This window comes from Natronomonas sp., assembly GCF_028274965.1.
Taxonomy (GTDB): Archaea; Halobacteriota; Halobacteria; order Halobacteriales; family Haloarculaceae; genus Natronomonas.
Genome location: NZ_JAQCNO010000071.1, coordinates 1 through 111186 on the forward strand (window position 1 = coordinate 1; position 111186 = coordinate 111186).

General features: G+C 68.7%; 109 protein-coding genes, 2 tRNA genes and 2 pseudogenes (1 of these 113 only partly in view). 54 read left to right on the top strand and 59 right to left on the bottom strand.

Annotated features, from left to right (window positions below):
• A partial coding sequence (locus tag Q0916_RS11265) for a phosphate acyltransferase (RefSeq protein ID WP_299237366.1) occupies window positions 1-519 on the top strand: 519 nt, incomplete at its 5' end.
• Here Q0916_RS11265 and Q0916_RS11270 read toward each other — a convergent pair.
• Both Q0916_RS11270 and Q0916_RS11275 read right to left on the bottom strand, forming a co-directional pair.
• Complete coding sequence (locus tag Q0916_RS11270; protein ID WP_349254530.1) at window positions 473-943, bottom strand: PAS domain S-box protein; 471 nt, start codon at window positions 941-943, stop codon at window positions 473-475. The two genes, Q0916_RS11265 and Q0916_RS11270, sit on opposite strands and share 47 nt — an antisense overlap.
• A gap of 167 nt (window positions 944-1110) precedes the next feature.
• Complete coding sequence (locus tag Q0916_RS11275; protein WP_299237367.1) at window positions 1111-2556, bottom strand: replication factor C large subunit; 1446 nt, start codon at window positions 2554-2556, stop codon at window positions 1111-1113.
• A 155-nt stretch (window positions 2557-2711) separates the two neighbouring features.
• Here Q0916_RS11275 and larC point away from each other — a divergent pair, with 155 nt between their 5' ends.
• On the top strand, window positions 2712-3938 hold the full coding sequence (gene larC / locus Q0916_RS11280) for a nickel pincer cofactor biosynthesis protein LarC (protein WP_299237369.1): 1227 nt from the start codon (window positions 2712-2714) through the stop codon (window positions 3936-3938).
• A 45-nt stretch (window positions 3939-3983) separates the two neighbouring features.
• Here larC and Q0916_RS11285 read toward each other — a convergent pair whose 3' ends face one another.
• Complete coding sequence (locus tag Q0916_RS11285) at window positions 3984-5606, bottom strand: gamma-glutamyltransferase family protein (RefSeq protein ID WP_299237370.1); 1623 nt, start codon at window positions 5604-5606, stop codon at window positions 3984-3986.
• Between the two features lie 78 nt (window positions 5607-5684).
• The gene (locus Q0916_RS11290) at window positions 5685-6965 is read right to left on the bottom strand and encodes an adenosylhomocysteinase (RefSeq protein WP_299237371.1); all 1281 of its coding nucleotides are present in this window, start codon (window positions 6963-6965) and stop codon (window positions 5685-5687) included.
• 147 nt (window positions 6966-7112) lie between these two features.
• Between Q0916_RS11290 and Q0916_RS11295 the strand changes: the two genes are divergently transcribed.
• Window positions 7113-7256 carry a hypothetical protein gene (locus Q0916_RS11295; RefSeq protein WP_299237372.1) on the top strand — a complete coding sequence of 48 codons (144 nt, stop codon included), beginning with the start codon at window positions 7113-7115 and terminating at the stop codon, window positions 7254-7256.
• 36 nt (window positions 7257-7292) lie between these two features.
• Here Q0916_RS11295 and Q0916_RS11300 read toward each other — a convergent pair whose 3' ends face one another.
• The 3 genes from Q0916_RS11300 to Q0916_RS11310 form a co-directional block, all read right to left on the bottom strand.
• Window positions 7293-8591 (bottom strand): amidohydrolase, encoded by a 1299-nt coding sequence (locus Q0916_RS11300; RefSeq protein ID WP_299237373.1) that lies wholly within the window; start codon window positions 8589-8591, stop codon window positions 7293-7295.
• An 85-nt stretch (window positions 8592-8676) separates the two neighbouring features.
• On the bottom strand, window positions 8677-8946 hold the full coding sequence (locus Q0916_RS11305) for an HAH_0734 family protein (protein ID WP_299237374.1): 270 nt from the start codon (window positions 8944-8946) through the stop codon (window positions 8677-8679).
• Between the two features lie 66 nt (window positions 8947-9012).
• The gene (locus tag Q0916_RS11310; RefSeq protein ID WP_299237375.1) at window positions 9013-10374 is read right to left on the bottom strand and encodes a metallophosphoesterase; all 1362 of its coding nucleotides are present in this window, start codon (window positions 10372-10374) and stop codon (window positions 9013-9015) included.
• A gap of 171 nt (window positions 10375-10545) precedes the next feature.
• On the opposite strand from Q0916_RS11310, the gene Q0916_RS11315 reads away from it, so the two are divergent.
• The 7 genes from Q0916_RS11315 (at window position 10546) to Q0916_RS11345 (ending at window position 13989) form a co-directional block, all read left to right on the top strand.
• On the top strand, window positions 10546-10827 hold the full coding sequence (locus Q0916_RS11315; protein WP_299237376.1) for a 50S ribosomal protein L44e: 282 nt from the start codon (window positions 10546-10548) through the stop codon (window positions 10825-10827).
• A gap of 2 nt (window positions 10828-10829) precedes the next feature.
• Window positions 10830-11003, top strand: a complete 174-nt coding sequence (locus Q0916_RS11320; protein ID WP_299237377.1) for a 30S ribosomal protein S27e — start codon at window positions 10830-10832, stop codon at window positions 11001-11003.
• A 59-nt stretch (window positions 11004-11062) separates the two neighbouring features.
• Window positions 11063-11863 carry a translation initiation factor IF-2 subunit alpha gene (locus Q0916_RS11325; RefSeq protein ID WP_299237378.1) on the top strand — a complete coding sequence of 267 codons (801 nt, stop codon included), beginning with the start codon at window positions 11063-11065 and terminating at the stop codon, window positions 11861-11863.
• A gap of 5 nt (window positions 11864-11868) precedes the next feature.
• Window positions 11869-12045 (top strand): RNA-protein complex protein Nop10, encoded by a 177-nt coding sequence (locus Q0916_RS11330; protein WP_299237379.1) that lies wholly within the window; start codon window positions 11869-11871, stop codon window positions 12043-12045.
• A 55-nt stretch (window positions 12046-12100) separates the two neighbouring features.
• Complete coding sequence (locus tag Q0916_RS11335) at window positions 12101-12850, top strand: proteasome assembly chaperone family protein (RefSeq protein ID WP_299237380.1); 750 nt, start codon at window positions 12101-12103, stop codon at window positions 12848-12850.
• Entirely contained in the window at window positions 12847-13077 is a 231-nt protein-coding gene (locus Q0916_RS11340; RefSeq protein WP_299237381.1) for a hypothetical protein, read from the top strand. Before Q0916_RS11335 ends, Q0916_RS11340 begins: the two co-directional genes overlap by 4 nt.
• A 75-nt stretch (window positions 13078-13152) precedes the next feature.
• On the top strand, window positions 13153-13989 hold the full coding sequence (locus Q0916_RS11345) for a 2,3,4,5-tetrahydropyridine-2,6-dicarboxylate N-succinyltransferase (protein ID WP_299237382.1): 837 nt from the start codon (window positions 13153-13155) through the stop codon (window positions 13987-13989).
• Between the two features lie 4 nt (window positions 13990-13993).
• Here Q0916_RS11345 and Q0916_RS11350 read toward each other — a convergent pair whose 3' ends face one another.
• From Q0916_RS11350 to Q0916_RS11365, 4 genes are all read right to left on the bottom strand, one after another.
• Entirely contained in the window at window positions 13994-14368 is a 375-nt protein-coding gene (locus Q0916_RS11350; RefSeq protein ID WP_299237383.1) for a hypothetical protein, read from the bottom strand.
• 334 nt (window positions 14369-14702) lie between these two features.
• Window positions 14703-14775, bottom strand: a tRNA-Gln gene (locus tag Q0916_RS11355).
• Window positions 14776-14834: 59 nt separating this feature from the next.
• Window positions 14835-15272, bottom strand: a complete 438-nt coding sequence (locus tag Q0916_RS11360) for a metal-dependent transcriptional regulator (protein ID WP_299237384.1) — start codon at window positions 15270-15272, stop codon at window positions 14835-14837.
• The gene (locus Q0916_RS11365) at window positions 15269-15754 is read right to left on the bottom strand and encodes a ferritin-like domain-containing protein (protein ID WP_299237385.1); all 486 of its coding nucleotides are present in this window, start codon (window positions 15752-15754) and stop codon (window positions 15269-15271) included. The genes Q0916_RS11360 and Q0916_RS11365 overlap by 4 nt, the downstream gene beginning before the upstream one ends.
• Window positions 15755-15873: 119 nt before the next feature.
• On the opposite strand from Q0916_RS11365, the gene Q0916_RS11370 reads away from it, so the two are divergent.
• The gene (locus Q0916_RS11370) at window positions 15874-16866 is read left to right on the top strand and encodes a hypothetical protein (RefSeq protein ID WP_299237386.1); all 993 of its coding nucleotides are present in this window, start codon (window positions 15874-15876) and stop codon (window positions 16864-16866) included.
• A 34-nt stretch (window positions 16867-16900) separates the two neighbouring features.
• Here the strand turns inward: Q0916_RS11370 and sufD are convergent, their stop codons facing one another.
• The 4 genes from sufD to Q0916_RS11390 form a co-directional block, all read right to left on the bottom strand.
• Entirely contained in the window at window positions 16901-18118 is a 1218-nt protein-coding gene (gene sufD, locus Q0916_RS11375) for a Fe-S cluster assembly protein SufD (protein ID WP_299237387.1), read from the bottom strand.
• A 1-nt stretch (window position 18119) separates the two neighbouring features.
• Window positions 18120-19544, bottom strand: a complete 1425-nt coding sequence (sufB, locus tag Q0916_RS11380; RefSeq protein ID WP_299237388.1) for a Fe-S cluster assembly protein SufB — start codon at window positions 19542-19544, stop codon at window positions 18120-18122.
• A 51-nt stretch (window positions 19545-19595) separates the two neighbouring features.
• Window positions 19596-20504: an ABC transporter ATP-binding protein gene (locus Q0916_RS11385; RefSeq protein ID WP_299237389.1), complete on the bottom strand. Its 909-nt coding sequence runs from the start codon at window positions 20502-20504 to the stop codon at window positions 19596-19598.
• Window positions 20505-20627: 123 nt separating this feature from the next.
• Window positions 20628-25865, bottom strand: a complete 5238-nt coding sequence (locus Q0916_RS11390; protein WP_299237390.1) for a DNA polymerase domain-containing protein — start codon at window positions 25863-25865, stop codon at window positions 20628-20630.
• Between the two features lie 127 nt (window positions 25866-25992).
• Here Q0916_RS11390 and Q0916_RS11395 point away from each other — a divergent pair, with 127 nt between their 5' ends.
• The 3 genes from Q0916_RS11395 to Q0916_RS11405 are packed head-to-tail and all read left to right on the top strand — an operon-like array spanning window position 25993 to window position 26996.
• Complete coding sequence (locus tag Q0916_RS11395; RefSeq protein ID WP_299237391.1) at window positions 25993-26184, top strand: DUF7331 family protein; 192 nt, start codon at window positions 25993-25995, stop codon at window positions 26182-26184.
• A gap of 30 nt (window positions 26185-26214) precedes the next feature.
• Entirely contained in the window at window positions 26215-26586 is a 372-nt protein-coding gene (locus Q0916_RS11400; protein ID WP_299237392.1) for a DUF7322 domain-containing protein, read from the top strand.
• Window positions 26583-26996, top strand: coding sequence for a DUF7346 family protein (locus Q0916_RS11405; protein ID WP_299237393.1), 414 nt, complete (start codon window positions 26583-26585; stop codon window positions 26994-26996). Before Q0916_RS11400 ends, Q0916_RS11405 begins: the two co-directional genes overlap by 4 nt.
• Here Q0916_RS11405 and rad50 read toward each other — a convergent pair.
• The 4 genes from rad50 to Q0916_RS11425 are packed head-to-tail and all read right to left on the bottom strand — an operon-like array spanning window position 26988 to window position 31576.
• On the bottom strand, window positions 26988-29654 hold the full coding sequence (gene rad50, locus Q0916_RS11410; protein ID WP_299237394.1) for a DNA double-strand break repair ATPase Rad50: 2667 nt from the start codon (window positions 29652-29654) through the stop codon (window positions 26988-26990). The genes Q0916_RS11405 and rad50 overlap by 9 nt on opposite strands.
• A complete protein-coding gene (gene mre11, locus Q0916_RS11415; protein ID WP_299237395.1) occupies window positions 29651-30937 on the bottom strand; it encodes a DNA double-strand break repair protein Mre11 in 1287 nt (428 codons plus the stop codon). The genes rad50 and mre11 overlap by 4 nt, the downstream gene beginning before the upstream one ends.
• Window positions 30934-31281 (bottom strand): hypothetical protein, encoded by a 348-nt coding sequence (locus Q0916_RS11420; protein ID WP_299237396.1) that lies wholly within the window; start codon window positions 31279-31281, stop codon window positions 30934-30936. The genes mre11 and Q0916_RS11420 overlap by 4 nt, the downstream gene beginning before the upstream one ends.
• Before the next feature lie 31 nt (window positions 31282-31312).
• On the bottom strand, window positions 31313-31576 hold the full coding sequence (locus tag Q0916_RS11425) for a MarR family transcriptional regulator (RefSeq protein WP_299237397.1): 264 nt from the start codon (window positions 31574-31576) through the stop codon (window positions 31313-31315).
• Between the two features lie 166 nt (window positions 31577-31742).
• On the opposite strand from Q0916_RS11425, the gene pan1 reads away from it, so the two are divergent.
• Complete coding sequence (pan1, locus tag Q0916_RS11430; RefSeq protein WP_299237398.1) at window positions 31743-32957, top strand: proteasome-activating nucleotidase Pan1; 1215 nt, start codon at window positions 31743-31745, stop codon at window positions 32955-32957.
• Between the two features lie 48 nt (window positions 32958-33005).
• On the opposite strand, the gene Q0916_RS11435 is transcribed toward pan1, so the two are convergent.
• Window positions 33006-33647, bottom strand: a complete 642-nt coding sequence (locus Q0916_RS11435) for a DUF502 domain-containing protein (RefSeq protein WP_299237399.1) — start codon at window positions 33645-33647, stop codon at window positions 33006-33008.
• Window positions 33648-33764: 117 nt separating this feature from the next.
• Here Q0916_RS11435 and Q0916_RS11440 point away from each other — a divergent pair, with 117 nt between their 5' ends.
• From Q0916_RS11440 to Q0916_RS11455, 4 genes are all read left to right on the top strand, one after another.
• Window positions 33765-34631 carry a UbiA family prenyltransferase gene (locus tag Q0916_RS11440; RefSeq protein ID WP_299237400.1) on the top strand — a complete coding sequence of 289 codons (867 nt, stop codon included), beginning with the start codon at window positions 33765-33767 and terminating at the stop codon, window positions 34629-34631.
• Window positions 34632-34693: 62 nt separating this feature from the next.
• Entirely contained in the window at window positions 34694-35707 is a 1014-nt protein-coding gene (locus tag Q0916_RS11445) for an alcohol dehydrogenase catalytic domain-containing protein (RefSeq protein ID WP_299237401.1), read from the top strand.
• Between the two features lie 84 nt (window positions 35708-35791).
• Window positions 35792-36832 (top strand): ComEC/Rec2 family competence protein, encoded by a 1041-nt coding sequence (locus Q0916_RS11450; protein ID WP_299237402.1) that lies wholly within the window; start codon window positions 35792-35794, stop codon window positions 36830-36832.
• Between the two features lie 4 nt (window positions 36833-36836).
• Window positions 36837-37115, top strand: a complete 279-nt coding sequence (locus Q0916_RS11455; protein WP_299237403.1) for a DUF3006 domain-containing protein — start codon at window positions 36837-36839, stop codon at window positions 37113-37115.
• Between the two features lie 12 nt (window positions 37116-37127).
• Here the strand turns inward: Q0916_RS11455 and Q0916_RS11460 are convergent, their stop codons facing one another.
• Window positions 37128-37637 carry a hypothetical protein gene (locus tag Q0916_RS11460; protein WP_299237404.1) on the bottom strand — a complete coding sequence of 170 codons (510 nt, stop codon included), beginning with the start codon at window positions 37635-37637 and terminating at the stop codon, window positions 37128-37130.
• 167 nt (window positions 37638-37804) lie between these two features.
• The gene (locus Q0916_RS11465) at window positions 37805-38764 is read right to left on the bottom strand and encodes a patatin-like phospholipase family protein (protein ID WP_299237405.1); all 960 of its coding nucleotides are present in this window, start codon (window positions 38762-38764) and stop codon (window positions 37805-37807) included.
• A 290-nt stretch (window positions 38765-39054) separates the two neighbouring features.
• Here Q0916_RS11465 and Q0916_RS11470 point away from each other — a divergent pair, with 290 nt between their 5' ends.
• Window positions 39055-40962, top strand: coding sequence for a DHH family phosphoesterase (locus Q0916_RS11470; RefSeq protein ID WP_299237406.1), 1908 nt, complete (start codon window positions 39055-39057; stop codon window positions 40960-40962).
• Window positions 40963-41115: 153 nt separating this feature from the next.
• On the opposite strand, the pseudogene Q0916_RS12170 reads toward Q0916_RS11470, so the two are convergent.
• The 3 genes and pseudogenes from Q0916_RS12170 to Q0916_RS11485 form a co-directional block, all read right to left on the bottom strand.
• A pseudogene (locus Q0916_RS12170) lies at window positions 41116-42648 on the bottom strand (phospholipase D-like domain-containing protein); the annotation flags it as partial.
• Between the two features lie 39 nt (window positions 42649-42687).
• On the bottom strand, window positions 42688-44079 hold the full coding sequence (locus tag Q0916_RS11480; protein ID WP_299237407.1) for a HEAT repeat domain-containing protein: 1392 nt from the start codon (window positions 44077-44079) through the stop codon (window positions 42688-42690).
• A gap of 124 nt (window positions 44080-44203) precedes the next feature.
• Complete coding sequence (locus Q0916_RS11485; RefSeq protein ID WP_299237408.1) at window positions 44204-44887, bottom strand: protein sorting system archaetidylserine synthase; 684 nt, start codon at window positions 44885-44887, stop codon at window positions 44204-44206.
• An 88-nt stretch (window positions 44888-44975) separates the two neighbouring features.
• Here Q0916_RS11485 and Q0916_RS11490 point away from each other — a divergent pair, with 88 nt between their 5' ends.
• The 4 genes from Q0916_RS11490 (at window position 44976) to Q0916_RS11505 (ending at window position 49706) form a co-directional block, all read left to right on the top strand.
• On the top strand, window positions 44976-45404 hold the full coding sequence (locus tag Q0916_RS11490; RefSeq protein ID WP_299237409.1) for a plastocyanin/azurin family copper-binding protein: 429 nt from the start codon (window positions 44976-44978) through the stop codon (window positions 45402-45404).
• Between the two features lie 160 nt (window positions 45405-45564).
• Window positions 45565-46434 (top strand): protein translocase subunit SecF, encoded by an 870-nt coding sequence (secF, locus tag Q0916_RS11495; RefSeq protein WP_299237410.1) that lies wholly within the window; start codon window positions 45565-45567, stop codon window positions 46432-46434.
• A complete protein-coding gene (locus Q0916_RS11500; protein ID WP_299237411.1) occupies window positions 46431-48032 on the top strand; it encodes a preprotein translocase subunit SecD in 1602 nt (533 codons plus the stop codon). The genes secF and Q0916_RS11500 overlap by 4 nt, the downstream gene beginning before the upstream one ends.
• Window positions 48033-48083: 51 nt before the next feature.
• Entirely contained in the window at window positions 48084-49706 is a 1623-nt protein-coding gene (locus tag Q0916_RS11505; protein ID WP_299237412.1) for a DUF255 domain-containing protein, read from the top strand.
• A gap of 412 nt (window positions 49707-50118) precedes the next feature.
• Here Q0916_RS11505 and mptA read toward each other — a convergent pair whose 3' ends face one another.
• Together mptA and Q0916_RS11515 are read right to left on the bottom strand one after the other, a co-directional pair.
• A complete protein-coding gene (gene mptA / locus Q0916_RS11510) occupies window positions 50119-51051 on the bottom strand; it encodes a GTP cyclohydrolase MptA (RefSeq protein WP_299237414.1) in 933 nt (310 codons plus the stop codon).
• A 68-nt stretch (window positions 51052-51119) separates the two neighbouring features.
• Window positions 51120-51968: an NAD(+)/NADH kinase gene (locus Q0916_RS11515; protein WP_299237415.1), complete on the bottom strand. Its 849-nt coding sequence runs from the start codon at window positions 51966-51968 to the stop codon at window positions 51120-51122.
• A gap of 150 nt (window positions 51969-52118) precedes the next feature.
• Between Q0916_RS11515 and Q0916_RS11520 the strand changes: the two genes are divergently transcribed.
• Window positions 52119-53153, top strand: coding sequence for a KaiC domain-containing protein (locus Q0916_RS11520; RefSeq protein WP_299237416.1), 1035 nt, complete (start codon window positions 52119-52121; stop codon window positions 53151-53153).
• Window positions 53154-53227: 74 nt separating this feature from the next.
• A complete protein-coding gene (locus Q0916_RS11525; RefSeq protein ID WP_299237417.1) occupies window positions 53228-53953 on the top strand; it encodes a nucleoside phosphorylase in 726 nt (241 codons plus the stop codon).
• Between the two features lie 54 nt (window positions 53954-54007).
• Here the strand turns inward: Q0916_RS11525 and Q0916_RS11530 are convergent, their stop codons facing one another.
• On the bottom strand, window positions 54008-55201 hold the full coding sequence (locus tag Q0916_RS11530; RefSeq protein ID WP_299237418.1) for an NAD-binding protein: 1194 nt from the start codon (window positions 55199-55201) through the stop codon (window positions 54008-54010).
• Between the two features lie 201 nt (window positions 55202-55402).
• Here Q0916_RS11530 and Q0916_RS11535 point away from each other — a divergent pair, with 201 nt between their 5' ends.
• From Q0916_RS11535 to Q0916_RS11550, 4 genes are all read left to right on the top strand, one after another.
• The gene (locus Q0916_RS11535; protein WP_299237419.1) at window positions 55403-56629 is read left to right on the top strand and encodes a potassium channel family protein; all 1227 of its coding nucleotides are present in this window, start codon (window positions 55403-55405) and stop codon (window positions 56627-56629) included.
• Window positions 56626-57807 carry a TrkA C-terminal domain-containing protein gene (locus Q0916_RS11540; RefSeq protein WP_299237420.1) on the top strand — a complete coding sequence of 394 codons (1182 nt, stop codon included), beginning with the start codon at window positions 56626-56628 and terminating at the stop codon, window positions 57805-57807. The genes Q0916_RS11535 and Q0916_RS11540 overlap by 4 nt, the downstream gene beginning before the upstream one ends.
• 107 nt (window positions 57808-57914) lie before the next feature.
• Window positions 57915-58250, top strand: a complete 336-nt coding sequence (locus tag Q0916_RS11545) for a ferredoxin (protein ID WP_299237421.1) — start codon at window positions 57915-57917, stop codon at window positions 58248-58250.
• A gap of 66 nt (window positions 58251-58316) precedes the next feature.
• Window positions 58317-58401, top strand: a tRNA-Leu gene (locus Q0916_RS11550).
• A gap of 293 nt (window positions 58402-58694) precedes the next feature.
• Here the strand turns inward: Q0916_RS11550 and thsA are convergent.
• A complete protein-coding gene (thsA, locus tag Q0916_RS11555) occupies window positions 58695-60383 on the bottom strand; it encodes a thermosome subunit alpha (protein WP_299237513.1) in 1689 nt (562 codons plus the stop codon).
• A gap of 197 nt (window positions 60384-60580) precedes the next feature.
• Here thsA and Q0916_RS11560 point away from each other — a divergent pair, with 197 nt between their 5' ends.
• The 3 genes and pseudogenes from Q0916_RS11560 to Q0916_RS11570 all read left to right on the top strand — a co-directional run bounded on the left by Q0916_RS11560 (window position 60581) and on the right by Q0916_RS11570 (window position 63146).
• Entirely contained in the window at window positions 60581-60955 is a 375-nt protein-coding gene (locus Q0916_RS11560; protein ID WP_299237422.1) for a GMC family oxidoreductase N-terminal domain-containing protein, read from the top strand.
• Between the two features lie 60 nt (window positions 60956-61015).
• Window positions 61016-61264, top strand: a pseudogene (locus Q0916_RS11565) (GMC oxidoreductase); the annotation flags it as partial.
• 127 nt (window positions 61265-61391) lie between these two features.
• Window positions 61392-63146 carry a histidine kinase N-terminal 7TM domain-containing protein gene (locus tag Q0916_RS11570; RefSeq protein ID WP_299237423.1) on the top strand — a complete coding sequence of 585 codons (1755 nt, stop codon included), beginning with the start codon at window positions 61392-61394 and terminating at the stop codon, window positions 63144-63146.
• A 33-nt stretch (window positions 63147-63179) separates the two neighbouring features.
• On the opposite strand, the gene Q0916_RS11575 is transcribed toward Q0916_RS11570, so the two are convergent.
• The 3 genes from Q0916_RS11575 to Q0916_RS11585 all read right to left on the bottom strand — a co-directional run bounded on the left by Q0916_RS11575 (window position 63180) and on the right by Q0916_RS11585 (window position 64811).
• Complete coding sequence (locus Q0916_RS11575) at window positions 63180-63743, bottom strand: KH domain-containing protein (RefSeq protein ID WP_299237424.1); 564 nt, start codon at window positions 63741-63743, stop codon at window positions 63180-63182.
• A gap of 61 nt (window positions 63744-63804) precedes the next feature.
• Complete coding sequence (locus Q0916_RS11580; protein ID WP_299237425.1) at window positions 63805-64302, bottom strand: GNAT family N-acetyltransferase; 498 nt, start codon at window positions 64300-64302, stop codon at window positions 63805-63807.
• Complete coding sequence (locus Q0916_RS11585) at window positions 64299-64811, bottom strand: metallophosphoesterase (protein ID WP_299237426.1); 513 nt, start codon at window positions 64809-64811, stop codon at window positions 64299-64301. Before Q0916_RS11585 ends, Q0916_RS11580 begins: the two co-directional genes overlap by 4 nt.
• Window positions 64812-64888: 77 nt before the next feature.
• Here Q0916_RS11585 and Q0916_RS11590 point away from each other — a divergent pair, with 77 nt between their 5' ends.
• Window positions 64889-65287 carry a DUF2237 family protein gene (locus Q0916_RS11590; RefSeq protein ID WP_299237427.1) on the top strand — a complete coding sequence of 133 codons (399 nt, stop codon included), beginning with the start codon at window positions 64889-64891 and terminating at the stop codon, window positions 65285-65287.
• Window positions 65288-65351: 64 nt separating this feature from the next.
• Here the strand turns inward: Q0916_RS11590 and Q0916_RS11595 are convergent, their stop codons facing one another.
• The 3 genes from Q0916_RS11595 to eif1A form a co-directional block, all read right to left on the bottom strand.
• Window positions 65352-66065 (bottom strand): phosphoribosyltransferase family protein, encoded by a 714-nt coding sequence (locus Q0916_RS11595; RefSeq protein WP_299237428.1) that lies wholly within the window; start codon window positions 66063-66065, stop codon window positions 65352-65354.
• Between the two features lie 45 nt (window positions 66066-66110).
• On the bottom strand, window positions 66111-66635 hold the full coding sequence (pyrE, locus tag Q0916_RS11600) for an orotate phosphoribosyltransferase (protein WP_299237429.1): 525 nt from the start codon (window positions 66633-66635) through the stop codon (window positions 66111-66113).
• 103 nt (window positions 66636-66738) lie between these two features.
• On the bottom strand, window positions 66739-67032 hold the full coding sequence (eif1A, locus tag Q0916_RS11605; RefSeq protein ID WP_299237430.1) for a translation initiation factor eIF-1A: 294 nt from the start codon (window positions 67030-67032) through the stop codon (window positions 66739-66741).
• 252 nt (window positions 67033-67284) lie between these two features.
• On the opposite strand from eif1A, the gene Q0916_RS11610 reads away from it, so the two are divergent.
• The 4 genes from Q0916_RS11610 (at window position 67285) to lysA (ending at window position 71339) form a co-directional block, all read left to right on the top strand.
• Complete coding sequence (locus Q0916_RS11610) at window positions 67285-67902, top strand: metal-dependent hydrolase (RefSeq protein ID WP_299237431.1); 618 nt, start codon at window positions 67285-67287, stop codon at window positions 67900-67902.
• Between the two features lie 66 nt (window positions 67903-67968).
• Window positions 67969-68691 carry a GNAT family N-acetyltransferase gene (locus Q0916_RS11615; protein ID WP_299237432.1) on the top strand — a complete coding sequence of 241 codons (723 nt, stop codon included), beginning with the start codon at window positions 67969-67971 and terminating at the stop codon, window positions 68689-68691.
• A 215-nt stretch (window positions 68692-68906) separates the two neighbouring features.
• Window positions 68907-70013 (top strand): sensor histidine kinase, encoded by a 1107-nt coding sequence (locus tag Q0916_RS11620; RefSeq protein ID WP_299237433.1) that lies wholly within the window; start codon window positions 68907-68909, stop codon window positions 70011-70013.
• Window positions 70014-70094: 81 nt separating this feature from the next.
• Window positions 70095-71339 (top strand): diaminopimelate decarboxylase, encoded by a 1245-nt coding sequence (lysA, locus tag Q0916_RS11625; protein WP_299237434.1) that lies wholly within the window; start codon window positions 70095-70097, stop codon window positions 71337-71339.
• Between the two features lie 75 nt (window positions 71340-71414).
• On the opposite strand, the gene purB is transcribed toward lysA, so the two are convergent.
• Window positions 71415-72812, bottom strand: coding sequence for an adenylosuccinate lyase (purB, locus tag Q0916_RS11630; RefSeq protein ID WP_299237435.1), 1398 nt, complete (start codon window positions 72810-72812; stop codon window positions 71415-71417).
• 106 nt (window positions 72813-72918) lie between these two features.
• Here purB and Q0916_RS11635 point away from each other — a divergent pair, with 106 nt between their 5' ends.
• The 3 genes from Q0916_RS11635 (at window position 72919) to purN (ending at window position 76231) form a co-directional block, all read left to right on the top strand.
• Entirely contained in the window at window positions 72919-73596 is a 678-nt protein-coding gene (locus Q0916_RS11635; RefSeq protein ID WP_299237436.1) for an HAD family hydrolase, read from the top strand.
• A complete protein-coding gene (locus Q0916_RS11640; protein ID WP_299237437.1) occupies window positions 73593-74528 on the top strand; it encodes a phosphotransferase family protein in 936 nt (311 codons plus the stop codon). The genes Q0916_RS11635 and Q0916_RS11640 overlap by 4 nt, the downstream gene beginning before the upstream one ends.
• 122 nt (window positions 74529-74650) lie before the next feature.
• Complete coding sequence (gene purN / locus Q0916_RS11645; RefSeq protein ID WP_299237438.1) at window positions 74651-76231, top strand: phosphoribosylglycinamide formyltransferase; 1581 nt, start codon at window positions 74651-74653, stop codon at window positions 76229-76231.
• 81 nt (window positions 76232-76312) lie between these two features.
• Here the strand turns inward: purN and Q0916_RS11650 are convergent, their stop codons facing one another.
• From Q0916_RS11650 to Q0916_RS11660, 3 genes are all read right to left on the bottom strand, one after another.
• On the bottom strand, window positions 76313-78268 hold the full coding sequence (locus Q0916_RS11650) for a hybrid sensor histidine kinase/response regulator (RefSeq protein WP_299237439.1): 1956 nt from the start codon (window positions 78266-78268) through the stop codon (window positions 76313-76315).
• Window positions 78269-78342: 74 nt separating this feature from the next.
• Window positions 78343-78483 (bottom strand): hypothetical protein, encoded by a 141-nt coding sequence (locus tag Q0916_RS11655; protein ID WP_299237440.1) that lies wholly within the window; start codon window positions 78481-78483, stop codon window positions 78343-78345.
• Between the two features lie 53 nt (window positions 78484-78536).
• The gene (locus tag Q0916_RS11660; protein WP_299237441.1) at window positions 78537-78734 is read right to left on the bottom strand and encodes a DUF5800 family protein; all 198 of its coding nucleotides are present in this window, start codon (window positions 78732-78734) and stop codon (window positions 78537-78539) included.
• Window positions 78735-78843: 109 nt separating this feature from the next.
• Here Q0916_RS11660 and Q0916_RS11665 point away from each other — a divergent pair, with 109 nt between their 5' ends.
• Both Q0916_RS11665 and Q0916_RS11670 read left to right on the top strand, forming a co-directional pair.
• Entirely contained in the window at window positions 78844-80085 is a 1242-nt protein-coding gene (locus Q0916_RS11665) for a polymer-forming cytoskeletal protein (protein ID WP_299237514.1), read from the top strand.
• 117 nt (window positions 80086-80202) lie between these two features.
• Window positions 80203-81384 carry a redox-regulated ATPase YchF gene (locus tag Q0916_RS11670; RefSeq protein ID WP_299237442.1) on the top strand — a complete coding sequence of 394 codons (1182 nt, stop codon included), beginning with the start codon at window positions 80203-80205 and terminating at the stop codon, window positions 81382-81384.
• 33 nt (window positions 81385-81417) lie between these two features.
• On the opposite strand, the gene Q0916_RS11675 is transcribed toward Q0916_RS11670, so the two are convergent.
• From Q0916_RS11675 to Q0916_RS11690, 4 genes are all read right to left on the bottom strand, one after another.
• Entirely contained in the window at window positions 81418-82539 is a 1122-nt protein-coding gene (locus Q0916_RS11675; RefSeq protein WP_299237443.1) for a pyridoxal phosphate-dependent aminotransferase, read from the bottom strand.
• Between the two features lie 103 nt (window positions 82540-82642).
• The gene (locus tag Q0916_RS11680) at window positions 82643-82813 is read right to left on the bottom strand and encodes a hypothetical protein (protein ID WP_299237444.1); all 171 of its coding nucleotides are present in this window, start codon (window positions 82811-82813) and stop codon (window positions 82643-82645) included.
• Window positions 82814-82856: 43 nt separating this feature from the next.
• A complete protein-coding gene (locus Q0916_RS11685) occupies window positions 82857-83561 on the bottom strand; it encodes a type 1 glutamine amidotransferase (protein WP_299237445.1) in 705 nt (234 codons plus the stop codon).
• A 72-nt stretch (window positions 83562-83633) separates the two neighbouring features.
• Entirely contained in the window at window positions 83634-84722 is a 1089-nt protein-coding gene (locus Q0916_RS11690) for a glutamate-cysteine ligase family protein (RefSeq protein WP_299237446.1), read from the bottom strand.
• A gap of 365 nt (window positions 84723-85087) precedes the next feature.
• Here Q0916_RS11690 and Q0916_RS11695 point away from each other — a divergent pair, with 365 nt between their 5' ends.
• The 4 genes from Q0916_RS11695 (at window position 85088) to Q0916_RS11710 (ending at window position 89413) form a co-directional block, all read left to right on the top strand.
• Complete coding sequence (locus Q0916_RS11695; protein ID WP_299237447.1) at window positions 85088-85624, top strand: CDP-2,3-bis-(O-geranylgeranyl)-sn-glycerol synthase; 537 nt, start codon at window positions 85088-85090, stop codon at window positions 85622-85624.
• An 84-nt stretch (window positions 85625-85708) separates the two neighbouring features.
• Complete coding sequence (locus Q0916_RS11700; RefSeq protein WP_299237448.1) at window positions 85709-86815, top strand: DUF2157 domain-containing protein; 1107 nt, start codon at window positions 85709-85711, stop codon at window positions 86813-86815.
• Between the two features lie 75 nt (window positions 86816-86890).
• Entirely contained in the window at window positions 86891-87415 is a 525-nt protein-coding gene (locus tag Q0916_RS11705; protein ID WP_299237450.1) for a DUF5813 family protein, read from the top strand.
• A 183-nt stretch (window positions 87416-87598) separates the two neighbouring features.
• Window positions 87599-89413: an ATP-binding protein gene (locus Q0916_RS11710; RefSeq protein WP_299237451.1), complete on the top strand. Its 1815-nt coding sequence runs from the start codon at window positions 87599-87601 to the stop codon at window positions 89411-89413.
• Between the two features lie 12 nt (window positions 89414-89425).
• On the opposite strand, the gene Q0916_RS11715 is transcribed toward Q0916_RS11710, so the two are convergent.
• The 3 genes from Q0916_RS11715 to Q0916_RS11725 all read right to left on the bottom strand — a co-directional run bounded on the left by Q0916_RS11715 (window position 89426) and on the right by Q0916_RS11725 (window position 92851).
• A complete protein-coding gene (locus Q0916_RS11715; protein WP_299237452.1) occupies window positions 89426-90928 on the bottom strand; it encodes a sulfatase in 1503 nt (500 codons plus the stop codon).
• A 74-nt stretch (window positions 90929-91002) separates the two neighbouring features.
• Window positions 91003-91956 (bottom strand): alpha/beta hydrolase, encoded by a 954-nt coding sequence (locus Q0916_RS11720; protein ID WP_299237453.1) that lies wholly within the window; start codon window positions 91954-91956, stop codon window positions 91003-91005.
• A 55-nt stretch (window positions 91957-92011) separates the two neighbouring features.
• Window positions 92012-92851, bottom strand: a complete 840-nt coding sequence (locus tag Q0916_RS11725) for an MBL fold metallo-hydrolase (RefSeq protein WP_299237454.1) — start codon at window positions 92849-92851, stop codon at window positions 92012-92014.
• A gap of 93 nt (window positions 92852-92944) precedes the next feature.
• Between Q0916_RS11725 and Q0916_RS11730 the strand changes: the two genes are divergently transcribed.
• Window positions 92945-94636, top strand: a complete 1692-nt coding sequence (locus tag Q0916_RS11730; protein WP_299237455.1) for an aldehyde ferredoxin oxidoreductase family protein — start codon at window positions 92945-92947, stop codon at window positions 94634-94636.
• Here the strand turns inward: Q0916_RS11730 and Q0916_RS11735 are convergent, their stop codons facing one another.
• From Q0916_RS11735 to Q0916_RS11745, 3 genes are all read right to left on the bottom strand, one after another.
• Window positions 94637-95116 carry a MaoC family dehydratase gene (locus Q0916_RS11735; protein ID WP_299237456.1) on the bottom strand — a complete coding sequence of 160 codons (480 nt, stop codon included), beginning with the start codon at window positions 95114-95116 and terminating at the stop codon, window positions 94637-94639. It lies immediately after the preceding gene.
• Between the two features lie 127 nt (window positions 95117-95243).
• Complete coding sequence (locus Q0916_RS11740; protein ID WP_299237457.1) at window positions 95244-96434, bottom strand: branched-chain amino acid ABC transporter permease; 1191 nt, start codon at window positions 96432-96434, stop codon at window positions 95244-95246.
• A 12-nt stretch (window positions 96435-96446) separates the two neighbouring features.
• Window positions 96447-97865 (bottom strand): ABC transporter substrate-binding protein, encoded by a 1419-nt coding sequence (locus Q0916_RS11745; protein ID WP_299237458.1) that lies wholly within the window; start codon window positions 97863-97865, stop codon window positions 96447-96449.
• Between the two features lie 146 nt (window positions 97866-98011).
• Here Q0916_RS11745 and Q0916_RS11750 point away from each other — a divergent pair, with 146 nt between their 5' ends.
• Genes Q0916_RS11750 through Q0916_RS11760 form a run of 3 tightly spaced genes read left to right on the top strand, consistent with a single transcriptional unit; the run spans window position 98012 to window position 100373 of the window.
• On the top strand, window positions 98012-98893 hold the full coding sequence (locus tag Q0916_RS11750; RefSeq protein ID WP_299237459.1) for a branched-chain amino acid ABC transporter permease: 882 nt from the start codon (window positions 98012-98014) through the stop codon (window positions 98891-98893).
• Window positions 98890-99660, top strand: a complete 771-nt coding sequence (locus Q0916_RS11755; protein ID WP_299237460.1) for an ABC transporter ATP-binding protein — start codon at window positions 98890-98892, stop codon at window positions 99658-99660. Before Q0916_RS11750 ends, Q0916_RS11755 begins: the two co-directional genes overlap by 4 nt.
• A complete protein-coding gene (locus tag Q0916_RS11760) occupies window positions 99657-100373 on the top strand; it encodes an ABC transporter ATP-binding protein (RefSeq protein ID WP_299237461.1) in 717 nt (238 codons plus the stop codon). Before Q0916_RS11755 ends, Q0916_RS11760 begins: the two co-directional genes overlap by 4 nt.
• Window positions 100374-100428: 55 nt before the next feature.
• On the opposite strand, the gene Q0916_RS11765 is transcribed toward Q0916_RS11760, so the two are convergent.
• The 4 genes from Q0916_RS11765 to Q0916_RS11780 all read right to left on the bottom strand — a co-directional run bounded on the left by Q0916_RS11765 (window position 100429) and on the right by Q0916_RS11780 (window position 104209).
• Window positions 100429-101325 (bottom strand): MBL fold metallo-hydrolase, encoded by an 897-nt coding sequence (locus Q0916_RS11765; protein WP_299237462.1) that lies wholly within the window; start codon window positions 101323-101325, stop codon window positions 100429-100431.
• A 108-nt stretch (window positions 101326-101433) separates the two neighbouring features.
• On the bottom strand, window positions 101434-101610 hold the full coding sequence (locus tag Q0916_RS11770; RefSeq protein ID WP_299237463.1) for a hypothetical protein: 177 nt from the start codon (window positions 101608-101610) through the stop codon (window positions 101434-101436).
• A 1187-nt stretch (window positions 101611-102797) separates the two neighbouring features.
• Window positions 102798-103139, bottom strand: coding sequence for a hypothetical protein (locus tag Q0916_RS11775; RefSeq protein WP_299237465.1), 342 nt, complete (start codon window positions 103137-103139; stop codon window positions 102798-102800).
• Between the two features lie 707 nt (window positions 103140-103846).
• Window positions 103847-104209 carry a NifU family protein gene (locus tag Q0916_RS11780; protein ID WP_299237467.1) on the bottom strand — a complete coding sequence of 121 codons (363 nt, stop codon included), beginning with the start codon at window positions 104207-104209 and terminating at the stop codon, window positions 103847-103849.
• Between the two features lie 99 nt (window positions 104210-104308).
• Here Q0916_RS11780 and Q0916_RS11785 point away from each other — a divergent pair, with 99 nt between their 5' ends.
• A complete protein-coding gene (locus Q0916_RS11785) occupies window positions 104309-104755 on the top strand; it encodes a hypothetical protein (protein ID WP_299237468.1) in 447 nt (148 codons plus the stop codon).
• A gap of 23 nt (window positions 104756-104778) precedes the next feature.
• On the opposite strand, the gene Q0916_RS11790 is transcribed toward Q0916_RS11785, so the two are convergent.
• Window positions 104779-105087 carry a DUF5783 family protein gene (locus Q0916_RS11790; protein WP_299237469.1) on the bottom strand — a complete coding sequence of 103 codons (309 nt, stop codon included), beginning with the start codon at window positions 105085-105087 and terminating at the stop codon, window positions 104779-104781.
• A gap of 115 nt (window positions 105088-105202) precedes the next feature.
• Between Q0916_RS11790 and Q0916_RS11795 the strand changes: the two genes are divergently transcribed.
• A complete protein-coding gene (locus Q0916_RS11795; RefSeq protein WP_299237470.1) occupies window positions 105203-105673 on the top strand; it encodes a deoxyuridine 5'-triphosphate nucleotidohydrolase in 471 nt (156 codons plus the stop codon).
• A gap of 4 nt (window positions 105674-105677) precedes the next feature.
• Here Q0916_RS11795 and Q0916_RS11800 read toward each other — a convergent pair whose 3' ends face one another.
• The 3 genes from Q0916_RS11800 to Q0916_RS11810 all read right to left on the bottom strand — a co-directional run bounded on the left by Q0916_RS11800 (window position 105678) and on the right by Q0916_RS11810 (window position 107546).
• Window positions 105678-106358: a class I SAM-dependent methyltransferase gene (locus tag Q0916_RS11800; RefSeq protein ID WP_299237471.1), complete on the bottom strand. Its 681-nt coding sequence runs from the start codon at window positions 106356-106358 to the stop codon at window positions 105678-105680.
• A 103-nt stretch (window positions 106359-106461) separates the two neighbouring features.
• Entirely contained in the window at window positions 106462-106944 is a 483-nt protein-coding gene (locus tag Q0916_RS11805) for a dihydrofolate reductase (protein WP_349254531.1), read from the bottom strand.
• Window positions 106945-106979: 35 nt separating this feature from the next.
• The gene (locus tag Q0916_RS11810) at window positions 106980-107546 is read right to left on the bottom strand and encodes a DUF1684 domain-containing protein (protein WP_299237473.1); all 567 of its coding nucleotides are present in this window, start codon (window positions 107544-107546) and stop codon (window positions 106980-106982) included.
• Between the two features lie 109 nt (window positions 107547-107655).
• Between Q0916_RS11810 and Q0916_RS11815 the strand changes: the two genes are divergently transcribed.
• The gene (locus Q0916_RS11815) at window positions 107656-110025 is read left to right on the top strand and encodes an ATP-dependent DNA helicase (RefSeq protein WP_299237474.1); all 2370 of its coding nucleotides are present in this window, start codon (window positions 107656-107658) and stop codon (window positions 110023-110025) included.
• A 25-nt stretch (window positions 110026-110050) separates the two neighbouring features.
• On the opposite strand, the gene Q0916_RS11820 is transcribed toward Q0916_RS11815, so the two are convergent.
• Both Q0916_RS11820 and Q0916_RS11825 read right to left on the bottom strand, forming a co-directional pair.
• Window positions 110051-111100: an ABC transporter ATP-binding protein gene (locus Q0916_RS11820; RefSeq protein ID WP_299237475.1), complete on the bottom strand. Its 1050-nt coding sequence runs from the start codon at window positions 111098-111100 to the stop codon at window positions 110051-110053.
• Window positions 111090-111186, bottom strand: the 3' portion of a protein-coding gene (locus Q0916_RS11825; protein WP_349254529.1) for an iron ABC transporter permease. The gene runs 1778 nt beyond the window's last position; 97 of the gene's 1875 nt are visible here — the last part of the coding sequence; the start codon falls outside the window, past its right edge; it ends in the stop codon at window positions 111090-111092. The genes Q0916_RS11820 and Q0916_RS11825 overlap by 11 nt, the downstream gene beginning before the upstream one ends.

Below are 111186 nucleotides of genomic sequence, written 5' to 3' on the forward strand. Positions count from 1 at the left end.
ACCTTTAAAAACCGCGTCATCTTCGTCGCCGACGCCACCGTCAACCAGGCCCCCGACGAGGACGTCCTGACGGAGGTGACGAAACAGACGGCCGAGTTGGCGCGTCGGTTCAACGTCGAACCGCGGGCGGCGCTGTTGTCGTACTCGGACTTCGGCAGCGTCACCAACGACGGCACCCGCAAACCGCGAGAAGCCGCCCGCCGCCTGCGAGAGGATCCAACCGTCACCTTCCCCGTCGACGGCGAAATGCAGGCCGACACCGCCGTCGTCGAGGAAATGCTCCAAGGCACCTACGACTTCTCGGCGCTGGACGAACCGGCCAACGTCTTAGTGTTTCCGAACCTCGAAGCCGGCAACATCGCCTATAAACTCCTCCAACGACTCGGCGGCGCCGACGCCATCGGCCCCATGCTCGTCGGCATGGACAAACCCGTCCACGTCCTCCAACGCGGCGACGAGGTCAAAGACATCGTCAACCTCGCAAGCGTCGCCGTCGTCGACGCGCAGTCGGGGGAGTGAACCGGCGCCGCACATAGTGGCGGAACGGCGGTCGAGTTGACCGAAACGTTTGTAATCGCTTTCGCCGAAGCGCGGAGCGGATCGATACGTGTCGGAACGCGATACCGAAGGCGTCGTGGTCGTTCCGGGGGAACTGTCCGAACCCGACCGGATAGCGGCCGAACTCGGCGTGGCGGTCCGGACGGTGTCGGACGTCGGGTCGGTCACTCCGGGGAGCGGGGACGCGGCGCTCGCCGGTGTCGAGGTACCGGCCGACGGCGGCGTGGTGCTCGCTGCGGAACCGCTCCGGCATGATCGTCGTGAGCGACTCGCCGATCAGCTCCTCGGGCCCGTAGCCGAGCACCCGCTCGACTGACTCGTTGGGGTAGAGGATCCGGCTGCTCTCGTCGATCGAAACGATCGCGTCGGAGCTGTTTTCGACCAGACTCCGGAAGAGCTCGGTCCCTGGACGATCGCGTCGAGCCCCGGCGTGTCGGCGCTTTCGTTTTCCGGTCGGTCGGACGACCCCATCGGTGCCGTATGTCGACCGGTTCTACTAATAACCGTTAGACGGGCGGGTCCGCGGGACCGCCTTGACAGGCGGACGGGCGTTCACATGAACTCGGAGAGTCCGGCCTGGCTGTCGTCGGCGTCCGCGCTCCGGTCGGGGGGGTCCCCCTCACCGCTCTCGTTTTCCCTGTCGCTCTCGCGTTCGCGCTCGCTCTCGTTTTCGGTTCCGTCTCCAGCCTCGGATCCGGCGTCTTCGGTCGTCCCGTCGGCGGCCGGGGCGAAGGCTCCCCCGGAGTGTTCGACCGCGTCGGCTTCGAGCCGCTCGTCGGCCTCCTCGACGATCCCCTGGACCTTGTTCGTCGTCTTTCCGGAGCCGGTGATAAACGAGACGTGCTCGGCTTCCAGGTCGTAGCGGGCGACCATCCGGACGGTCAGCTCCCGGTTCCGGCAGTGGTGGGTCATCACCGAGAGGTACGGCATGATCTCCCGGCGGGCGGTGGCGGTCGAGACGCCCGCCCGCTCTGCGATCCGCTCTGCGACGTAGTCCCGCGTCGAGTCCCGCGAGGAGCGGTACGGCGCGCCGCCGTACCGCGTCCAGCCGCCCCGCTCGGTCCGCCTGACGGCGGCGACGCCGGCGGCGACGTTGTCGGTCGCGTACCGCCAGTAGCCGTAGTTCTGCGTCGCCCGCACCCGCCCGAGCCACACGTCGGCGTTCGAGAGGTGCTCGTACGCGTCGGCCAGCTCCGCGCCGTCGTACACCTTCGGCACCTTGTCCTCGACCCACCGCAGCAGGTCGTCCGGCGTCTCGTCGGTCGCGTAGGCGGTCGATAGGGCCTCCTCGGCGGACTCGTCTTTGAGCACCGCGTCGAGAAACGAGAAGACATCCTGCGTCCTGTCGCGCTCGCCCTCGCTGCCCTCGGCGGCGATCGCGCCGTTTCGCTCCCGCGATTGGAGGTCCTTGATCGCGCCGCGGAGGTCGCCGCGGTTCGACTCGGCGATCCCCGTCAGGACGCTCTCCTCGAACTCGACGCCCTCCTGGCGGCAGATGTCGCGCAGGACGGGGACGATCGACCGCGGGGAGACGTCCCGGAACTCGATCTCCCGGCAGGCGTTGCGGAGCCCCCGCGACATCTCGTAGTAGTCGTTCGCGATGAGGACGATCGGCTGCGTCGCGCGCTTGACGAGATCGGTCATCGCCGCCGCCCCGCCGCGGTCCCGGTGGCGATGGAGGTTGTCGGCCTCGTCAAGGACGATCAGCTGTCGGCCGCCGGCGAGCGTCGCGTTGGCGGCGGCCCGCCCGGCGAAGCGCTCGATCTCGTCTTTCGTGCGGCTGTTCGAGGCGTTCATCTCGAGGGTCGGCCACCCCATGTCGTTGGCGAGCGCGTGGGCGGCCGAGGTCTTGCCGACGCCCGGCGAGCCGTGGAGGACGACCGCCTCGCCGTGTTCGTCCCACGTCTCGGCCCACTCCGCGAAGGCGTCCCGGGCCTTGTCGTTGCCGCGGACCTCCGACAGCGTCGTCGGGCGGTACCGCTCGGTCCAGTCTACCATCGTCCCCCCGCGGCGCGGGCGACGGCCGTCGGTCCGGTCGCTGTGCGGATCATCGTTCCTACCGTCCGTCGGGGTGCCGAGGACAAAAACGGCGGTGGTCGAGGGCGCTCGGGGCGACCGCGCCCTTTTTCGCCGCGGGGTACCGAGCCACCGGTATGCGAACGCTCGCTTTCGACGGCCGCACCGGCGCGAGCGGTGATATGATTCTCGGTGCGCTGCTCGCGGCCGGCGGCGAACGCGGCGTACTCGCGGCGGTCGAGGACGCCCTCGGCGTCGAGTACCGCGTCGGCGAAGCGACAAAAAACGGCCTCAGCGCGACGACGGTCGACATCCGTCGCGCCGACGGCGGGGCCGATCGGGCGGAGGGCGGGGCGAGCAGGACGTACGCCGAGTGTCAGGAGATCGTCGACGACATGTCGCTTTCGGCGTCCGTCGAGGGCGACGCGAAGGCGATCCTCGAGTCGCTCGGGCGGGCGGAGGCCCGCGTCCACGGGACCGCACTCGACGACACGCACTTTCACGAGGTCGGAGCCGACGACGCCATCGCCGACATCGTCGGGGCGGCGCTGTTGGTCGAGGACCTCGGCGTCGATCGGGTCGTGACGACGCCCGTGTCCGCGGGCGGCGGCGAGGTGTCGATGAGCCACGGCGTCTATCCGGTCCCGACGCCGGCGGTCGGCTACCTCGCAAGCGGGGCCTCCTGGGCGCTTTCGGGGGGGCCGATCGACGCCGAGTTGCTGACGCCGACCGGCGCCGCGGTGCTCGCACACCTCGCGGAGGGCGTCGCCTCGACGCCGCCGCTGTCGGTCGGTTCGGTCGGCTACGGCGCCGGCGACAGATCCTTCCAGAAGCGGCCGAACGTCCTCAAGGCGACCGTCGGATCCTCCTCGGGTCGCCTCCGCAAGGAGGGGGTCCGGGTCTTGGAGACGAACGTCGACGACGTGACCCCGGAGGTGCTCGGCGGGCTCCAAGAGCGCCTCTCGGAGGCCGGCGCGCGCGACGTGACCGTCGTTCCGACGACGATGAAAAAGTCCCGTCCGGGACACCTCATAAAGGTCGTCGTCAGGCCGGCTGACGTAGACGAGGTCGCAACGCGTCTGGCGACCGAGACCGGGACCCTCGGGGTCCGCGAGACGGCGGTCGAGCACCGCTGGGTCGCGAACAGAACCGTCGAGACGGTCGCCGTTGCCGTCGACGGCGACGCCCACGAGGTCGGCGTGAAGGTTGCGACCGACGACGCCGGGGACGTGTACGATGTCAGCGCCGAGTACGACGACGCGGCGGCCGTGGCCGAACGGACGGGCGTTCCGATCCGCGAGGTGATGCGCCGCGCGGAGACGGCGTACCGGAGCCGCGAGGGGATCGACGACCGCTGCCGCTGACGTCGGGGCGGACGGCGCTTGGCGCTCGGGGTCGCGCCGCCGGGATCAGAACGTCGCGACGGTCCCGTCCTTTCGCGGTTCGGTCGCCCCCGAGAGCGTTCCGTCGTCGTTGCGGACGATCTGCGCCCCGCCGAACGCCCCGGGCGACAGCACCTCGAGGTCGTGACCGCGACGGAGGAGACCGTGTTTGACCGTCGTATCGAGCCGTGCCTCGACCGCCAGCCGCCCGGACTCCCGGTAGCGCCACCGCGGCGCGTCGAGGGCGCGCTGAAGCGCCGCGCCGTCGTCGAGCAGGCGGACGAGCGTCTGGAGGTGCCCCTGTGGCTGCATGTACCCGCCCATGACGCCGAATGCGGACCAGTCCGCCTCGCCGCGTTCGAGCACGCCGGGGATGAGCGTGTGAAACGGCCGCTTTTCTGGTTCGAGCCGGTTCGGATGGGCGCGCTCGAGCGAGAACGAGGCCCCGCGGTTCTGGAGTGCGATCCCCGTCTCGCCGGCGACGAGCCCGCTTCCGAAGCCCGCAAACCGGGAGTTGATGTAGGAGACGACGTTGCCCGCGTCGTCGCCGACGCACAGCAGGACGGTGTCGGCGTCCTCGGCGTTCGAGTCGGGGACGCCGAAGGACACCTCGGCGGCCGTCTCACCGACGGTCGCCGCGCGCTTTTTTGCCCACGCCCGGGAGGAAAGCGGTGGGACCGACTCGAAGGCCGGGTCGGTGATGTAGCGGTGGCCGTCGTGGAAGGCCCGCTTCATCGCCTCGACGAGGTAGTGCATCCGGGCGGCCGAGCCGTGGGCGTACGACGAGGCGTCGAGCTCCTCGGCGACGGCGAGCGCCTCGAGCGCGATCAGCCCCTGGTTGTTCGGCGGGAGTTCGTACACCGTGGCGTCGCCGTACTCGACGGAGATCGGCTCGGGGTACTCGACCTCGAAGCCCGCGAGGTCCTCCGCGGTCAGGAGTCCGCCCGCCCGCTGGACCTCCTCGACGATCGCGTCGGCGATGTAGCCTTCGTAGACAACATCGGCGCCCTCCTCGGCGACGGCCTCAAGCGACTCGCCGAGCCGCTGTAGGTGAACCGTCTCGCCGGGGGCCGGGGCGCGGTCGCCCCCGAGGAGGTACGCCGAGCGCGCGTGGTCGGTCTCGAAGAGCGTCTCGGCCTGCGTCCAGGCGTCGGCGACGACCTCCGTGACCGGGTAGCCCTCGGTCGCGTACTCGATGGCGGGTTCGAGGACGTCGGCCAGCGAGAGCCGCCCGAACTCCTCGACGGTCGCCTCCCAGCCCCGCGCCGTCCCGGGGACGGTCACGGTGTGTGGCCCCCGCATCGGCATCGAGACGGACTCGCGGGAGAGCCCCCGGTCGTCGGCGATCGCCTCCCGGACGCGTTCGCGCGTCGCGGCGCTCGGCGCGCCGCCGCAGGCCCGCATCGCACCGACCTCGCCGTCGGCGCTGTGGTACAGCATGAACGCGTCGCCGCCGAGCCCCGTCGACGTGGGTTCGGTGACGTTCAGCGCCGCGGCCGTCGCGACCGCCGCGTCAAACGCGTTGCCGCCGTCCCGGAGCGTCCGGACGCCGGCCTGCGCCGCGAGGGGCTGGCTGGTTGCGACCGCGCCGTTGGGCGCGTAGACGGTCGAGCGCCGCGACCCGAAGGCGTCGACAGCGTGATTCTCCATGCCGGTCGGTGGGGCGGCGGTTACAAAGGGTTACGGAGAATCGAGGAGAAAGCCTCGCGCTTCAGCGCGGGGAGGATGTCACGTCCCGTGTTGCCAGCTTCCCATGTACTCGATCTGTTCGTCGCTCAACGCGTCGATCTCGACGCCCTCGGCGGCGAGTTTGATCTCGGCGACCTCCTCGTCGAGCGCGTCGGGGACGTCGTGGACCCCCGGGCCGTACGCGCCGCCGTTCTCGACCATCTCCCGGACGCAGACCGCCTGGATCCCGAAGCTCTGGTCCATCACCTCGACGGGGTGTCCGAGCGCGACCGGGGCGGCGAGGTTGACGAGACGGCCGTCGGCGAGGACGTTGATCCGGCGCCCGTCGGCCATCTCGAACTCCTCGATGCCGTCCCGGACCGCCCGCCGCGAGACGGCCATGTCGTCGAGGCCGTCGAGGTCGATCTCGACGTTGAAATGCCCGGCGTTGGCGAGGACGACGCCGTCGTCCATCCGCTCGAAGTGCTCGCCGACGATGACGTCGCGGTTGCCCGTCGTCGTGATGAAGACGTCGCCCTTCTCGGCGGCCTCGGCCATCGGGCAGACCTCGTAGCCCTCCATGTGCGCCTCGAGGGCGCTTCGGGGTTCGACCTCGGTGACGATGACGTGTGCGTTCTGGCCCTTGGCCTTCTTCGCGACGCCCTTCCCGCAGTACCCGTAGCCGGCGACGACGACGTTCTTGCCGGCAAACGAGAGGTTCGTCGTCATCGCGATGCTCGACAGCGACGCCTCGCCGGTGCCGTGGACGTTGTCGAAGAGCCGCTTCATCGGCGTGTCGTTGACCGCGAACATCGGATAGCGCAACGCGCCGTCGTCGTCCATCGCGCGCAGGCGGTGGACGCCGGTCGTCGTCTCCTCGCACCCGCCGCGGATCGAGTCGATGAGCTCGGGGTGCTCGTCGTGGATCGCCATCACGAGGTCGCCGCCGTCGTCGACGGTGACGCTCGGCGCGTGATCGAGCGTCGCCTCGATCGCGGCGTAGTACTCCTCGTCGTCGACGCCGCGCTCGGCGTAGGAGGTGATCGCCGGGTCGGCATCAAGAGCGGCGCTCACGTCGTCGTGCGTCGAGAGGGGGTTACAGCCGGTGATCGCGACCTCGGCGCCCGCCTCCGCGAGGACCTCCGTCAGCACGGCGGTCTTCGCCTCGACGTGCATCGCCATGGCGACCGTCTCGCCGGCGAGCGGCCGCTCGTCGCCGAACCGCTCGGCAATGGCGGTCATGATCGGCATGTGCTGGCGCGCCCAGTCGATCTTTCTGCGCCCGGATTCGCGGGCCTCGGCCGGGTCGTCGAGTCGCTCGGTTATCGTCGGGTGGCTCATACTGCTCTAGAGGGCCGACGCCGGGAAAACGCTACCGACGCGGCCCGAGGCGTTCGGGGCGATCGCCTCCGGGGAGGCTTCGGGCCCTCTGCGTCCGGCGCGCCCGGAGGCGACAGGCGTTTGTCCGTTAGGGTGGTAGCGACCGGTATGGTCGTCTGTCCCGACTGCGACGAGGAGACCGAAAAGCGCATGGCGATCATCGAGCCCTCCGAGATCGAGGCGCCGCGGGAGTACTGTCTCACCTGCGAGAAGTTCCTCGACGAGGACGCCCGGGAACCGTCGGGCGAGTGACGCGCCGACCGGGGCGGGTCGGGGCGGGATGTGGGCCTACCCGCCGGTCTCGGCGCGGTCGATCAGCGCCGACGCGCGCCGCTCGGCCTCGGCCCTGACGGCCGCCTCGTCGAGCGTCCGCACCGTCCGGTCGCGAACGACGATCTCGCCGCCGACGACGGTGTCCCGGACGTCGGAGCCGCGGACGGCGTACGCGAGATGGCTGATCGGGTCGTGGGCGGGCGTGAGGTGGGGTTCGGCGAGATCGACGACGGCGAGGTCGGCCAGCGCGCCGACCGCGATCCGGCCGGCGTCGAAGCCGAGGACCTCAGCACCGCCGGCCGTCGCCGCCCTGACGGCGTCGGGCGCCGAGACGGCCGCCGCGTCGCCGGCTTCGAGTTTGCCGACCATCGCCGCGTCCCGGAGCTCGTCAAACGCGTCGAGGTCGTTGTTCGAGGCCGCCCCGTCGGTGCCGATGCCGACGGTCACGCCCGCATCAAGCATCTCTTGGACCGGCGCGATCCCGCTCGCGAGTTTCATGTTCGACGCCGGGCAGTGTGCGACGCCAACGTCGCGCTCGGCGAGCAGTTCGATCTCCGCGCGGTCGACGTGGACGCCGTGGGCGATGAAGTCGCCCGGTTCGAGCGCCCCGAGGTCAGCGGCGTGCTCAAGGGGCCTGACGCCGTGGTCGGCGACGATCGGCTCGACCTCGGCGGGCGTCTCGTTGGCGTGGTAGTGCAGCGGAACGCCCGCCTCGCGGGCGCGGGGGACGAACTCCCGGAGGAGTTCGTCGTCGACGGTCGTCAGCGAGTGCGGCATCAGCGCCGTCTCGATCCGGCCCTCGGCCGCGCCGTCGAACTCGCGCGCAACGGCGAGGCCCTCCTCAAAGTCGGCCCTCGCGTCGGGCTCGTCCTTGCCGACGGTGACGACCCCGTGGCCGATCCGGGCGCGGAGCCCGGAGGCCTCGATGGCGGCCGCGACCGTCGGCACCTCGAAGTACATGTCGGCGAAGGCGGTCACGCCGTTGCGCAGCAGTTCGACGGCTCCGAGGCGGGCGCCGGCGGCGATGTCGGCCGGTTCGAGGGCCGCCTCGACGGGCCAGATGTCCTCCTCGAGCCACGGCCCGAGGGGCTTGTCGTCGGCGTACCCGCGCAGGAGCGTCATCGCGACGTGACAGTGGGGGTTGACCAGCCCCGGGACGACCAGACAGCCGGAGGCGTCGAGGACCTCGTCGCCGGCGGCGGTGTCGCCGAGTTCGACGATCCGGCCCGTCTCGCGGTCGGCCAACACGTCCGCCTCGGCGACGGTCATGTCCGGGCGAAGCACCGCTCCGTCGGTCACCTGTAGCGTGCTCATGGGCCGGCGTTAGACGGGGCGGGGATTGAAACCCCCGATCGCTCGACTGAGGCCCGGAGGCGTCGACGGGGGACGCTCGGAGGACTCAGGCCGTCGCCGGATCGCCCTTCGCTTTGCGCACGGTCAGGTCCTCGGCGTCGACGCTGTCGGTCCGGAGCCGCATCGGGACGAACTCCCGCCGCTCGAACGCCTCGCGTTCGTCCGCCGTCCCGATCGTACACCACAGCTGGACCCGGTCGGGACCGTGGAACTCGCCCTGCCGGGAGATGCCGAAACAGACGTACTCCTCGCCGTCGTACTCGATGACCGCGCCCTTCCTGATGCCGGGGTCCCCGCGGACGATGAGCTTCCGCATACGCCGCGTTCGATCGAACCGCGCTTAAGCGCTTCGGCGCGGGAACGGCGACGCGGAGACGGCCGATCATTCCGTCGGTTCGGCCGCGACCGCCGCGTCGGGGTCGTGGCTCGGTGCGCCCGTCAGGACCGCCCGGTCGGGAAGTTCGACGTCGGGCTCGCGGCCGACGGTAAAGAGCCGCTCGGTGAGGGTGAGCTCCTCGGTCGCCGGGCTCGGCTTGTCGACCGCCTCGTACTCGACGGCGACGCCGCCGGTCTCCGCGTCGGAGGCGATACGGACGGTACAGAGCTGATAGGAGGGGTAAAACACCGGCGGGAGGATCCCGATGATCCCGTCGCGGCGGTGGAGCCGCTTGAGCCACGTCCCGGTGTTGACCAACAGGCCGCCGTCGACGCGCTGCATCCGCGGTCGGTGGGTGTGTCCGTAACAGAACACCGCCGTCTCCGGGCGCTTCTCGAAGACGTCCCGCGCCGCTTCGACGTACGGTTCCTCGGTGTCGACGGTGAGGCTGGTCTCGAAGACCCCGAAGCGGTCGACGGTTTTTCTGACGTCCCGGCGGAGGAAGTACAGCGGGATCCCGACGAGAACGAGGAGGCCGGCGACGGCGACGTTGATTGCGAGGAGGAACCACGCCGCCGTTCCGGCGACGCCGAACCGGCCCAGAAAGGCCGTCGTCCGGTCGACCGGCACCGACCAGATCCCGACGATATCGAGGCCGACGAGGACGGCGAGGATCGCACTGACGTTGAACAACAACAGGAACGGAACGAGCGCGTAGCGCAACAGCGGGTTCATCTCCCGGTAGAAGTACTTCGAGCCGAGCCAGACGGGCATCCGTTCGGTCGGCGTGACCGCCTGAACGTCCTTGAGCCAGTTGAACCGCCCGCGATCGGAGAGCTTGCCGGCGCGGCTGGTGACAAGCGTGTTGTAGTAGTACCCCAGCGGCGTCGCGTGTTTGTTCCCCCAGTCGGCGATCCGGTTGTTCGGGTCCTGTTGGTGGCCGTGCTCGAAGTGTATCGTCCGGTCGCCGACGCGCCGCCGCACCGACTGCGCCTGGACGAGATCGACGTTGTACTCGGCGAAGCGCTCGACGTACTCGTCGTACGCGGCGAGCTCGTGGTCGTGGTTGCCCGGGATCATCGTGATCGGCACCGACTCGCCGGTCGCCCGGAGCTGTGCGAACAGCTCCGGGTACGTCTCTGTGAGCACGTCGAACTTCTCTGTCCCGTCGACCGTCGTGAACTCCCAGAGCCCGAACGCGTCGCCGTTGATCACGAGTTCGGCGTTCTCGTCGGTCCGTTCTATCCGCTCGAGAAAGCCGAGCAGTTCGTCGAGGAAATCGACGATCTCGAGCTGTTCGTCGCCCCCGATGTGGAGATCGCTGATGACGTAATAAACGCGGTCGACGTTGCCGTCACCGTCTTCCATTGTCCCGCCTACCGGTGTGGACGGATAAAGGTCTGTCCTCCCGACGGGCGGAACGGATCGCGGCGCTCCCGGGGGCGAGGACGGAAGCGGCGACAGAGGCGGGGGGCAAGAGCGGGGACGGGGGAGAAACCAAACCGGTTTTAACCCGCGACGCGCTATCCGACGGTATCTATGGAGATGCCACGCCGGTTCAACACGTACTGCCCGCACTGTCACACGCACCACGAACACGAGGTCGAGAAGGTCCGGACGGGCCGTTCCTCGGGGACGAAGTGGGACGCCCGGCGGACGCGCCGCGGGAAGGCGGTCATCGGGAACGCCGGCCGGTTCTCGAAGGTGCCGGGCGGCGACAAGCCGACGAAAAAGACCGATCTGAAGTACCGCTGTAACGAGTGCGGGAAGGCCCACCTCCGCGAGGGGTGGCGGGCCGGTCGGCTCACCTTCCAGGAGTAACCATGGCGGGAGATTTCATCCGCGTTCGCTGTGAGGACTGTGAGAACGAGCAGGTGCTGTTCGGGAAGGCGGCCGGCGAGGTCGGCTGTGCGGTCTGTGGCTCGACGCTCGCGACGCCGGCCGGCGGCGAGGCGGAACTCCACGGCGACGTCCTCGAAGTCGTCGAAGCGCGGTAGAACGAACCCCGGCGGGCGACAACGGTGGTTTTATTCTCGTCAGACGGCTATCGGTAGGTATGAAATACAGCGGCTGGCCCACGCCGGGCGAACTCGTCGTCGGTCGCGTCGACGAGATCGAGGACTTCGGGGTCTTCGTCGACCTCGAGGAGTACGAGGACAAACGCGGGCTGGTCCACGTCAGCGAGGTCGCGTCGGGGTGGATCAAGAACGTCCGCGATCACGTCAACACCGACCAGATGGTCGTCTGTAAGGTCATCGAGGTCGACGAGAGCGCCCAGCAGGTCGACCTCTCGATCAAGGACGTCAACGACCACCAGCGATCGGACAAGGTCCAAGAGTGGAAGAACGAGCAGAAGGCCGACAAGTGGATGGAGATCGCCTTCGGCGAGGACGTCGCCGACGACGACTTCCGCAGGGTCGCGAACGAACTCATCGAGGCCCACGGGTCGCTCTATACCGGCTTCGAGCAGGCGGCGATCCACGGCCCCGAGGCCCTCGAGGGGACCGACCTCTCCGACGAGGAGACCGACGCGATCGTCGAGACCGCACGCGAGAACGTCTCCGTTCCGTACGTCACGGTGACGGGGTATGTCGATCTCGAGGCCGGCGGCGGCGAGGGCGTCGAGGCCGTCCGGGAGGCGCTCGCGGCCGCCGAGGGCAACGGCGAGGTGCCCGAGGAGATCGACCTCGAGGTCACGTACGTCGGCGCGCCGGAGTACCGCATCCGGGTGCAGGCGCCGAACTACAAGGCCGCCGAGTCCCAACTCGAGGCGAGCGCCGACCGCGCCCGCCAGGCGATCGAAACCGCCGGCGGCTCCGGGGCGTTCCACCGCGAGCGCCGGACAGACGAGGAGTAACAGGAGTGGCGAGATCCGACATCCGCGTCTGCTCGGCGTGGCGGGCCGAGCACGAACGCCCGGTGTACACGCTGTCGGCGGCGTGTCCCGAGTGCGGCGCGGACGCCGAAAACAGCGCGCCGGCCCCGTTCAGTCCGGCGGATCCCTACGGGGCGTACCGCCGCCGCGCCAGGCGGCGGTGACCGGCGGGGCCGCGTACCGCCGCGCTCTTAAGTCGGTAGCCGCCCACTGCACCGTATGGACGAGTTCGACATCGAGCGGCCGGCCGACCCGGACCTCGACGACCCCGTGTTGATCGAGGGGCTGCCCGGCGTCGGCCACGTGGGGAAACTCGCGGCAGAGCACCTCTGTAGTGAGTTCGACACGGAGTTGGTGCGGCGCGTCTACTCCGAGCACTTCCCGCCGCAGGTGACCGTCGAGGACGGCCGCACACAACTCGCCTGCATCGAGGTGTACGCCGTCCGCGAGGCGGAGCGGGACCTCCTCGTGTTGACCGGCGACCACCAGGCCGGCGACGGGCCGGGGCACTACCGCGTGACCGACGCGATACTCGACATCGCCGCCGGCTTCGACGTCGATCGGATCTACGCCCTCGGCGGCGTCCCGACCGGCGAACTCGTCGAGGACCCGGCGGTCATCGGCGCGGCGACGACGGACGCGCTCGTCGAGAGCCTCGAGGCCGACGGCGTCGCGTTCCGGGAGAACGAGCCGGCCGGCGGCATCGTCGGCGTCTCCGGGCTCTTGCTCGGTCTCGGCGAGCGGCGGGGGTACGAGGCCGCCTGTCTGATGGGCGAAACGAGCGGGTACCTCGTGGACCCGAAGAGCGCGCGCGCCGTCCTGGAGGTCATCGAGGCGGCGACATCGGTCGAGGTCGGGTACGAGTCGCTGTCGGAGCGCGCCGAGGAGATGGAGGAGGTCATAAAGCGCATCAGACGGATGGAACAGGGGACGACGCCGAGCGAGGAGGACCTCAGATACATCGGATGACCCGGACACCGATCACCGACGACGTCGTCGAACAGCTGTGTGACGTCCTTGAGGCCGGGCTCTTGGACGACGAGCACAACTACATCGGCGCGGGGTTCGCGGCCCGGGACCTCGGGCACGACGAACTCGCCGAGTTCGTCCGGGAGGCCGACGCGGCGACGTACCACGAGGCACTCGAGCGGGCCAGGGCCCGAAAGAGCGAGGGCGACTCGCGCCCCTCCGAGTGAGGGCGGCCGGCGGCGGCTCGGCTCTCCGGGGGCGTTTCAACAGAGCCAAGTCCCTCGTTTCCGTCCGTCGAACACATGAGCGTGCTCCGCGACGACATCGAGAGGCTGCAGCGCCGCTACGACGACGGACTGACCGCCGACGCGGCCGGCGAGGCCGAGCGCGCGGTTCTCGAGGACTTCCTCGAAGCCCTCGAAGCCGGGGAGATCCGCGCGGCCGAAAAGCGCAACGGCGAGTGGGTGGCCAACGGCTGGGTGAAACAGGGGATCCTCCTGAACTTCGGGCTCCGGAACATCCGGACGCACACCCACGGCGGCGTCGACTACCACGACGTGTTGCCGCTCAGACCGACCGGCGACCTCCCGGATCGGGGGACGAGAAACACGCCGGACGGGACTGTCATCCGGCGGGGCGCCTACGTCGGCGGCGACGCGATTCTGATGAGTCCGGCGTTCGTCAACATCGGCGCACACGTCGGCGACGGCACGCTCGTCGACTCCTGCGATACGGTCGGGTCGGCGGCGCAGATCGGCGAGAACGTCAAACTGGGCGCGAACACGCTCGTCGGCGGCGTGCTCGAACCCGTCGAGGCCGCCCCGGTCGTGATCGAGGACGACGTCTCGCTCGGGGCCGGCTGTCGGGTGACGAGCGGGTTCGTCGTCGGCGAGGGCAGCGTCGTCGGCGAGAACACGCTGTTGACGCCCCGGATCCCCGTCTACGATCTGGTCGACGAGGAGGTCCTCTACGGCGAACTCCCGCCCGAACGGCGGGCGTTCAGCCGGTTCGTTGAATCGAGCGTCGGCGATCACGACCTCTTCGACGGCGGGGCCTACAAGCCGGCCGTCGTCGCGACGGACGTCGAGGAGAAGACCTTGGAAGCGACCGAACGGGAGGACGCCCTCCGGGACAACTGAACCGTCAGTTCTCCTCTTCGTGGTCGTCGCTGGCGTCGGCACCGGTATCGCTATCGACGCCGCCATCTTCCCCGTCGTCGGCGTCGTCTCCGTCGGCGTCGTCCTCGTGGGTCGTTTCGATCTCCACGGGGTCGTCGGCCGCGTCCTCCGCGTCGCGTTTCGCGTCGGCCGAGGCGTAGCCGGCGAGGTATCCGGCGGTCCCCCAGACGAGACCGTTGACGCCGGCGCCGATCGGGCCGGCGGCGGCACCCAACACCGAGCCGACGAACCCGGTCGCCGTCGCCGTCCGCCTGGCGGCTTCCTCTGGGTCGTCAGCACAGAGCGAACACGCATCGGCTCCGAACTCGTGGTCGTGATCGTGGTCGTGGTCGTGATCCATACCGTTCTGTTATGTCCGAAGCAACGAAATTCTTGTCCCCGCCGGGCGCCGGCTTCGACGCGTCCGGTCGTTCGCCGCCCGACGATGCGAGAGGAGGGCGCCGCTTGTGGTCTCGGTGACGACAGAAGTAGTCCCGGGCGGATTCGAACCGCGAAGGCTCGAATCCGCTCGTCCTCTGGGCTCGAATCCACTGGACGTGTTCGCCGCTCGCGGAATTGCTCGCGGCAGAGGTAGTCCCGGGCGGATTCGAACCGCGAAGGCTCGAATCCTCTCGCCTTCTGGGCCCGAATCCGCTGGACGTATTTGTCGCTCGCGGTATTGCTCGCGGCAGAGGTAGTCCCGGGCGGATTCGAACCGCCGTCAACGGCTCCAAAGGCCGTTATGATTGGCCACTACACCACGGGACTGCACTCGCCAGTACACCCTTCCGGCACAATAGGTTTTCCGTCCGTCTCGGCTCGGGCGCTCAGTCGGCCGGTTCGGAGTGCGCCTCGAGTTCGAGCAGCTCGCAGGCGTCGGTTTCGGCGTCGAAGCAGTCCGGACAGCACTCCTTGCGGTCGATGATCGTGTCGAGCCGCTCGGCGACCGTCTCGTCGATGACGCTCTCGAGTTGCCGTGCTTCGGTCTGGAACTCCTCGACCTCGAGGACCTCGAAGAGAAACCGCTCGATGATGCAGTACGTCTGGAGGGCGTCGCGGGCCCGGGAGATGCCCTCGTCCGTCAGGGAGACGCCCTTGTACTTCTCGTGGTCGGCGAGCCCGCGCGCCTCGAGTTTGCCGATCATCTCGTTGGCGCTGGCGGGGCTGACGCCGAGGTTGTCGGCGATGTCACCGGTCGATGCCGGGGCGTCGGTCTCGTCCTGAACGAGGTAGATCGTCTTGAGGTATTGTGCCTGTGTATTCATCGTCGTCGCTCCATGAGTTCGGTCACGTCCTCGACGCCGTCGCGCTCGTCGGTGCGGATCTCACGCAGCACGTCGAGCAGTCGCTCGCGGTCGATGCTGAACCGGACGTCGGAGCCATCGATGGCGGTGATCAGGTCGTCGTAGAACTTGTACGCGGTCTCCTCGTTGCACAACTGGTCGTACAGGACGCCGTCGAAGTCCGTGTCGGATTCATACCGGGCGGCGACGAGCGTCTCGATCTCCTCGTACGCGACCGGATCGGCGTCGAGCCCGCCGACGAGCGCCTCGAGTCGGCGACGGTGTTCGCCGGACTCCTCGGCGGCGTCCTCGAGGAGCACGGCGATGTCGGGGTCGAGCTCGTCGTCGCCGAGCGCCTCGTAGTGTTTGTGAGAGCGGGCCTCGACGACCTCCTCCAGCACCATCCCGATCTGGAGCAGCCGCGCGAGTTGGTGGTCCGACGTCACCGACTGGGTGAGACTCACCGCCTCACCCCGCCGTCCGCGGGACGTCTATCGGGCATACTCATCGTTCGGCACCGCGGCATATTAAGGGGTTCCCCTCGGCACGCCGTTTTTTGTCCGCTCCCGACGAGTCGGGACCCATGTCAGACGACGAGCCGGCAAACCGGATGCGCGAGCGCTCGACACAGAGTACCGTCGCGCTGTATCTCCTCTTGGACGCCGACCGTCGGTACGTCACGGCCGGTATCGTCGCGTTGGTCTTTTTCGCCCTCGTCGGCGTCTCGCTCGCGGTTCCCGGTGCCGGCGTTGCGCTTCGGTCGTCCGACTCGGTCGATACCGCGTTCCAGGCGCTCATCGGTGGCACGATCACCGGCGTCACGCTCGTGCTCACGCTGAACCAGTTGGTGCTATCGCAGGAACTCGGTGCCGTCGGCGACCAGCGCGAACGGATGGACGGCGCGATCGCGTTCCAGGAGGCCGTCCGGGACCTCGTGGGTGAGACACCACCGGCGGAGCCCTCGGGATTTCTACAGGCGATGATCGACGAAACAGCCGACCGCGCGAGGGCGGTCAGCGAGTCGGGGCCCCTCGAGGAGGCCCTCGAGGCGATGGTCGAGGGGACCGTCGAGAACGCCGAAGTCGTCCACGAGCGGCTGGACGGTGCCGACTTCGGCGAGTTCGAGGTCGTCCGCGCGGCGCTCGATTTCAACTACTCGTGGAAGCTCCACGTCACACGGCGGTCCCTCGACGATGGTGACTGCTCGGCGGCGACCCGCGAGTCGCTGGCGGCGCTCGCGGAGTCTCTGCGGCTGTTCGGCCCGGCCCGCGAGCACTTCAAGACGCTCTACTTCCAGTCGGAGCTCATCGGCCTCTCGCGGACCGTTCTGTACGCCGCCGTGCCCTCCCTCGCCGCGGCCATCAGCGTGGTTTTCTTTTTCGACGCCGAGCGGTACACCGGCACGATTCTGGCCGTCGATACCGGCGTCTGGCTCGTCAGCGCCGCGGTCGCCGTCGCCGTCTTGCCGTTCGCCGTCCTCCTCGCGTACGTGCTCCGCATCGCGACGGTGACGAAACGAACCCTCTCTATCGGCCCGTTCATCCTCCGTGAGACCGATCGGGACACCGGCCGCTGAGGGGTGCGATCGGACGAAAAGGGGAACCGGCGCGCTATTCGCGGGCCTGTAGCCGGTCTTGGATCCGGCTCCGCAGGTCCTCGCGGAGTTCCTCGACCTCGATCTCCTCGAAGACGGGAACGTAGAAGCCCTCGACGAGCATGTTCCGGGCCAACCGGTCGCTGAGACACCGGGAGGTCATGTAAAACATGTCCGTCTCCGAGACCTGCCCGACGGTCGCGCTGTGGGAGGCCTCGGTGTCGTGGTTGTTGATGATGAGCTTCGGCGAGGCGTCGGCCTCGCTCTCGTCGGACAGCATAAGCGTGTTCTCGCGCTGGTAGGAACTCGTGTTCCAGGCGTCGGCGCCGACGTGCTGGACGCCCTCGTACACCGACCGCGCGACGTCGTCGATGACCCCGCGCGTAACGAGGTCCGCGGTCGTGTGCTCGGCGTTGTGCCACACGCGGGCGTCGACGTCGAAGTGCTGGTCGTCGTGCCCGTAGAACGCGCCGACGATCTTCGACTCCGAGGAGTCGCCGTTGAGGTGACTCTCGACGGAGGCCTTGCTCAACTGTGACCCGAGGTTGCACTCGATCCAGTTCGCGGAGGCGTAGGTGCCGACGTCGGCCTCGCGCAGCGAGTAGACGTACGTCGACTCGTCGAGGTCCTGGAGGTTCCCGAACTGCACGTAGCTGTTCTCGCCGGCGGCGACCTCGGTGATGCCGCTGTAGTACCGGTTGCCGTCGATCTCCTCGCCGGTCTCCTGCCGTTCGAGGATCGTCACCGACGAGGACTTCTCGGCGACGACGAGGGTGTAGTTGAACAGCGACCGGGAGTTCATCGTCGTCCGGATCGTCACGTCCTCGGCGTCGACGCCCTCGGGGACGTAGACGACCGTCCCGGTGGTGAAAAGCGCCGTCGACAGCGCCGTCAGGTAGTTCGTTTCGGGGTCGACGACGCTCCCGAAGTGCTCCTCGAGGAGTTCGCCGTGTTCGGCCACCGCCTCGGCGAACGGGAGGACGTCGATGCCCTCGGAGCCGATCTGGTCTTTCGTCTCGGCGGCCGCGAGCGGGTCGACGAGCCCCTCGTAGTCGAGTTCCTCGAGGTTCGTCCACGTCCGACCGGGCGTGCGGATCACGTCCGGGAACTCGAGTCCATCGAGCGCGTCGAGCGCCTCGAGACGGGTCTCCAACAGCCACTCGGGCTCGTCGAGCTCCTCGGAGATCTGTCGGACCGTCGCCTCGTCGATGGACGCGTGTACCTGCGTGGACATGTTACCCGAGCGAGCCCTCCATCTCGAGTTCGATGAGCCGGTTGAGTTCGACCGCGTACTCGATCGGCAGCTCCTCGGTGATCGGCTCGATGAACCCGGCGACGATCATCTGTTTCGCGTCGTCGTCGTCCAGCCCCCGCGACTGGAGGTAGAAGATGTCCTCGTCGCCGATCTTGCCGACCGTCGCCTCGTGGGCCACGTCGACCTTCGACTCCTCGATCTCCATGTACGGCATCGTATCGGAGGTCGAGTCGTTGTCGAACATCAGCGCGTCACACTCGACGGCGGTCGAGGAGTCCTCGGCCCCGTCGGCGATGTGGATGAGCCCGCGGTAGTTCGTCCGGCCGCCGTCCTTCGAGATGGACTTCGACTCGACGGTGGACTTCGTGTTCGGCGCGTTGTGATAGACCTTCGCGCCGGTGTCGATGTCTTGGCCCTCGCCGGCGAAGGCGATGGTGATGTGGTTGTCCGTCGCGCCGGGGCCCTTCAGGATCGTCGAGGGGTACAGCATCGTCGCCTTCGAGCCCATCGATCCCGAGACCCACTCCATGGTGGCGTCCTTCTCGGCGATCGCGCGCTTCGTGTTGAGGTTGTAGGTGTTCTTCGACCAGTTCTGGACGGTGGAGTACTGGACGTGAGCCCCCTCCTTGACGAACACCTCGACGCCGCCGGAGTGGAGGTTGAACGCGGAGTACTTCGGGGCCGAACAGCCCTCGATATAGTGGACCTCGGAGTTCTCCTCGGCGATGATGAGCGTGTGTTCGAACTGGCCCATCCCCTCGGAGTTCATCCGGAAGTACGCCTGAACGGGCATGTCGACCGTCGTGTCCTCGGGAACGTACACGAACGACCCGCCGGACCAGATCGCGCCGTGGAGCGCGGCGAACTTGTTGTCGGACGGGGGGACGGCCTTCGTCATGAAGTACTCCTTGAGGATCTCCTCGTGCTCCTGGACGGCCTTGTCCATGTCACAGAAGATGACGCCTTTGTCCTCCCAGCGCTCCTGCATGTTCTGGTAGACGATCTCGGACTCGTACTGCGCGCCGACGCCCGAGAGGGCGTTCTTCTCGGCCTCCGGAATGCCGAGTTTGTCGAAGGTGTCCTGGATCTCCTCGGGGAGGTCCTCCCAGTTTTCGGCCCCGCCGCGGGTCTCGATGTCGGGGCGAATGTAGGGAACGATCTCGTTCAGGTCGACCTCGGAGAGGTCGGGCTGGCCGGGCCAGTCCGGCATCGGCATCTGCTGGAACTGCTCGAGCGCGCGGAGGCGCCGTTCGAGCATCCACTCGGGTTCGTCCTTGTCCTCGGAGATGACTCGGATCGTCTCCTCCGTGAGGCCCTTTTCAGTCTGGAACGCGGAGGCCTCCTCCTTTTTGAATTCGAATCTGGCTTCGGTGTCGGTCTCTTGGATGTGTTCTTCGGAACTCATTGTGTGTAGTTACGTTTGGATACGTATAGCGTTTCGTGTAATCGTCAGCGGTTACGCCGCCTCGTAGACTTCCTCGCGGACCCAGTCGTAGCCTTTGTCCTCAAGCTCCTCGGCGAGTTCCGCGCCGCCGCTTTTTGCGATCTTCCCGTCGAGCATCACGTGGACGTGGTCGGGCTCGACGTAATCGAGGACCCGCTGGTAGTGGGTGATCTGGAGGATCCCGGTGCCCTGCTCGTCGCGGAGGGCGTTGATCCCGTTGGAGACGTCCTGGAGCCGGTCGATGTCGAGCCCGGAGTCGATCTCGTCGAGCACCGCGACCGACGGCTCGAGGATGGCGGCCTGCAGGACCTCGTTTTGCTTCTTTTCGCCGCCCGAGAACCCGGCGTTGAGATACCGCTGTGCGAAGGACTCGTCCATGTCGAGCAGCTCCATCTTCTCTTGGAGGACCTGCTGGAACTCGGCGACGCCGACCTCACCCTCGTCGACGTTGCCCTCCATCGGCGAGGTGTCGTAGCCGGCGTCCTCCTCCTCTTCGTCTTCGGCGTCTTCGCCCTCGAAGAGCTCCTCGCGTTCCTCGAGCTTGGCGTTCAGCGCCGTCCGGAGGAAGTTGACCATCGTGACGCCCTCGATCTCGGCGGGGTACTGGAACCCGAGGAAGATGCCGAGCGCGGCGCGTTCGTTCGGCTCGAGTTCCTGGAGGTCCCACGTGAGCTGGTCGTCGTCGACGTCGACGCCCTCGAACTCGTCTTCGTCGATGTGGAGAAGCACCTCGCCGCCCGTTACCTCGTACTCCGGGTGGCCGGCGATTACCTTTGCCGTCGTCGACTTCCCCGAGCCGTTCGGCCCCATCAGGGCGTGGATCTCCCCGGACTCGACCTCGAGGTTGACGCCGTGGAGGATCTCCTCGCCGCCCTCCGTTGCGACCGACGCGTGTAAGTCATTGATCTCTAACGTAGCCATTATATCGTCTACAGCAGTATACCACCGTGACGAACATAATGGTTTCGGGTTCAGCGTTACTTAGCTTCGTAAAGTGAAAAAATATTTTTTCGTGGGTGAAGACACCACGCCCCACGGACGGCCTCAGACGAAGTTTCCGAGCCCCGTCTGTTCCTGCCCGCTTTCGACCTCCTGCCAGGAGATGTCGAGCGCCTCGAGGATGCGGGCGATCGGCCCCTTCAGCGTCTTGTCGAGCATCTTCTCGTAGTCGACCTCGAAGGCGTCGGGGACCTGGTCGTCGAACTCGAAGCAGACGACGTCCGGATCGCGCTTGAACTCGCCGTACAGCGGGTCCCGGGAGGGATCGAGGTCCCGTTCGGCCTCGAGTTCCCTGAAGAAGGCGGGGTGGACCTTCTTCAGGTAGAGCCGCTTCGGCTTCGATCCGCTGGAGAAGTTCGTCCCCAACAGCAGGTTCGCGTACTTCGCCCCCCGGACCTGGGCGGTGTCGGTGTCGTAGTTGTCGAGTTTCTTCCCGATGCCGCCGGGGATGCCGATCTCGTCGTAGCTCACGTCGCCGCGTTTGACCCGCTGGATCACGCCGTGTACGTACTCCTTGATCTCCTCGGGGTCGGTTCCGGTGACGATCATCTCCAGTACCTCCTTTTGTACCTCCTTGGTGATCGGCGCGATGTCCGAGCGCTTGTACTCAAAGCCCGTGATGTCGATGTCGTCGACGTCCTTGCCCTCCTTCCAGATGATGTTGCCGGCGTAGCGCTTCTTCTTGCCGGCCTGGAAGAACCGCCGGTAGAGCTTCTCGAACTCGATCTGAAACCGGTGCGTCTCGGCGTTCAGCCGCTCGGCGAAGGCGTCGTAGGCGTCGTTGATGTGGTCCTCGATCTCGAAGGACTGCGCGATGGCCTCCTCTTTGTCGACCCCCCGTCCAAGCTCCAGCATGACCGAGTCGGTGTCCCCGTACGTGACCTCCTTGTCGAGTTCGCCCGCGGCCGACTCGGTGAACTCGATGACCTCCCGGCCGGTCGCGGTCACGGCCGACCCCATCTCCTTGTCGTAGAGGCGGAACCGGTCCCATCCCAAAACGCCGTATAAGGACTGACCGACGAACTGAAACTTCCCGTTTCGGCCGGCCAACAGCGTATGGTTGTCGGCCACAGTGACACAGTAGACGCCGTCGTCCGCGTTCGTCCGTTCGGCGCTCCGGTGCATTCGAAGGGTGTTCTTCGCGTTTGTCGTGACGTAGATTCGGTACGTATCCGCGTTTTCACCGTAGCTCGCTGTCAGTCCGAGGTGCGCACAGAGCCGTAACACGTCGTCTCGAAGCCGTTCGCTCGTGGTACTGTAGCGCCACGAGTTCGGCTGTCGATCCCCGTCTCCGTCGATGAGCGTCTCCAAGAACGCCTCTCTCTGTGATCGAGAGGCCTCGAAGACCAACTCCGGGATCCGTTTGTTTTCGCTACCGTCGCCGCCGAAATCTTCGAGGAGGTCGCCGAGAAGCGCGGAGGTGAACTGGTGGCACCGGTCGTCGGTGTAGTGGTCGAAGCCCATCCGATCGAGGAGCGCTCCGATCGAGCCGTGCGTGTCGCCGCCGTCGGCCGCGAGGACTTTCTGTGCTATTTTGACGGTTGTGGAAGAGCCGCTCAGTTTCCCGTCGAACTCCGTTTCGGCCGACGTGTACACGCTCCCCTCGGTGATGTACCAGGCCAACAGTTCGAGGAAATCGTCCCCGTCGTACGTCCGGGGGATCCACTTCCGGCCGGACTCGCTGTGGACGTAGCTCCGCTCGCAGACCGACTCGATGTACTCGCGGTGCCTCTCGAACTCCTCGGCGGTGAACACGTAGCCCGTCTGACCGAGGTCGTTCTTGCGGACTCGCCGCGGCGTCCAGCCGAGTTCGGTCGTGAACGTCCGGCCGTGTACCTCCGGGCGAACCCATACCTCGTAGTCACCGTCGACGAGTTCCGTTAGATCGATCTGTTCGAGTTCGGTACCGGTCGGTCCGTCCCAGTCGTGCGGCAGTTCGTAGTTCGTCGCCCGGTCGAGTTCGCCGGCCTCGACGAACCGGTACTCGTCTTCCGTTGTTCCGTTCGTCTCGTTTTTCCGGACGATCATCCGGTGGTTCGGGGTCACGCTGAAGTCGATCTTGCTCGTCTCGATGTCGACTAGCTCGCCGCGGTAGTCCGGGTACTCGTGCGTCTCGACGACGGGTTTGGTCTCCATCTCCATCGTCTCCGGGTCTAACGAATAGACTTCGTCGCCGATACCGAGATCGCGGATGTTTCGGATCCCGGACGGCGTGAGGACGTCCGTGTCCGGGGTGAAACAGTTCATGATCACCTTAACCGCCGACTGCTGTCGGTCGAACGTCTCGTAGACGTCCGTCCCGGGGTCGTGGTCGTTCCGGAGCGATTTCTTTCGTTCGCGCTCCTCGAGCAGCTCGTCGACCATCTTCCGGATCATGCCGTCGGGCTCCTTCCGGAAGTGCGTCCCGTTCGGCGCGACGTACGTCTCGCCGTCGTAGGCGTCGGGATCGACCTTCGTCTCCGGCGACGCGTTGATCGTTACCATGCACATCGGGTAGAGAGATTGGCCGACCCACTGAAGATTCCCGTTCCGCCCTGCGAGCACGACGTGATTGTCTTTCGCGGTGAGACAATGAACCTGCCCGTCGTGGGTTTTTACCGTCGCGTTTGCCTTCTTCATCGAACCCTGTTTACCGATGGAGACGTACCACGTCCCGTCCGGTTGTTTCGAAACAGTCGGTTTCTCCCCACACTGTACTGCGAGGCGAACGATGTCCCGTTTTAGTTGGTCGCTCTTGGTCCAGAATTTCCGGAGGCCGCTATCAGTACGGCTCCCGTCGCCGTCGATCAGCGTCTCTAACAGCACTCGTAGATGACTCGCATCGAGTTCGAACACCCACTCGGGGAGGTGTTTCTCGTCGTATCCGTCTCCGCAGTTATCGAGGAACCAATCATAGAGGGGACGGTTCGAAACGTTGAACCGGTCATCGCCGACGTTATACCTCAATCCCATCCGTTCTAAGAGCGCGCGGATCGCAGCTTGCCCGTTTTCGTCCTGCTGGTGGAGCACGATCCCCGGTGACTCACGAATGAAGCTCCCCTCCGTGACGAACCAGCCCATCAGTTCGAGCCAATCGTCCATACCGAACGCCAGCGGCATCTCGGTGTGGCCCCGATCGTATTTCAGAAAGACCTGATCGGCATGCTGTTCGATACTGTCGCGGTGCTTCCGGTAGACGTCGACCGGGATCAGATACTTACCGGTCTTCGCTTCGGTCGCAGCCAGTCGTGAGGTACCGTTTGCCCGGTCTAACTCAGATTCGACACTAGTGGGCATCGCGGCCCGGAAGCCGGTGAGTCCCTCGTGTGCGTAGACGACAACGCGGCAGTCGTCGATCCTCTCGACGAGTTGGAACTGCTCGCGGGTTGCGCCCGACATCGGTTCGTGATTCGGGAACGCGAACCGCTCTGCGTCAGGGATGTCTCGGTATTCATCGAACCCGTAATCGGATGGCTCGAGCCCATCCCATCCTCGTGTCTTCGAGAGCAGGAATCGGTGGTTTTCTGTCACCTTGAAATCATGTGTGTTCCCTTCGATATGATGTAGTTCCCCGTACTGATTCTCGTACGATTGGGTGTCGACAACCGGTTTTATCTCGCATTCGAAGGTCTCCGGATCGAGCGTGTACACCGGGTCGCCGGTCTCGATCTCCTCGATGTTCCGCACCCCATCCGGCGTCGCCACGTCGGTATCGCCGCTGAAACACTTCAGATCGAGCACTGAGACCATCTCCTTGACGCCGGAGATCGGCTCGAAGACGGCCCCGCCCTCGTACTCCTCGCTTTCCTGTTGGCCCTTCGAGGGGAGCGCGAACTCGCCGTGGATCTCGTGGAGGACGTACATGTCGACCGCATCGCCGGGCGTCGTCGCGTCCTCCAGTTTGCACCCGACGAAGGAGGCGACCTCCTCCCAGAAGGGGATGATCTCCTGTTTGCGATCCAGCTCCACGCACAACTCGACGTCGCGGAGGTTGTACTCGATGAGCCGCTCGGGGTCGTCCTCCCAGAGGTCGCCGATGTCGCCGGGGTAGCGCTCCTTTCCGACCCCCAACTCGGTCTCGCCGACGGCATCGAGCCGGTAGGAATCGAGCTCCGAGAACTGCGTCCGCTGGTACGCATAGAGGAGATCGAAGACGACCCGTCCCTTGATGTTCGGGCCGCCCCACCCGGAGTCCCAGACCTCGTTCACCCGGGAGAGCCGATCGGAGTCGAGGCCGTCGTCGCGCCCCGAGAGGCGGCCGATCCGGTCGATGAGGTAGGGCGCGTCGAAGTCGTCGAAGTTCCAGCCGGTCAGCACGTCCGGGTCGGTCGTTTCGACGTACTCGACGTAGTCGACGAGCATCGCGGCCTCGTCCCCGAAGGTCCGGATGTCGGCCTCAAGGGGGCCCTCGCCGATCGGATCGTACCCCTCGACGACGTCGGGGCCAGGGACGCCCTCGGGGGATTCGTACAGCCAGACGACGTACTCGTCGCGGTAGGAGTCGTGGCTCGTCAGACAGACGATCGTCTCCTCGCCGTCCTCGGGGAAGCCGTGGCGGTCGTCGACCTCGATGTCGAGGGTGTGGACGCGGCTCTCGGCCTCCACGTCGACGGGTTCGATCTCGGCGTGGTGGACCTTCAGGCTCCCGTCCTCGCGGCGCCGTTCGGGGACCCGGATCCCGCTCGTGACGTCCTTGTCGATGAGCAGCCGGTTCGGAAAGAGGATGTCGGCCTCGTAGTGCTCGAAGCGATCGCGGAGGTTGCCGACGTCGCGGGGCGTCTGCCCGAACACCTTGAGGAGTCGTTCGCCGCGGATCGACTCGTAGACGACGAGTTCGTCGGCCGCGCGATCGTCGGCCCCGTCTCCGGCGTCACTCGCCCGGTCCCCGTGCGTCTCGAGTCCGGTCAGGCGGTCGTGTTCCAGGCGCGAATCCACCACGTCGGCCGCGGTGAGCGGATCGGCGGCGTCGGCGGCGAGATCGACGTCGTCGACGGGCGTATAGAAGTACGGCCGGAAGGCGTGGACGCGGACGTGGACGCGCTCGTCGTCGCCGTCGGCGTTCGGCGTCCGCCCGAAGACGTGAACGACGGGGTGCTCGTCGTCGCCGCTGCCCTCGACGGTGTAGTCGACCTGCGTGACCGCGCACTCGACGTGTCCCTCGGCGTCGGGGTAGCGCCGATCGGAAACGTCAACGACCGTCGCGTCGTCGTCATCGGCGCCGGCGACCGCGGCGGCCTCGGCCGCCGGCCGCTCGTCGCCGGTTCCGTCCGCGGCACCGAACTCCCCGAGCGTTCCCTGCTCCATGGCGCGACGGTTGGCGCTCGCGGGTAAAAACACCGGCGTTCGGCGCCGGAGGCCGGCGGCGTATCGCCGCTCGATACCGTGGGGAGCGTTTTAAATAAGCCCACCGTACCCAAGGACAACGAGTACCATGTCGGGGTCGAACGCGACGGAGGACGCAGACGCGAACGGGACGGGACGGATAGCCGAACCGACGGTCGCGGAGGCGGTCCGGTCGACGGAGTCCTACGAGACCTCGGGGGGAACCGTGTTCTACGACGCCGAGAACCCGCTCGCGTGGGTGCAGTCCGACGACGTCGTCGACCTCGAAGAGTCCGCGTGATTTTTGCTCCCGCGTCCCGTCGTGTCGCCCGTGATCCCCTTCGAGGACGACGAGGACGCGTGGCCGGACGAGCCCTCGGAGTTCGATCCCGATAGCCTCGGTCCGGACCCGCCGGAGCCGCCGGACCCGACGCCGGAGCACTCGGAGGTCGTCGAGGCCGCCGAGGAGGCACCCGACGGGCTGTTTCGGGCATTCTGGGCGTCGGTTCTGTCGCTCAACGTCGCGCTCGCGGCGCTTGCGGTCGGCGGGATGATGGCCTACTTCCAGGGCGACTACGAGACGGGAGGGCTGGTGGTTCTGATCGGGTGCGTCGCGGCCGTCGGGACGCTCCGGTACTACTGGGGCGTCAAGACCGGACGGTACGGGGCGGAAAAGAGAGCCGACGAGCGGGGCGAGCCGTGAGGACCGTCGAACACGGCGACGACCGCTATCTGTTGGTGAAGTCGTCGGGCGATTCGAGCCTCGTCCGGGACCCGGCGACGGGCGCGGAGCGGTACCTGCCGAACGAGGAGCTGACGCCGGTCGGCGAGTCGCCGCTCGTCGCCGCCGCCGCCGCGGTGCCCGAGGCCCGACGCCGCCTGATCCTCGGCGTCCACTCGGAGTCGGACCTCGGGCTGTTGGTGGAACTCGACGCTCGGGGGCCGCTCTCCGTCCGGGAGCTTCTGGGGGCGTACGACCTCTGTGAGTCGGATCTCCACGGCCGGCTCGCGGAGTTGCGCGCCGGCGGGCTCCTCGAAGAGACCGAGGTCGGCGGCGAACGGGGCTACGGCGCGACCGAACTCGCGAGCGAGGCCCTCGAGGCCCTACAGTAACGCGCCCGTCGTCGCCGATCGCTCGACCGACGAGCGGTTCGTCGTCGGGTCCTTCCGAACGGCGATCAGGTCGTCGGCCGCGCCGACGAGTTCCTCGTCGTGGCTGACGACGAGTATCTGTGCGACGCCGTGTTCGGTCATCGACTCGATCAGCTCGACGAGCTTCGAGACGTGTCCGGCGTCGAGAAAGACGGTCGGTTCGTCGAGGATGAGCGGCGGCGTCGGCGCGCTGCCGTCGATCCCCTCCGAGAGGAGCCGGTAGATCGCACACCGCAACGAGAGGTTGAACAGCGCGCGCTCGCCCCCGGAGAGCTGGTCGGGGTCCAGTTCCGTGCCGTCCTTCTGGTAGACGGTGAGTTCGTACTCGCCGTCGAGTTCGATCCGGGCGTACGAGTCGTTCTGGTAGACGAGCTCGAACGTCTCGTTGAGCATCGCCTCCAGTCTGTCGACGTTGCGGCGGCGCAGTTCCGCCCGGAGGTCGGCGTAGGTCGATTCGAGCGTCGCGGCCTCGTCGTACAGCGACTGGAGCCACTCGACGGTCGCCTCGAGTTCGTCCCGCCGGGCTTCGAGCGCCTCGAGTTCGTCGAGTTCGTTCCGGACGGCGCCGATCTCGTTTTGGATCTCGTCGCGTTTCTCGCGTTGCTCGGCCAGGTACGGTTCGACCTCGGAGAGGTAGTCCTCGGCGCGTCGCTCGTCGGCCTCGGCCTCCTTGAGTGCGGCCTCGTCGAATGCGTCCTCGAGCTCTGCCTTGCGGTCGCGCTTCTCCGCGAGGCGCTCGCGCCGCTGGTCGTTCAGTTCGGCCTTGTTCGCGCGCCGCTCGCGCAGCCGTTCGATGTCGGCCCCGGTCTCATCGATCCGATCGAGCAGGTCCCGGACGCGCTCGATCCGGTCGCGCTCGTCGTCGAGTCGGTGCTTTTCGGCGTTGAGTTTGCCGATGGCCTCGCGGGCGGACTCGGCGGCCGCCTCGGCGGTAGCGGCCCGCTCGGCCGCCGCCTCCGCCTCGGTCTCGTGGTCGTCGGCCTCGGCGCGGAGCGTTTCGATCCGCGATCGCTTCTCCGCGATCGCCGTCTCGCGCTGTTCGATCAGGGAGGCGACGTGCTCGCGGTTCTCGGTCGATTGCGAGAGCTCCGTCTCGGCGTCGACGAGTTCGACGGCCCGCTCGTGTTCCGCTTCGAGTTGTTCGATCTCAGCCCGCTGGGTCTCGATCTCGGACTCGATGTCGGCGACGCGCTCGCGGTCCTCGGCGATCGACTCGACGTGCGGCGAGCCCTCGAGCGACTGCCCGCACTCGGGGCACTTCCCGGCGTCGAGCAGCCGTTCGGCATCGGCGACGGACTCTTTGGCGTTCTTCAGATCGGCGCGCAGCTCCGCGAGGCGCTCGTTGGCGTCGGCGAGCTCCGAGCGGACCGACTCGCGGTGGCTCTCGAGGCGGTCGGGATCGACCGGCGCGTCATCGAGAGTCTCCCGGAGCGCCCCGATGCGGTCGTCGATCTCCTCGAGCCGCTCGCGTTTCGCCGAGAGCGCCTCCGCGGCCGATTCGGTCTCGGCGGCGAGTTCCTCGGCGTCCGATCTCGCCTGGCGCGCTCGCTCGCGGTGGGTTTCGGCGTGCTCGCGCTCGGTTTCCGCGTCGGTGGCGTGCTCGTTGGCCTCGATGCGGGCCGACTCGATCCGCTCTCTGACGTCCTCGAGTTCCCCCTCGATGTCGGCCAGGCGGTCTGTGACCGCTTCGGCGTCGGCGTCGGTGCCGAGGTCCGTCCGCTCGACGGCGGCGTCGAGGTCGTCCTCGAGGTCGGTCCGCTCGGCTCGCAGCGATCCGATCCGCTCGTCGAGTTCGTCGCGTTCGCGCTCGGTCTCGGCGATCGATTCGGTCAGCTCGTCGATCTCGCCGCCGAGCGTCTCGATCTCCTCGCGGCGGCTTTCGGCCTCCTCGAGGACGCTCCGTGCGGCTTCGAGCGTCTCGCGGGCGGCGTCGCGCTCGCGCTCTTTGGCCTCGATCTCGTCGGTGATCGTCCCGAGCTCCGATTCGAGTTCGTTCAGCCGGGCGTGGAGCCCCTTCTGGCGCTTTCGCTCGATCGCGTCCTCGCGGTCGGCGAGGAGTTCGCGCTTCCGATCGCGGACGCGTTTGACCCCGACGCGGGCGTCGCTGGCCCGCTCGCGGTATGTCTCGAGTTTGCCGAGTTGCAGGAGGTCGTCGATCATGTCCTGTCGGTCGCTCGGCGAGGCGTTGATGAGTTTGTTCACCTCGCCCTGCCGGACGTACGCGCAGTTGACGAACGCGTCGGCGTCCATCCGAAGCAGGCTCTCGACGTGGGCCTCGACGTCGGTGACGCCCTCGAGTTGTCCCTCCGGAGCCTCCAACAGACAGGTCGTCGTCTGTGCGGTGTCCCCCCGCGTTTTCACCTCCCGTTCGATCCGGTACTGCCCGCCGTCGTGGGTGAACTCGAGCGTGACAGCCATCCGGTCGGTGTCGTTTGCGATGGCGTCGTCGAGGGTGCCGTCGATGGCCGCGGACCCATAGAGCGCGAAGAAACACCCCTCCAGCAGCGAGGACTTCCCGCTGCCGTTGATGCCGTGGACGACGGTGACGCCGGGGCGAAGCGTGAGGTCGCTGTCGTCGTAGCACTTGAAGTTCCGGAGCCGGACGCGCTCGAATCTCACAGGTACTCACCCATCGACGCCTGCCCGTCGTCGGACGCCGAACGCTCGGGTTCGGTCGGATCGCCGCTCGCGCCCTCGCCGTCCGCGGCGTCGGCGGCCGGCCGGGCGTCACCATCGCCGTCGCCGTCGGGGTCGGAAGCCGGGGCAGAGGCGGAGGCGGGATCGGAGGCGGGATCGGCGTCTTCGAGGAGCTCCTCGACGTACCGTTCGGTCTCGTCGGCCACGTTCGAGTCGGCGACGGTTCCCGAGCGGATCGTCTCGTCGAGGTCCCGGGCGCCGGCGCTCAGCCCCAACTCCCGGAGCCGCTCCCGGACGGCGTCGTCGGGGTCGGCGAACGATGCCTCGGGCAGAGACTCCCCGGTAGAGACGTCGCGGCGGTCGGTCACGCGGGCGACGAGCGCCCCCGCCTCGGTGGCGTGGCTCTCGATGCGGGCCGGGGGGATCGACTCGCCGTCGCCGGTGAGCGTGACCTGGACGACCGCCCCCTCAAGATCGTGCTCGCTCAGGCGCTCGCGGACGCGCGCAGGCCCCTCGGATTCGGCGAGTTCGAGGTCGACGAAGACGAACGGTCGCGTGTCGATGCCGCGCCGCCCGATTCGGACGTCACCGCCCTCGAACGAGACGAGGTTGTACCCCCGCTCGTCGCGCTCGCTCGCGCTCGTCCGCTCCGTCGAACCACAGTAGGTGACCCAGGTCCCGTCGAGTTCCGCCGTGGTCGCGGCGTGTTCGTCGCCGAGCAGCATCGCGTCGAACCCGACGGTCGCATCGTTCAGGACGGCTTCGGCGTCCCACTCGACGTTCCCGTAGTCCGGAACGAGCGGCTCGAAGAGCCCGTGGGAGACGAGCACCGCGTGGTCGGCGTCGTGGGGCGCGAACTCGTAGGAGAGCTGTTCGCGCTGCCCGCGGGGGACGAAATCGAGCCCGTAAAACGCCGTCTCGCCGACGGTGACGGGGTCGTCGCCGAGCCTGGTCGCGACGCTCAGCCGCTCGAAGAGATCAAGCCACTGGGCGTCCCGTTTGGCCTCGTGGTTGCCGACGACGGCCAAAAACGGGATGTCGGCGTCGGCGAGCGGTTCGAGTGCGTCCAGCGCCCCCAGGATGTCGATCAGCCCCGGCCGGCGGTCGTGGAAGAGATCGCCCGCGTGGACGACGGCGTCGACGTCGTCCTCGATCGCGTCCTCGATCACCGCCCGGAACGCGTCGAGGAAGTCGCGGCGCCGTTCCGGGGAGTGGTACTGGCGGTAGCCGAGGTGGGTGTCGGCGGTGTGGAGCACCCGTGTCATTTCGTCGGTCGTTCGTGGTCGGGTGTTAAATCGGTTCCGTGGCCACGGTGAAAGTGGTCCGGGGGCTCCTGGCCCGGGGGCTCCGCGCCGGCCGCCGCCGACCGGAACCGCCGAAAGCAGGCGAGCGCCCGTCGGCCCCGGCGTTCGGTCTCGGGGTCGTCGGTCGCTTCGATGGCCGCCCCGAGCGCCTCGGTCCCGACGGTCCCGGCGAACTCGGCGGCGGCCTCGAGGTCCCCCGTGGCTTCGACCGCCCGTTCGACGACGACCTCGGGGGCCGGTCCGGCGAGTCGCCGGAGCGACGCCCGGACCCGCTCGGTGTCCGCCGTGGGTTCGTCTGCTGACACGGGGGGTCTGCTCGCCCGACGGCAGATGAACCTACGGGTCGATCGCGAGCGAGTAGACCCGTTTCCTGGCGTCGACCAGGGAGAACCGCGATTCGAGGACGCCGGCGTCCTCGAGTCGGGCGGTCGCGTACCGGACGGTCCGGGGCGGGAGCATCGTCTCCTCGGCCAGTCCGGACTGCGTGAGGCTGTCGTTGTGCTCGAGGACCTTCGCGACGAGTTTCGCGCTCGGCGGGAGGTCCGAAACGGGCTCCCAACCGGCCGCGTCGGGGGTCGTCCCGGGATCGGTGGTCGGCATTACGCCCTCATTTCCGATGGACAGAAATAATACTTTTGGTATTTTTAATGCCCGCAAGTAATCGGGCTTGGACGGCCGGAGGCGGTCCCGTTTCCCGTGTATCCGGGGACGTAACCCGGTGTAGCGACCCGAAGCCTCTTATGAATACGGAGGCTACTGAGTCGTAATGAGCGACACTGCTGACGACGTCGAACTCCCGTACGAGACCGACGCGTCACAGCAAGAGAAGGTTGAGACGCTGGAGGAACGTCTCGAGATCCTCGAGGAGCAAAACGAGGAGATGCGGGACAAGCTCCTCGACGCGAACGCCGAGAACAACAAGTACCAACAGAAACTCGAGCGCCTGACACACGAGAACAAGAAGCTCAAGCAGTCCCCGCTTTTCGTCGCCACGGTCCAGGAGATCACCGACGAGGGCGTCATCATCAAACAGCACGGGAACAACCAGGAGGCGCTCACCGAGGTCACCGACGGGATGCGCGAGGAGCTCACGCCCGACGCCCGCGTGGCCGTGAACAACTCGCTGTCGATCGTCAAGCAACTCGACAGCGAGACCGACGTCCGCGCTCGGGTGATGCAGGTCGACCAGTCGCCGGACGTCTCCTACGAGGACATCGGCGGCATCGACGAGCAGATGGAGGAGGTCAGAGAGACCGTCGAGATGCCGATCGAGAGCCCGGAGATGTTCGGTCAGGTCGGCATCGATCCGCCGTCGGGCGTGCTGTTGCACGGTCCGCCGGGGACGGGCAAGACGATGCTGGCGAAGGCCGTCGCCAACCAGACCGACGCGACGTTCATCAAGATGGCCGGCTCGGAGCTGGTTCACAAGTTCATCGGCGAGGGCGCAAAGCTCGTCAGAGACCTCTTCGAGCTCGCCCGACAGCAGGAGCCGGCGGTCGTCTTCATCGACGAGATCGACGCGATCGCCGCCAAGCGCACCGAATCGAAGACCTCCGGCGATGCCGAGGTCCAACGCACCATGATGCAGCTCCTCTCGGAGATGGACGGCTTCGAGGACCGGGGGCAGATCTCGATCATCGCGGCGACGAACCGCTTCGACATGCTCGATCGGGCCATCCTCCGCCCCGGCCGCTTCGATCGCCTCATCGAGGTGCCGAAACCCGACGCCGAGGGCCGCGAGATCATCTTCCGGATCCACACCCGGGAGATGAACCTCGACAGCGAGGTCGACTTCGCCGAACTCGCCGAGTTGGCTGACGACGCCTCCGGGGCGGATATCAAGGCGATCTGTACGGAGGCGGGGATGTACGCCATCCGGAACGACCGCGTCGAGATCAGGACCGAGGACTTCCAGCAGGCGTGGGAGAAGATCAGGCGGACGGACAACGGCGACGCGGACGTCTCGAAGACGTTCGCGTGAGCGTCTACGCGACGGTGTCAAGGCGGTCCGTCCGGGAGGCGTGGGGCGTCAGCGATCCTCTGCCGGCGGCCGCTCGCTTGTCGTTGCGATCGACTCCTCGCTGACGTCGATCCGGATGCCGCGATCCTTGTTTTCGCCGAACCCGGCGCTGAGGATCCGCGTCAGCGAGTCCTCGACGGACTCATCGATCTCGGTGTAGCGGTCCGGATCGACCTCAACGACGAAGCCCGTCGTGATGTTCGGCGCGGTGGGTAAAAAGAGCACGTCGCGGCCGTCGTCGGTCGATTTTCCCGTCTTGAACGCGGTCATTCGCATCCCGTTCCACGTCTCGAGTTTGACCGGCGTCTGGAGTTCGTCGGGGCCGCTGACGGCCGTTTCAACCGCCATCTTCGAGGCGTTGTACACGACCCGAAGCCCGGGGAGACGGTTCATTATGCCGTCGAGAGTCTCCTCGAGGATGTCGCCCACCGTCGTCCGCATCAGGTACCCGACGGCGAGGACGAGCAGACCGAACAGCACGAGCGTAATGAGGACCCGCACCGAGACAGGAAGCCCGGCGAGCGTCGTTTCGAGAAACGGGAGGTTGGCGATGGCCTGATAGATGAACGCGACGACGTATGCGGTCACGAGCAGCGGCACGAGAACGATGAGTCCGCTCGCGATGTCCCGTTTCCACGACGACGACAACATTCGTTCCGTACCTCACGCCGGCGGGTAATCAGCGCTTCGACCGAGAGCGCGGCCTCGCGGCGGGGTCGGCGTCCGGACGGTCCGACCGGAAGAGACTATCGGCCTCGACGACAACTGATGCGCGGGACCCGAATGGAACGGACACGACCGAACGGGGCGAAAACGCTCCGGACGGCCATCGCGTTTCTCGTCCACAGCAACCTGTTCATTTCGACCGCCTCGACGGGCGTCGCGCTCTCGACGACGCTTCTCGCCGGGTTCGCGCCGGAGCCGCTGCCGCTCGGGATCGTCTTCGTGGCGACGCTTTTCGTCTACAGCCTGAACCGCCTCACCGACATCGAGGAGGACAGCCGGAACGTCCCGGAACGGGCCGCGTTCACCGAGCGGTACGGAAGGCCGCTTCTCGCCGTCGGCGCGGCGCTGTATCTCGCCGCGATCCTCGCTGCGATCGAGGCGGGCGTGCGCGGCGCGCCGTTTCTCCTCTCGCCGGTCGCGGTCGCGTTCCTGTACTCGCTCGTGGGGGTCAAGCGGATACTCCTGATGAAGAACCTCCTCGTCGGGCTCTCGTGGGGGGCGATCCCGCTCGGGGTCGGCGTCTATTACGGCGCGGTGAGCGCCCCGGAGATCGTCGTGTCGTTCGGGTTCTTCACTGTCATGCTGACCGTGGCAGCGGCGGTGTTCGACATCAAGGACATCCGCGGCGATCGGGCCGAGGGGATACGGACGGCTCCGGTCGTGTTCGGGCCGCGGGCGACCCGCATCGGGGCCCTCGCCGTGACGGTCGCCGTCGGCGGGGGCCTCCTCGGGGTCGTCGGGGTCGGGATCGTGCCGCGTCGGTTTCTGTTGCTGTTCGGCTTTCTGGCGTACGTCGCCGCGTACGTTCCCTTCGCGACGACGGACCGAGGACCGCTGTTTTACGGGTTCGTGATCGACGGCGAGCACGTGTTTTTGACCGCGCTCGTGGTGGCGTTCGAGCTCCTCTGAGCCTCCTCCGGGCGGCTCGGGCAACACCACAGTTATACCGCTGTCGGTCCCACTCGGTGACGATGCGAACCGCAGTGTTCAGCGATCTGATCGGCCCCGAGGGCGTGCGTATCGTCGACAGACCGACACCGGACCCGGACGCCGGCGAGGCGGTCGTCGACGTCGAAGCGTGCTCGATCAACCACCACGACCTCTGGATCCTCGAGGGGGACTCGGCGATGGTCGACGGCGACGACCTGCCGTTCGTGAGCGGCCTCGACGTGGCCGGCGTCGTCCGGTCGGTGGGCGACGGCGTCGAGTCGGTCCGGGAGGGCGACCGCGTCGTGCTCTGCCCGAACGAGACCTGCGGGCGGTGTCGGTTCTGTCGGGAGGGTCCGGAGAACCGCTGTGAACGGTTCTCGCTGTTCCACGGGGGGCTCGCGGAGTCAGCCCGGGTCGACGCCGACCGGCTCATTTCGCTGCCGGATTCGGTCGACGCGGTGACGGCCGCCGCGCTCCCGACGGCGTACCTGACCGCCCGACACATGCTCCGGCAGGCCGCGGTCAGCGCGGGCGATCTCGTCTTCGTTCCCGGGGCGACCGGCGGCGTCGGCGTTGCGAGCGTGCAGTTGGCCGACACCCTCGGCGCGCGGACGATCGGGACGTCCTCGTCGGCGGCGAAGCTCGATCGGCTGTCGGCGCTCGGATTGGACCACGCCGTCGAGGGGACCGACCCGGAGACGCTCCGGGAGGCCGTCGGAGCGATCGGAACCCCGGACGCGGTTTTGAACCACCTCGGCGGCGCGTACACGGACGTCGGGCTCGATCTCCTCCGTCGGGGCGGACGGATGGTGGTCTGTGGGCGGACCGCCGGGAACACGAGCGAGATCGACGTTCCGGACCTGTTTCTCGGACACAAGCGGGTGATCGGCAGCACGATGGGAACCCAGCCCGAACTCCAGGGGCTCGTCGAGTCGGTCGAGCGCGGCGACCTCAGCCCGGAGATCGAGGCGACGTACCCCTTAGAGGAGACAGCCGGCGCATTCGCCGCGATGGCCGACCGCGAGGCGGTCGGCAAGATCGTCGTCACCCCCTGAGACCCCGAGCGTCGGCGTCGTCGGGCCGCCGGTCGGGGGCGGTCGGCCGTAACGCACATTGCGTTCAGCCCGCAACGCGGGCCAATGCGCCGGATCGTACTCGCCGTCGTGCTCGCCGGGGCGGTGATCGTCGCCGGGTGCGCCGGCGGGGGGATCGAGGTGCCGGAATCGGGCGAAGCCGGGGAAACCGACGAGGCAGCCCCCGGCGTCGACGCCGAGGTCGCGGGCGAACTCGAGATCCACCACATCGACGTCGGACAGGCCGACTCGACGCTGATACGCGCGCCCAACGGCGAGACGGTCCTCATCGACAGCGGGGGCTGGCAGAGCGACGGCGCGGAGGTGATCGAGTACCTCGACGCCCGCGGGATCGATCGGATCGACCACCTGATCGCGACGCACGGCCACGCCGACCACGTCGGCGGCCACGCGGCGATCATCGAGGCGTTCGAGGCGGATCGCGACGGGATCGGGGCGATCTACGACTCCGGCGTGACGCACACGAGTCAGACCTACGAGAACTACCTCGACGCCGTTGAGGCGTCCGGGAACGAACTGCTCGTCGTCGAGTCGGGCGACGAGTTGCCGATCGGCGGCGACAACGTGTCGGCACTCGTCGTGAACCCGCCGGCGGGCGGCGGCGAGGATCTTCACGGAGCCAGCGTTGCGGTCGTCTTCGGGTTCGGTGACGTCCGGTATCTGACGACGGGCGACGCCGAGGCCGAGGCGGAGTCGCGGATGGTCGAAACGTGGGGTGAGGACCTCGACGTCGACGTGTACCAGGCCGGACACCACGGCTCCTCGACGTCGTCGTCGGGGGCGCTTCTCGACGCCGCCTCGCCCGACGTCGCGGTCGTATCGAGCGCGCTGGACTCGCAGTACGGCCACCCCCACGACGAGACGCTCGAGGCGTTCACCGAACGCGGGGTCGACACGTACTGGACCGGCGTTCACGGCGACGTCGTGATCACGACGGACGGGTCGGAGGTCGGCGTCCGGACGGCGGACCCGTTCTCGGAGGACCCAACAGAGCTGCTCGAGGCCGCACAAGCGGCCGAGGACCCCCCGGCCGCGACGGCGAGCGCGGGCCGTCCGGATCAGCGCGGGAACGGGGGTGGAGGGTAGCCCGATGGAGGGCGTCTACACGGCGACGATCGATCGGGTCGTGGACGGCGACACGGCGGTGTTGCTGTTGGAAGCCGACGGCGAGGTGATCGGACAGCGCGACGTCGCAGTCGATCGGATGCCCGAGGCGTGTTCGGCCGGCGACGTCGTCTCGGTGACTGTGGCCGGGGGCGAAATCGCGGACATCGAGCCCCGACCAGAGGAGACGGCCGCGCGGCGCGAGCGGATCGACGAGACGTTCGATCGGGTCTCGAGGCGGTTCGGCGACTCCACGGAGGAGTGATGGGACGCCGCGTCAGTACCGGAGGACGGCATCGAGGATGCCGGCGGTCTGGCCGATCCCGACAGAGACGAGACCCGCGGTCACCGCCGCCGTCGGGCCGACGACCGTTCCGATCGCGTAGAGGGCGGCACCGAGAACGCAGAGGCCGGCCCCGCCGACGTACACGCCGACGCCGGCGCGGACCTGCCGGGCCGTAGCGAGGAACCCCGCCGCGGGCACCAGGATCCAGCCCGCCAGCGCGGCGACGAAGAGCGCCCTCGATCCGACCGGAACGAGAAAGCCGGCCAGCCCCGCAAAGGCGAAGGGCGTTCCGGCGACGATGACCGCCCGCCACGTCCGCAGCACGCCGGCGTCCATTTCCCGCCAGGAGGCGGCCGCGAAGGCGATGAGCGAGACGCACATAACGCCGTGCATCACGAACACCGGACGCGTCGAAACGGCCCCGACGTGGGCGGCGGTCACGACGCCCCACGCGGCCGGGATCAGAAACGCCGGCGCGGTTTCCCGGAGGCGACAGAACACGTCACCCTGTTCGGACCCCCCGCTAATCAGCGTTCCTCTCGCGAACGGCGCAAGATCGCTCCCGAGGCGCGCGGACACGCCGGGCGGCGATCGACCGGTTCCGGGGACGACGGCGGGGGCGGAGAGAAAGGCGAGGGAGAGGGCGAAGGCGGGACCGGGGGGGCGGATCAGCCGTCGTAGAACGCCGCCGCGCGCTCCCGTCCGAACTCCATTAGCTCCTCGATGAACCCCGGGCTTCGGTCGAGCTTCGACGAGCTGCGGTAGGTGCGGTCCATCTCGATGCGCCGGATCGTCGTCTCGGTGAAATCGCTCTCCGGTAAGTACCCCTCCTCGATCCAGTCGTTGACGCGCTCGACGACGCGGAGCTCCTGGTTGAGCGAGATGTTGCCGGCCAGTTCGTTCCGGCGGTCGGCGATCTCCTCGATCGCCTTGGGTTCGCCCTCGCGCCGCTGGGGGTTGATCTGGATCACCCACAGTTCCTCGGGCTTGCGGTCGGCGCCGACGGTCAGGAGGTCGTCGATCGGGGGGTTCTGCGAAAAGAGGCCATCCCAGTGGTAGTGACCGTTGATCTCGACGGCCGGGAACAGGTTCGGGACCGCCGCCGACGCCAACACCGCGTCGGTCGTGACGTCCTCGTTGGTGAACGTCTCGAACCGTCCCGCGTTGATGTTGACCGTTCCGACGACGAGTTCCGGCGCCTCCACGCCGCAGAGATCGGGGACGGCGTCGAAATCGACGTGTCGCTCGAGGAGGTCGGCGAGCCGCTCTTGGCCGAGTCGCGCCCCCGGTAGCTGGTACGGGCTGACCTGCGGGACCGGGATCCCGGCGTTGTCGATCCGCGAGAGTCCGACGGACAGGTCGTTTGCGAACCTGTCGGCGGGGCTGTCGGCCTTGAGGTCGTCCCAGAGATCGCCGAGCAGACCGACCGTTTCGTCCTCGTCGGCGGTGACGAGGCCGTACCAGCTCACGAGCGCGTTGAACGCGCCCCCGGAGGTGCCGCTGATCCCGACCAGTTCGTAGCCGTCGTCCCACTCGCCGAGCAGTCCCTGCAGGACGCCCGCGGTGAAGGCCGTGTGGCTGCCGCCGCCCTGACAGGCGATCGCGACGGGTGTCTCGTCGTCACTCATCGGCTCCGAGGGCGACGGGCGACGCGGGCGCCGTCGGGTTGGGGTCTCTGCGAGGGCGAAAGCGCGGAACCGTCGTTTCGGGCGTCCCGCGTCGGCGCGGCGCGGCGCGGCGGTCGGGTTCGGTCTGTCATCGGTTCACGTGCGTGTATGGGAGGGAATCAAAAAAGGCCCCGCGTTTCGCGCCGTTCGCGGCCGCCGGACGCGTCGGCTACCGTCCCGAAGGCCGGGCGGCACACGCGTCGACGGGAGATACAACACGCTTAACACCTGTCAGCGTCCAAATCTGTTCAATGAACGCGTCCACTGACGACGGAGCCGGCGGCGACCCCACGGAGGGGGTCGTCTACGATCTCGACCCGGGGTGTACCATCGACGACGTCGAGGAGGGGTCGTTGTACAGATCGACGGTCAACGGGGTCGTCGAGTACGGCGTCTTCGTCGATCTCTCGGAGCACGTTTCGGGGCTGGTCCACGAGTCGAAACTCGACGGCGAGTACGACGTCGGCAGCGAGGTCGTCGTCCGTCTCCTCGAGGTCCGCGAGAACGGCGACATCGGGTTCGAGGACGTCGATGTCGACCCTGCCGCCGCGGAGTTCGTCCCCGTCGCGCAGGGCGACAGCGCGGACGTCTCCGAGTTGTCCGAGCGGATCGGCGATTCGGTCCACCTCAAGGGCGACATCGTCCAGATCAAACAGACCGCCGGGCCCACGGTGTTTTCGGTCCGGGACGGGACCGGGGTCGTTCCCTGTGCGGCCTTCGAGGCCGCGGGCGTCCGCGCCCACCCGGAACTCGAACTCGGCGACGTCGTCCGCGTTTCGGGGTCGATCGAGGCCCACGACGGGGCGCCGCAGGTGGAAGTAGAGCGGCTCGAGGCGCTCTCCGGCGACGCCGAAGGGCGCGTGCGGGATCGGATCGGGGCCGCCGTCGAGGCGCGCGCCGAGCCGGCCGACCCCGAACCGCTCATCGAGTGGCCGGCCTTCGAGAAGCTCCGCGACGACCTCGCCGATCTCGCTCGGCGCCTCCGGACCGCCGTCCTCGAAGGCCGTCCGATCAGGGTCCGACACCACGCCGACGGCGACGGGATGTGCGCCGCGCTGCCCGTTCAACTCGCCCTCGAGACGTTCATCGCCGACGTGCACGCCGACCCCGAAGCACCGCGGCACCTGTTCAGGCGCTCGCCCTCCAAGGCCCCGTTCTACGAGATGGAGGACGTGACGCGCGATCTCAATTTCGCCCTCGAGGACGAGGAGCGCCACGGCCAGCGGCTTCCGCTGTTGTTCATGGTGGACAACGGCTCGACGGCCGAGGACACGCCGGCGTACCGCGCGCTGGCGCAGTACGACGTGCCGGTTCTCGTCGCCGATCACCACCACCCGGACCCCGAGGCGGTGGCGCCGCTCGTCGAGGCGCACGTCAACCCGTACCTCCACGGCGAGGACTACCGGATCACGACCGGAATGATGTGCGTCGAGTTGGCGCGGATGATCGATCCCTCGATCACCGAGCGCCTCGAACACGTGCCGGCGGTCGCCGGGCTATCGGATCGCTCGAAGGCCGACGCGATGGACGACTACCTCGGTCTCGCCGCGGCGGCCGGCTACGACGAGGAGGAGCTTACGGACATCGTCGAGGCGCTCGATTACGCCGCCCACTGGCTGCGGTATCAGCCCGGATCGAACCTGATCAACGACGCGTTGAATCTGGACTGCGACGACGAGACGCGGCACCGCGAACTCGTCTCGTTTCTCTCGTCTCGCGCCCGCCGCGACGTCGACGCGCAACTGGACGGTGTCGAGTCACACGTCGAACACGAGCGACTCGACAACGGGGCCCACCTCTACCGTCTCGACGTCGAGAACCACGCCAGGCGCTTCACGTACCCGGCCCCGGGGAAGACGACCGGCGAACTCCACGATCGGAAGGTGACGGAGACGGGCGACCCCGTCATCACGATCGGGTACGGCCCTGACTTCGCCGTGCTCCGCTCTGATGGCGTCCGCCTCGACATCCCGAACATGGTGACGGAGCTACAGGACGAACTCGGCGGCGCGGGCGTCTCGGGCGGCGGCCACCTGGTCGTCGGATCGATCAAGTTCGTCGCCGGCGCGCGCGAGTCGGTCCTCGAGGCGCTCGTCGAGAAGATGGAAGCGGCCGAACTCGACGAGGAACTGCGGAGCACGCTCCTCCGCGAGGAGTGAGCGCCACCGCCAGTCGGTGAGGACCCCGTTTCGCCCGACGAACCCGATACGACGGACCAACAGCAACGCTGCGGCCGTGGCGGCCGCGGCGGCGGCGAGGATCCCGGCCGGAAGCGGTCTGTCGTTGCCGTCGCCGCTGTCCCAATCGCCCTCGAAGACCGTGGCGTAGTAGGCCGCCGCCTCGGGCCCCTCGAGGGCGACGAGTACCTCGCGGTTGTTCGACTGCGCCGATGCGTCCCAGTTGAGGCTGCCGACCACGGCCGTGTCGTCGACGATGACGCCCTTCGTGTGGATCTTCTCGTAGTTGTCGGCCTCGTCGACCCGCGCCTCGAGGTCCCACCCCGCCTCCGAGGCGCGGCCGTTGAGCCACGCCGCGAGCGCGTCGTTGTCCTCTCTGACGTACCAGCTTCCGCCGAGGTGGATCCGGACGCGGACGCCGCGGGAGGCCGCCTCGAGCACCGCCCGAAGGAGCCGGTTGTCCCGGCTACCGATCCGGACCTGTTGGACGAGAATCCGGTCGTCGGCCGCGTCGATCCGCCCGACGAGCGCGGCCGCGGCGTTGTCGGGCGCGACGAGCAGCGAGGCGGCGTCGATAGCGACGCGGTCGGGTTCGTACTCGGTGTCGTACTCCCCGAGTGCGGGGTCGGCCTCGGCGAACGTCCGGCCTTGCCGGTACTCCTCCCACGGTGTCGCGGCCCGCCACGTCCGATCGTCCCGGTGGAGCGCGCCGAGCGCGTCGGCGATGCGGTCGTTCTCCAGGGTGACGCCCCATCCCCGACTCGACATCCCGCCGGTCCCCGCCGGTTTGAAGTTCTCGGTCGAGACGATCGCGCGGTCGTCTGCGACGACGTACTTCGGGTGGTGGTGGCGGTACCGGGTGTGGGGGCCGCTCAGCAGTCGAACGTCGACGCCGCCGTCGGCCAACCGCCCCAGCGTCCGGGCCTGTCGGTCGCTCACCCCGCCGACCGGGGCGCCGTCCAAGAGCACCCGGACGTCGACGCCGTCGGCGGCCGCCTCCAACAGCGCCGCCTCGATCCGTTCGGAACTGAACGTGTACCCGCCGAGGAGGACCCGCTCGTCGGCCGCCCGTATCCCCTTGAGCACCGCGTTCGGCGCGTCCGGGAGGACGAACACGCGGGCGTCGTCGGCGTCGGCCCGGACCGGTTCGTACCCCGTCGATCCGATCGGACTCCAGGTCCCGGCGACGAAATCGCGGCGTTCGGACTCCGGGGCGTTGCGGTACCGCGCGCTCGAAACCGTCCGATCGCCCGCCCGGAGTTCGAGCCGGTCGCCGCCGTCGGCCAACCGGAGCCGACCGGAGAGCGGAACGACGGGGTGTGGGGTGTGTGCCCGCGCGTCCGCCGGCCGGATCGAGACGGCGACCGTTCCCTCAAGGGTCCGGTCGGGGAACTCGGCGGTCGTTTCGCCGTCGGTGAGCGTCCACCCGGAGACGTTCGTCGGGGTCTCGAAACGGATGGCGACGAACTCGCCGGGGTCGCCGTCGGCGACGGGGTTTGGGTACGCGGCGACGAGCGTCGCGGTCGATGCGTTCGGCGCGTTCGCCGGTGTCGCTGCGGGCGTCGCGTCGGCTGGTGCGGGCGTCGCAGCGACCGTGACGCCGGAGGCGACCCCGATGGCGACCGGGAGCACGACGAGAGCGATGACGGCGGGGCGGAGCGTCGACACACGGTCGCTGGTTCCGGTATGGTATAAAAAGGCGGGGGGTTAGGCCGCCGCGTCGCGGGCGATCTCCGCTTCCCGTTGGACGGTGTAGGCGCGGTCGTCGTCGTACTCGGCGGCGGCCGAAAGCGCGCGTTCGGTCCCGATCCGGACGAGCGCCCACGCGGCCGAACCGCGCACCTCGTCGGCTTCCGTCCCGTCGGCCAACAGCTCGGAGAGCGGTTCGATCGCCCGCGTGTCGCCGATGAGGCCGAGCGCCCGCGCGGCGATCGAGCGGATCTCGGCGCTGTCGTCCCGCAGCGCGTTCGCGACCGCCTGGCTCGCGTCGGTGCTTCCGATCTCCCCGAGGGCCCGGATCGTGACCTTCTGGAGGGGCGGGTTGCCGCTGTCGACGAACTCGGTGAGCGTGTCGACGGCCCGCTCGTCGCCGATCTTCCCGAGCACCTCGATCGCGCCGCGGTCGCGTCTGTTCGCGAGTTCTAACATTGGTTCGAGGGCGGCCTCCGGCCCCAGTCGGCGGAGCGCGTCGATGCAGTTTTCCTCCATGAACTCCGAGCCCAGCGCCTCAAGCGCCATGAGTATCCGCTCGGGGTCGTTTTCGGCCTCGGCGACGCGGACGACGCCCAACTCCGGCGGGAAGTCCTTCCGGTTTTCGGGGGAGAGGCGGTCGTAGAACCCCTCGCGCTGGAGCTGTTCTTCGGTCTCGAGGTCGTCCCACTCCTCGGCCGCCTCGAGCGCCGACCCGAGCGTTTCGACGGCGTCGAGGAGAGCGGCGATCGCATCGGCGTCCGCGTCGGGATCGAGACGGCCGTCGGCGGCCGTTCGACCGACCGCATCGATCGCGTCGGCCACCGCGTCGGTGTCCTCGTCCTCCGGAAGCGCGAACGTCTCCCCGAGTTCGGCGCTCGCCCCCGATAGGAACGTCTCGGTCGCGTCCCTGACGGCGGGTTTGCCGTCGCGCGTCCACCGCGTCTCGCGGACCAGACCGGCCGCATCGCTCGCCTCGGCCTGAACGTCCGTTCCGTAGGGGCCGCGTTCGGTTTCGATCCCGTCTCTGAGGTCCTCGAGGCGCGATTCGAGTGGCTCTTTGGGGTCTGTCGGCTCCGCCTCGTCCTCGTCTCCGTCTCCGTCCGCTTCGCCGTCCTCGTCGCTCTCCGGTTCGGGGACGGGAAACGTCGCCGCGTCGAGGTCGGCGGCAAAGGCGTCGGCTTCGGCCTCGAGGTCGTCCAGATCGGCCTCGGTGTCGGCGGCCTCGAGGGCCGCTTCGAGGTCCTCAAGGCGGGCCTCGAACGCCTCGACGTCGGCGTCGGGAGCGGGCGCGCTTCCGCTTTCATCTCCGTTCCCGTCCCCGCTCTCGTCCCCGTCGGCGGGGGCCTCGGTATCGGTGTCGGGTGCGGAGTCGGCGTCGGCCGTCGCTTCGTCGTCCCCGTTGGTCATGCCGTACGGTCGGACGGAGCGATCAAAGAGGGTTTCCATTCGAGTCGGGGGCCGGGCGGTCGGGGCGCGGGCCGCACGCCGAGCCGACGAAAACAACGGAGGACAGGGGATAAAAAGGGGCGTCTCACGGGTCGCGCCAGTACGCCACGGGCGCAAAGAGGAGGTACGCGAGCGCGAACGCCAGGAGCGAACGCGGGAGCACGCGGCTCCAGACGGTCGGAAACAGGACCGCCAGAGACTGGAGCCCGCCGAGTATCAGCGCGTCGCGGGCGTAGAGATCGGGGTAGGTGACCGAGGCGATCATCAGATAACAGAACACCGCTGTCAGCCCGACGAGCGCGGTCGGGTCGGTGAGCCCCGAGAGGTACGCCGCGGCGATGATCGTCGCCGCCAGCGTCGTCTGAACGCCCTCGGTGTTGGGGTCGCCGCTGTCGTGAAGCGTGTAGAACCCCAAGCGTACGACCGCCATCGCGACGTACACCGCGGGGACCCCGACTGCGGCCGCCGCCCAGAGCGACCCGAGCTCGGCGTACCCCCCGCCGGTCGCGACCGCGTACACGAGGACAGCGGGCGCGACGCCGAAGGAGGCGACGTCGGCGAGCGAATCAAGATGCGGGCCCACGACCGTCCCGCCCCGGACCCGGGCGAGGACGCCGTCGATCCCGTCGGCGATCGCGGCGACGAGCACCAGCCGCGCGGCCAGTCCGGGGTCTACGACGGCGACGGCGGCCGCGACGAACCCGAGCCCGGCGTTCGCCACCGTCACGACGTCAGCAAGCCCCAACTGCCCGAGTAACCGCGGCTGCATGGCTTGGGCGATCGGCGAGTGCCGTCTTAGTACGTTCGCTTCCGTCCGGAACCGCGGGGCATATGCCGGCTCGGCGCCAACCGTTCGTATGGACCGACGGGCGTTTCTGAGGGTCGGAGGCGCCGCCGCGGTGGCCTCGCTGTCGGGGTGTCTCGGTGGCCTCAGTATCGGCGGGCTCAGCGAGGACGACTTCGACGTCGGGATGTCGGCGAACGCCTTCCTGCCGGAGGTGTACGAGATCGAGCGCGGCGAGACCGTCGTCTGGGGGAACAACGGCTCCCGGGGGCATACGGTCTCCGCGTACGAGAGCGCGATCCCGGAGGCGGCGGCGTACTTCGCCTCGGGTGGACACGAGAACCTCGAAGCGGCCCGCGAGGCGTGGAGCGCCCGGGGGAGCGGCAACATCCCGCCGGGAGGCACCTACGAGCACACGTTCTCGGTGCCGGGGCGCTACGACTACCTCTGTATCCCCCACGAGTCGAAGGGGATGGTCGGCGCGATCGTCGTCGAGGAGTGAGCCGTTCGCGGGCCAGGGTCGGGGCCGAGGCCAGGACGGAAGCGAGGACAGAACGGAGCGGAGCCGGCGGGAGGGCGGACCCGACGCTGACGCCCGGCGCCGCGGCGTCCGCGATACGCGAACGACAACCCTTATTCGGGGGGCATTCACATCGGCACCCATGGACGCGTCGGTACCGGAGGTCGACTACACGAAGTACACCAACAGGCAGTTGGTCGCGGTCCCGCTCGTCCTGTTGGCGGTCGCACTCGCCGTGCTCGCCGCCGGGACCGTCGCGACCGGAACGCCGGTCGCACCCGGTATCGAGTTCACCGGCGGCGCGGAGATCCAGATCGAGACGACCGACTCCCAGGCGGAGATCGAATCGCAGTTCGCCGAGCCGGTCGAGTCGATAACGCCGGTCGGGTCCCCGACGAGCAACACGTACATCGTCGAGTTCCAGGCGGGGAACTACGAGAGCCTCGACGACCTCGTCGCCCAGGCCGAGGCGGCCGGCTACGAGATCCAACAGGAGGGCGAGCGGTCGGCGAGTTTCGCCGACGACTCACAGCGGCAGGCGCTTTTCGGCCTGGCGGTCGCCTTCGGCGGGATGGCGGCGCTCGTCGCGCTGTTGTTCCGGACGTTCGTCCCGTCGATCGCCGTCATCGCGTCGGCGTTTTCCGACATCGCGATCCCGCTCGCGCTGATGCAGTTGTTCGGGATCGAGTTGACCCTCGGGACCGTCGCGGCGCTGTTGATGCTCATCGGGTACTCCGTCGACTCTGATCTCCTGTTGAACAACCACGTCCTCAGGCGGCACGGTGATTTCTACACCTCGACGGCCCGCGCGATGCGGACGGGGGTGACGATGACCGTCACGTCGATCTCGGCGATGATCGTCATGACGGCGGTCTCCTCGCTGCTCGGCATCCCGCTGTTGCCCGACGTCGGCCTCGTGTTGGTCTTCGGGCTGCTCGCCGACCTGATGAACACGTACCTCCTCAACGTGAGCCTGCTTCGGTACTACAAGTACGAGGGGATCGGGAAATGAAACTCCGGATCAGAGAACACTGGCGCATCTGGCTGCTCGTCGGGTTCGTGCTCGTCAGCACGGTCGTTCTCTTTGCCCCCTACGGCGAGAACCGCGGCGTTCTCGGACCCGCCGAGGACGGCGAGGGGAACGCGGCCGAATCGCGGTACACGAACCTCGAGTTCGGGCTCGAACTCTCCGGGGGGACGCAGGTCCGTGCCCCCTTCGTCGGGATGACGGTCGACGGCCTCGAGTTCGGGCCGGACGCCGAACGCGACATCGAGACGACGCTACGGGAGGAACTCGGCCTCGGGCCGGGGGACGTACGCGCCGACGCCGAGAGCGGGACCGTCGAGGTGTTCGACGACAGCGAGGTCGGCAACACGACGCGCGCCGAGTTCGCCGGCGGACTCACCGAAGCGGGCTACGAGACGACCGAGGAGGACGTCCGGCTGGGCGTGACCCAAGACACCCGCAACGGGGTCGAGGACGTCCTCAACCAGCGGCTCAGGGAGCGCGGTCTCGGCGGGGGGACGGCCTCGCAGGTCTCGGCCCCCGGCCGGCAGTTCATGGTCGTCGAGGTCCCCGGTGCCACCCGGACCGAGGTCATCGACCTCATCGGGGATCGCGGACAGGTCGAGGTCCAGGCGCTGTACCCCACCGAAGACGGGGGCTACGAGGTGCAGTCGCTCCTCGATCAAAGCGAGTTGTCCGGCATCGGCCAGGCCACCCAACGGCAGGGCGAGACGTTCGTTCCGATCACGCTCAACGAGGAGGCCGGCGCGCGGTTCGGCGACGCGATGCGGGCAAACGGGTTCGCCAGGGACGGCGGCACCCGGTGTGGGTACGACCTCGAGCGGTCCCTCGAGGAGAACACCGACGATGATCCGGGCCGGTGTCTGTTGACCGTGCTCGACGGCGAGGTCGTCTTCGCCGCCGGCGTCGCCCCCGGCCTGGCGTCGTCCTTCGAGAGCGGCGCCTTCGACGAGGACCCCTCCTACCGGACGACGACGACGACCTTCGAGGACGCCCGGGACCTCGAGATCAACATGCGGACCGGCGCGCTCCGGACCGAACTCGACATTGAGAACCGCGGGACGTCGTTCTTCTTGCTGCCGAGTCTCGCCGAGCAGTTCAAGCCGCTGTCGCTTCTGACCGGCGTGACCGCGGTGTTGGCGGTCGCGCTCGTGGTGTTCTTCCGGTACCGCAAGTTCGAGGTCGCCGCGCCGATGCTTCTGACCGCCGCCGCCGAGGTGTACATCCTCCTGGGCTTCGCGGTGGCGGTGAGCCTGCCGTTGGATCTGTCGCACATCGCGGGGTTCATCGCCGTCATCGGCACCGGGGTCGACGACCTCGTGATAATCGCCGACGAGGTCATGCAACAGGGCGACGTCAGCACCTCCCGGGTGTTCGACTCGCGGTTCCGCAAGGCGTTTTGGGTCATCGGGGCCGCGGCCGCGACGACGATCATCGCGATGTCGCCGCTCGCGGTCCTCTCGCTCGGCGACCTCCAGGGGTTCGCCATCGTCACCATCGTCGGCGTGCTCATCGGCGTGCTCATCACGCGGCCGGCCTACGGGGACATCCTCAAGAGCCTGGTGTTGAGCGGGGACGGGTGACGCCGCGGCGCGGGTCGAAGCCCTTTCGTCGCTGCCATCGAAACACACGGTATGACTTTCCGCGACGGAACGCTCGTCGATTGGCACGCGTGGAACGAGGCGGCCTTCGAGGCCGCCGCGCGGGCCGGCAAACCCGTGTTGTGTTCGCTGACCGCGCCGTGGTGTGAGTGGTGTGCGCGGATGGACGAACGCACCTACTCCGAGCCGAAGCTCGCGGCGAACGTCGGCGAGAGTTTCGTCCCCGTCCGCGTCGACGTCGACAGACACCCCCGGATCCGCGAGCGGTACAACATGGGCGGGTTCCCGACGACGGTGTTTCTGACGCCCGAGGGGAACGTCCTCTCGGGGGCCACGTACCTCGGTCCGGACGGGTTCCGGCAGATACTCGACAGCGTCCGGGCCACGTGGGACGCAAAAGGCGAGGCCGCCGGGCGGATCCCCCGGTCGGTCGCCGAGGACGACGCCCCCTCCGGCGAGGTGACCGCCGACGTCGAGGCGCACATGGTCGAACAGATCGCGGCGGCGTTCGACGGCGAGTACGGCGGGTGGGGATCGGACGCGAAGTTCCCGCTGCCGGAGACCGTCGAGTTCGCGCTCAAACGCGACCGACCGCGGGGGACGCGGACGCTCGAGGCGATCCGGACGCACCTCCTCGACACGTACGACGGCGGGTTCTACCGGTTCGCCGAGACCAGACGCTGGGGGGAACCGCACCGCGAGAAGCTGACCGACGAGAACGCCGCGCTCGTTCGGGCGTTCACCGCGGGGTATCTCTACACCGGCGAGGAGTCCTACCGCGACACCGCCGAGCGGACCGTCGAGTACCTGACGACGACCGCCTGGACGGGCGAGGCGTTCGCGGCGAGTCAGGCCGCAAGCGAGTACTACACCCTCGAGCCCTCGGACAGAGAGGACGCAGACCCCCCGCACGTGGACGGGACCGTGCTCGCCGACAGAAACGGGATGGCCGCCGAGGCGCTGTTCCGGTTCGCCGCGGTCACGGACCACGGGTCGGCGTCGCGGTACGCCGAGCGCGCGCTCGAACGCGTCCTCGGGACGCTCGTCGAGGACGGCCGGATCGCGCGCTTCGACGGCGAGGGAAGCGAGACCGGGCTGCTCGCGGACCACGCGCGACTGTTGTCGGGGCTGAGCGCCGCCGCGCAGGTGACCGGACCCGACGGGTGGCTCGGACCGGCGCGGGCGATCGCCGACGACGCGATCGATCGGCTCGTCGCGGCCGACGGAGCCTTCCGGGACGGAACCCCGGGCGGCGCCGGACTGCTCGATCGACCGCTCTACCCCCTCGGGACGAACGCCGAGATGGCCGACGCGCTGTTGGATCTCGCGGCGCTGACCGGGGAGGAACGCTATGAGAGCGCCGCGAACGACGCCCTCGGCGCGTTCGCCGGCGCGTACGACCGGATGGGCGTCGAGGCGGCGGGGTATGCGGCCGCGTGCGCCCGCGCCGTGTACGACCCGCTCGTGGTCCGGACGCCGCCGGCCGGGAGCGATCTCCACCGGGCGGCGCTGCGGATCGCCGACCACGAGAAGGTCGTCGTTCCGGAGGACAGAGACGACGCGGTCGCCGTCCGGAGCGGCGAGCGGAGCGATCCGGCGGGAACGCCCAAGGAGCTGCTCGAACGCGCCGCGGACGGTCCGGCGCCTGAAACGTAGGCGGGATCGGTCCGGCTCGGCTCGGTTCGGTTCGGTTCGATCCGCGAACCGGGGCGTCGAGGCGCTCCGGACGCGGCCGTTTCGAGTGCCGGCGGCGGCGCCGTTTCGAGAACCGAGCCGGTCGGAGGACGTGTACCACCGTCCGGCGTACCCGGCCTCGATAGCGATCGGCGTCGAATCGGATCGGACCGCGGCGTCGATCCGGATCCGGGACAACGGGCCGCCGATCCCCGGCAACGAGACGGAGCCGCTCTTTGCGGACAGCGGTCCGAGCGCCGTCTGCCACGGGGCTGGACTGGGGCTGTCGCTCGTGTACTGGGCCGTCGATATCTGCGGGGGACGCTCTCGTTTCGCCGCGACGACGCGGACAGTCGTAACGTCGTCGCCATCGGACTCCCGAGGGCGTGACCGGCTACTCGCCGTTGACCTCGGTTTCGAGCTGTCCGAACTCGGCGACGCGCTCGGCGTGGGCGTTGTGTTGGTGGATCGATTCGTCGTTGGACTGCTCCATCCGGACGACGGCGTCCTCGGAGAGCCCCGGGTAGGCCTCGACAATCCCCTCGGCCATCGACCGGACGCAGTCCTCGACGAACTTCGCGTCGCTGTGGCTGTCGAAGGTCATGTGATCCTCGTCGGGCCGCTTTGCGAGGTTGTAGATGCGCGCGCTCATCGAGTCGCGGGCGATGTCGATGAGCCGGTTGAGGTCCACGATCGGATCGCCGTCCGTCTCGACTGTCAGGGTCGCGTGGCCCCGCTGTGAGTGTCCCGGCTGCGGGACCGCGGCGAGGAACTCGTCTACCGTCTCCCGTTCGACGTCGAGGTCTCGGAGGACGTCCCTGGCCCGGGACTCGCTCATCCCCTGCGAGCAGGGACAGACGGTCATGCCCACGACGTGACAGCCGATCTCCTCGCGCGTGGTGCCGTCCTCGTGGGCAGTCGCCGACGCGATGATGTCGGCCGTCGCCTGCGTCGGGCGCCCCGTGGCCGGGGTCTCCTCGCGGATCACGTACTCCGCCTCCATCCGGACCTTCGCCCGCGTCGTGTAGTCGTGTTTCTCGATGAGCCGTTCGGCGACGTCGCCACAGACGTCCTCGACGCGGAGTGCGGGTTCGGAGACGGCGTCCTCGAGCATCTCGTCGACGACCTCCATGTTCCGGCTCATGTCCGCGCCCTTCCGCCAACTGGGCAGGTCGACGAACACCTCGAAGTCGGCCATCAGGACGATCGGGCGATCCCCGTCGCGGTGGAGCTTGACGAGCTTTTCCACCCCCGTCACCCCGACGCGATCGAGACCGACGCTGACATCCGGGCTGGCGGCTTGTACGTCCGGCAACTGCTGACTCATTAATTACTTAAATGAGTGCGGCGGGGATTAGGGCTTTCGGAAGTGGCAGGCCCCCGGCGGCGTCGGTCTTATTCGAGCTTTCCGAGCGCCGCAAAGAAATCCAGGCGGGGGCCGGCGACCCGGACGGGGTCGGCCGCCAACGCGAGACGCACCGTCGTCGGAGGGGTAACCCGCTCGCGGGAGCGGCCGTCGGCGACGACGAACGCGTGGTCGGGGCCCTCGATCCGGACGCGGAGCGTCGAGTCGGTCGGGACGGCGATCGAGGGCATCGACCCTTCCGCGCACATCTCGGTCGCAACGAGCGCCGACACGTCGGGGTGGACGAGCGGGCCGCCTTCGCCGAGGTTGTACGCGCTGGATCCCGCGGGCGTCGAGACGAGCACCCCGTCGGCGTGCCCCTCGGAGTACGACTCCCCGTCGATGCGGACCTCGAGGTCGAGGCCGTTGTTCCGGCCGCGCTGGGGGCCGAGAACGACGACCTCGTTGACCGCCGGCGGGAGCGTCCAGACGCCCTCCCCGCGTTCCTCGTCCGTTCGGGCCCCGTCCTCGCCGGAGGCCCGGATCTGCGGGAGCTCCTGGAGTTCGGCCTCGCCGGCCCGGGGCCGTTCTGTTGCCGCGCGGACGGCCTCGACGCAGTCGTCCGGCGAGACGGCGTTCAGAAAGCCGACCTCACCCAGGTTGACGCCCATGATCGGCGTCGGCGAGACCTCCCGCGCGGTGAACAGGAACGTCCCGTCGCCGCCGATCGAGACGACGAGATCGCACGCCGACAGCGCGCCGACCGAGCGGCCGTCGACGCCAAGCCGGGTCCCCGTCAGCTCGTCGACTGAGACGGTCGCGTCGACGCTGCGGCGGATCCGGTCGGCGAGGCCGACGGCCCGTTCCGTGTCCCGCTTGGCGACGATGCCGAGATGCATCGCCGGGGCGTTCGACAGCCCGCGAGAAAAGCCCCCGGAGCGGCCGCGATCGGACGCCTCGGCGGCCGCCGTCCGATCCGACCTCCGGCGCAGGGTTAAGACCCCGGGGGACCAACGCGGGGACATGCGCCGGTCGATCGGGGTGAGAGCGTGAGCGACGACGACTGGTTCGAGAGCGGATCGGATTCCCCGAACAGAGAGGCGCGCGACGACGACTGGTTCGAGGGCGACGAGCCCTCCGAGGAGCCCGCGGACGAAGAGGCGACGCCGGGACCCGAGGAGTCGCCGTTCGGCGGGGGTGGCGGAGGCGGCGAGCCGTCGATGGACGACTTCGAGGCCGCTTTCGACGCCGGCACAAGCGCGGGCGGCGGGGGGGGCGAGCCGTCGGTGGACGACTTCGAAGCCGCCTTCGACACCGGCACGAGCGCTGGCGGCGGGGGGGGCGATCCGGCCGGAGACGACGAGGGGTTCGACGAGGAGTTCGAGTCGGACATCCCCCGGTTGGACCTCGGGATCACGGGCCTCGACGAGATGATCCAAGGCGGCGTTCCGAAGCGCTCTCTCATGGTCGCCATGGGGTCGGCCGGAACCGGAAAGACCACGTTCGGGCTGCAGTTCCTCCAGTACGGGATCGCCAACGGCGAGCGGGGGATCTACATCACCCTCGAGGAGACCGAGTCGGCGATCCGGCAGGCGGCGGTCGAGAAGGGGTGGCCCTTCGACGAGTACATCGAGGACGACCGCCTCGCGATCGTCGATCTCGACCCCGTCGAGATGGCAAACAGCCTCAGGTCGATCGGGAACGACCTCCCGCGGCTCATCGAACGTTTCGATGCCGACAGGCTCGTCCTCGATTCGGTGTCGCTCCTCGAGATGATGTACGACTCCCCGTCGCGCCGCCGGACGGAGGTGTTCGAGTTCGCCCGCTCGCTCAAGCAGGTCGGGGTCACGGCGATGGTGACGAGCGAGGCGAGCGACGAGGACGACTACACCTCGAAGTACGGCATCATCGAGTACCTCACGGACGCGGTCTTCGTGCTGCAGTACGTGCGCTCGGAGTTCCAGGAGACGCGGCTCGCAGTCGAGATACAGAAGATACGGAACGCGAACCACTCCAGAGAGACCAAGCCCTACGAGATCACCGGCGAGGGGATCTCGGTCTACCGGCAGGCGAGCATCTTCTGATCGGACCGCGAGGCGGCCGGGGCGGCCGCGCGGAACCCGACCGACTTTTCAACGCATCGGCGGCTACGTGTGGTATGGCGAAACAGCCGCACCTCCTCGTCGAACCGGGCGACGTGGCCGATGTCGCGTTGGTGCCCGGCGATCCCGGGCGCGTCGATCGGATCGCCGAGCACTGCGAGGACGCCGAGACGATCGCACAGAACCGCGAGTACAAACTCGTCAACGCGACCTACGAGGGGTCCGCGGTGACGGTCTGTTCGACGGGGATCGGGTCACCCTCGGCGGCCATCGCCGCCGAGGAACTCGCCGCGGTCGGCGCCGAGACGTTCATCCGGGTGGGGACGACGGGAGCCTTACAGCCGGGGATCGAGATCGGCGACACGGTCGTCGCGACCGGCGCGGCCAAAGACGAGGGGACGACGAAACGCTACGAGGACGCGACGGTGCCGGCCGTTGCGGAGTACGGAACCCTCTCGGCGCTCGTCGCGGCGGCGGAGACGCGCAACGCGCCGGTCCACGTCGGGCCGATCGCGACCGACGACGCCTACTACGCCGAGACGGACGAGTACGTCGAGGCGTGGTCCGACGCCGGGTTGCTCTGCGTGGAGATGGAGGCCGCGGCGCTGTTTACCCTCGCGCGCCGGAAGGGACTCGCCGCCGGCGCGATCTGTACGGTCGACGGGAACCTGATCGAGGGCACACAGAAGGGCGAGACGGACGACGACGAACTCCCCGAGAAGGCGAAAAACAACGTCGATCGCGCGATCCGGATCGCCCTTGAGGCCGCGGCGACGCTGTGAGACCGGCCCGCCTCGCGTCGTTGGCCGGCGTCGCCCGCCGTCTGAGGCGTCCTGTCAGTTCGGTCGCCCCTCGGAGCCGGTATCGAGGATCCGGTCGATCACGCGCTCGGGGTTGTCGTTGCCGAACGCCGATTCGACGAGCAGGCGACCGCCGAGAACGGCCGGGCTCATCACGACGTCCGCGCCCGCCCGGCGGAGCTTGCGGACGTTCTCGCGTTCGGTCGCCGCGGCGACGATGCGCAGCCCGGGGTTGAGTTCCCTCGCCGTCAGCACCGCCATCGCGTCCTGGGCGTCGTCGTTGGTCGCGACGATGAGCGCCCTTGCGCGTTCGATGCGGACGAGTTCGAGCGGGGCCTCGTCGCTGGGGTTGGCCGTCACGACCTCGTGGCCGCGGTCGCGGAGCCGTTTCGCGTCCGCCTCCTCGCGGACGATGACGACGACGTCGGTTCCGTCGAGGCTCTCGAGGATCGGTTCCGTGAGATCGCCGTATCCGGTGACGATGTAGTGTTCGTCGAGTAGGTCGAGCTGTTTGTCGTTCATGTTTCCGAGTGCGGTCGCGAGGCGGGCTTCGATGAGCGGGCCGAGGAGCGTTCCGAGGGCGACGCCGAAGCTGGCGACGCCGGTAAAGAGGACGGACATCGAAAAGAGCCGGCCGATCTGCGTCGTCGCGGTGAGGTCGCCGTACCCGACCGTCGAGGCCGTCACGAGGGTGAAGTAGAACGCGTCGAGGACCGTGTCGACATGGTTGAACTCCTCGCGCAGGGCGTACGTCCCGACGGTGCCGTACGCCTGCACCCCGACGACGGCGGCGAGAGACGCCAGTTGGGTCGTCGTGAGGTCTACGGTCCGATCGAAGAACCGACGGTTGATCCCGACGGCCGGCAGGGCGAGCGCCGACACGGCGACGAGCGGAAACGACAGGAGACTGGACTGGACGAGCCCCTGTAGCCCGGTGATCGGCAGCAGCACGATCGCCGAGTACCACGCCGACCGGTAGCCGCGCCGGAGGCCGTACACGCTCAACAGCATCAGAAAGCCGGTCATCGCCCCGGTGAACCCCGCCGTCCGGGCCGCGATCTCGGGGACGTACACCGCGAGCGGGCCGGAGACGGACGTCGAGCCGATGTTGACGATCCCGGTGACGATCGAGAGCACCGCGACGAGGGCGGTCAGAAAGACCGCCGCGCGCGTTCGAACGGGGGCGAAGCGGTCGGCGTCGTGTCGCTCTCTCGGTTCGGGGCCCGCCATCGGCCGCAGTTCCCGGCCGAGCGACAATAACGCATCGTTGTCGGGGCGCTACCGTCCCCGGGTCGGGTCGTATCGGGCGAGGCGGGGCAGGGCGGGGCAAGGCGACACCGACCGGACCGCCGGAGCCGAACCGCACGGAAGCGGCGAAACCGGTCGCCGGCGGGCGACAGTAGTTTATTCCGGGGCGGTGTCGGTACCGCCATGACGCAGCCGCTTCCGGTCGAGATCGTCTTCGGGATCTATCTCGGCGTGCTCACGGGGATGCTTCCCGCGCTCGTGTCGTGGGGGCTCGGCTTTCTGTTCAAGTACGTCACCGGCGTCTCGATCCCCGCCTTCGGCGTCGTCGTCCTCGCGTTGGCGCTTGCGGGGATCAACGGCGGGCTGTTGGCGCTGAACGACCCGGCGGTGCTCGAGTCGGGGCTTCGGGTCGTCATCGCGCTCATCGTCGTCCTGATGCTCTCGCTGTACGCGCACTCGAAGGGGGACGCGATGGGCGCGACGATGCCCAAGCGGATCTCGTTCGGAACGATCCGCGATCGGACCCTCTCGAGCGACGTCGTCGAGCTGATCGGCTCCCGCGGGGAGGTCCGGATCGAGGTCGTCGGCAGCGTCGCCAACATGGAGGGGTATCCCCCGCTGTCGGAGGCGACGAGGGCGGAGATCGAAACGGGCGAGTGGCGGCTGCCGGCGGACCTGCCGATCTCCGAGCTCGAGACGCGCTTTGCCGACCGCCTGCGGACCGAACTCGACTTAGCGGACGTCTCGGTCGGCATCGACGATCACGGCCGAGCGACGGTCGTCGCCGCGCCGCCGCTGTCGGGCGTCTCCAAGCGCGTTCCGACCGGGAAGCGCGCCGTGTCGGTCGACGGACTGGTCCCGACCGGGGTCGCCCGCGGCGATCGGGTGCTCGTCGTCGCGGACGACGCGGAGATCGCGGGGACGGTGATCGCCGCAAGATCGTCCCCGGAGCGCGAGGGGGCGGCGAAACCGGAGGCGAAGGCGGACGGCGGAGCGCCGAGCGACGCGGGAGCCGCCGCACAGACCCCGGCACCGGCGGCGACGGGCGGGAACGGGCGGGTGACCGTCGCGGTCGACCGGGCGAACGCCGACGAGTTGCTCGGCGTCGACCGGGCGAAGGTGGTCGTGTTGGCCCGCGGGACGAGACGCGAGTTCGAGCTCGTTTCGATGCTCCGGCGGGCCGGCAAGCGGTTCCGGACGGTGACGCTGGGACCGACGGGCGCGTTGGTCGGCTCGACGATCGGACGCGCCGACGTCCGCGAGGCGCACGGCGTTGCGGTGTTGGCGATAAAGCGATCGGACGGCTGGGTCGTCGCCCCCCGCGGGAGCGCCGAGTTGCGGGCCGGCGACGAGCTCTTCGTCGTCGGGAAACGCGACGCGCTCGACGCCTTCGAGGGGGTGGCCGCGTGAGCGTTCTCCTCGGGGGATCGACCGTCTTCGGGGCGTTCCTGCTCGACGTCACCAGGGCGATCGTGTTCGTCGCCGTCGCCGCCGTCGCCGGGGGGCTCGTCGGTGTCCTGTACCGGTGGTACGCCGGCGAGCGCGTCGCCGACGGGCTGGCGGTGCTCGTCGGACTCGGCGTCGTGGCGCTGTATCTGAACACGGCGGGCGCGCTCGGGGAGGTCATCGGCGGCGACATCGAACTGTTGGCCGTCCAGACGGCCGTATTCAACACGGTCACGTTCGTCTTCGCGGGCGGAGCGGCCGTGGGTGGGAGCCGCCTCGGCGACCGGATCGGGGCGGGGCTTTTCGCCGTCTCCGGCGGGGACCGCCTCGATCGCGACGTGAGCCGCATCGTGCGAACGGTCGGGCGCGTGACGACGGTCGAGGTTCCCGAGGAGATCGGCGACATGGAGGGATACGACCCCGTCGACGGCGCGACGAAGGGGAAACTCGCCGGCCAGACGCTCGTGTTCCCGCGGCGGTTGACCGTCGAGGAGCTCCGGAGCCGGCTCAAAGAGCGCCTCCGAACCGACTACGGCGTCGGTCACGTCGACGTCGACGTCGACGAGGAGGGCACCGTCGGGTATCTCGTCTTGGGCGCCCGCGAGTCCGGGATCGGGGTGACGCTCCCGCCGGGGAGCGCGGCGGTCGCGATCGAGGCCGACCCGCCGAACAACGCGAGCCCGGGCGATTCGATCGAGGTGTGGACGGACGGCGATCCCGGCGCGGGGACGGAGCCCAAGCGCGTGACGACGGCGGAGCTCCGCGGTGCCGTCGGGGACGTCGTCACCGTGGTGACCGACGAGGCCGACGCGAAGCGCCTGGACACGGGGCGGCGATACCGGCTTGTCACACTCCCGCTGGAGGCCAAGGTCGACCGGGAGTTCGCCGCGAAACTCCGGGCGGCCGAGGAGACGATGGGCGCAACGACGGTCGCCGAGGGGAGCGCACTCGTCGGCAGCCCCGTCGGGGCGCTCGACGTTGCGGTCGTGGCCGTGCGGGCTCTCGACGGCGACGTCGTTGCGATCCCGACGCGGGGGCGGCCGATCGCCGCCGGCGAGACGATCTACGCGGTCGGTCGCCCGGATCGGTTCCGGAAACTCGAGGCCGCCGCGGGGTCGCCCGCCGTCGCTGGCGGCGACTGATCGCGTCCGGTGACGGAGACACCGGCGCCGACACCGGGGACGGAAACGAGGACGGGGAGCCGGCGCGTATCCGTTACACACAAGCCCGGTGACGGCCGAGTACGGACATGCCCGACAACCCTATCGATCCGAGCGAGATCGGCGAGGGGGACGCCCCGCCGGTCGCGGAGGCCCCCTACAAGATCATCTTCGAGGCGAACAAGTGCATCGCGGCCGGCAAGTGCGCCGAGGTCTCCGCGAACTGGGAGATGGACATCACGACCGGGATCGCCAAGCCGACCGTGTACTTCTTCGACGAGTCGGATCTGGCGCACAACGTCGATGCGGCCGAGGCGTGTCCGGCGAAGAAGGACCGCGGCGTTATCCACGTCGTCGACCGGCGGACGAACGAGGAGATCGCGCCCGATCCCGACGGTAGCGGGGCGCTCTCCGTCGACTGGTAGGGCCGGACCGCGTCGCACAGAACGGACCGAAACGCCCATGTCCCGGGGCGACCGAGTGCCGTGCGCGCGAGGGTGGCCGAGTCTGGACAATGGCGGCGGACTTAAGATCCGCTCCCGTAGGGGTCCGTGGGTTCGAATCCCTCCCCTCGCACTCGTCGGGTCAAGCGCGCGAGTCTGTGAGCGCACCGGCGGGGACGGTTCTGTTGAGGTGTCCCCGGCGTCGGCCCCCTATTGGAGCGCTCACCGCGGGTCCGCGAACGCAACAAAAACCCGCATCGAGCGTCGGGACCCACCGGTTTTGTGCTTCGTCGCCGGGAGCGACGCCTCCGGCGGATGGGAGGCCTCAACGGGACGAGAAGGCGAAAAAACGAGACGACGGGATCGATCGTCGGTCGTCGGTCGTCGGTCGGTGCGGATCGGTGCGGGAAGCGAGCGCGGCCGGCGTTACATCATGCCGCCCATGCCGCCGCCCATACCGCCGCCCATGCCGCCCATGCCGCCGCCCATACCGCCGGCACCGCCGGGGCCGCCCGCGGGGGCGTCATCGTCGTCGTCATCGGAACTGCCGCCCTTGAGGTCGCCCGCTGCGATGACGTCGTCGATGCGGAGGATCATCACGGCGGCCTCGGTCGCGGACTCGATGGCCTGCGTCTTCACTTCGAGGGGTTCGACGACGCCCTCGCCCTCCATGTCGATGACCTCGCCGGTGTAGGCGTCGAGGCCGGCGGTGTCGTCGCCGTCGGCGTGTTTGCTGCGGAGATCGACGAGCGAGTCAATCGGGTCGAGCCCGGCGTTCTCCGCGAGGGTTCGCGGTATGACGTCGACGGCGTCGGCGAAGGCCTCGACGGCGAGCTGCTCGCGGCCGCCGACGGAGTCGGCGAAGTCGCGGAGCCCGAGCGCGAGGGCGATCTCCGGGGCGCCGCCGCCGGGGAGCACCTGGCCGTTCTGGAGCGTGGTGCGAACGACGCCGAGGGAGTCCTCGATCGCGCGTTCGATCTCGTCGACGACGTGTTCGGTGCCGCCGCGGAGGATGAGCGTGACCGCGCGGGCCTCCTCGACGTCCTCGACGAAGATCTTCTCGTCGCCCGCGATCGGCTTTTGGGTGACCGAGCCGGCGAAGCCGAGGTCCTCGGTGGTGATGTCGTCGACGTTGGAGACGACGCGGCCGCCGGTCGAGCGGGCCAGCGCCTTCATGTCGGATTTCTTCGCGCGGCGGACCGCGAGGATGCCCTCCTGGGCGAGGTAGTGCTGGGCCATGTCGTCGATGCCTTTCTGGCAGAAGACGACGTCCGCGCCGACCTCGGCGAGCTTGTCGACCATCTCTCGGAGCTGCTGTTCCTCCTGGTCGAGGAACTGCTGGAGCTGGTCGGGATCGGTGACGTTGACCTCGGCGTCGATCTCGGTCTCCTTGACCTCGATGGGCGTGTCGAGCAGCGCGATGTCGGCGTCCTCGACGAGGGCGGGCATGTTGTCGTGGACACGCTCCTTGCCGACGAGGACGCCCTCGACGAGTTCGGACTCGTCGACGGCGCCGCCGACGACCTTCTCGATCTTGATGTTGTCCGTGTCGATGTCGTCGCCGTCGGCAACCGCGCGGACGGCGTCGACGACGAGACCGGCGAGGAGGCCCTTCGAGGCCTCCGCGCCCTTGCCGGTCATCGCCGTCGAGGCGATGGACTCGAGGATCTCGGTGTCGTCGGCCTCGACGTCGATCGAGATGTCCTCGAGGATGTCCTTCGCCTCGGCGGCGGCCTGGCGGTACCCCTGGGCCAGAACCGTCGCGTGGATGTCCTGCTCGAGGAGGTCCTCGGCCTGCGAGAGGAGTTCACCGGCGATGACGACGGAACTCGTCGTCCCGTCGCCGACCTCCTCCTCCTGTGTCTCGGCGACCTCGACGATCATGTTCGCCGCCGGGTGTTCGATGTCCATCTCGCCGAGGATGGTGACGCCGTCGTTCGTGACGACGACGTTGCCCGTCGAGTCGACGAGCATCTTGTCCATCCCTTTCGGCCCGAGCGTCGTCCGTACGGACTCGCTCACGGCCTTGCCGGCCGTGATGTTCATCGACTGCGCGTCGCGGCCGGAGGTTCGCTGGCTCTCCTCGGAGAGGACTATCATCGGCTGGTTGCCCATCTGCTGTGACATAATCGTCTGAATGATTGTCTGTGGTTCTATATAAACTTTTCTGAAACCGGGAGGCCGAAACCACCCGACGTGCCGCCGATACCCATGAGAGACGCACACACGAAACGTATATATACGATGACATTGCGCGCCGGGCGTTCGGGCGCCGTCGGACGGTTTATCCTGTCCCATCTCTACGCGGGACGATGACAACCAAGACCGCGGCGTACGACTACGTGATCGTCGGTACCGGATCGGCGGGCTGCGTGCTCGCCGCCAGACTCAGCGAGGACCGCGACGTCTCCGTCCTCGTGCTCGAGGCCGGGGCGCCGGACGAGAAACGCGAGATCGACGTGCTGGTCGCCTTTTCTGAGCTCTTCGGGTCCGGGGCCGATTGGGCCTACGACACCGTCACCCAACCGGAGATGAACGGCCGGGAGCCGTACTGGCCGCGGGGGAAGTCGCCCGGCGGGTCGAGTTCGATCAACGCGATACTGTACGTCGGGGGCCACCCGAGCGACTACGACCGCTGGGCGTCGCTCGGCAACGACGGGTGGGGGTACGAGGACGTCCTGGCGTAGTTCAATCGAAGCGAGCGCTTCGACGGCGTCCGAGGCCCCGAACGCTGGCCCGGCGGGGACGTCGAAACCGACGCCGAGACCGAGGCCCACGTCCGGAAGGGCGCACACACCATCTACCACCCGGTCGGGACCTGCACAATGGGTGACGGCGAGGGCGCCGCCGTCGACGACCGACTGTGTGTTCGCGGCGTCGAGGGGCTCCGCGTCGTCGACGCGTCGGTGATGCCGCGGCTCGTCGGCGGGGACACGAACGCGCCGACGATGATGATCGCCGAGAGGGCCGCGGCGGTGATCCGCGGCGAGGCATGACCGATCGCGTCCGCGCCCACGCGAACCGTTATGCTCCACTGCGGCCGCCGGGCGCGTTCTCACGCTTCGGTCTCGGGTAGCCGCACCAGGCGGAATGTTTTATTGCGTGCTGTTCGTAGCTCAGCGCGTGAATCCGCTGCAGGCGGGGTACGTTGCGCTTTTCGTCCTCGCGGCAGCCGGCTGTTTTTTCGGCGCCGTGCGGACGCGCACGCTCGGCGAACCGGAGATCGGCCGTCCCCTGCGGGTGTTTCTCGCGGCGACGGGGATCTGGGGCGTCTCGGGGGCGGCGCTGTTCGTCGCGCCGTCGCTGCGGGTCATGAGCGCGGTCTACACCGTCGGGCTCGTGTTCGGGTTCGGCACCGTCTTCGCGTGGCTGTGGTTCTGTTCGGCGTACGCCGGCCGGGGCTACCACCGCGACCGGCGGATACAGGCGGCCGCTGCGGGCGTGTTTCTCCTCGTCAGTTCGATCAAGCTCACCAACCCGATACACCACGCCTACTTCGTCCCGGCGCTCGCAGACGACCCGTTCGTGCACTTCGCCCCGGAGGCCGGGGCGTTCTACTGGGTCGTCACCGCGGTCGCCTACACCGGGTCGGCGGTCGGGCTGTACGTGCTCTTCGAGCTGTACTTCGCCTCCCGGTTCAACTCGCTGAAGATCGGGCTGTTGACGGTCGCGATCGCGCTTCCGGTCGTGCCGAAGCTACTGGCGGTCGTCAGCGATAGGTCGCTCCTGCTGTTGTTCTACGAGCCGATCGGCGCGGCGGTTTTCGCCGTCGGCGTCGTCTCGGTCGCAACGGAGAGTTTCCTCTCGGTCCGCGCGCCGGGGCGCAGACAGCTCGTCGAACGGCTCGCCGACCCCGTGTTGATCGTCGACAGCTCCGAGCGCCTCGTCGAGTACAACGAACGCGCCCGCGAGCTGTTTCCGGAGGTGGCCGGGAGCCTCGGGGACCCCCTCGCCGGCGTCGCCCCGTCGGTCACAGAGGCCGAACACGGGGATCGCATCGGGATCGTGCGGGACGGCAAAACGCGGTACTACCTCCTCAACCGGTCGGTGATAACCCTGGGGTCGGCGCCGATCGGTCGCGCGATCGTGCTCTCGGACGTGACCGACCTCGAGAGACAGCGGGACCACCTCGAACAGCAGACCGCACACCTCGAAAACCTCACCGAAGCGATGGCGCACGAACTCCGCAACCCGCTGGCGATCGTTCGCGGGAACTTGGAGCTACTCGGCGAGGAGGCCGGCAGGCCGGATCCGGACCTCCCCGGCGCCGTCGAACGCGGAGAGCCGGGCGGCGTCTCCGCCGCGGCCGACACGGGGGGGCGCGCCGCGCCGCCCGGCGCGGGCGAGAACGACTCGATCGGGACCGCCCTCGCGGCCGTCGAACGGATGGAGGGCGTGGTCGACGACCTCATTTCGATCATGGAGTACGGGACGCCGATCACCGACACGGAACCGCACCCGATCGGGTCGATCATCGACGACGCGAAGGGCTCTTTCGGCGGGACCGTCGAGGTGATCGGCGGGCGCGAGCGTCCGATCGTCGCCGACAGGACGCGCTGTGGCGAACTGTTCAGACACCTCTTTCGGCTCCACGACGGGCGCGGCGCATCGACGGTCTCCGTCGAGGTGCTTGAGGAGGGGTTCGCGGTCGGAAGCGACGGCGAGCGGTTTCTCACGTCCGAGCGCGGGAAGCTCTTCGAGTACGGTGTAGAAACCGGGGAGAACGCGCGCATAATCCTGGCGAACGCGTGGACGCTCGCGAACCTCCACGGGTGGTCCATCGAGGCGGACCCGGAGGCCGACGGCCCGCGGATCGTCGTGTCGGGCGTTTCCTACGCGGACGAGGGGTCCGGAGGGCCGGGGGAGACGGAGGGGTAGTCGGATGCGGACCCGCGGCGCGTCGGCGCGCGCTCAGGCCGACGGCGATCCGTCCGGGAACCGGTGGTACTCGATGTCGTTCGAGCGCATCTCGTTGTGGCGGCGCTCGAGAAAGGAGTACACCGCGCCGTGGGGCGCGCCGTCGAGGATCATCTCGGCGGCGCTGCGGACGGCGTCGGTCTGTTCGGGCGACCCGATGATCCCGAGCGTCGTCCCGTAGATGACGACGTCCGCGCCGCTGAGTTCGGCCATCAGTTCCCGCGTCCGGCCGTTCTCACCGATGAGTCGCCCCTTCTTGCGCTTGAGATCCTTCTTGTTCCGGGTCGCGGCCTCGATGTCGACGAGTTCGAACCGCTGCATGTCGTCGTCCAACAGCCGGAAGGCGGCCTCCGGGGAGAACCCCCGGCCGATCGCCTTGACGATGTCGGGGCCCTTCAGCCCGAGTATCGGGTCGCCGACCGATTCGACGCGGACCGAACCGGTCTCGGAGTCGATGTCGAGTCGGACCTCGGCGCGGGACTCGATCTCGCGCATCGTCTCACCCCCCTCGCCGATGAGCACTCCGATCCGGTCGTTCGGGACAGTGACGTGTTTCATACCGTCGGGTTCGTGATCCGTACTGTTAAGCGTTCGTTGACGGACCGGCGCGGACCCGCGGTTACACGCGCCGTTCGAACCCCAACTCCGGGTGGCGCTCGCCCGCGATCTCCGCGTCGGTCGTTCGACCCCGCTCGAACCCGCGGGACTCGAAGAACCCGACGCCGACCGCGTTGTCGGCGAGGACGCCGCAGGCGACCCGATCGACCCCCTGTGCCACGGCCCGCTCGGTCGCCCGCTCTAACAGCGCCGAGCCGATCCCATCGCCCCAGCGGTCCGGGTGGACATAGAGCGTGTGGAGTTCGGCCTCGTCGGCCCACGTCCGTTCGACGCTCGCGAAGCCGACGACGCCCTCCCCCTCCTCGACGGCGACGTAGAACCCGATCGCGTCCTCGGCGACGGCCGCCTCGAGGATGCTCGGGTCGTAGTACGCCTCGAGCGCGGCGGCGATCGTCGAGGGATCGAGAAAGCCGCCGTAGGCGGCGTACCACGCGTCCTCCGCGACCGCGGCGATGGCGTCGGTGTCCTCGAGGCCGGCGGGTCGGACGTCGGCGGTCATACGGAGGCGTCGACGCCGTGAAACGCGACGGTGTCGTCGTCGGTGTTGACGACCGCGACGGTCCGGTGCTCCGCGGGGACGGTCGGGAAGTGCGCGCCGGGGTTGACGACGACCGCGTCGCCGACCGACCGTTTCTCGTGGACGTGCCAGTGGCCGTGGACGACGTAGTCGTACGCCCCCGAGGACGCAAGCGCCTCGACGACGGGACGGTCCTCGCCGTGGACGACGGCGAACGTCCGGTCGTCGAGGCGCAACTCGGCGAACCGCCCGTGGAGCGTCCCGCCCTCGAGATCCTCGAAGGCGTCGCGGAGCCCCTCCCGCTCGCCGTCGTTGTTGCCCCGGACGGCGTGGACCGCAACGCCGTCGCGGTCGAGAGCGGGGATCAACGGCGGGGCGACGAAGTCCCCGCAGTGGATCACACACTCGGCGCCCGCCTCCTCGAAGCGGTCCATCGCGGCCTCGGCGGCCGGAACGTTGTCGTGCGTGTCGGCGACGATCCCGACGTTCATGCTCGCCGGTACGGCGGCTCGCGAAATGAACCCTCGGGGACGGAAATCACTATCCGCCCGGCGGCCCTACTATCGGTATGACAGAACGGAACGTCCTCGGCGGGGACCTCGACGCCTGCAACAGGGACCCGACGACCGGGTTCGAACGGGACGGCTGTTGTAACACCCACCCCCGAGACCGGGGGCGTCACGAGCTCTGTGCGGTGATGACGGCCGACTTCCTCGAGTTCAGCAAAGCACAGGGAAACGACCTGACGACCCCTCGTCCGGAGTTTCAGTTCCCCGGGCTGACGCCGGGGGACCGCTGGTGTCTCTGTCTCGGCCGGTGGGTCGAGGCGCTCGAGGCGACGCGCGAGGAGCGACTCCCCGAGACGACGGTCCCGCCGGTCGTCTTAGAGGCGACGAACGAGGCGGTGCTCGACACGGTGTCGCTGGACACGCTTCGGGAGCACGCCTACAGTCCGGACGCCGAGTGACGCGACGCCGGCGGCCGCTGTCGGGTGCGACACGGGATCGGAGCGATCGGAGCGGTTCGGCGGTTCACTCGAGTGAAAGCAGCGCGCCGACCGGCGCGTCGGTGTGCGAGCGCGCGCGGGCGGTGCCCTCCTCGCCGACCGCGATGAGGGCGAACACGCCGGTCACGTCCGCGTCGGCTGCCGCCGCGATCTCCAAGAGCAGTTCCTGCGTCTCGCCGGACCGGATGAGGTCGTCGACGATGAGGACGGATTCGCCCGGCGAGATCGCGTTCGCCGGGAGGTAATAGTCGATCTCGATGCCGGATTCGAGCCGCCGCCTGACCTCGATAAACTCCTCGACCGCGGTCTCTCTGGACTGCTTTGCGTACACGCAGCGGCCCCCGAAGTACTCCGCCATCGCCGCCGCAAGCGTGATCCCGTCCGTGGCCGCGGTCAGGACGGCGTCGGGGGACTCGACCCCGAGCGTCCGGGCGGCGACGGGCGCAACGAGAGAGAGAAACGACCGATCGAAGACGAGCCGCGAGTTGTCGACGTACCCGTCGTCGTCGACGACGATCCGCTCGTCGAGTTCGGCGACGAGTAGGTCCCGCCCGGCGCCCTCGACGATCTCCCGGGCGCGGTCCTCGCTCGGGAGGACGTGTCCGTTCACGTAGCGGTTCAGGTCCCCGGCGGGCAGCCCCGTTTCGGCGGCGAGTTCCTCGTAGGTTCGGGTCCGCTTCAGCGCGCGTAACACGTCGAGTGAACGCAACTGGAGGGCGGCCTTCTCCGAGCGGTTCATGCGTTGCAGTGGCTTACCCCACGGGCATGAACACTTCGGTGTCTCTCACCCCCGGTCCTCGAGCAGCTCGCTCGCGGTCACGAGCGCGTCGAGTTCGACGTCGTGTTCGGCGAGCGTGTCGCGGGCGCCCTCCTCGCGGTTGACGACAACGACGACGCGCTCGACGGTCGCCCCCGCCTCCCGCAGCGCCTCGACGGCGTCGAGGGCGCTCCGGCCGGTGGTCGCGACGTCCTCGAGGACGACCACCTCCTCGCCGGGATCGAACTCGCCCTCGATCCGGTTCCCGGTGCCGTACTCCTTTTGATCCTTTCTGACGATGAGGTACGGCGTGTCGGTCTCGACGGCCGTCGCCGCCACCAGCGGGACCGCGCCGAGGGCGACGCCGGCGAGCGTCGTCTCCCCGACCTCGTCGGCGAACGCCGCCGCGATCAGCCGCAGACACCGCGGGTTCGTCTCGAAGACGTACTTGTCGACGTAGTACTCGGAGGTGCCGCCGTGTGAGAGCTCGAACTCGCCGAACCGCACCGCGTCGGCGGCCCGTAGCGCGTCGATGAGTTCCCGGGTTCCCATACCCTTCGATCGGCGCTGGGGATCAAAAGCGGCGCGGAATCGCCGCGCTCGGCGTCGCCGGGGGCGTCCGCGCCCGAACCGACCCGCCCGGAGGTTCGCGGCCTCAGACGCTGTCGGTGATGTGGCCTTCCGAGCGGAGCTGGTCGGCCTCGGATTTCTCGTAGCGCCAGACGACGTCGGCCTTCTCGTCCTGCCAGTCCCAGGGTTCGACGAGGACGACGTCGTCCTCGCGTATCCAGATCCGCTTTTGCATCCGCCCCGGGATGCGGGCGGTGCGCTCGGTGCCGTCCATGCACCTGACGCGGACGCGGTTGGCCCCGAGCATGTTCGTGACGACGGCGAACACCTCGTCGTCGTCGGGCATACGAAGGTTCTTCCGGCCCTCGTTGTCGCTCATGTGCCGGGATTGGACAGGAACGGTGTTAAGGTTTTATCGACGCCGTACCGCTCGAAAACGGTGGGTCGGGTCGGATGCCGTCTCAACGTTTAATCCGGTCGGGTCGGAGGGTACGACACGGTCGGGATCCCGGTCTGCACCGAGTTTTGAGCGGCTCCGAAGGGCCGCCGGACCGCCGCGATCGGCGACGGAGATATACGCCCTACCCGCCTACCCCGGACCGATGCGTTCCGACGCGACGCGAACAGAGCCATGATGCTGCCGACCCACGCGCTGGTCGGGATGGCGCTCGGGCTCCCGATCGCCGTCTTCGCCCCGGAGCTCGCCCCCGCGGCGCTCGCCGGCGGGCTCCTCGGCGGGGTGTTCCCCGATCTCGATCTGTACTCCGGGCACCGACGCACGCTGCACTTTCCGACGCTGTATCCGGTCGCCGCCGTCGTCGCCGCCGTCGTCGCCGTCGCTGTGACGGCGCCGGTGTCGGTCGGGCTCGCCGTCGGGATCGCCGCGGCGGCGGCGCACTGCCGGATGGACGTCTACGGGAGCGGCCTCGAGCTCCGGCCCTGGGAGGGCAACTCCCGGCGGGCGGTGTACGACCACGTCAGCGGCGAGTGGATCAAGCCCAGGCGGCTCGTCTCGTATGACGGCTCGCCGGGCGATCTGGCGCTCGCGGCGACGGTCGCGGTCCCGCTGTATCTCCTCGTCGGGTGGCCCTACGACGCGATCGTCCTCGTCGCGGTCGGGGTCGGCGCGTCCTACACCCTCCTCCGTCGGTACCTGGCCGAACTCGCGCCGGTCGTCTTCGGGGTCGTTCCCGGGGCGCTCTCGAAGTACGTCCCGGAGCGGTACCGAAACGGCGAGACCGAGCGCTGAGCCCGGGCGAACGCGCCGGCGAGGGGTTGTGTCCGGTTTTATTAGATCGGGCGCCGTACGGTCCGTATGGAAATACGCGAAGCCACGACCGACGACGGTTCGGCGATCCGTTCGATCGCCCTGCGATCGATGGAGGCGTCGTACTCGCTGAGCCCGAGCACGATCGAGAGCGCGATCATACAGTGGTACGGGGTCGACAACTTTGTCGAGACGCTCGGGGACGACGACGTGTTGATCCTCGTCGCCGAGGTCGACGGCGAGCCGGTCGCCTTCTCCGAGAGCGTGCTCGTCGAGGACCGCGGCGACATCCACTGGCTCCACGTCGCCGCGATGCACCGCGGCGAGGGGATCGGCCAGGAGCTCTACGAGGCGACCCGCGAGCGGCTCGAGGCGGCCGGCGCGGAGGCGATCCGCGGGCTCGTCCTCTCGATGAACTCCGGCGGGAACCGCTTTTGGCAGAACCGCGGCCTCCGGAAGGTCGGTGAGGGGACCGTCGAGATCGACGGGACCGCGTTCGTGGAGAACATCTACGTCGACGAGGAGGACATCGAGCTCCGGCCGATCGTCGTCGACGACCGCGAACTCTACATCGACAGGGGCGACTCCGATCGGGGATCCTCGGGTCCCTTTTTTACCGTCTACACCGACGAGGAGCGCGAGAACCGCTACAGCTACTACTGCGGGTCCTGCGACTCGCTCGTCACGTCGATGGACACGATGGGCCGGCTCTCGTGTGAGGAGTGCGGCAACCAGATGAAACCGACCCGCTGGGACGCCGCGTACATGTAACGGCGGCCGAAAACCGACGCAAGAGCCTCCGGCGGGCCGTTTCCGGCGTTCGTCGGGGGAGAACACCTGTATGTGTGTCTTGGAACGTCCGTTCGGCCGTTCGGACCGGCGGGTCGAAACCGAACGATCGTAGTCTTATTGAGATCTTCGGTCGACGGATCGGCGTCGAACCCCGTCGGTGTTTCGGGATGTTACGGCTGAAAGAGTTATATCCGATGGATAACAAGCCGGTGGTGTTCGGACGGATGAGAAACGAGTCACGCGACGAGAGGACGGAAAAACGCGCCGCGAAACGGGGCGCCGAGAACCGGTGGGAGCACCTGGTCGAGCACATCCACGACGCGGTCGTCGAGTTCGAGCTACTCGACGGCGAGCCGGTGGTACGGGACGTCAATCGGGCGTTCGTCGATTGCTTCGGCTACGAGAGGGCGGCCGTCGTCGGGGGGTCGCTGAACGAGCACATCGTTCCGGAGTGGCTCGCCGACGAGGCGTCGGCGCTCGACGAGCAGACCGACGACGGCGAGATCAACTACCGGCGCGTCCGGCGACAGACGGCCGACGGGCTCCGGGAGTTCCTGTACCGCGGGATCCCGATCCCGCCGGAGGAGGGCCGGACCGACGGGTTCGCCGTCTACACCGACCTGACGGACATCACGCGCCAAGAGCGGCGATTGGACGTGTTGAACCGGGTGCTTCGGCACAACCTCCGGAACCGGGCGACGACCATCGCGGGGAACACCTCGCGGCTGTTGGCTGAGGTGGACGACCGGACAGAGGAGTCGGCGCGGGCCGCCGCCACGGTCGAGCGGGAGGCCGAGGCGCTCCGGAAACTCGCCGAGGAGGCGACGCGGATCCGACACCTCACCGAGGCCCGCGACGTCGGGGGATCGATGGACTGCGTGCCGCTGTTGCGGGACTGCCTGGCGGACTGTCGCCGGAGCCACCCCGGGGCGGACGTGCGCGAGGAACTGCCCGCCTCGGCGGACGTCCGCGCGACGCAGGACCTCCGGATCGCCGTCGAGAGCCTCCTCGAGAACGCCGTCGAGCACAACCCAGCGCCGGACCCGATCGTCGGGGTTCGGATCGAGCGGGCCGCCGACGGCTGGATCGACGTCTGCGTCGAGGACGACGGCCCGGCGATCCCGGCCTCCCAGCGCCGGATCGTGACCGGCGAGGCGGACATCACGCCGCTGCGACACAGCAAAGGGATCGGGCTGTGGCTCGTCAAGTGGACGGCCGAGCGCCTCGGCGGCGAGTTGTCCTTCGAGTCGAGCGCCTACGGCGGCAACAGCGTCCGGATCCGGATCCCCTCGGCGGAGTGAGCGCGCCCCGCCGGCGGGCGAGGCGAGAGCTCGGGGGCCGGAAGCGGAACCCTTGTTACCGGCCGCCCCCCTGTACCGGTAATGAGTCTCGTCGACACCGCGGCCGTCAAGCGGCTCGCGGACTGGGACGGCGAGCGTCTCGAACGCCTCGCCGCCGAGTACGGCACGCCGCTGTACGTCACCGACCACGATCGGATCCGGGAGAACTTCGAGCGGTTCAGTTCGGCGTTCGGGTTCGCCCACGTCATGTACGCCGCGAAGGCCAACACCGGACGGGCGGTCATCCGGACGCTGTACGACGCCGGCGCGGACGTCGAGTGCGCGGCGGCGGGCGAACTCCACCGGGCGCTCGCGGCCGGCGTCGCCCCCGAGGACCTCCAGTACACCGCCGTCAACCCGCCCGACGCCGACCTCGATTACGCGGTCGATCTCTGGGAGGACGCCCCCGAGTTGACCGTCACGGCCGGCGCGCCGATGACGCTCGATCGGCTCGCGGAGCGCGGCTTCGACGGGCGGCTGTCGATCCGCGTCAACCCCGGGATCGGGACCGGCCACCACGAGAAGGTCGCGACCGGCAAGGACGCGAAGTTCGGCGTGCCGTACGACGAGGTGGCCGACCTCGTCGACCCGGCCCGCGACCGCTTCGAGTTCGTCGGCCTCCACGCCCACGTCGGAAGCGGCGTGCTGTCGGCGGACCTGGACGAACACCGCCGCGCGCTGCGGAAGGTCGCGGCGCTGGCCGAGCGGATCGGCGACATGGAGTTCCTCGACCTCGGCGGCGGGTTCGGCGTCCCGTACCGCCCCGAGGAACCGCCCCTTGACATCGAGGCCGCCGCGGCGATGGTTCGGGAGGTGACCGCGGACGTGGACGCGACGATCGCCGTCGAGCCCGGTCGGTATCTCGTCGCCGACGCCGGCGCGCTTTTGACCCGCGTGAACACGATCAAGGAGACCCCCCAGACGCGCGTCGTCGGCGTCGACGCCGGCCTCACGGCGCTGGTCCGCCCGGCGATGTTCGACTCCTATCACCACATCCGGAACGTGACCGGCGGCGACCGCGAGGCCGTCGAGTCAAGCGTCGGCGGGCCGCTGTGTACGAGCGCGGACGTGTTCTGTACGGACCGCCCGATCCCCCGTCCGGAGGCGAAGGACGTACTCGCGATCGGCAACGTCGGGGCCTACGGCATCAACCTCGCGAGCCAGTTTCACTCACAGCCGAAGCCGGCGGAGGTGGCGATCGACGGCGGCGACGAGCGCGTCACCCGCCGCCGGGAGACGTTCGCGGACCTGACGCGACTGGAGGACGAGGCCCCCGGCGATCGGTGAGGCGTCGCCGCCGGATGTCGGTCGGCCGAAGCGATCCGGCAGAGGCGGGGACGGGGACGGGAGCGCACCGGAGCGCTACCCGGGGCCCTCATCGAGTTCGTCGACGAGGTCGTCGGCGAGTCCGGTGTAGCCGGCGGGCGTCAGGTCGGCGAGTTCCGCCCGGACGTCCTCGTCGACGTCGAGGTCCTCGAACAGCGCCCTGAAGTCCTCGAGCGTCGCGCGTCGCCCCCGGGTGAGTTCCTTGATGCGCTCGTAGGCGTCGGTGTCGCCCTCGCGGCGGAGGATCGTCTGGACGGCCTCGCCGATCACCTCGGGGTTCGCCTCGAGGTCCTCGCGCATGACGGCCTCGTTCGGCGTCACCTTCTCGAGGCCGGCTCGGGTCTTCTCGTAGGCGATCAGGCAGTGCCCGAGCGCCGACCCGACGTTCCGCTTGACCGTCGAGTCCGAGAGGTCCCGCTGGAGCCGGGAGGTGGTGACGTAGTCGGCGAGAAACGTGAGATCGGCGTTCGCCTTCGAGAGGTTGCCCTCGCTGTTCTCGAAGTCGATCGGGTTGACCTTGTGCGGCATCGTCGAGGACCCGGTCTCGCCGGCGGCGGCGTCCTGCCCGAGGTACCGATCGGAGACGTAGAGCCACACGTCGAGATCGAGGTCCCGGAGGACGTTGTTGACGCCGCGGAGCGCATCGAACAGCGCCGCGAGATCGTCACAGGGGTTGACCTGCGTCGAGAGCGGGGTGTGTTCGAGCCCGAGCGAGGCGACGAACGACCGCGAGAACGCCCGCCAATCGACGTCGGGGTACGCCGTTCGGTGGGCGGCGTAGGTGCCCGACGCGCCGGCGAGTTTGCCCGAAAGCTCCCCTGTTGCGGCCTCGAGCCGCCCGAGCGCCCGTCCGAGCCGGGCGGCGTAGACGGCGAGTTCCTTGCCGTACGTGGTCGGCGTCGCCGGCTGGCCGTGGGTCCGTGCGAGCATCGGGACGGCCCTGTGTTCGCGGGCGTCGGCGGCGAGGGCGTCGCGCACCGATCTGATCTCGGGGACGAGCACCTCCTCGATCGCCGGGCCGACGAGCAGCCGGTGGGCGAGGTTGTTGACGTCCTCGCTCGTGAGGCCGAAGTGGACCCACGGACCCTGTTCGGCCTCGTCGGGGAGGTGCAGCCGGAGGAAGTACTCGACCGCCTTGACGTCGTGGTTCGTCGCCGCGTAGCCGGCGTGGCCGTCGGTTTCGAGCCGCTTGATACTCGAGGCGTCCTCGGCGTCGAAGCCGTCGTACAGCCCCCGGAGGTCGCCCCGGGTCCGGTCGGAGAGCGTCAGCGGCGTCGCATCGAGCTCCGAGAGCGCGATGAGGTACTCGACCTCGACCTCGACGCGGGCGCGCATGAGCGCCGCCTCGCTCGCGTACGCCGTGAGCGGTTCCGTGTACCGGGCGTAGCGGCCGTCGAGCGGCGAAACGGCGTACAGTGGTCCCCGATCGGTCATGGCTACGATTGGGTGGAGCCGCTGAAAAAGGATACCGGTCGGCGGCCGAGGCGGGCGTCGGGGCGTGCGCCGGGAGCGTTTTGATCGTCGGGAGCCTAACGCGGGCGTGTCGTTCAGCGCCGTCCTCTTCGATCTCGACGGGACCCTCTGTGAGCGGACGCAGTCGGCGGCAGCGGTATACGCCGGCGCGTTCGAGGCCGCCGCGGTCGAACCGTTCGGCGAACCGGGGGAGCTGTGGGCCGCCCTCGCCGAGCCGCCGGACCACGACGATCGGGTCGGGTACTTCGCCGCGGGGTTTGCGATCGTCGCCGCCAAACACGGCCGAGCGCCGACCGACGCGAGAGGGCTTGCCCGCGGCATCCTCGAGACGATCGACAACGCGCGGGTTCGGCCGACCGAGGGGGCGATCGAGGCGATCGAGGCGGCGGGACGCGTCGGTCCGGTGGGGCTGTTGACGAACGGGCCGCGGAGCCGACAGCGGACGAAACTCGACGCGTTGCCGTTCGGGGACGCGTTCGAAACGACGGTGTACGCGGCCGATCTCCGGCGGCGCAAGCCGAACCGCGAGCCCTTCGAGCGGGCGCTCGGGTCGCTCTCGGTCACGGCGTCGGAGGCGCTGTACGTCGGCGACTCCCTCGAGTACGACGTCGCCGGCGCACAGAACGCCGGCCTCGAGGTGGCGTGGTGTCGACCGGAGGCCGATGTCGAACCCGCGCCGTACGACCCGGAGTACGTGATCGACTCACCGGCCGAAATCGAGAGGGTGCTCGACGGGGACGGATGAGCCGGATCGAAGCCGCGCTCGGGCGGGTCGCCCCCGGGCGGCCCGTGGCGTCGGTCTGCCGTCCGGTCGAGGGAAACAGCGAGGAGACGGCGATCGTGACCTTCGACGACGGCGAGCGCCTCGTCCTGCAGTGTTCGGACGATCCGGCGGCCTCGAGGGCCGAAACGCGGCTGGCCCGCGAGATCGGCGCCCGAACGGCGGTGCCGGTGCCGGATGTGCTCGAGGCGGGGCGGATCGGGAACTGTCGCTACCGGGTGACAGAGCACGTCGAGGGGGAGAACCTCCACAAGCGGTTCGGGGCGCTCGGGCCCGCGGCGCAAACGCTGATCGCGCGGCGGTTCGGGTGGGCGCTCGGGGCGGTACACGACGCGTTCGGGTTCGATCGGTACGGGAGCCTCGCGGCCGGCGACGGCGGGTTGGTCCCAACGGGGGCGGACGCGGGAGCCGGGGCGTACGGTCGGTGGTTCGAGGCGTACGCCGAGGCCGGGATCGACGCGCTGCCGCCGTGTTTCGAGGACCTCAAGCGGCCGCTCGCCGAGGCGATAGAGCGGGCCGGACCGCCGGCGGACCCGACGCCGCGGCTGTTCCCGTGGGACCTGCGCCCGGGGAACGCGGTGGTGGCCGACGGGGAGATCGCCGCGTTTCTCGACTGGGGCGGCCCCCTCGCGGCGGGTGCCGGCCTCGCGGTCGCGAAGGCCGAGCGGCTCGTCTGCGAGTGGTACGTCGAGGATCCCGAGCCGCTCCGGCGGGCGTTTCGGGCGGGCTACGCCTCGGTCCGGCCGGTCACGACGGTGCGGCGGGCGGACCGACTCGTCGCGACGGTCCGCTCGGTGGTCGACGGCGACGGCGAGGTGACCCGTCCGGGGTACCCCGAGCGCCAGGGGACCGCGGCCGTGACGTTTCACCGCGGCCGACTGGAGGCGCTGTTGTGAGGCGATCCCGCACACGCACACGCGCCGCTCGAACGCACGAGAGCGCGGCTGAAACGCGCTCTCGCGGCACCGACGGGGCAACAACCGCAACTACTTTGCGTTCGGCGGCGGCCGTTCCGCGCATGCAACTCGCCGGTATGGCGTCGAACCGCGGTCGGAACCTGTTACGCATCGCAGACGCGGCCCCCGGCGGCGCGAGCGTCGCCGTCGTGGTGTCGAACGAGGAGGACGCGCCCGTCCTCGGGGCGGCGGCCGAGCGCGGCGTGCCGACGGAGGTCGTCGAGCGGGGCACAGATGAGACGCGGGCGGACCACGAAAAGCGGATCCTCGATCGGCTGTCGGCGTACGACGTCGATCTCGTCTGTCTCGACGGCTACATGCGGATCCTGACGGAGACGTTTCTCGACGCGGCGCCGACGACGCTGAACGTCCACCCGTCGCTGCTGCCGTCGTTTCCCGGGCTGGACGCCCACGAGCGGGTCCTCGAGGCCGGCGTCTCGGTGAGCGGCTGCACCGTCCACGTCGTCAACGAGACCGTCGACGGCGGCCCGATCGTCACCCAGGAGCCGGTCCCGGTCTACGCGGACGACGACGCGGCCGACCTCGAGCGGCGCGTTCGGTCCGAGGCGGAGTTCAGCGCCTACCCCCGCGCGATCGAGTGGTTCGCGGAGGGGCGCGTCACCGTCGCCGACGGGACGGTCGCGGTCGAGGGCGACGGCGGCGGGGCGTTCCCCGCGCGTCGCTTCGGGAGCGACGACCGCGGCCGCGAGCTCAGATACGGCGAGAACCCCCACCAGGACGCCGCCGTCTACGTCGACCGGACGAGCGATGCCCCGAGCGTGGTCGACGCCGCCCAGCGGAACGAGGGCGCCAAGGCGCTGTCGTACAACAACTACAACGACGCCGACGCCGCGCTCTCTCTCGTCTCTGAGTTCGACGAGCCGGCCGCGGCGGTCATCAAGCACGCGAACCCGGCCGGCTGTGCGACCGCCGGGTCGCTGTCGGCGGCGTACGCCGACGCCCTCTCGACGGACCCGATGAGCGCCTTCGGCGGCATCGTCGCCGTGAACCGGCGGTGTGACGCCGCCACCGCCGAGGCGATCACCGACTCGTTCAAGGAGGTCGTCGTCGCGCCGGGGTACACCGACGCGGCGCTCGAGGTGCTCTTCGGATCGGATAACCTGCGGGTGTTGGACGTCGGGGCGGACGCCGACCTCGCGGTCGCGGCCGACGCGCTCGTCGAGAGCGACCTCGTCGGGGGGCGGCTCGTCCAACAGCGGGACGCCCAATCGATCGACCCCGACGACCTCAAGATCCCGACCGACCGGGAGCCGACGGCGGCGCAACTCGAGACGATGGCGTTCGCCTGGCGGACGATCAAACACGTCAAGTCGAACGCGATCCTCTTTGCCGACGGCACGGAGACGGTCGGCGTTGGGATGGGACAGGTCTCCCGGGTCGACGCCGTCCGGTTGGCGGCGATGAAGGCCGACGAGCACGCCGAGGGCAAAGAGGCGGCGGGCGCGGTGATGGCCTCGGACGCCTTCTTTCCGTTCCCGGACGGCATCGAGGTGGCGGCCGACGCCGGCATCGAAGCCGTCGTCCAGCCCGGCGGGTCGGTCAACGACGACGACGTCATCGCGGCCGCGAACGACCGCGACATCGCGATGGCGTTCACCGGACGGCGGGCGTTCAAGCACTGATCGGCGCTCCCGGGAGCGCCCGCGGGGCAAAGACAGGAACAGAGGCAGAGGCGTGGACGGCCCCGAAGGCGAGCGCGATCCCTACTCGGCGTCGACGCCGGTGAACTCAAAGCGCGCGCCGCCGCCGTTGCTCTCGGCGAGTTCGACGTCCCAGCCGTGGGCCTCGGCGATCTGTCGGACGATCGAGAGCCCAAGACCGGTGCCGTCCGACTCCGTCGAGTAGCCGTACTCGAAGACCCGGTTCCGTTCGGCCTCGGGGATCCCGGGGCCGTCGTCCTCGACGTAGAAGCCGTCCCGAAGGCGGCCGATCCGGACGGTCACGCCCGACTCGGTTGCGGTATCGCCCGTCGCGTCCGGGGCCTCCCCGGCCGGCCCGGTTGCGCCGTCGTCCGACGGCCCGTCGCCGGAGCCGTGCTCGGCGCTGTTCCGAAAGAGGTTCTCGAGGAGCCGCCCGAGGCGGTCGCGGTCGGCCTCGATCCTGATCGGGCCGGACACCGCCAGCCCGGCGGTGCCGGTGTCGACGTGTTCCCACGACGCCGCGGCGAGCTCCTCGAGGGACACGGGGTCGGTGGTTTCGACCGCCGCGCCCTCCCGGGCCATCGTGAGCACGTCGGAGATGAGCGCCTCGATCCGCTCGTGTGCGTTCCGGATCGGGCGGAGGCGCTCGGCGTCGACGTCGTCCTTGAGCAACTCGAGGCGGCCGCGGGCGACGCTGAGGGGGTTCCGGAGGTCGTGTGAGAGCACCGACGCGAACTCGTCGAGGCGGTCGTTCTGACGCCGGAGGCGCCGCTCGACCCGCCGCCGTTCGAGCCCGTAGCTGATCCACCGGGCCATCAGGTCGACGAGCGTCACCTGCCACTCCGAGAACGGCGTCTTCCGCGGCGTCTCGTCGTAGAAACAGAACGTCCCGTACACGCGCCCGCCGACGTGGACAGGCGCGCCGACATAACAGCTGACGCCCCACTCGGTGTAGCCGGCCCGATCGGTGAGCTCCGGTGCGTCGGCCGCGATGTCGGCCAACACGAGCGACTCGTTCGTCTCGATGGCCCGCTCGCAGTGGGTCGCGGAGAGATCGACGACGTCGCCGGCCTCGATCGTCCCGTCGGGGGCCCGGACCACCTCGAAGACGTACTCCTCGTCGCGGACCCGCGAGAGCGACGCGTACTCCGTGCCGACGACGCGGCGGCCGATGTCCAGGAGGGCGCTGGCCTGCTCGTCGAACGCGCGGTCGGTGTCGGAGACGACGTCGTACACCTCCCGGAGTATCCGCTCGCGGTTCCGGATCTCCGATTCGCGTCTGTGCTTTTCGGTCACGTCGAGGAAGTACACGGAGATGCCGTTTTCCGAGGGGTAGACCCGGATGTCGAACCACGTGTCGAGGGGGTCGTAGTACGACTCGAAGGAGACCGGCGTCTGGCTGTCCACAGCTTCGTGGTACCGCTCGTAGAACGCCGTTTCGGTCGCCTCCGGGATCGTCTCCCAGATGTTCCGCCCCAGGAGGTCCGCCGCCGAGGGGTCCTCGCCGATCGCGTCGCCGACGAGTTCGGCGGCGCGGTCGTTGAGGTAGCTGAAACGCCACTCGTCGTCGAGGGCGAACACGCCGTCGGTCATCCGATCGAAGACCTCGCCGCGCTCGTTTCGGGTCGGGTCGCGCCCGCCGCGGCCCCGGACGCTGGTTTGGATCCGGTTCGCGAGGAGGTCGTACCGATCGGGCCCCGCGTCGGTCCGGAAGTAGTCGGTCGCGCCCGCCGCGATCGCCTCGCTCGCGGTCGTTTCGCTCCCCTCGCCGACCGACACGACAACCGGGAGATCGCCGTGGGACTCGCGGACGGCCTCGAGGAACCCGACGGCGTCCGGCCCGGAGATTTCGGGGCCCGAGACGACGCAGTCGAAGGCGGTCGCGTCGAGCCGTTCGAGCCCCTCGTCGGTGCCCGTCGCCGCCTCGACGGCGACGCCGTCGTCCGCCCGCTCGATGAACTCCGCCGTCTCGGCGGCTCGCTCCTCGTCGGCGTAAAGAACGCGGATCGGGCGGGCCATGCCCTACGAGTACACGCGCCGACTGATAACGGTCTGTCGGTTTCGGACGCCGGCTCGGAGGCGGATCGGTCGGCTCAGAGCAGAACGAAGATCAGGTACGGAACGCCGAACAGGAGCAGCGCCATCGCGCCGATGACCAGTAGGTACGAGGCCAGCGTTCCGGCGGCGGCGGCGAACGAGTCGCGTCCGGGGTCCGAGCCGAGGTCGACGTCCATAGACCGACGTTCGGCCACGGTCGCTTATAGCTGTTGGAGGGTCAGCGGCGGCGTCAGCCGATGATCTCCGTGATCCGGCGCGGTTCGCCCGACAGCGAGGGGTCCTCCTCGATCAGCTTGAGGACCTCGTGGTCGGTCACGTCCGGGTAGTTCTTTCGCGTGGCCTCCTCGATCAGCTCCTTGTCCATGCGGAACTCGGTCCCCTCGTAGACGACGTCGACGCCCTCTTGATCGAAGGAAAGCACGGTCATACCGCGGGTTCGCGGTCGGGGAGCATAAGCCCCACGCGTCCGGGAACGACCCGTCAGACGGCCGTCTGACGCCGCGAGGGGATTTAATACGCGGGCTGTGGACTCTCCGATCGTGCTCGGTACGGACCCGCTCGAAGAGCTCTCGATCCCCGACGGAACGCACGTCGAGGAGCACGACCTCGCCGCCGAGGGCGACGTGCTCGTCGGCGGCCAAAGCACCGTCGAGTTGGGCGTTCGAGCGAAAACGGTCGTCGCCGGCGAGCGCGTCACCGTCGAGGGCGACATCGAGGCCGACGGCGACTGCCGGCTCGACATGTGGTGTGACGTCGACGGAAACGTCCTCGTCGGCAGCGACGCGTACCTCGGCGAGCGCGTCCACATCACGGGACAGCTCATCGTGTCGGGGGACCTCGACATCGGCGACGACGTCGAGATCGAGGATGGCTTCGAGGCCAACGGCTGGATCGTCATCAGGAACCCGATGCCGACGATCGTCTTTCTGTTCGTGTACCTCTCTCATCTGCTCCGGCTCGGCGAGAAGGAGGCCGCGGCCGAGGTCGCCGACGAGTTCCTCGCGGCCGACCGCGCCGCCGAACCGGTCGTGATCCCCCGCGGGGCGCGCGTGTCCGACGACAGCTGGCGCGTTTCGACGCCGGCGAGCATCGGCGACGACTGTCGGCTCCACGGCAACATCCGGGCCACCGAGATCGACGTCGGGACGGACACGGAGGTGTTCGGCAGCCTGCGGGCCAAGGGGTCGATCGACCTCGGCGCCCGGACGGTCGTCCACGGCGACGTCACCACCCGCGGCGGGGACGTGACCGTCGGCCCGGGGACGCACGTCAGGGGCGACATCTCCTGTGACCGGTGTGAGCTCTCGGCGGCCGCCGAAATCGAGGGGACGATCCGCGCCCGCGACGGGATCTCGCTCGAGGACGCCCCGGAGGGCTCCACCGAGGCCGGGGAGACAGAAGCGGCCGACCCCGCGGCGGACGGCGAGGACACGGCGGAACCGGAGCCGACAGAGCCGGAACCGAAGGCTGAGCTGGAGGCGACGCGCCCGGTCGAACCGGCGATCGTTCCGATCGGCGAGGGCGAACTGTCGCCCAGATCGACCGACGGCGGGGCGTTCGGGCCGCGCTCGTTCGATCGGATCGACAGGGCCACCGTTCCGATCGAGCGGGGCGACATCGAGTGGGAGTCCGTCGCGCGCCGTCGGAGCGGGACCGAGGGCGGACCCGAGGAAAGAAACGGAGCCGGGACCGGAACCGGAACCGGAACTGATGACGACGGCGACGGCGACGGCGCGGGGGACGAACCGACGGTGGTCGTCACCGACGCCGAGGAGTGATCCGGTTCGGACCGAGGCGTCGATCCCGTCGCCGGCGACCGACGGGGACGGTCGGCCGGGGGCGACCCCGCCGGACGCCATCGGGACGCATATACGCGAGCCCTCGGTAGTCCGGGTATGCTTTCGGTCGCGCTCGCCGGGAAGCCGAACGCCGGCAAGTCGACGTTCTATCGGGCCGCCACGATGGCCGACGTCGACGTCGGCAACTACCCCTTTACGACGATCGATCCGAACCGCGGGGTCGCTCACGTCCGGACGCGCTGTCCGTGTCTGGACCTCGACGGCCGGTGCGACGCCGACGCCTGTCGCGGCGGCAAGCGGTACGTTCCGGTCGAGCTCCTCGACGTCGCGGGGCTGGTCCCCGGCGCCCACGAGGGGAAGGGCCTCGGCAACCAGTTCCTCGACGAGTTGACCGACGCCGACGTCGTTCTCAACGTCGTCGACGCCTCGGGCGGAACGAACGAGGCCGGCGAGCCCGTCGAAACCGGCGAGTACGACCCCGTGGAGGACGTCGCCTTCGTCGAACGCGAGATGGACCTGTGGCTCGCGGGGATACTCGATCGCAACTGGGAGCGGATCGAGCGCGCGTCGCGCTCGCCGGCGTTCGACTTCGAAGAGGCGCTGACCGATGTCCTCACCGGCGTCGGCGCGAGCGAACACGACGTGGCGGCGATCCTCCGGGACACGGAGTACGACACGGACCCGATGGCCTGGAGCGACGGGGACAGAGAGGAACTGGCCCGCTCGGTCCGCGAGCGGACGAAACCGATCGTCGTCGTCGCCAACAAGGCCGACGTCGCCCCCGAGGGAAACGTCGAACGGCTCGAGGAGGCGGCCGAGCGGGTCGTTCCCTGCACCGCCGAGGGCGAACTCGCACTCCGAAAAGCGGCGGCGGCCGGCGTCGTGGAGTACGACCCCGGCGACGAGGGCTTTGCGATCACCGGGGAGGTCTCCGAGAGCCAGCGCAGCGGGCTCGATCGGGTCCGGTCGGTGATCGAGACCCACGGGGGAACCGGCGTGCAGGCCGCCCTCGACGGGGCCGTATACGACGTCCTCGATCGGATCACGGTGTACCCGGTGCGCAACGAGACCGGGTGGACGGACGGCCAGGGAACCGTCCTCCCGGACGCGGTTCTGTTGGCGGCCGGCGCGACGCCGAAAGACCTCGCGTTCGCCGTCCACTCCGACATCGGTGAGGGGTACCTCCACGCCGTCGACGGCCGCGAGGGGCGGCGGATCGGCGAGGACCACCCGCTCTCGGAGGGCGACGTGGTCAGGATCGTTTCGACGGCGAACTGAGCGAGACCGGATCGGCCGCCGTCGGAGGCGAGCTCACCGAACGGCGGCCGTCGCCTCCCGCATCACGCCGATTGCCTCCTTCAGCGTCTCGACGTCGGTCGCATAGGAGATCCGGGCGTGGCCGGCACCGCCGTCGCCGAAGGCCTCGCCGGGGACGACGACGACGCCGCGGTCGATGACGGCGTCGGTCCACCCCTCCGGTACCCGCGGCATCGCGTAGAACGCGCCCGCCGGCGTCGGGACGTCGAGGCCCATCGATTCGAGGCCGTCGAGCAGCACGTCGCGGCGCTGTTTGAAGGCCGCTTTCATCTCCGCGACGCAGTCCTGGGGACCCCGCAGCGCCCCTTCGGCGGCGTACTGGGCGGGCGCGGACGCGCAGGCCTGGACGTACTGGTGGACGCGGAGCATCCGCTCGATGCGCTCGTGGGAGCCGGTCACCCACCCGAGCCGCCAGCCGGTCATCGAGTAGGCCTTCGAGGCGGCGTTGACCACGACCACGCTGTCGGTGTCGGCGAAGTCGGCCGGCGAGTGGTGTCGCCCCTCGAAGACGAACGGCTCGTAGACCTCATCCGAGAGACAACAGACGTCGTACTCGTCGGCGATGCGGGCGAACTCCCGCATGTCGGCCTCGCTTTGGACCGCCCCCGTCGGGTTGGCGGGGCTGTTGACGACAAACATCGCCGTGTCGTCGGTGATCGCCTCCTCGACGGCGGCCGGCGACAGCGTCAGGTCCGCCCGGAGCCCGACCGGCTTCGGGTCGCCGCCAGCGAGGTGGGTCAGCGCCTCGTAGGAGACGAACCCCGGGTCGGGGATGATGACCTCCTCGCCCGCGTCGACGTGGGCTTCGATGGCGATGTGGAGCGCCTCGCTGCCGCCGGCGGTGGCGATCACGTCCGCCGGATCGACCGCGAAGGCGTTGTCGCGTTCGTGTTTCGCCGCGATCGCCTCCCGGAGGGACTTCGTGCCCTTGTTGGAGGTGTAGGCGTCCGTCGCGCCGGACTCGATCGCGTCGACGGCGGCCGCTCGGGCGTGTTCGGGCGTCGGGAAGTCCGGCTGTCCCAACCCGAGGTTGATTGCGTCCTCGCCGGCCGCCTCGAACACCTCGCGGATGCCGCTGATCGAGATCCGCTCGACGCGCGATGAAAACTCTCCCATGTGCGTTTGACCGTGCGGAAGCGCAATAATTCTGCCGCGTCGACCGCGTTCGGACGGACCGTCCGGGCGGTCGCCGGGGCGTTTCGGTGCGGCCCGGTGCGGTTCAGTCGTCGTTGGCCGCGTTCCGGAGGGCTTCGATGTGGCGTTCGAGTCGCCGGAGCGTGGCGTCGGCATCGGCGTACCCCTGTTCGTACTCCTCGTACGTCGAATCGGCCTTCCGGAGGAACCGTTCGACGGCCGCGTCGGTCGCCTCGGTCGCGTCGGTTTCGGTCACACCGACCCGTTCGGACTCGACGCGCATAGGCGTTCCCGAAAGATCACTCGGCCTCGATCCGTTCGGTCCGCACCTCGGAGACGTACTCGAGGAAGTTATCGAAGAGCCGTTTGGCCTCGCGGGCCGCCCGGTAGTTCTCCTCGTCGATGCCCTCCAGGACGGCCTCGATCCGCGCGTCGGGGAGCTGGTCGCGTTTGCCCTTCGTGACCGATTCGGCGGTCTCCGCGTCGTACTCGGGGTGAAACTGGACCGCGAACAGCCGGTCCTTCCGGAAGCCGTGGATCCCGTAGTCGTTTCGCGCGAACACCGTCGCCCCCGGCGGGGCCTCGGAGACCCGATCCGAGTGCGTCGTGAACACGGTCATCTCCGTGTCGACGCCCTCGAGAAGCCGGTTGCGGCCGTCCTGTTCGACGGTCCGGTAGCCGATCTCGTACTCGCCCATGTCCTCGACGCTCCCGCCAGCGACGTCGGCGATGAGCTGGTGGCCATAACAGACGCCGAGCCCGGGCAGCCCGGCTTCGATCGCGCCGCCGACCCACGTCTTGAGCCGCCCGATCCACGGTTCGTCCCAGTAGACCGAGGCCCGCGAACCGGTCACGACGAACCCGTCGTACCCGAAGCCCTCGGGGAGCTCCCCGGAGGGGCAGTGGAACTCGACGACGTCCGCATCGAGCTCCCGACGGAAGTTCCGGCTCGTGTCCGCGGGCTCGTGTGCCGCGTTCAACAGCGCGATCCGAGGGGCGTCCATCACGTTGGGTTCGGGCGCTGTCGATCAAATCGGGTCGTGTACCGTCAGAATTTACCGCTTATCGGCCGCCGGTCAGTCGGTCGTGGCCGCCGCCGCCGTCCGCCGGACGTCCGCCGCGAGTTCCTCGGCGTACCGGAGCCGGAGCCGCCGCGCGTCGGGTTCGGTGAGCGTCCCGTCGGTGGGGAGCTCCTCGGCGATCGGTCGGTACGCCCCGACATCGAAGCCCATCCGATCGAGGTACGCCTTCAGCGCCGCGTCGTCGAGGCCCCGCCGGATCGCCGCCTCGACGTGGGACTCGATCGTCGGAAACGCCGGGAGGACGGTGACGTCGTCGGTCCGGACGCCGACCTCGCCGTCGATGCGGAGCTCCGCGTCGCGGAGCCGCTCGACGACGCCCGCCAGGTCGTCGGCGAGGCGGAGCGCCTGGCTCGGCAGCGTCGTGTCGGGCGATCGCCACTCGACGGTCGGGAACGTCTCTCGGAGTTTGACCGGCACCCAGACGGCGCTCTCGGGGTCGAACAGCGACTCGATCCGCGCCTCATCGACGCCGGCGCGCTCGGCCGCGCGAGCGAAGGCGTCGTAGCCGTCCCGGAGCCGGCGGCGCCACTCGTCGGTGTCGTCGACGTACGGCCACAGCTCCCCCTGTCTCTCGAGGCCGTCGTACGCCGAGCGGTACAGCTCCGAGCGCGCCCCGGGAACGAGGGGGCTGCGACCGGCGTACGGCGAGGAGTTGACGAGCGCCAACGCGGGGTCGAGCGCGGTGAGGACGTTCAGCTGCTCGGCCTCCCGGCCGGGGAGTTGCTCGACGTGGACGTGCGTTCCCGCACACCGCCGCACGCGCCCGAAGGACTCGCCGACGGCGCGCCGTTGTATCCGGGTCCGCTCGCTCGGCAGCTGCTCGATCGGATCGTCGGTCATCGGGGTCGCAAGCGGGACGAGCCCCCGGTCGGAGGACTCCGCGCGGGCCACCACCGCGCCCATTCGTTCGAACAGTTCGGACCCGAGTTCCTCGGTCGTCTCGCAGGGCGTCGTCTTGATCTCCAAGAGCGGTTCGACGAACTCCCGTTCGACCCCGGGGGCGGCGTCGACGAGGTCGCCGGGTTCGGCGAGGCGGCCCTCGGAGTCGATCACCCAGTACTCGAGTTCGACGCTTCTCCGCATCGGGTCCCGGTCGGTCGGCGTCACGGGCGGATCAGCCGAGGCGGTCGGTACCGGGCGCCCGTCGGCCCGCGGTCGCGGGGGCCGACGGCGCCGGAGTCGGGTTCGGTGCCGATCGCGCGGCGTCCGCTCGGTTCCTCCTGCGTGAGTTTGTCACACGAGGCCGGTCGGGTGCCGAGGGTAATAAGTGTTCAGGTATTGTATTATACCTGCTTTCGGACGCGTATCGTGTATTTCGATCCGTAAAATACGGTTGTTCGTTTCGCGTATCTCTCTGTGAGACCACGTTCGGAACCGTCGATCGTCGCGGCGAACGCGCCGCCGGAGCGGATCCCGTCGTTTATCATACCGCCGACCGCAGACGCCGTATGGTCCTCGAAACGGTCGTCGTCGCCGTCTGGGCGATGCTCCCGGCGTACGTTCCGAACAACGTCGCGGTGCTCGCCGGCGGCGGCCGCCCGATAGACGGCGGACGGACGCTCGAGGACGGAACGCGGATCCTCGGGGACGGCAAGACGTGGCGCGGCACCGCCGTCGGCACCGCCGCCGGGATCGGCGTCGCGCTCCTTTTAAACCGGATCAGCCCCCTCGTAGGTGGTCTCGCGCCCGAACCGTTCCCGGTCGTCGCGGCGGTGTCGCTCGCCTTCGGGGCGATGCTCGGGGACGTCCTCGCCTCGTTTCTCAAGCGCCGGACCGGCAGACAGCGCGGGGCCGCCTTCGTCGGCGTCGACCAACTCGATTTCGTCGTGGCCGCGCTCGCGTTGACCGCGGTCGCCGCGACCGGGTGGTTCCTCGAGACGTTTTCGCTCGCCGTCCTCGTCGCCGTGTTCGTTCTGACCCCGGTGTTGCACGTCTCGACGAACGCCGCGGCGTACGCGCTCGGGCTGAAGGACGAGCCGTGGTGACCCGGGGGTCCGACCGCGCCGACGGGCGCCGGACCGCCCGAGGCGGCGACGTGGTTATTTGTCCGCTCCGCGCGACGCGCCGGTATGGACCCCGATGCCCTCCGAGAGGAAGTCGAGACGTGGGTTCGCGACGACCTCATCACCGAAGCGCAGGCGGAAGCAATCATGGCGCGGTACGAGACGGCGGACGGCGGCGATCGCTCGCGGGCCGTCGTTGCGCTGTCCGTCGTCGGGGCCGCGCTCGTGTTCGTCGGTGTGACGCTGTTTTTGGCGACCAACTGGGAGGACCTCCCGAGGCTCGCGCGGGTCGCCGTGCTGGTCGCGGCCCCCGGGGGCGCGTACGCGGGCGGGATCGCCGCCTACCGCCGGGCGTTCGACCGGGTCGGGCTGGCGTGCTGTCTGCTCGGGGCGTTGCTCGCCGGGCCGTCGCTGTTCTTGCTGGCCGATCTCTCGGCGGCGACCGTCGCCGAGGCGTGGGTGCTCTTGGCGTGGACGGCGATCGCGCTCCCGAGCGGCCACGCGCTCGGATCGCGGGTCGGCGTCTGGATCGGCCTCGCGGTGCTGGCCGCCCTCGTCGCCGAACTCGCCGCGCCATCCGACCCCGTCGTGCCGGTCGCCGCGCTCGGCGTCGGGCTGTTCGCCGTCGGTCGGCTCCGGACCGACCGGGTCGGGCGGGCCTACGGGCTCGCCGGCCCGGCGCTCGCGCTCCTCGGGGCGCTGGCGCTGACGCGGGTCGAGGGGCGGTACGCGGGGTTCGACCTCGGTCCGACGGCCGTCCTCGTCGCGACCGCCGCCGCCGCGGTCCTCGGGGCCGCGGTGCTGTTTCATCGACGCGACCGCATAGGCGGCGCGTGGGCGGCGGCGGCGATCGGCTGTGTCACGGCGGCGGCGGCGCTGGCGCTCTCGACGCCCGATCGGCTCCCGGAGACGGTCGCGTTCGTCGGCGCGCACCTCTCGGCGCTCGGCCTCGTCGCCGCGACGGGGTACCTCGGCTACCGCAGCGGGTCCCGGGACCGCATCGATCTCGCGGTGCTCGCCGCGCTCGCACAGACGGTGTCGTTCGTGGCCTCGACGGTCGTCGACGCCCTGTCGGGGTCTGTTGCTCTCGTCGTCGCCGGCGTCCTGTTGCTCGGGGCCGGGGTCGCGATCGAGCGCGGCCGGCGGACGCTGTTGCGGCGCCTCGAGCGCTGAGAGACGGCGCCCCGTCCGGAAGCGCCGCGGGCGGTCGCGGGGGGTTTTTCAACGCGACCCACGTACGTATGGCCGATGAGTGAGGACACGGCGCTTCCGGAGCGGGCCGCCCGGCCCTTCGAGCGCCACGACGCGTTCGAGCGCAACGGCGAGTGGTTCGAGGTCACGACGACGCGGTTCGACGGCCGCGCGAGCGCCGAACCGGCGGCGGGGCGAGCGATCGCGTACACCGTCGAGGTGCGGGCGCCGATGCTCTCGGCGGCCGTCGAGGGGTCCGTCGGACCGGCCGTCGAGGACGGCTGGTTCGAGACGTACGAGCGCCGCCTCGAGGACGCCCCGATGGCCGTCCGGGGCGAACTCTCGCTGTCGGAGCAGCGCGTCGTCGAGGAAACCGGCGACGCGGTCGCTGTCTTCGGGTTCGAGCTCGAAAACGCCGACCGGGCCCCGGACGTGATCAAGGCGATCGCCGAGTACGTCGAGGGCACCTACGTCGAGGGGGTCGTCCCCGGGTACGACTACGTCCCGCCGGTGTCGTCGCTGCTCTCGCGGGCGATGCGGACCGGCGGCGGCGGTCGGGACGAGCGCGACACGTCGCCGTGACCGACCGCTTCGACGGAGCCGACCACCGATCACCGATCGTCGGTCGGCGTCGATCCGGACCACTCGCCCTCTGAACGCGCCGTGGGCCGTCGGGTGTAGCGGTGAGCGCGGTGACTCACCCGCACGGGGCGGGCCGTCCGGGGGACGCCGGGGTTTTTGTCCGATCGCGCCGAGCGTTCTCGTATGTCAGATCTGGGCGATTTCGCGAACCACGATCCCGACGACGACGAGGACGCGCCGGCGTCGTCCGGGAGCGCCGACTCCCGGGGTGAGACGGCGGGGTCGTCGGAGGACTTCGAGGCGGTTTCGGTCGCGCCGGCCGGGTCGGACCGGGGGATCGGGACGCTGTCCGCCTCCGAGGGGCTCGTCATCAGCGAGCGCGAGGACGACACGCGGCTTCGGGCGTACGTCACCGTCGAGAACCGCTCGTCGGTCCGCATCGGGAGCTACCTCGTCGCGTCGTATCCGGACGGCGAGCGGCTCTTCTGTCGGATCGTCGCCTTGGAGTACGCCCAGGAGTTCCGCTCGGACGACGCCACGGAGATCCACGCAAAGCGGGCGATGCGCCGCGAGACGGTCGACGAGCAGGACTACAAGTTCATCGCAACGCTCGAGCCGGTCGCCGTCCTCTACGACGACGGCGGCGGGCTCAAACGCCGGATGACCGATCGGGTGCCGAAGCCCGAAACCGTCGTCAGGCAGGCCGAGGACGACGACGAGATCAAGACCGGGCTGAAGATCCCGGAGTCAGGGGTCTTTCTCGGGCACCTCGCGGTCGGGGGCGAGACGGTCCGGACGGCGGCGAGTCCGCCGACGATCGACTACCGGCTGAAGGACGACTACGAGGCCGGCGATCCGCTCGTGTTCAGACACACGCTCGTCGCGGGCGGCACGGGATCGGGCAAGACCCACGCGGCGAAGAACGTCCTCCGGCAGTACCTCGCCGACGGGAGGCGGTACCCGACCGAGGACGGCCGGACGATCGCGCCCGCGATCGTCCAGTTCGACCCCCAAGACGAGTACGCCCAGATGCACGACGACAACCCGGGGATCGACGCCGACTACGAGCGCCGCCTCGAGCGCGAGGGGATCGCCCACGGCGGCGTCGAGGACACGAAGGCGTTCGTCCCGAAGGTCGGCGCGGCGAGTTACGCCGCCGCCCACCACGGCGCGGAGCAGATCGCGTTCACGATCCCGTTTTCGATGGTCCACGACAACCCGTGGCTCGTCGCCGGAGGCGGGCTCAACGACAACCAGTACGGCGCGCTCGTCGGGGTGTTGTTGCCGCAGTTCGAGAAGCAGTACGGCGCGGACGGGACCTACGAGCAGTTCGCGGCGTTCCTCGATGACCCTGCGCTCAGAGAGGAACTCGACGAGTCCGGGCGGGTACACGAGGCGACGTTCGACGCGGTCCGGCGGCGGATCAGGGGGTTCGACGGGGTGTTCGATCGGGACGCGCCGCCGATCACCGAGCTCGTTCCGGAGTTCGTCCGGCCCGGCGGGATCACGACGGTCCCGACGTACCACATCAACGACTCGCGGGCGACGACGACGGTCGTCCTCGCGGTCGCGTCGCTTTTGATCGACGAGAAGCTGTCGAACGACCCCGAGTTCGACCGGATCAAGCGGACGCCGCTGGTGATCGGGATGGACGAGGCCCACAACTTCCTCACCGACGCCGACAGCGTACAGGCGACCCGCGTGATCGGCAAGTTCGCCGAGGCGGCAAAGCAGGGCCGCAAGGAGCGACTCGGGCTCTTTTTGATCACCCAGGACCCCCAGGACATCGCCGACCCGATCTTCAAACAGATCAACACGACGGTCGTGCTCAACCTCGGCGACGAGGAGGCGATCAAGGCCGTCAACATCCCCTCGAACCTCGAGGGCAAGGTGCCGTACATGGAGAAGGGCCAGATGGTCGTGTACTCGCCGGACAACTCCGAGCCGGTCGAGTTGATCGGGCTCTCTGAGTGTCTGACCGGACACGGCCGGAACTGACCGGCGGAGCCCTCACTCGAGGTACCCGAGCTCGCGGAGCCGCCGCCTGACCGACGCGTTCATTTCCGAGCGTCCGTCGGGCGGCGATCGGCGCCCCGCCGCACCCTCGGAGCGTGCGGCGATCGGACTCGCGGCGGTGCGCGCCTCGAACCGCTCGAGCGCGGCCGACAGCTCGCGGGCGATCGACCCCTCAGTACCGATCGCCGTCCGATCGCCGCCCTCGCCCCGGCGGTAGGCCTCGTCGGGGAACCGCTCGTTGCGGACGTACGTGGCGTCGGGCCGGCGGACGGCGCCCATTCGCGAGTCGAACCGCGAGTCCGGGTCGATCTCGACCCCGGCAGCCGTCGCCTTCGCGTCGAGTTGTGCCCGCTCGATCTCGGGGCGGTGGTACTCGACGAAGCCGCACTCGCCGTCAGGGATCGCCCGACCCGCGGAGAGCAGCGACCGCTCTGGATCGAACGGGCGGCCGCCGACGCGGTCGGCTGCCCCCGTCGCGGCCGCGCTCTCGAGGACCGTATCGTAGAGATCGAGCAACTCGACCGTCCGGCCGACGCGCCCGGCGCCGAGATCCGGGTGCTTCAAGAACAGCGGCACGGCGACGAGGGGGTCGTACACCGCGAACTCGTGGCCGTAGAGGCCGAACTCGCCGTGGAGCTCCCCGTGGTCCGCACAGACGATCACGACGGTGTCGTCCCACCGCCCGGTCCGTCGCAGCCACCCGAACAGCCGCCCGAGTTCGGCGTCCGCGTGGCTGATCTCGGCGTCGTAGAGCCGCCGGATCGCGTCGAACTCCGCCTCAGAGACGTTCCTCGCGCCCGCGTTGTACTCTTTTGAGTTCTGACAGACCGCGTCCGGGTCGACGCCCGGGGCGAACGCCTCGCGGTACGGGCGCGGCGGGTAGTACGGGAGGTGCGCGTCCATCAGGTTACAGAAGGCGAACCACGGGGCCTCGGCGTCAGCGATGAACGCCCGGGTCCGATCGATCACCGCGGGGGTCCTCGAGGCCGTTTCGCTCGCCGCCAGACGCTCGTGAACCGCGTTGCCCAACCCGACGAGGCGGTCGGCGAGCGGCCGGAGTCGACCGTCCGCGAGGCGTCGCCAGACCGCGGCCGCCGCCGACGGGACCGTCCCCGGAAGCGCCTCGAAGAAGCTGTCGTGGTCGTCGAACCCGGCCGTCAGGCGGGTGTAGGGCGTGATCCAGGCGTTCGACGAGTAGCACGCGCTCCGGTATCCGGCAACCGAGAGCGCCTCGGCGAGCGTCGTGGCCCCCTCGGGGAGGTGCGGCGACTCCTGTGTCGCCCCGTGATCGGAGGGGTACCGGCCGGTGAACATCGACGCGTGGCTCGGCAGCGTCCAGGGGGCCTGCGCAACGGCGTTGTCGTAGACGACCGCCTCCTCGGCGAACGCCTCAAGCGTCGGCGTGGTGGGGCGGTCGTGCCCGTACGGCGTCAGGTGGTCCTTCCGGACGGTGTCGAGAACGACGAACAGGACGTTTCGGCCGCCCTGGCGGGGCATGGTCCGTGTCTTCGCGCCGGGGGACAAGAAACGGACGGATCCGGCCGGCGGCGTCGCCATCGGAGCCCGCCGGCTCAGGCGTCGGTGGCGGCCCCCGACTGGAACGCCTCGACGGTCTCGTACAGCGCCTCGCGGCGGTCTTCGAGGTGGACGAAGTGCGTCCCGCCCTCGATTTCGGCGTAGACGGCCGCGTCGTCCGGGACCGACAGCGCGTCGTACACCGACAGCGCGTCAGCCCTGGTCGCGGTCGGATCGAGCGACCCCCGCACGACGAGCGTCGGGACCCGGATTGCCGCGGGGTCGTAGGGGCGTTCTCCCGCGGCGGCCGCCGACAGGTCCGCGAGCGTCCCGTTCGGCGCGACGATGGCGTCTTTCCCATCGACGCCCTGCCCGGAGGCGGCGAGCGAGTCCCAGAACGCCTCGAAGACGGGGTCTTCCTCGGCGGTCCCGCCCCTGATCGCCGCCGCCGGCTCGGTCGGGACCTGGTCGTTCCACCGCGAGCGCGCCTCGGCGCGGGTCAACTCGCGCGTCGCCCCCGGGTCGTCGGGAGCGAGCCCCTCCAACAGCGACTCGTCGGGGTCGAACACCGGCGCGTGAAGCGTGACCGAGGCGACCTCGGGGGCGTCCGGGCGGCCCAGGAGGGCCCCGGAGATCATCGTCCCCCAGGAGGTCCCGACGAGGTGGACGGGGCCAGAGGCCCGCTCGCGGACGGTCCCGATCGCGGCCGCAACGTCGGCGGTCGCCTCGGGGAGACGCGAGGGCAGCGGCTCGTCCGGTCCGACCGTCTCCGGCGGGCGTTCGCTGTCGCCGTACCCGCGGACGTCGACGGCGAAGGCCGCCTTGCCGGCGCCGGCGACCCACCGGAGCCACGAGCGTTCGGGGGCGCCGATCGGGTCGAACGCGGCGCGGCCGGCGTAGGTGGCACCGTGGACGAAAAGAACCGCGCCGTCGGGGTCGTCCGGGGACCGCTCCCGGAGGTTGATCGTGACGCCCTCCGTCGGCTCGATGCGGTGCGTTTCGGTGCGCATACGCCCGCTTCAGCCGACGGTTCCCTAACGGTTTCGGCGAGCGCCGCCGGTCGGGTCAGCCCTCGAGTGCCAACAGGACATTCGAGGGGCCGACGCGGTACGAGCGCGCGGGCCCCCAGTCGGTCTCGACCGTCTCGTACTCGCGCTCGCCGGCGGCGATCTCCCGGAGCCCCTCCGAGAGGTCCTCGACGATCGAGAGGTCCTCGCCCGAGATCGGTTCGTTGTGGCTCGTTGCGAGCGTGTCGAACGCGCCCCGGTCGCACAACCCGCGGATCCGAGCGAGCGAACCGACGTACGCCTCGAGGTCACAGCCCTCGAACATGACGTAGAGATCGCGGTCGACGTGGATCACGTCGCCGCCGTACAGCGTCGCCGTCGCCGGATCGAGGAGGCCGATCTGTCCGGGGGAGTGCCCCGGGAGTTCGACGACCTCGAGGGCGCGGTCGCCGAGATCGAACGGCTCGTCGGTCGGCATCTCGCTCGCCGCGGCGGGGTCGATCGCGTACTCCGTGGGGTCGAACCCCGCGGGAAGTTCGTAGCCGCGGTCACTCCAGCGCTCGATGAGCGCCGCCGGGCGGTCGAGGAACTCCTCGGAGAGGCTGTCGATCCGGACGCGCCCGTCGGCGGGCAGCTCGGCCGAGGCCACGCGGACGTCCTCGAACTGCGACGCCGCCCCGATGTGGTCCCAGTGGGTGTGCGAGAGCACGAGCGTGACGGGCGTGTCGACGAGCCCCTCGGCGAGCCCGCGGAGGTCGCCGATTCCGGCCCCGGCGTCGAGGAGGACGGACCGCGATTCGCCCTCGATGAGAAAACAGCCGTAGCCGCCGGCCTCATCGATGCGGTAGCTCCGGTCGTTCAGCCGCGACACGTCGTACCACTCGTCGGTCGCGTTCATGCGACCCGGTACTCCGCCGACGCCCAAAAACCGCAGGTCCGACCGCGGGCGGCGTATCAACACTTATACTCGTCGCTGAACAGTCCTTAGTGTATGCTACACGGCACCGGACCGCTGTTGACGATCGATCTCGCCGGCGCGGCGACGACCGAGACGGACATCGAAGCGGCGCAGCGACGGTACATCGGCGGTCGTGGGCTCGGGACCAAACTCGCACACGACCGGATCCCGTTCGACGCGGACCCGCTCGGACCCGACAACCGCCTGTTTTTCACCACGGGGCCGATGCAGGCCTCGCAGATGAGTTTCACCGGCCGGATGAACTGTACCGGCGTGTCGCCGCTGACCGACGGGCTCCTCTCGTCGAACGCCGGGGGGTTCATGTCCCGGAACTTCGCGGACACCGGCTACGGCGCGGTCGAGTTGGCGGGGGCCGCCGAGGAGCTGACGATCGTTCACGTCCGGGACGACGGCGTCGAGTTCGAGGCCGTTCCGGATCTCGCGGGCGCGACCGTCCCGGAGACGTCGGCGTACCTCGAGGACGAACACGGCATCGAGAGCGACCAGACGGCGATAATCGGCCCCGCGGGCGAAAACGAGGTCCGGTTCGCCTCGATCATGACCACCGAGGAGCGGGCGTTCGGCCGCGGCGGGTTGGGCGCGGTGATGGGCGCGAAGAACCTCAAGGCCATCACGGTCGGCGGGGACTCCGCGCCGGAGATCGAGATCCCGGCGACGCAGGCGGAGATCCACCGCGAGGCGGCGACGGACGACCACATCATGAAGCGCCAGGGGACGGTCTCCGTGATGTCGCTTGCGAACGAACTCGAGGGGCTGCCCTCGTACTACTTCTCGGAGCGCTCCTTCGAGGGCGTCGAGGGGATCAACGGCGAGGCCGTCGAGGAGAAGAAGTACAAGAAGGGGACCTGCTCGGCCTGCGCGTTCGCGTGTAAGCTCCCGACGAAAGACGAGGCGGCCGGTGTCGAGACCGAGGGCCCCGAGTTCGAGGTCGCGATGGCGTTCGGCTCGAACTCCGGCGTCGACGACATCGTCGAGGTGATGAAATCGAACGAGCTCTGCGACAAGTACGGGTTGGACGCCATCTCGGCCGGGAACACGGTGGCGGCGTACCTCGCAAGCGAGGACGCCTTCGGCGACACCGAGTTGATCCACGACCTCGTCGGGAAGATCGCCCGCCGCGAGGGGGTCGGCGACACGCTCGCCGAGGGGATCGACCGCGTCCACGACGAGTTGGGCGTCGAGAACTGGTCGGTAAAGGGGATGGACTTCGCCGCCCACGAGGGGCGCGTCCTCAACGGGCAGGGGCTCTCGTACGCCGTCTCGAACCGCGGTGCCGATCACATGTACGCCACGTTTTACTCCGTCGAGTACCCCCTCGTCGACGCCGAGGAGGCCGTCGATCCGGAGGGCACACTGGGGAAGGCCGACGTGCTCATCGAGCGCGAGAACCTGATGGCGCTGAACGACAGCGGCGTCGTCTGTAAGTTCTCCAGGGACTACATGACCCCGGAGCGGTACGAGGCGCTGTTCGGGGCCGACTTCGAGGAGCTACTCGAGGTCGGTGCCAGGACCGTCACCCTCGAGAGACACTTCAACAACCGGCGCGGGTTCGACGCCGCCGACGACACGCTGCCGTACGACCTCCCGGACCTCGAGGCCGGCATCGAGGAGTACTACGACGCCCGCGGGTGGGACGACGGCGTCGTCCCCGACGCGGCGCTGCCGGACGACGGGACGGCCGGCGCTCGGGCGGGGTCGGACTGATCAGGCGTCGGTGTCCTCGGGGTCGGTGTCTACACCGCGTCGGCGGACGATGTTGTACGAGTGGACGGTCAACACGTGGTCGGTTTCGGTGTAGGTCCGTCGCTGGAACTCGACGTAGCCGCGGTCCTCGCGGCTCTCGGATGGCGTCGTTTCGACGACCTCGACTTCGATGCGCAGCGTGTCCCCCGGGCGGACCGGTTCGTGCCACTGGAGGTCGTCCATCCCGAGTCCCCCCATGTTCCGTAGCTCCGGCCCGGCGTTGACAAAGCCCGTGACGAACAGCCGAACCGACAGAGAGAGCGTGTGGAGCCCGCTCGCGACGAGGCCGCCGAACATCGAGTCCGCCGCGGCCTCCGGGTCGGTGTGGAACGGCTGGGGGTCGAACTGCTCGGCGAAGGAGACGATCTCGTCGGCGTCGATCGTGTACGCGCCGGCCTCGTACTGATCGCCCACGTCGAGATCCTCGAAGTACAGCGACATACGACCCTCGTAGGACCGTCCTCGGCTTGTGTCTTTGGCCGCGGCGGGCGGAGCCGTTTCGCTCCGGGGCGCGGGCGGCGAAAAGAGAAAAACGGGACCCGAAGGTCGTCGCGTCGGCCGCGGGCGGTTAGCCGCCGACGCTGCGGATCTTCTTTCCGAACAGCGAGACGTACTTCGAGACCGTCTCGCCGAGCAGCGCGGTGACGCCCGAGGGGCCGTCCTCGGAGAACCGCACGCCGGCGACGGCCAGCCAGGCACGGAGGCGGTTGATGCCGCCCGCGACCCCGTTATCGAGGAAGAGGACGACGATCAACAGCAGGATGCCGAAGCTGAGCTGCCAGTACGACTCCAACAGCGGGAACTGCCGGATGGCCCACCGGAGGTACTCGTAGGCGAAGGCGCCGAACGCCGGCCCCAAGAAGGAGTAGGGGCCGCCGATGACCGTCATCAGGACCGGCACCGCCGAGAACGACCAGTGGGCGTGGGACTCGGGGGTGACCGAGCCGCCGAGCGAGATCAACAGCGCGCCGGCCAGCCCGGAGAACGCCCCCGAGATAATGAACGTCACCCACTGGTGGTGGGTCACGTCGACGCCGAGCGCCCGGGCCCGTTCGGGGTTCTCGCGGATCGCCTTACACACCATGCCGAACGGCGATCGGACGATGCGCCAGAGGGCGTACATCCCGAGCGAGACGACGAACAGCGCCAGGAAGTAGTAGTGGAACGGGTTGACCAGGCTCACCAAGGGGAACTCGAAGCCGAACACGTCCATCTGGCCCATGAGGAACGTCAGGCCGTCGGACTCGTTGCTGAAGTTTCCGTCGCCGATGCCCGCGGCGCCGAGCAGTCCGCCGATGGTGTCCTGGAGGAACACCACGTAGATCGCCATGCTGAACGCCAGCGTGATGAGCGCGAAGTAGATCTCCGTGAGCCGCACCGAGAGGTAGCCGATGACGACCGCCACGATCGTCGCGACGACGACGCCGATGACGAGCGCCAACAGCCACGTCACAAACGGTGCCACCCCGCCGAAGATGCTCGCAAAGCCGAGTGCGGGCGCGACGACGCCGATCGTCTTCGCGACGCTGTAGCCGGCGACGGCGACGAACATCGCGTGTCCGAACGAGAGCAGCCCGGTGTAGCCGTACAGCAGGTTGAACGCGGTCGCGAACAGCACGAAGATGACCGTCCGCGTCAGCAGCGACGTCTGGAACCCGCCGAGGAAGAACGGCGCGGCGAGCAACAGCGCCGCCACTACGATGACGGCCACCGAGGTCGTTCCCGTTTGTGCGAACCGTTCTCTGAATGCGTAGCTCATTGTGCCCTCCTGTTAGAGGCCCGGCGGGAGTTCGCTCCCCTCGAGCAGGTCGGTCGCCGTGTCTCGATCGAGCGTGTACGTCTGGGTGTTCACCTGGCCCGCGCCCTCGTAGGGGACGTCCGCGTCGAAGGACGACTCGCCGATCACGCACGGCGCGTTCGCCTGGTGGTGCGTGGAGTCAAGCGTGGTCGCGCCCCGGGGGTCGTCCTCGTAGGTGTAGCCCTCCATGAAGCTGATGATGTCGTCGGGGTTGGTGCTGCCGGTCTCCTCGATCGCGTCGGCGTAGATCTGGATCGCCGCCCACGTGCTCCCGCCGGTGAAGGTCGGGTACTCGAGGACGTTGTCGTCGTCCGCGTAGGTCTGCTCGTAGAAGTCGACGAAGTCCTGGTCGGTCTGCGTGTCGTACGAGCCCGGCCAGTACCACCCGGAGTAGTGGACCCCTTCGGGCATCGTGTCGCCGATGGCCTCGAAGTTCGTCCCGTCGGCGCCGATGGTGTCGTAGACGTCGACGACCTCGTCGAACAGCCCGGCCTCGGCGGCCTGGGTGGTGAACGTGACCGTATCGCCCGCCCAGAAGCTCGTAAAGAGGAGGTCCGGGTCGGCGTTCTGGACGTTCGTGATCTGGGGCGTCATGTCGCCCGAGCCGAGTTCGGGGAACTGCGACTCGACGACCTCGTAATCGAAGCCGAGCCCGTCGAGGTACGCCTGGAAGTACTCCCAGGTCTGCTGTCCGTACGCGTAGTCCGGCCCCATGTTCGCGATGCGGGTCACCTCGTCGCTGTAGTTGTCGACGGTGAACTGCGCGAGGGCGTACGTCATGTGCGACGTGTTGGAGTTCGTCCGGAACAGGTTCGGGATCCCGGCGGCCTCGCCGTCGCTGTTGTAGTAGTCCCCGTAGGTCTCGGTGTCGTGTTCCGTGATGAACGGCGTCCCGATGTCGGTCAGGGTGACCGGGATGCCGAGTTGTTCCCACGTCGGGCCGGTGTTCAGCGTGACGCCCGAGGAGGTCATCCCGAGCAGGACGTCGGCGCCGTACTCCTGGGCGAGGCTCCGGACCTGCGCCTGTGGATCGTCGCCGTGGTCTCGAACCTGGATCTCGAGGGGACGGCCGTTGACGCCGCCGTTTTCGTTTATCGAGTCGACCGCGGCTTCGGCCGCTGCGGCCGACCCGGCGCCGAGCGCCTCGGCGAGCCCCGAGAGGAGGTACGTCGCGCCGATGCGGATCGGCTCGCCGCTCGGTCCGTCACCGTTGCCGTTACCGCCGCCACCGTTGCCGCCGCCGTTGCCGCCACCGCCGTTTCCGTTTCCGTTGCCGGAACAGCCGGCGAGAGAGACAGTTGCACCGGCGCCCGCGGCGGTCAGAAAGCCCCGTCGGCTGAATCGGTTCGAAAGACCGTCGTTGTCGTGTGATCGCTCACCATGTTCAGACATGACTACTACCCGCTGATGGACACCAGGGTAATAAATGTTGTTTTACATGTAAGCAGACGACTAACGACGATCGCCGCGGTATCGGGCGAAAGACCGGTTCTGTGACGTCGAAAGGTTTAACCTATGAGTGACAGACGTAGACTATAATGGTAGATGCTGGAATTGTTATCGAACAGATCATTACCGGACTGAGCATCGGGAGTTGGCTGTTTCTCGTCGCCATCGGCCTGAGTCTCGTGTTCGGTGTGTTGGGTGTACTGAACTTCGCGCACGGCGTCCTGTTCGCGATCGGGGCCTACGTGGCGGTCACGACCGTCCAGTCGGCCGTCGGCAACTTCTGGATCGGTGTCGTCGCGGCAGCCGTCGTCGTCGGGGTGATCGGCCTCGTCATCGAGATGGGGTTCATCAGACAGCTGTACGGCCGCGCCGAGGAGGACCTCGATCAGCTGCTTTTGACCTTCGCGTTCGTCCTCATCATCGAGGACATCATCCGGATCATCTTCGGGTCCGGGACCAGACAGATGAGCCCGCCGGCGGTGTTCGGGTTCACCGTCTCGGCCGCCGGGTTCTCCATCCCCGCCTACCGCCTGTTCGTCATCGCCGTCTCCTTTACCGTGATGGGTGCCATCCTCGTGACGCTGAAGACGACGAACTTCGGTCGGCTCGTGCGGGCGACATCGAGCGACCGGGACATGGCCTCGCTCCTCGGTGTCAACGTTCCCCGGCTGTACACCATGGTGTTCGTCATCGGCGCCGCCCTCGCCGGGATCGGCGGGGCCTTCGCCGCGCCGCTGCAGTCGGTCACCCCCGCGCTCGGCGAGACGGTCATCATCGAGGCGTTCGTCATCGTCGTCATCGGCGGGCTGGGCTCGTTCGTCGGGACGTTCATCGGCGCGTACCTCGTCGGCCTCATGATCGCCGTCGGGAGCATCTTCGCGGCCGGCGCAGGCGAGCTGTTCCCCTTCATCGCGCTCATCGCCGTGTTGCTTCTGAAACCCGAGGGCCTCGTGGGAGGTGCGGAAGCGTGACGACCGTCCTCGAAACCGACGGGCTCGAACGCCGCTTCGGGAAGCTGCTCGCGGTCGACGACGTCTCCGTCGCGATCGACAGCGACGACGTCACGAGCATCATCGGCCCGAACGGGGCCGGCAAGACGACGTTTTACAACCTCCTGTCGGGGCGGCTCAAGCCGACCGGCGGGACGGTGAAGCTCCTGCCCAGCGGCGGGACGGAACTCGCCGACATCACCGGGATGGAGCCCTTCGAGATCAACAACAAGGGCCTCTCGCGGGCGTTCCAGATCAACAACATCTTCGAGGGGCTGAGCGTCACCGACAACATCCGCGTCTCGCGGATCAGCCGCGACGACCGGACGCTCGACATCCGGTCGGTCGCGCGCGAAGACGAGGGGCTGACCGAGGCCGCCTGGGAGATCATCGAGCTCGTCGGCCTCGAAGAGGTCGCCGAGACGCAGTGCGCGAACCTCTCGCACGGCGACAAGCGGAAGGTCGAGATCGCGCTCTCGCTCGGCACCGACCCGTCCGTCGTGCTGCTCGACGAGCCGACGGCCGGGATGAACGCCACCGAGACCGAGAAGATGGTCGACCTGATCGACGACCTCAACAGACAGACCGACACGACGTTCGTGCTCACGGAACACGACATGGGGGTCGTACTGGAGATCTCCGATCGGATCCTCGTCCTCGACGGCGGGGAGCTCATCGCGGACGGCGAACCGGAGAAGGTGATGCAGAACGAGCAGGTGCGCGAGGCGTACCTCGGGGGTGAAGCATGAGCACCCTCGAGTTGGAGGACGTCAACGGCTACTACGGCAACAGCCACATCCTGTACGACCTGGATCTCCAGGTCGATCAAAACGAGGTCGTGGCGCTGCTGGGGCGGAACGGCGCCGGCAAGACGACCACGCTCCGTTCGATCACGGGGACGATCCCGCGCCGGGAGGGGCGCATCGAGTTCCGCGGGGAGAACATCGCCGACGACTCCGTCGACGAGATCAGCAACAAGCGGGTCAAGCTCGTCCCGGAGGAGCGGCGCATCTTCCCGACGCTCACCGTCCACGAGAACCTCCTGTTGTCGCGGGACTCGTGTAAGGGGACCGAGCCCCGCGACGTCGAGGAGATGTACGACATCTTCCCCATCCTCGACGACCTCCGGGAGAACAACGGGCGGAACCTCAGCGGCGGCGAACAGCAGATGCTCTCCGTCGCTCGGGCGCTCGTGCAGAACCCGGATCTCCTGTTGCTCGACGAGCCGACCGAGGGGCTGGCCCCGGTCATCGTCGACGACCTCGAGGAGATCCTCGAGGACATCGTCAGCGAAGACGTGACCGTCCTCATCACCGAACAGAACGTGGAGTTCGCGCTCGAGCTCTCCGAGCGGGCCTACATCATCGAGAGCGGCGAGAACGCCTGGGACGGAACGATCGACGAGCTCCGCGACCGCGAGGACCTCCTCGAGAAGTACCTCTCGGTCGGCGTCGAGGAGTAGTCCGGCGCGTTCCGTTCTCGGCCCGGGCGCCGGGGGCCGATCGGATCCGTCTGTTCTACAGGTCGACGCCGTGGTGTTTCAGGTAGCCGTCCGTGACCAGCGCCACGTAAAACGAGCCGACCGCGTCGCCGTAGGGCGGGGAGATGTCGAGTAGCTCCTCGGCGACAACCCGCCGGGTCGCCTCGGGTGAGCCGGTGGCGTCGTACGCCTCGCGGATCCGCTCGTCGAAGCGCCGGAGTTCGGTTCGGGCGGTCTCGACGGCCGCCTCGGGCGTCTCCGGCCAGACGCCGTAGTGCGGAAACACGATCAGTTCGGGATCGAGCGCCTCGATCCGGTCGATCGACGCCTCACAGACGTCGGGATCGAAGTTCGGGAGGGTCGACGGCGGCACCCACTGTTCGGCCGCCGGCAGGTAGCCGCCGAGTGCCTCGGCGGCGAAACAGAGCTCCCGTTCGGGGTTGTACACGGCGAAGTGATCCGGCGAGTGCCCCGGCGCGGGGACGAGTTCCAGGCTGTTCGTGCCGATGTCTATGGTCGTTCCCGACTCGGGGACGGCGGTGATGTTCTCCTCTGGCACGGGGCGCTGTTCGCCCATCCCCTCGAAGTGTTCGCCCATCGCGCGTCGGCTGCTCGCGATGAGTTCCGCCGGATCGGCGAGGTGCGGGGCGGTCATCTCGTGGATGTACACGTCGGCGTCGGGCGCGTGCTCAAGCAGGCCGCCCGCGCCGCCGGCGTGGTCCGTGTGGACGTGTGAGAGGACGATGTTTTCGAGGTCCTCGGGCGGGACGCCGAGCTCCCGGAGCCCCTCGACGACGGTGTCGACGCGGGCGGCCGCCCCGCTGTCGACGAGCGTCGGCTCGACGTCGTCGAAGAGGTACACCGACGTGAACGACGCGTCGAACAGCTCGGTATCGATCCCGTAGACGCCCTCCGTCGCTTCGAACGTGGCCATGGGGTCGGTTCCGGCGTGGTATAAAAAAGCGTTCGGTGGGCGGGGCGCGGACGGCCCGATGAACAGGAGAACGGAGGGCGGACGACCGGACGGTCAAAAGCCCGGAGGCTACTCCCAGGCGCTCGGAGCGACGCCGAGATACACGACGACGGGGCGGTACGCCAGCGCGACGACGAGGACGAAGACGAACTCGAACCAAAAGCCGATGTCGCTCGCAACGGTCCGGACGGCGGTGAGCGTCCCGAAGACCAGCGCCAGCATCACGAGACAGCGGCGCGTAAACATCAATTTCGCCATCAAGGTCGCTTTCGACGTTGAGTTCGCCGTGTAGAATAACGAATTTCGCCCCCTCGTGGGCGGTTCGTCCCGGCGACTCCGGCGCGTCGATCGTCTTGGTTGTGCGTGTGGCGTACCGGAGCGACAGCGACGTCGTCGGGTCGTCCGGTGTGTGGTTCTCGGCGGTAATCGAGACCGGCTCGACCGTCGACTTGGATGTGGATTCATCGGCGTTACTCGTACACCCGGTAAGGCCGACGAGACCGGCGGCCGCTAGCTGGAGGACGTTGCGGCGGCGCATGGGGACTATCCCTTGCCGGCGTGAAAAATATCTGTCGCTGATTAGATTCCGACATAGTGCCGCTTCAGTCGTGAATCGCTAGATTCCAGGAATACAGCCTCTCTCGGTTAATTCTAGCAGTTTAAGCGTGAAGGGGCACTAATAGAACATCCAGTAAATTCGTACTCAGCTAAGAAATCGCCAGAAGACACGCAATCAACCACCCCATGGGCAAGCGGCCAAGTCCGTGGCTTGGAGACCTGCTGGGAAACCGGATAAGAACTTACTGGATGCTCCACTAGCTATGACGAGAGAGTAGGTTTCTTCCGATGCAGGTAAATTGTCATGCCGACTAGAAGGGCAGTCCCGACGAGTAGCAACGCATCATTAGCGAACGGTGGGAGTCGTATTCGCCCAAAGCCAAGGATCGTGACGAAGTTACTAAGCGGGTCCAAGAGTGGCAAGTTGAGCCTTGCATACCCGACACCGGGCATAGCGAATCGTGACATGTACGCAACGAACCCAACAAGGTTGATGACCGTGATCGTGGTCAGTGCGTAAAGGGCGGCTTGGACGCTTCGAGTAGTTCGACGCTTCAGTCCAATCACCGTCGTCGTCCAAAGCCCTATTCCTACGATTGAGGCGACGTAGAACAACGGTTGCGTTGAGAAGCTTACTGATAAGCTTGCGGCCCGACTTGCAGTAGCGGTATTCCAGAGGCCGAGCAGAAGAAATACGATTGAGATCGCTGCAATGAAGATGTAGCTGGTTGCTAAATCAGCACCAGGGGTCGAATACTCCCCAGCTTGCTGGTCGATGCTGTCTTCGAAGACTGCCCCACAATTCGGGCAAACACTCGCGTCTTCATCAACGTCACTCTGGCAGTTTGTACAGACAGGCATTGTTCGCTCTGGTGTTACTTCTGTTTCGTCGCCGTTTCCGCCCCGGATGGTTCTTTGGTTGCCGTCTGGGTACCACTGGACTGTTTTTTTGCGGTCTTTTGCGCTGTCGGTGTCGATCCCTGTCCACGGTTTCCTTTATCAACTGCATCGGCAATGACTTTGTACGTTGTGCCGAAGATACCGGCGTACAGCGAAACTCCACCGAGCAGAACAACGATAATACCGATAGCTGGTGAGTTCCTGATCAATACGAAGCCCCCAATTGTTAGGACTAGCCCGAATATGAAGACTCCGAGGAGATACCCGAGGAGTCCAAACCCATACCTGATGCCCTCCGCAGCACTAACCCGTGCCATGGCAGTCATGATACACGGGTTATAAAAATAATTTCCGCATACCACAACTGAGTAATCAATGCAACCGTATTCGTCGATACATCTTGTCAGAAGGTTTAATTACGTCACCTCGGTAACCGACATAGCATGAAATGTAGTAACTGTGGGGAAGAAATCCATCCAGAAGCAAGTCAGTGTCCGTCATGCCAAGCTACATTCAAATCCGAGCAAAATAACTCCCTTCTCGCCAAGATCCCATCGAGTTTTCTCGGCGTCCTTACCGGCTTCATCGTCCTTCTTATGCTTGTCCCACTTGGAAGTCCAGTCACCGCAATCGGAGCCGCAGCGATACTTACAATTGTCGTGTGGCTCGGCGGTTCATACCTTAGGTAACAGTTCCTCCCGGTATTACCACTGCGGTCTCAGCGATGAAACACTAGATTGACATGATAGAGCATCTCTCGATTGATTCCAGCAGCTCAAAATTGAAGCATCAATAGTGCGGGGCGACCCCGAGGAGGCGGTCGGTGTCCATGCCGGGGGTTCGGGCAGGGGGGTCTCAAAGCTTCCTCTCCGGGCGCCCTCTCGCGTCCGGCCCGCGAGGCGGAGGCTAAGCCAGCGGGGTCACGGAGGCGAGAACCGAAGACAGGAAGCGAAGCGTCGGATCCGAAAAGACGGCGTTCGGCGGAGACGGGCGGGGCGGCGAACGGATCGGGATCGGGACCGTCTCAGAACGGGGCTTCGGGGCCTTCGTTCCCGTCGTCGCTGCTGGTCTCGCCGGGGAAGGAGGGCGACGTCTGACCGCCGGCCATGCCCTCGGTGCCGCCGTCCATCCCGGTGTCGGCGTGGACGGTGTCGATCTCCGGGATCTCCTGTGTCATGCGGCTCTTGATCGCCTGGATCGTCATCGGCGAGATGCCGCACCCCGAGCAGGCCCCGCCGAGCATGACCGTCACCTCGCCCGCCTCGCGGTCGAGGTTCTGGATCGCGGCGCTGCCGCCGTGCATCTGGATCTGCGGGAAGTTGCGGCGGAGGAAGTTGCTGATGCGCTCGCGGAGTTCGTCGTCGGAATCGGCCGTTTCGGTGCTCATAAACCCCCTACGCGGCGCAGCCGTATGAACATTTGGCTCCGGGGTCGCGCGGCCGATGTCTGACGTAGGTTTATTCGGATCGGACGCGGACTCCGGCGTATGCACACGCGTCGGCACCTCCTCGTCGCGCTCGGGGCCACCGCGACGGCCGGCTGTACGGGCGCACTCGGGAGCGGCGAGGACGGCGAGGGCGACGAGACGTCCGGTCGCGTTCGGCTCGAGGAGCTGTCCGTCCAGAACGACCACGCCGCCGCGCGGGACGTACAGGTGGCCGTCGAGGCCGACGGCGACGTGCGGCACCTCGACACGTACGACCTCGCGGGCGGCGGCGGCCGGCGGACGGTCGACGGCGAGTGGGGCGAGGCGGCGGCCTACCGCGTACACGCGCGTCTCGACGGTGGCGACGTGCGGACCGCACACCTCACGCGGGGCATCGAGGCGGACGCCGAGTGCGTCCGGGCGCTGTTGCGCATCGACTCGACCGGCGAGTTGACCGTCTGGAGCGGGACGGACTGCGGCGACGACCCGGACGGCTCGGAGGACTGAGAGCGCGGATCGCGGCGCCGAAATCAGCCGAACGTGGCTTCGAGTTCGGATTCGAGTTCGGTCCGGTACTCCTCGAGCACCGCCTCGAAGCGCTCCTCCGCGACGGCGACGCCGGTGAGCCGGTCGTAGGGATCGTCGGGCAACTCGACGACGAACGACTCCGTGTCGTCGTCGTAGAACGGCTCGGACTCGTTGAGGATCTGCTGGTCGATGCCGTGGATCAGCGTCGAGTCGTAGCGGTCGTTCATCCGGCTGAAGACGTTCTTGTACGCCTGCTGGAGCTGCGGAAAGAGATCGACGTACTTCTCCTCGTCGAACGTGTCGGCGTCCATACAGGCGGGTTGTGCGGCGACAACTAAAAGCCGGTCGGACCGACCGGACGCTCCGGCCGACTGTCGGGGGGTGGGCGAGCGCAACCGCTTTTAGCCCCCGGGGAGACGCGGGGGCATGTACCGAAGCGGCCGCTTCGTCGCCGAACGGGTCGAGCCCACGTCGGACGAACAGATACAGCCCAACGGCGTCGATCTAACGCTCGATGCGGTGTTCGAACAGCGCTCACGCGGCCGGATCGGGCGGGACGGAAAGACCGTCGGCGAGCGCCGGACGGTCACGCCCGACGCGTCCGAGGACTCCGTCTACGAGCTCTCGCCAGGGGGGTACGTCGTTCGGTACGGCGAGGCGATCGCGATCCCGGAGGGCCACGTCGGCTTCGTCTACCCGCGCTCGTCGCTGCTTCGGAACGCCTGTACGGTCGATACGGCGGTCTGGGACGCCGGCTACGAGGGCAGAGGCGAGGGGCTCTTAGAGGTACACAACGGGATCGAACTCGAGGCCGGCGCCCGGATCGCACAGCTCGTGTTGGCCCGAGCAGACCACGAGGACACCTACGACGGGAGCTACCAGGGCGAGAACCTCTGAGGGGTCAGGCCGGGGCGACACCGACCGTCAGAAGCGTTCCGAACTCGCGGTACCGCTCGATCATCTCCTCGCGGGTCTCCCAGTCGTCGGTCGGAAACGCCGACTCGTCGGGGATCTCGGTCTCCCGGTCTGGGACGGTGTCCTGGGAGGCGACGAACAGCCCGGCCTCCCGGAACGCCGCCCGGTACTCCGGCATCGACCAGCGCGTCATCTCGACGGCGATGTTCTCTTCCCACTCGTGGGAGTGGACGTTCTCCTCGTAGTAGTTGACCGCACAGAAGAACGTGCCGCCCGGGCGGAGCACGCGGCGGATCTCCGAGAGCGCCTCGAGTGGCGCTCTCGCGTAGTAGAAGGCCTCCATCGAGAACACGTGATCGACGGAGTCGGCGGCAAACGGAAGCGCGCCGAAATCGCCCCGGAGGAACCCGACGTCGTCGTCGGTGTAGCGTCTGGCGTTCCGGAGCATCTCCGGGGCGGCGTCGAGCCCGTAGCTCGCCCCGGCGTCGCCGGCCGCCCGCAGCGCACGGGCGGCGTACCCCGAGCCCGTCCCCAGATCGAGCACCGCGTCGCCGGGCTCGATCGGCATCCGGGCGAGGACGTGTTTGGCGGTGTGCCAGTGGCGGTCCTCCATGCCGCGGTCGCGGCCGTCGGCCGCCCACGCGTCGAACTCGTCGGCGATTCCCATACGCCCGACACGGCGGGGAGTCAAAAAAGCGACACGCTCGGCCCGCCGACGCCGCAGGGCGCGAACGCGACGCGAGCGCGGCGCCCCGGACCCCACGTTCGCATCAGACGCCGGTTCGGTGCCACTCCTCGAGGGTGAAGCGGTCGTGCGGCGTCGTCTCCGCCAGCGTCCACTCGCCTTCGGACCACGCGGGGTAGCGCGTGTCGCCGTCGTACTCGCCGTGGACGCGGCTCAGGAGCATGCGGTCGAGGTGCGGTTGGAACAGTTCGTACACCGCGCCGCCGCCGATGACGTAGGCCCGCCCGGCGCCCAGCGATCGGAGCCGTTCGACCGCGCTCTCGACGTCGGCGGCGTGGTACGCGTCGGCGGGATCGTACGCGCGGTCGCGCCGGCTCAGGACGATCTGTGCCCGCCCGGGGAGGTCCTCACGCATCGATTCGAACGTCCGGCGGCCGAGGACCACCGGATCGTCCGCGATCCGGGCGCGGTACTGCGCCCTGTCGGCCGGGATCGACGCCCAGGGGAGCTCCCCGTCCCGGCCGATGACGCCGTTTTCCGAGACCGCGGCGACCGAGATCAGCTCGATGCCGGAGGTGTCCGGGGCGGAGACCCCATCCGTCATCAGTCGGCCTCGTAGCGCTCACCGGCCGGGATCGCGACCTCAAGCCAGTTCTCCTCGGGCGGAAGCGGGCACTCGTAGGCCCCGCTGTAGGCGCAAAACGGGTTGTACGCGAGGTTGAAATCCAGCGTGAACGTCACGCCGTCCTCAAGGGTCCCGTCGTAGTGCAGCTCCATGTACCGGCCGCCGGGGTAGGTCTGTTGGCCCGTCGTCTTGTCGCGGAACGGGACGAAAAGCGAGTCCGACCGATCGACGCGCTGGTAGCCGACGAGCGTGTGCTCGCCGGTCGACCCGCGCTGGTCGGGGATCTCGAAGCGAAGCAGCGCCGTCCGCTCGTAGAGCTCCTCGCCGTCGGCGGTCGTCTCCATCGTCACCGTCTCTTGGCTCTCGTCGAGTTCGACCGTCGCCTCGACGCGGTACTCGGGGGCCGGATCGAAGTAGTCCAGCCCGTCGAACTCCCGGCGGCCCTCCGGGCCGAGCGGCGAGGAGTGCGGAACGCCGAACTTCTCGTCTTTCTGTTCGCGGTGGGCCTGCAGTTCCGAACGCCAGGCGTCGACATCGAAGTCCATACCGGTAGTGGGGCGTTCGGAAGGATATATCTCCGGATGTCGGCCGGCTCGCCGACGGGACGGCCGGGCGGTCGATACGTCTTTAGGTGATGACGAGTCAGTTCCGTCCGTGTCCACCCCGCCCGACTGGCTGGATATCTTCGGTCACGACGAGCCCTACGAGGACCAGGCCGACGGGATCGAGACCGCGATCGAGACGGCCCGCAGCGACGGCTTCGTGGCCATAGAGGGTGCGTGTGGGACCGGCAAGACGATGCTCGCGCTCACCGCGGGCATCGAGTTGGTCAGGGATCCCGAGTCGTCCTTCGAGCGCGTGTTCGTGCTGACGAGCGTCAAACAGCAGCTCAGACAGTTCGAGGCCGACCTCCGGACGATCAACGAGAACCTGCCGGCGGCGTACCGCCCCGTGTCGGCGCTGACGCTCGTCGGCAAGGCCGATCTCTGCCCGTACAACCTCGAGGGCGCCGGCGGCATCGACGGATCGAACGTCTACGAGCGCTGCGAGCGCCTCAGAGAGCGGACCAGGGGGCTCGTCGACGGCGAGACGACGGCCGCCTCGCTGGTCTCGCGGGCCGAGAGCCAACAGATCGGGCTGGCCGACTCGGGCGGCGGGGCGACGTACTTAGAGGCCGCCGGCGAGCCGACGCCGTTCGCCCCAGAGATGCCGAACGCGGCGGAGGGCGACACCGAGTACTGTCCGTTCTACGCGGGCTTTCTCGAGGACCTCCCGGAGGACGGCGATCCCCTCGAGGCCGTCCCCTTCGACCCGACGGATCGCGGCGTGATCGACGCCGGGGACCTCGTCGAACTCGCGGCGGGCCACGGCAGCTGTCCGCACTCGGTGATGGGCGCGCTCCTCCCGCACGTCGAGGTGCTCGTCGGGAACTACTACCACGCGTTCGACCCGACGACGGTCGAGTCGTTCACCGGCGGGCTCATCGACGACGAGACGTTCGTCGTCTGCGACGAGGCGCACATGCTCGAACCGCGGGTCCGCGGTCTCGTCGGCGACGGCGTCTCCGATCGGGCGCTGGAGGACGCCGAAAGCGAGCTCTCGCGCGTCATCGAGCCGCTCGCCGCCGTCGAGGAGGCCGGCGCGGACGCCCGCCGCGGCGGGGAGGCCGAGGAGACGGCCGTAGCGATCCGCTCGGAGCTCGAAAAGACGGACGTGACTCTCGGGGAGCTCCGGGACACGCGGCGGTTTGTGTCGGCGCTCGGCGACCGCTTGGGATCGCGCGTGGAGGCGTACCTCGAGGAGTCGACTCCGGGGTGGCGCGGGCGCCTCGCGGACCTCGACGACGAGGAGATCCCGCTTCGGGACCCGGAGACCCCCGCGACGGACGAGTTGACGCGGTGGGCGAACGAGCGGGGCTTCGACGCGCGGCTCTGGAGGCGCGCCGAGAGCGTCTGTGCCGTCGCCGCGCGGGTGCTCGACGCCGTAGAGGACGACGAAAAGCGCCGCGCCGCGCCGGCGGTCGGCCGGACGCTCGCGCTGTGGCGGCGGGCGGACCACACCGACTTCTTCCGGGAGATCGAACTCGAACGGACGTGGGACGACGCCCGGCCGGCCGAGGCGTGGCAGCGGGCCTACACCGCCAGGTACAGCCTGCACAACTGCCTGCCGGCGGACGTGATCGGCGAGCGGCTCGACGCCTTCGGCGGCGGCGTCCTGATGAGCGCGACGCTCGAACCGCTCGACGTGTTCGCGGAGGTGACCGGGCTCCGTCACCTCGCGGAGGAGGCCGACCGGCCCGTCGTCGAGCGGACGTACGGCCTCGAGTTCCCGCCGCAGAACCGCGCCTCCTTCGCCGTTTCGGCGCCGAAGTTCACCTACGAGAACCGCGGCGATCCCGGGGCGTCGGAGTCGAGGGCGACGGAGGCACGGACGCCGGCGCGGACGGCGCACGCCCGCGCGATCAGACAGGTCGCGGCGGCGCCGGGGAACGTCCTCGTCTGTATGCCCTCCTACCGGGAGGCGGAGTGGGCCGCCGGGGTGCTCGAAGCGGCCGACAAGCCCGTGCTCCGCGACGAGGCGGCCGACGACGTGGCGACCGAGCGGCTGAAACAGGAGTTCTTCGACGGCGAGCCGAAGGTGCTCGTCACCAGCCTCCGGGGGACGCTCACGGAGGGCGTCGACTACCGCGGCGATCGCCTCGCGGCCGCCATCGTCTGTGGCGTTCCGATCATCAACACGGCCAGCCCGCGGACCCGGGCGGTCCGGACGGCGTACGACCGGGCCTTCGGCGACGGCTTCGAGTCCGCCCTCGCCGTCCCGGCCGTCCGGAAGGCGAGACAGGCGGTCGGCCGCGTGATCCGCGGGCCCGAGGAGTGCGGCGTCCGCGTGCTCTGCGACGAGCGCTACGCGACGGAGTCGTGGGACAGCGTCAGACACCTCCTCGGCGAGGCCGAACGCGAGGAGTTCCGGCCGGTCGGCGCGGAGATGCTCGAGTACGCCCTAGAGCAGTTCTGGGAGCGATAAGCTCCGTGCGGCGCGCACCCGCCGTTCACCCGATCACCCAGGCGTCCCGCGGGTCGAACCCGACGGTCAGGGTCTCGGAGTCGGGCGGGGCCGGGAGGGACACGACGAGGCGGTGGTCGGCCCACCCCAACCGGACGCGGGTCGTCTCACCGAGGAACTCGCTGTCGAGGACGCGGGCCTCGATCCGGTTGTGCGAGGCCGCGGGGTCGAAGGCGCCGGGGCGGACGCAGAACGTCACGTCGCCGTCGGCGTCGGCCGCGATCTCGAAGGACGCCTCTCCGACCCGGACGGTCGTCGTGTCCGACATCGCACCGGCGGCGGCCGTCCCGTCGAAGAGGTTGTTCTCGCCGACGAACTCGGCGACGAACCGGCTCCGCGGGCGACGGTAGAGCGACTCCGGATCGCCGACCTGTTCGACGCGGCCCTCGGACAGCACGGCGACGCGATCGGAGACGGCGAGGGCCTCGGCCTGATCGTGGGTGACGTAGACGGTCGTCACGCCGAGTTCGGTCTGGATCGATCGGATCTCGCGGCGGAGTCGCTGTCTGAGTCGCGCGTCGAGGGCGCTCATTGGCTCGTCGAGCAACAGTAACGCGGGGTCGGGCGCGAGCGCACGCGCGATGGAAACACGTTGCTGTTGGCCGCCGGAGAGCGCGGTCGGATCGCGGTCCCCGAGCCCCTCGAGATCGACCAACTCGAGCAGTTCCGCGACGCGTTCGTTCCTGCTGAGCCCCCGCGGCGGGTCGGCGAATTTGAGCCCGTAGGCGACGTTCTCGGCGACGCTCATGTGTTCGAACAGCGCGTAGTTCTGGAAGACGACGCCGACGTTTCGGTCCTCGGGACCCACCCCGCGGACGTCCTCGCCGGCGAAGCGGACCGTCCCCGTCGTCGGCGTCTCGAAGCCGGCGATGAGCCGGAGCGTCGTCGTCTTGCCGCACCCAGAGGGCCCGACGAGCGTGAAGAACTCGCCGTCACGGATCGACACGGAGACGTCCGCCACCGCGGTCGCCGAGCCGTACCGCTTCGAGACGCCGTCGAGTTCGACGGCCGGCGGCCCGCCGTGATCAGAGGCCAAAGCTCTCACCCCCGAGTCGGTCGATGAGGACGAAACTGACGCTCGTGACCGCGAGCAGGACGACGCCCATGGCGGTCGCCGGGCCG

Coding starts and splice junctions, on each gene's coding strand:
- Q0916_RS11275 (WP_299237367.1), bottom strand. CDS start 2,556: ATGGTAGACTGGACCGAGCGGTACCGCCCGACGACGCTGTCGGAGGTC.
- larC (WP_299237369.1), top strand. CDS start 2,712: ATGCGAACGCTCGCTTTCGACGGCCGCACCGGCGCGAGCGGTGATATG.
- Q0916_RS11285 (WP_299237370.1), bottom strand. CDS start 5,606: ATGGAGAATCACGCTGTCGACGCCTTCGGGTCGCGGCGCTCGACCGTC.
- Q0916_RS11290 (WP_299237371.1), bottom strand. CDS start 6,965: ATGAGCCACCCGACGATAACCGAGCGACTCGACGACCCGGCCGAGGCC.
- Q0916_RS11295 (WP_299237372.1), top strand. CDS start 7,113: ATGGTCGTCTGTCCCGACTGCGACGAGGAGACCGAAAAGCGCATGGCG.
- Q0916_RS11300 (WP_299237373.1), bottom strand. CDS start 8,591: ATGAGCACGCTACAGGTGACCGACGGAGCGGTGCTTCGCCCGGACATG.
- Q0916_RS11305 (WP_299237374.1), bottom strand. CDS start 8,946: ATGCGGAAGCTCATCGTCCGCGGGGACCCCGGCATCAGGAAGGGCGCG.
- Q0916_RS11310 (WP_299237375.1), bottom strand. CDS start 10,374: ATGGAAGACGGTGACGGCAACGTCGACCGCGTTTATTACGTCATCAGC.
- Q0916_RS11315 (WP_299237376.1), top strand. CDS start 10,546: ATGGAGATGCCACGCCGGTTCAACACGTACTGCCCGCACTGTCACACG.
- Q0916_RS11320 (WP_299237377.1), top strand. CDS start 10,830: ATGGCGGGAGATTTCATCCGCGTTCGCTGTGAGGACTGTGAGAACGAG.
- Q0916_RS11325 (WP_299237378.1), top strand. CDS start 11,063: ATGAAATACAGCGGCTGGCCCACGCCGGGCGAACTCGTCGTCGGTCGC.
- Q0916_RS11335 (WP_299237380.1), top strand. CDS start 12,101: ATGGACGAGTTCGACATCGAGCGGCCGGCCGACCCGGACCTCGACGAC.
- Q0916_RS11340 (WP_299237381.1), top strand. CDS start 12,847: ATGACCCGGACACCGATCACCGACGACGTCGTCGAACAGCTGTGTGAC.
- Q0916_RS11345 (WP_299237382.1), top strand. CDS start 13,153: ATGAGCGTGCTCCGCGACGACATCGAGAGGCTGCAGCGCCGCTACGAC.
- Q0916_RS11350 (WP_299237383.1), bottom strand. CDS start 14,368: ATGGATCACGACCACGACCACGATCACGACCACGAGTTCGGAGCCGAT.
- Q0916_RS11360 (WP_299237384.1), bottom strand. CDS start 15,272: ATGAATACACAGGCACAATACCTCAAGACGATCTACCTCGTTCAGGAC.
- Q0916_RS11370 (WP_299237386.1), top strand. CDS start 15,874: ATGTCAGACGACGAGCCGGCAAACCGGATGCGCGAGCGCTCGACACAG.
- sufD (WP_299237387.1), bottom strand. CDS start 18,118: ATGTCCACGCAGGTACACGCGTCCATCGACGAGGCGACGGTCCGACAG.
- sufB (WP_299237388.1), bottom strand. CDS start 19,544: ATGAGTTCCGAAGAACACATCCAAGAGACCGACACCGAAGCCAGATTC.
- Q0916_RS11385 (WP_299237389.1), bottom strand. CDS start 20,504: ATGGCTACGTTAGAGATCAATGACTTACACGCGTCGGTCGCAACGGAG.
- Q0916_RS11390 (WP_299237390.1), bottom strand. CDS start 25,865: ATGGAGCAGGGAACGCTCGGGGAGTTCGGTGCCGCGGACGGAACCGGC.
- Q0916_RS11395 (WP_299237391.1), top strand. CDS start 25,993: ATGTCGGGGTCGAACGCGACGGAGGACGCAGACGCGAACGGGACGGGA.
- mre11 (WP_299237395.1), bottom strand. CDS start 30,937: ATGACACGGGTGCTCCACACCGCCGACACCCACCTCGGCTACCGCCAG.
- Q0916_RS11425 (WP_299237397.1), bottom strand. CDS start 31,576: ATGCCGACCACCGATCCCGGGACGACCCCCGACGCGGCCGGTTGGGAG.
- pan1 (WP_299237398.1), top strand. CDS start 31,743: ATGAGCGACACTGCTGACGACGTCGAACTCCCGTACGAGACCGACGCG.
- Q0916_RS11435 (WP_299237399.1), bottom strand. CDS start 33,647: ATGTTGTCGTCGTCGTGGAAACGGGACATCGCGAGCGGACTCATCGTT.
- Q0916_RS11440 (WP_299237400.1), top strand. CDS start 33,765: ATGCGCGGGACCCGAATGGAACGGACACGACCGAACGGGGCGAAAACG.
- Q0916_RS11445 (WP_299237401.1), top strand. CDS start 34,694: ATGCGAACCGCAGTGTTCAGCGATCTGATCGGCCCCGAGGGCGTGCGT.
- Q0916_RS11450 (WP_299237402.1), top strand. CDS start 35,792: ATGCGCCGGATCGTACTCGCCGTCGTGCTCGCCGGGGCGGTGATCGTC.
- Q0916_RS11455 (WP_299237403.1), top strand. CDS start 36,837: ATGGAGGGCGTCTACACGGCGACGATCGATCGGGTCGTGGACGGCGAC.
- Q0916_RS11465 (WP_299237405.1), bottom strand. CDS start 38,764: ATGAGTGACGACGAGACACCCGTCGCGATCGCCTGTCAGGGCGGCGGC.
- Q0916_RS11470 (WP_299237406.1), top strand. CDS start 39,055: ATGAACGCGTCCACTGACGACGGAGCCGGCGGCGACCCCACGGAGGGG.
- Q0916_RS11480 (WP_299237407.1), bottom strand. CDS start 44,079: ATGACCAACGGGGACGACGAAGCGACGGCCGACGCCGACTCCGCACCC.
- Q0916_RS11485 (WP_299237408.1), bottom strand. CDS start 44,887: ATGCAGCCGCGGTTACTCGGGCAGTTGGGGCTTGCTGACGTCGTGACG.
- Q0916_RS11490 (WP_299237409.1), top strand. CDS start 44,976: ATGGACCGACGGGCGTTTCTGAGGGTCGGAGGCGCCGCCGCGGTGGCC.
- secF (WP_299237410.1), top strand. CDS start 45,565: ATGGACGCGTCGGTACCGGAGGTCGACTACACGAAGTACACCAACAGG.
- Q0916_RS11500 (WP_299237411.1), top strand. CDS start 46,431: ATGAAACTCCGGATCAGAGAACACTGGCGCATCTGGCTGCTCGTCGGG.
- Q0916_RS11505 (WP_299237412.1), top strand. CDS start 48,084: ATGACTTTCCGCGACGGAACGCTCGTCGATTGGCACGCGTGGAACGAG.
- mptA (WP_299237414.1), bottom strand. CDS start 51,051: ATGAGTCAGCAGTTGCCGGACGTACAAGCCGCCAGCCCGGATGTCAGC.
- Q0916_RS11515 (WP_299237415.1), bottom strand. CDS start 51,968: ATGCATCTCGGCATCGTCGCCAAGCGGGACACGGAACGGGCCGTCGGC.
- Q0916_RS11525 (WP_299237417.1), top strand. CDS start 53,228: ATGGCGAAACAGCCGCACCTCCTCGTCGAACCGGGCGACGTGGCCGAT.
- Q0916_RS11530 (WP_299237418.1), bottom strand. CDS start 55,201: ATGGCGGGCCCCGAACCGAGAGAGCGACACGACGCCGACCGCTTCGCC.
- Q0916_RS11535 (WP_299237419.1), top strand. CDS start 55,403: ATGACGCAGCCGCTTCCGGTCGAGATCGTCTTCGGGATCTATCTCGGC.
- Q0916_RS11545 (WP_299237421.1), top strand. CDS start 57,915: ATGCCCGACAACCCTATCGATCCGAGCGAGATCGGCGAGGGGGACGCC.
- thsA (WP_299237513.1), bottom strand. CDS start 60,383: ATGGGCAACCAGCCGATGATAGTCCTCTCCGAGGAGAGCCAGCGAACC.
- Q0916_RS11560 (WP_299237422.1), top strand. CDS start 60,581: ATGACAACCAAGACCGCGGCGTACGACTACGTGATCGTCGGTACCGGA.
- Q0916_RS11575 (WP_299237424.1), bottom strand. CDS start 63,743: ATGAAACACGTCACTGTCCCGAACGACCGGATCGGAGTGCTCATCGGC.
- Q0916_RS11580 (WP_299237425.1), bottom strand. CDS start 64,302: ATGACCGCCGACGTCCGACCCGCCGGCCTCGAGGACACCGACGCCATC.
- Q0916_RS11585 (WP_299237426.1), bottom strand. CDS start 64,811: ATGAACGTCGGGATCGTCGCCGACACGCACGACAACGTTCCGGCCGCC.
- Q0916_RS11590 (WP_299237427.1), top strand. CDS start 64,889: ATGACAGAACGGAACGTCCTCGGCGGGGACCTCGACGCCTGCAACAGG.
- Q0916_RS11595 (WP_299237428.1), bottom strand. CDS start 66,065: ATGAACCGCTCGGAGAAGGCCGCCCTCCAGTTGCGTTCACTCGACGTG.
- pyrE (WP_299237429.1), bottom strand. CDS start 66,635: ATGGGAACCCGGGAACTCATCGACGCGCTACGGGCCGCCGACGCGGTG.
- eif1A (WP_299237430.1), bottom strand. CDS start 67,032: ATGAGCGACAACGAGGGCCGGAAGAACCTTCGTATGCCCGACGACGAC.
- Q0916_RS11610 (WP_299237431.1), top strand. CDS start 67,285: ATGATGCTGCCGACCCACGCGCTGGTCGGGATGGCGCTCGGGCTCCCG.
- Q0916_RS11615 (WP_299237432.1), top strand. CDS start 67,969: ATGGAAATACGCGAAGCCACGACCGACGACGGTTCGGCGATCCGTTCG.
- Q0916_RS11620 (WP_299237433.1), top strand. CDS start 68,907: ATGGATAACAAGCCGGTGGTGTTCGGACGGATGAGAAACGAGTCACGC.
- lysA (WP_299237434.1), top strand. CDS start 70,095: ATGAGTCTCGTCGACACCGCGGCCGTCAAGCGGCTCGCGGACTGGGAC.
- purB (WP_299237435.1), bottom strand. CDS start 72,812: ATGACCGATCGGGGACCACTGTACGCCGTTTCGCCGCTCGACGGCCGC.
- Q0916_RS11640 (WP_299237437.1), top strand. CDS start 73,593: ATGAGCCGGATCGAAGCCGCGCTCGGGCGGGTCGCCCCCGGGCGGCCC.
- purN (WP_299237438.1), top strand. CDS start 74,651: ATGCAACTCGCCGGTATGGCGTCGAACCGCGGTCGGAACCTGTTACGC.
- Q0916_RS11650 (WP_299237439.1), bottom strand. CDS start 78,268: ATGGCCCGCCCGATCCGCGTTCTTTACGCCGACGAGGAGCGAGCCGCC.
- Q0916_RS11655 (WP_299237440.1), bottom strand. CDS start 78,483: ATGGACGTCGACCTCGGCTCGGACCCCGGACGCGACTCGTTCGCCGCC.
- Q0916_RS11660 (WP_299237441.1), bottom strand. CDS start 78,734: ATGACCGTGCTTTCCTTCGATCAAGAGGGCGTCGACGTCGTCTACGAG.
- Q0916_RS11670 (WP_299237442.1), top strand. CDS start 80,203: ATGCTTTCGGTCGCGCTCGCCGGGAAGCCGAACGCCGGCAAGTCGACG.
- Q0916_RS11675 (WP_299237443.1), bottom strand. CDS start 82,539: ATGGGAGAGTTTTCATCGCGCGTCGAGCGGATCTCGATCAGCGGCATC.
- Q0916_RS11685 (WP_299237445.1), bottom strand. CDS start 83,561: ATGGACGCCCCTCGGATCGCGCTGTTGAACGCGGCACACGAGCCCGCG.
- Q0916_RS11690 (WP_299237446.1), bottom strand. CDS start 84,722: ATGCGGAGAAGCGTCGAACTCGAGTACTGGGTGATCGACTCCGAGGGC.
- Q0916_RS11695 (WP_299237447.1), top strand. CDS start 85,088: ATGGTCCTCGAAACGGTCGTCGTCGCCGTCTGGGCGATGCTCCCGGCG.
- Q0916_RS11700 (WP_299237448.1), top strand. CDS start 85,709: ATGGACCCCGATGCCCTCCGAGAGGAAGTCGAGACGTGGGTTCGCGAC.
- Q0916_RS11705 (WP_299237450.1), top strand. CDS start 86,891: ATGAGTGAGGACACGGCGCTTCCGGAGCGGGCCGCCCGGCCCTTCGAG.
- Q0916_RS11710 (WP_299237451.1), top strand. CDS start 87,599: ATGTCAGATCTGGGCGATTTCGCGAACCACGATCCCGACGACGACGAG.
- Q0916_RS11715 (WP_299237452.1), bottom strand. CDS start 90,928: ATGCCCCGCCAGGGCGGCCGAAACGTCCTGTTCGTCGTTCTCGACACC.
- Q0916_RS11720 (WP_299237453.1), bottom strand. CDS start 91,956: ATGCGCACCGAAACGCACCGCATCGAGCCGACGGAGGGCGTCACGATC.
- Q0916_RS11725 (WP_299237454.1), bottom strand. CDS start 92,851: ATGAACGCGACCGACGAGTGGTACGACGTGTCGCGGCTGAACGACCGG.
- Q0916_RS11730 (WP_299237455.1), top strand. CDS start 92,945: ATGCTACACGGCACCGGACCGCTGTTGACGATCGATCTCGCCGGCGCG.
- Q0916_RS11735 (WP_299237456.1), bottom strand. CDS start 95,116: ATGTCGCTGTACTTCGAGGATCTCGACGTGGGCGATCAGTACGAGGCC.
- Q0916_RS11740 (WP_299237457.1), bottom strand. CDS start 96,434: ATGAGCTACGCATTCAGAGAACGGTTCGCACAAACGGGAACGACCTCG.
- Q0916_RS11745 (WP_299237458.1), bottom strand. CDS start 97,865: ATGTCTGAACATGGTGAGCGATCACACGACAACGACGGTCTTTCGAAC.
- Q0916_RS11750 (WP_299237459.1), top strand. CDS start 98,012: ATGGTAGATGCTGGAATTGTTATCGAACAGATCATTACCGGACTGAGC.
- Q0916_RS11760 (WP_299237461.1), top strand. CDS start 99,657: ATGAGCACCCTCGAGTTGGAGGACGTCAACGGCTACTACGGCAACAGC.
- Q0916_RS11765 (WP_299237462.1), bottom strand. CDS start 101,325: ATGGCCACGTTCGAAGCGACGGAGGGCGTCTACGGGATCGATACCGAG.
- Q0916_RS11770 (WP_299237463.1), bottom strand. CDS start 101,610: ATGTTTACGCGCCGCTGTCTCGTGATGCTGGCGCTGGTCTTCGGGACG.
- Q0916_RS11775 (WP_299237465.1), bottom strand. CDS start 103,139: ATGGCACGGGTTAGTGCTGCGGAGGGCATCAGGTATGGGTTTGGACTC.
- Q0916_RS11780 (WP_299237467.1), bottom strand. CDS start 104,209: ATGAGCACCGAAACGGCCGATTCCGACGACGAACTCCGCGAGCGCATC.
- Q0916_RS11785 (WP_299237468.1), top strand. CDS start 104,309: ATGCACACGCGTCGGCACCTCCTCGTCGCGCTCGGGGCCACCGCGACG.
- Q0916_RS11790 (WP_299237469.1), bottom strand. CDS start 105,087: ATGGACGCCGACACGTTCGACGAGGAGAAGTACGTCGATCTCTTTCCG.
- Q0916_RS11795 (WP_299237470.1), top strand. CDS start 105,203: ATGTACCGAAGCGGCCGCTTCGTCGCCGAACGGGTCGAGCCCACGTCG.
- Q0916_RS11800 (WP_299237471.1), bottom strand. CDS start 106,358: ATGGGAATCGCCGACGAGTTCGACGCGTGGGCGGCCGACGGCCGCGAC.
- Q0916_RS11810 (WP_299237473.1), bottom strand. CDS start 107,546: ATGGACTTCGATGTCGACGCCTGGCGTTCGGAACTGCAGGCCCACCGC.